Annotated in this window: 125 protein-coding genes and 1 tRNA gene (1 of these 126 cut by a window edge); 45 read left to right on the forward strand and 81 right to left on the reverse strand. The window is 58.8% G+C overall.

Going from position 1 to position 110,632, the window contains the following annotated elements; genetic code table 11:
- Nucleotides 1-41 precede the first annotated feature (41 nt).
- From lpdA to GRI41_RS07235, 4 genes are all read left to right on the forward strand, one after another.
- Nucleotides 42-1,457 carry a dihydrolipoyl dehydrogenase gene (lpdA, locus tag GRI41_RS07220; RefSeq protein ID WP_160604042.1) on the forward strand — a complete coding sequence of 472 codons (1,416 nt, stop codon included), beginning with the start codon at nucleotides 42-44 and terminating at the stop codon, nucleotides 1,455-1,457.
- A 152-nt stretch (nucleotides 1,458-1,609) separates the two neighbouring features.
- On the forward strand, nucleotides 1,610-2,944 hold the full coding sequence (locus tag GRI41_RS07225) for an amidase family protein (protein ID WP_160604043.1): 1,335 nt from the start codon (nucleotides 1,610-1,612) through the stop codon (nucleotides 2,942-2,944).
- Between the two features lie 21 nt (nucleotides 2,945-2,965).
- Nucleotides 2,966-3,673, forward strand: a complete 708-nt coding sequence (locus GRI41_RS07230; protein ID WP_160604044.1) for a PepSY domain-containing protein — start codon at nucleotides 2,966-2,968, stop codon at nucleotides 3,671-3,673.
- A complete protein-coding gene (locus tag GRI41_RS07235) occupies nucleotides 3,663-4,331 on the forward strand; it encodes a trimeric intracellular cation channel family protein (protein WP_160604045.1) in 669 nt (222 codons plus the stop codon). Before GRI41_RS07230 ends, GRI41_RS07235 begins: the two co-directional genes overlap by 11 nt.
- Before the next feature lie 3 nt (nucleotides 4,332-4,334).
- Here GRI41_RS07235 and GRI41_RS07240 read toward each other — a convergent pair whose 3' ends face one another.
- From GRI41_RS07240 to GRI41_RS07260, 5 genes are all read right to left on the reverse strand, one after another.
- Complete coding sequence (locus GRI41_RS07240) at nucleotides 4,335-5,030, reverse strand: hypothetical protein (RefSeq protein WP_235901083.1); 696 nt, start codon at nucleotides 5,028-5,030, stop codon at nucleotides 4,335-4,337.
- A 198-nt stretch (nucleotides 5,031-5,228) separates the two neighbouring features.
- Entirely contained in the window at nucleotides 5,229-5,768 is a 540-nt protein-coding gene (locus GRI41_RS07245) for a hypothetical protein (protein ID WP_160604047.1), read from the reverse strand.
- Nucleotides 5,769-5,912: 144 nt separating this feature from the next.
- Nucleotides 5,913-7,289, reverse strand: a complete 1,377-nt coding sequence (locus tag GRI41_RS07250; protein ID WP_160604048.1) for a serine hydrolase domain-containing protein — start codon at nucleotides 7,287-7,289, stop codon at nucleotides 5,913-5,915.
- Nucleotides 7,290-7,340: 51 nt separating this feature from the next.
- Nucleotides 7,341-8,471 carry a saccharopine dehydrogenase family protein gene (locus GRI41_RS07255; protein ID WP_160604049.1) on the reverse strand — a complete coding sequence of 377 codons (1,131 nt, stop codon included), beginning with the start codon at nucleotides 8,469-8,471 and terminating at the stop codon, nucleotides 7,341-7,343.
- Entirely contained in the window at nucleotides 8,464-9,096 is a 633-nt protein-coding gene (locus GRI41_RS07260) for a DUF4166 domain-containing protein (RefSeq protein ID WP_235901084.1), read from the reverse strand. The genes GRI41_RS07255 and GRI41_RS07260 overlap by 8 nt, the downstream gene beginning before the upstream one ends.
- A gap of 327 nt (nucleotides 9,097-9,423) precedes the next feature.
- On the opposite strand from GRI41_RS07260, the gene GRI41_RS07265 reads away from it, so the two are divergent.
- Nucleotides 9,424-10,089, forward strand: a complete 666-nt coding sequence (locus GRI41_RS07265; protein WP_160604051.1) for a hypothetical protein — start codon at nucleotides 9,424-9,426, stop codon at nucleotides 10,087-10,089.
- A gap of 71 nt (nucleotides 10,090-10,160) precedes the next feature.
- On the opposite strand, the gene rplQ is transcribed toward GRI41_RS07265, so the two are convergent.
- The 4 genes from rplQ to rpsM all read right to left on the reverse strand — a co-directional run bounded on the left by rplQ (nucleotide 10,161) and on the right by rpsM (nucleotide 12,656).
- A complete protein-coding gene (rplQ, locus tag GRI41_RS07270; RefSeq protein ID WP_160604052.1) occupies nucleotides 10,161-10,586 on the reverse strand; it encodes a 50S ribosomal protein L17 in 426 nt (141 codons plus the stop codon).
- 93 nt (nucleotides 10,587-10,679) lie between these two features.
- The gene (locus GRI41_RS07275) at nucleotides 10,680-11,735 is read right to left on the reverse strand and encodes a DNA-directed RNA polymerase subunit alpha (protein WP_160604053.1); all 1,056 of its coding nucleotides are present in this window, start codon (nucleotides 11,733-11,735) and stop codon (nucleotides 10,680-10,682) included.
- Nucleotides 11,736-11,845: 110 nt separating this feature from the next.
- On the reverse strand, nucleotides 11,846-12,235 hold the full coding sequence (gene rpsK / locus GRI41_RS07280) for a 30S ribosomal protein S11 (protein ID WP_160604054.1): 390 nt from the start codon (nucleotides 12,233-12,235) through the stop codon (nucleotides 11,846-11,848).
- Between the two features lie 52 nt (nucleotides 12,236-12,287).
- Nucleotides 12,288-12,656 (reverse strand): 30S ribosomal protein S13, encoded by a 369-nt coding sequence (gene rpsM / locus GRI41_RS07285; RefSeq protein ID WP_160604055.1) that lies wholly within the window; start codon nucleotides 12,654-12,656, stop codon nucleotides 12,288-12,290.
- 428 nt (nucleotides 12,657-13,084) lie between these two features.
- Between rpsM and GRI41_RS07290 the strand changes: the two genes are divergently transcribed.
- On the forward strand, nucleotides 13,085-14,509 hold the full coding sequence (locus GRI41_RS07290) for an H-type lectin domain-containing protein (protein WP_160604056.1): 1,425 nt from the start codon (nucleotides 13,085-13,087) through the stop codon (nucleotides 14,507-14,509).
- A gap of 14 nt (nucleotides 14,510-14,523) precedes the next feature.
- Here GRI41_RS07290 and gdhA read toward each other — a convergent pair whose 3' ends face one another.
- From gdhA to GRI41_RS07445, 31 genes are all read right to left on the reverse strand, one after another.
- The gene (gene gdhA / locus GRI41_RS07295; RefSeq protein ID WP_160604057.1) at nucleotides 14,524-15,879 is read right to left on the reverse strand and encodes an NADP-specific glutamate dehydrogenase; all 1,356 of its coding nucleotides are present in this window, start codon (nucleotides 15,877-15,879) and stop codon (nucleotides 14,524-14,526) included.
- A gap of 152 nt (nucleotides 15,880-16,031) precedes the next feature.
- Nucleotides 16,032-16,742: an SRPBCC family protein gene (locus tag GRI41_RS07300; RefSeq protein ID WP_160604058.1), complete on the reverse strand. Its 711-nt coding sequence runs from the start codon at nucleotides 16,740-16,742 to the stop codon at nucleotides 16,032-16,034.
- Nucleotides 16,743-16,810: 68 nt separating this feature from the next.
- Entirely contained in the window at nucleotides 16,811-17,461 is a 651-nt protein-coding gene (locus GRI41_RS07305) for an adenylate kinase (RefSeq protein WP_160604059.1), read from the reverse strand.
- 60 nt (nucleotides 17,462-17,521) lie between these two features.
- Nucleotides 17,522-18,886 carry a preprotein translocase subunit SecY gene (gene secY, locus GRI41_RS07310; RefSeq protein WP_160604060.1) on the reverse strand — a complete coding sequence of 455 codons (1,365 nt, stop codon included), beginning with the start codon at nucleotides 18,884-18,886 and terminating at the stop codon, nucleotides 17,522-17,524.
- 116 nt (nucleotides 18,887-19,002) lie between these two features.
- Nucleotides 19,003-19,575, reverse strand: a complete 573-nt coding sequence (gene rplO, locus GRI41_RS07315; protein ID WP_160604061.1) for a 50S ribosomal protein L15 — start codon at nucleotides 19,573-19,575, stop codon at nucleotides 19,003-19,005.
- A 139-nt stretch (nucleotides 19,576-19,714) separates the two neighbouring features.
- A complete protein-coding gene (gene rpmD / locus GRI41_RS07320; RefSeq protein WP_160604062.1) occupies nucleotides 19,715-19,900 on the reverse strand; it encodes a 50S ribosomal protein L30 in 186 nt (61 codons plus the stop codon).
- Nucleotides 19,901-19,905: 5 nt separating this feature from the next.
- Entirely contained in the window at nucleotides 19,906-20,610 is a 705-nt protein-coding gene (gene rpsE, locus GRI41_RS14300) for a 30S ribosomal protein S5 (RefSeq protein WP_160604682.1), read from the reverse strand.
- Nucleotides 20,611-20,876: 266 nt separating this feature from the next.
- Entirely contained in the window at nucleotides 20,877-21,221 is a 345-nt protein-coding gene (rplR, locus tag GRI41_RS07330; protein WP_160604063.1) for a 50S ribosomal protein L18, read from the reverse strand.
- Nucleotide 21,222: 1 nt separating this feature from the next.
- Nucleotides 21,223-21,756 carry a 50S ribosomal protein L6 gene (gene rplF / locus GRI41_RS07335; RefSeq protein WP_160604064.1) on the reverse strand — a complete coding sequence of 178 codons (534 nt, stop codon included), beginning with the start codon at nucleotides 21,754-21,756 and terminating at the stop codon, nucleotides 21,223-21,225.
- A complete protein-coding gene (gene rpsH / locus GRI41_RS07340) occupies nucleotides 21,756-22,151 on the reverse strand; it encodes a 30S ribosomal protein S8 (RefSeq protein ID WP_160604065.1) in 396 nt (131 codons plus the stop codon). The genes rplF and rpsH overlap by 1 nt, the downstream gene beginning before the upstream one ends.
- An 11-nt stretch (nucleotides 22,152-22,162) precedes the next feature.
- The gene (gene rpsN / locus GRI41_RS07345; RefSeq protein ID WP_160604066.1) at nucleotides 22,163-22,468 is read right to left on the reverse strand and encodes a 30S ribosomal protein S14; all 306 of its coding nucleotides are present in this window, start codon (nucleotides 22,466-22,468) and stop codon (nucleotides 22,163-22,165) included.
- Nucleotides 22,469-22,510: 42 nt separating this feature from the next.
- Nucleotides 22,511-23,092 (reverse strand): 50S ribosomal protein L5, encoded by a 582-nt coding sequence (gene rplE, locus GRI41_RS07350; RefSeq protein ID WP_160604067.1) that lies wholly within the window; start codon nucleotides 23,090-23,092, stop codon nucleotides 22,511-22,513.
- Complete coding sequence (gene rplX / locus GRI41_RS07355; protein ID WP_160604068.1) at nucleotides 23,085-23,405, reverse strand: 50S ribosomal protein L24; 321 nt, start codon at nucleotides 23,403-23,405, stop codon at nucleotides 23,085-23,087. The genes rplE and rplX overlap by 8 nt, the downstream gene beginning before the upstream one ends.
- On the reverse strand, nucleotides 23,405-23,773 hold the full coding sequence (rplN, locus tag GRI41_RS07360; protein ID WP_160604069.1) for a 50S ribosomal protein L14: 369 nt from the start codon (nucleotides 23,771-23,773) through the stop codon (nucleotides 23,405-23,407). Before rplN ends, rplX begins: the two co-directional genes overlap by 1 nt.
- 61 nt (nucleotides 23,774-23,834) lie before the next feature.
- A complete protein-coding gene (gene rpsQ, locus GRI41_RS07365; RefSeq protein ID WP_160604070.1) occupies nucleotides 23,835-24,134 on the reverse strand; it encodes a 30S ribosomal protein S17 in 300 nt (99 codons plus the stop codon).
- 10 nt (nucleotides 24,135-24,144) lie between these two features.
- Complete coding sequence (rpmC, locus tag GRI41_RS07370) at nucleotides 24,145-24,360, reverse strand: 50S ribosomal protein L29 (protein ID WP_160604071.1); 216 nt, start codon at nucleotides 24,358-24,360, stop codon at nucleotides 24,145-24,147.
- Between the two features lie 2 nt (nucleotides 24,361-24,362).
- Entirely contained in the window at nucleotides 24,363-24,794 is a 432-nt protein-coding gene (gene rplP / locus GRI41_RS07375; protein WP_160604073.1) for a 50S ribosomal protein L16, read from the reverse strand.
- A gap of 23 nt (nucleotides 24,795-24,817) precedes the next feature.
- On the reverse strand, nucleotides 24,818-25,513 hold the full coding sequence (gene rpsC, locus GRI41_RS07380) for a 30S ribosomal protein S3 (RefSeq protein WP_160604075.1): 696 nt from the start codon (nucleotides 25,511-25,513) through the stop codon (nucleotides 24,818-24,820).
- A gap of 1 nt (nucleotide 25,514) precedes the next feature.
- A complete protein-coding gene (gene rplV / locus GRI41_RS07385) occupies nucleotides 25,515-25,898 on the reverse strand; it encodes a 50S ribosomal protein L22 (RefSeq protein WP_160604077.1) in 384 nt (127 codons plus the stop codon).
- On the reverse strand, nucleotides 25,898-26,173 hold the full coding sequence (rpsS, locus tag GRI41_RS07390; protein WP_160604079.1) for a 30S ribosomal protein S19: 276 nt from the start codon (nucleotides 26,171-26,173) through the stop codon (nucleotides 25,898-25,900). Before rpsS ends, rplV begins: the two co-directional genes overlap by 1 nt.
- A gap of 5 nt (nucleotides 26,174-26,178) precedes the next feature.
- Nucleotides 26,179-27,015, reverse strand: coding sequence for a 50S ribosomal protein L2 (gene rplB / locus GRI41_RS07395; protein ID WP_160604081.1), 837 nt, complete (start codon nucleotides 27,013-27,015; stop codon nucleotides 26,179-26,181).
- Nucleotides 27,016-27,026: 11 nt separating this feature from the next.
- The gene (locus tag GRI41_RS07400; protein ID WP_160604083.1) at nucleotides 27,027-27,338 is read right to left on the reverse strand and encodes a 50S ribosomal protein L23; all 312 of its coding nucleotides are present in this window, start codon (nucleotides 27,336-27,338) and stop codon (nucleotides 27,027-27,029) included.
- The gene (gene rplD / locus GRI41_RS07405; protein WP_160604085.1) at nucleotides 27,331-27,957 is read right to left on the reverse strand and encodes a 50S ribosomal protein L4; all 627 of its coding nucleotides are present in this window, start codon (nucleotides 27,955-27,957) and stop codon (nucleotides 27,331-27,333) included. Before rplD ends, GRI41_RS07400 begins: the two co-directional genes overlap by 8 nt.
- 3 nt (nucleotides 27,958-27,960) lie before the next feature.
- Nucleotides 27,961-28,833 (reverse strand): 50S ribosomal protein L3, encoded by an 873-nt coding sequence (gene rplC / locus GRI41_RS07410; protein ID WP_160604087.1) that lies wholly within the window; start codon nucleotides 28,831-28,833, stop codon nucleotides 27,961-27,963.
- Between the two features lie 207 nt (nucleotides 28,834-29,040).
- Complete coding sequence (rpsJ, locus tag GRI41_RS07415; RefSeq protein ID WP_061924928.1) at nucleotides 29,041-29,352, reverse strand: 30S ribosomal protein S10; 312 nt, start codon at nucleotides 29,350-29,352, stop codon at nucleotides 29,041-29,043.
- 271 nt (nucleotides 29,353-29,623) lie between these two features.
- Entirely contained in the window at nucleotides 29,624-30,814 is a 1,191-nt protein-coding gene (tuf, locus tag GRI41_RS07420; RefSeq protein ID WP_160604089.1) for an elongation factor Tu, read from the reverse strand.
- Nucleotides 30,815-30,905: 91 nt separating this feature from the next.
- The gene (gene fusA / locus GRI41_RS07425) at nucleotides 30,906-33,035 is read right to left on the reverse strand and encodes an elongation factor G (RefSeq protein WP_160604091.1); all 2,130 of its coding nucleotides are present in this window, start codon (nucleotides 33,033-33,035) and stop codon (nucleotides 30,906-30,908) included.
- 64 nt (nucleotides 33,036-33,099) lie between these two features.
- Nucleotides 33,100-33,570, reverse strand: a complete 471-nt coding sequence (gene rpsG / locus GRI41_RS07430) for a 30S ribosomal protein S7 (protein ID WP_160604093.1) — start codon at nucleotides 33,568-33,570, stop codon at nucleotides 33,100-33,102.
- Between the two features lie 135 nt (nucleotides 33,571-33,705).
- Entirely contained in the window at nucleotides 33,706-34,077 is a 372-nt protein-coding gene (gene rpsL, locus GRI41_RS07435) for a 30S ribosomal protein S12 (protein WP_160604095.1), read from the reverse strand.
- A 387-nt stretch (nucleotides 34,078-34,464) separates the two neighbouring features.
- Entirely contained in the window at nucleotides 34,465-34,791 is a 327-nt protein-coding gene (locus GRI41_RS07440) for a winged helix-turn-helix domain-containing protein (protein ID WP_160604097.1), read from the reverse strand.
- A 139-nt stretch (nucleotides 34,792-34,930) separates the two neighbouring features.
- On the reverse strand, nucleotides 34,931-36,529 hold the full coding sequence (locus GRI41_RS07445; RefSeq protein ID WP_160604098.1) for a patatin-like phospholipase family protein: 1,599 nt from the start codon (nucleotides 36,527-36,529) through the stop codon (nucleotides 34,931-34,933).
- 589 nt (nucleotides 36,530-37,118) lie between these two features.
- Between GRI41_RS07445 and GRI41_RS07450 the strand changes: the two genes are divergently transcribed.
- Nucleotides 37,119-37,829, forward strand: a complete 711-nt coding sequence (locus GRI41_RS07450) for a hypothetical protein (protein WP_235901087.1) — start codon at nucleotides 37,119-37,121, stop codon at nucleotides 37,827-37,829.
- 22 nt (nucleotides 37,830-37,851) lie between these two features.
- On the opposite strand, the gene GRI41_RS07455 is transcribed toward GRI41_RS07450, so the two are convergent.
- The 4 genes from GRI41_RS07455 to GRI41_RS07470 all read right to left on the reverse strand — a co-directional run bounded on the left by GRI41_RS07455 (nucleotide 37,852) and on the right by GRI41_RS07470 (nucleotide 40,515).
- Nucleotides 37,852-38,397: a GNAT family N-acetyltransferase gene (locus GRI41_RS07455; protein ID WP_160604100.1), complete on the reverse strand. Its 546-nt coding sequence runs from the start codon at nucleotides 38,395-38,397 to the stop codon at nucleotides 37,852-37,854.
- Complete coding sequence (locus GRI41_RS07460; RefSeq protein WP_160604102.1) at nucleotides 38,394-39,185, reverse strand: LysR substrate-binding domain-containing protein; 792 nt, start codon at nucleotides 39,183-39,185, stop codon at nucleotides 38,394-38,396. The genes GRI41_RS07455 and GRI41_RS07460 overlap by 4 nt, the downstream gene beginning before the upstream one ends.
- Nucleotides 39,186-39,300: 115 nt before the next feature.
- Nucleotides 39,301-39,699 (reverse strand): Co2+/Mg2+ efflux protein ApaG, encoded by a 399-nt coding sequence (gene apaG, locus GRI41_RS07465; protein ID WP_160604104.1) that lies wholly within the window; start codon nucleotides 39,697-39,699, stop codon nucleotides 39,301-39,303.
- 126 nt (nucleotides 39,700-39,825) lie between these two features.
- Nucleotides 39,826-40,515: a PilZ domain-containing protein gene (locus GRI41_RS07470; RefSeq protein WP_160604106.1), complete on the reverse strand. Its 690-nt coding sequence runs from the start codon at nucleotides 40,513-40,515 to the stop codon at nucleotides 39,826-39,828.
- A gap of 395 nt (nucleotides 40,516-40,910) precedes the next feature.
- On the opposite strand from GRI41_RS07470, the gene GRI41_RS07475 reads away from it, so the two are divergent.
- Entirely contained in the window at nucleotides 40,911-42,590 is a 1,680-nt protein-coding gene (locus GRI41_RS07475; protein ID WP_160604108.1) for a hypothetical protein, read from the forward strand.
- 9 nt (nucleotides 42,591-42,599) lie between these two features.
- Here the strand turns inward: GRI41_RS07475 and GRI41_RS07480 are convergent, their stop codons facing one another.
- On the reverse strand, nucleotides 42,600-44,102 hold the full coding sequence (locus GRI41_RS07480) for a SulP family inorganic anion transporter (protein ID WP_160604110.1): 1,503 nt from the start codon (nucleotides 44,100-44,102) through the stop codon (nucleotides 42,600-42,602).
- A gap of 140 nt (nucleotides 44,103-44,242) precedes the next feature.
- Here GRI41_RS07480 and GRI41_RS07485 point away from each other — a divergent pair, with 140 nt between their 5' ends.
- Both GRI41_RS07485 and GRI41_RS07490 read left to right on the forward strand, forming a co-directional pair.
- Entirely contained in the window at nucleotides 44,243-46,003 is a 1,761-nt protein-coding gene (locus GRI41_RS07485; protein WP_160604111.1) for a DUF885 domain-containing protein, read from the forward strand.
- Nucleotides 46,004-46,090: 87 nt separating this feature from the next.
- The gene (locus GRI41_RS07490; RefSeq protein ID WP_160604114.1) at nucleotides 46,091-46,519 is read left to right on the forward strand and encodes a DUF6628 family protein; all 429 of its coding nucleotides are present in this window, start codon (nucleotides 46,091-46,093) and stop codon (nucleotides 46,517-46,519) included.
- Here GRI41_RS07490 and GRI41_RS07495 read toward each other — a convergent pair whose 3' ends face one another.
- Genes GRI41_RS07495 through GRI41_RS07505 form a run of 3 tightly spaced genes read right to left on the reverse strand, consistent with a single transcriptional unit; the run spans nucleotide 46,520 to nucleotide 49,620 of the window.
- Nucleotides 46,520-47,143 carry a 2-hydroxychromene-2-carboxylate isomerase gene (locus tag GRI41_RS07495; RefSeq protein WP_160604116.1) on the reverse strand — a complete coding sequence of 208 codons (624 nt, stop codon included), beginning with the start codon at nucleotides 47,141-47,143 and terminating at the stop codon, nucleotides 46,520-46,522.
- A 9-nt stretch (nucleotides 47,144-47,152) separates the two neighbouring features.
- On the reverse strand, nucleotides 47,153-48,346 hold the full coding sequence (locus GRI41_RS07500) for an FkbM family methyltransferase (protein ID WP_160604118.1): 1,194 nt from the start codon (nucleotides 48,344-48,346) through the stop codon (nucleotides 47,153-47,155).
- 56 nt (nucleotides 48,347-48,402) lie between these two features.
- Nucleotides 48,403-49,620, reverse strand: coding sequence for a trans-sulfuration enzyme family protein (locus GRI41_RS07505; RefSeq protein ID WP_160604120.1), 1,218 nt, complete (start codon nucleotides 49,618-49,620; stop codon nucleotides 48,403-48,405).
- A gap of 184 nt (nucleotides 49,621-49,804) precedes the next feature.
- Here GRI41_RS07505 and GRI41_RS07510 point away from each other — a divergent pair, with 184 nt between their 5' ends.
- Nucleotides 49,805-50,242, forward strand: a complete 438-nt coding sequence (locus GRI41_RS07510; RefSeq protein ID WP_235901088.1) for a hypothetical protein — start codon at nucleotides 49,805-49,807, stop codon at nucleotides 50,240-50,242.
- Here the strand turns inward: GRI41_RS07510 and GRI41_RS07515 are convergent.
- Entirely contained in the window at nucleotides 50,239-50,442 is a 204-nt protein-coding gene (locus GRI41_RS07515; protein ID WP_160604122.1) for a hypothetical protein, read from the reverse strand. The two genes, GRI41_RS07510 and GRI41_RS07515, sit on opposite strands and share 4 nt — an antisense overlap.
- A gap of 177 nt (nucleotides 50,443-50,619) precedes the next feature.
- Here GRI41_RS07515 and GRI41_RS07520 point away from each other — a divergent pair, with 177 nt between their 5' ends.
- A complete protein-coding gene (locus GRI41_RS07520; protein WP_328600526.1) occupies nucleotides 50,620-51,897 on the forward strand; it encodes a phospholipid carrier-dependent glycosyltransferase in 1,278 nt (425 codons plus the stop codon).
- On the opposite strand, the gene GRI41_RS07525 is transcribed toward GRI41_RS07520, so the two are convergent.
- The 7 genes from GRI41_RS07525 to GRI41_RS07555 form a co-directional block, all read right to left on the reverse strand.
- On the reverse strand, nucleotides 51,894-52,517 hold the full coding sequence (locus GRI41_RS07525) for a DUF2238 domain-containing protein (protein ID WP_160604124.1): 624 nt from the start codon (nucleotides 52,515-52,517) through the stop codon (nucleotides 51,894-51,896). The two genes, GRI41_RS07520 and GRI41_RS07525, sit on opposite strands and share 4 nt — an antisense overlap.
- 3 nt (nucleotides 52,518-52,520) lie before the next feature.
- Nucleotides 52,521-53,612: a glycosyltransferase family 2 protein gene (locus GRI41_RS07530; RefSeq protein WP_160604126.1), complete on the reverse strand. Its 1,092-nt coding sequence runs from the start codon at nucleotides 53,610-53,612 to the stop codon at nucleotides 52,521-52,523.
- Nucleotides 53,609-54,667: a 3-isopropylmalate dehydrogenase gene (gene leuB / locus GRI41_RS07535; protein ID WP_160604128.1), complete on the reverse strand. Its 1,059-nt coding sequence runs from the start codon at nucleotides 54,665-54,667 to the stop codon at nucleotides 53,609-53,611. The genes GRI41_RS07530 and leuB overlap by 4 nt, the downstream gene beginning before the upstream one ends.
- 23 nt (nucleotides 54,668-54,690) lie before the next feature.
- Entirely contained in the window at nucleotides 54,691-55,293 is a 603-nt protein-coding gene (gene recO, locus GRI41_RS07540) for a DNA repair protein RecO (RefSeq protein ID WP_160604685.1), read from the reverse strand.
- 112 nt (nucleotides 55,294-55,405) lie between these two features.
- Complete coding sequence (locus GRI41_RS07545; protein ID WP_160604130.1) at nucleotides 55,406-55,666, reverse strand: accessory factor UbiK family protein; 261 nt, start codon at nucleotides 55,664-55,666, stop codon at nucleotides 55,406-55,408.
- 324 nt (nucleotides 55,667-55,990) lie between these two features.
- Complete coding sequence (locus GRI41_RS07550) at nucleotides 55,991-56,542, reverse strand: TspO/MBR family protein (protein WP_160604132.1); 552 nt, start codon at nucleotides 56,540-56,542, stop codon at nucleotides 55,991-55,993.
- A gap of 107 nt (nucleotides 56,543-56,649) precedes the next feature.
- On the reverse strand, nucleotides 56,650-57,402 hold the full coding sequence (locus GRI41_RS07555) for a TlyA family RNA methyltransferase (RefSeq protein ID WP_160604133.1): 753 nt from the start codon (nucleotides 57,400-57,402) through the stop codon (nucleotides 56,650-56,652).
- A gap of 89 nt (nucleotides 57,403-57,491) precedes the next feature.
- Between GRI41_RS07555 and GRI41_RS07560 the strand changes: the two genes are divergently transcribed.
- The 3 genes from GRI41_RS07560 to GRI41_RS07570 all read left to right on the forward strand — a co-directional run bounded on the left by GRI41_RS07560 (nucleotide 57,492) and on the right by GRI41_RS07570 (nucleotide 60,210).
- Entirely contained in the window at nucleotides 57,492-58,034 is a 543-nt protein-coding gene (locus GRI41_RS07560) for a hypothetical protein (protein WP_160604134.1), read from the forward strand.
- 654 nt (nucleotides 58,035-58,688) lie between these two features.
- Nucleotides 58,689-59,765 (forward strand): branched-chain amino acid aminotransferase, encoded by a 1,077-nt coding sequence (locus GRI41_RS07565; RefSeq protein WP_160604135.1) that lies wholly within the window; start codon nucleotides 58,689-58,691, stop codon nucleotides 59,763-59,765.
- A gap of 61 nt (nucleotides 59,766-59,826) precedes the next feature.
- Nucleotides 59,827-60,210 carry an STAS/SEC14 domain-containing protein gene (locus GRI41_RS07570; protein ID WP_160604136.1) on the forward strand — a complete coding sequence of 128 codons (384 nt, stop codon included), beginning with the start codon at nucleotides 59,827-59,829 and terminating at the stop codon, nucleotides 60,208-60,210.
- Nucleotide 60,211: 1 nt separating this feature from the next.
- Here GRI41_RS07570 and GRI41_RS07575 read toward each other — a convergent pair whose 3' ends face one another.
- A complete protein-coding gene (locus GRI41_RS07575; RefSeq protein WP_160604137.1) occupies nucleotides 60,212-61,114 on the reverse strand; it encodes a LysR family transcriptional regulator in 903 nt (300 codons plus the stop codon).
- 115 nt (nucleotides 61,115-61,229) lie between these two features.
- Here GRI41_RS07575 and GRI41_RS07580 point away from each other — a divergent pair, with 115 nt between their 5' ends.
- The 3 genes from GRI41_RS07580 to GRI41_RS07590 all read left to right on the forward strand — a co-directional run bounded on the left by GRI41_RS07580 (nucleotide 61,230) and on the right by GRI41_RS07590 (nucleotide 63,008).
- Nucleotides 61,230-61,925, forward strand: a complete 696-nt coding sequence (locus GRI41_RS07580) for a pirin family protein (protein ID WP_160604138.1) — start codon at nucleotides 61,230-61,232, stop codon at nucleotides 61,923-61,925.
- Between the two features lie 73 nt (nucleotides 61,926-61,998).
- The gene (locus GRI41_RS07585; RefSeq protein WP_160604139.1) at nucleotides 61,999-62,592 is read left to right on the forward strand and encodes an FMN-dependent NADH-azoreductase; all 594 of its coding nucleotides are present in this window, start codon (nucleotides 61,999-62,001) and stop codon (nucleotides 62,590-62,592) included.
- A gap of 26 nt (nucleotides 62,593-62,618) precedes the next feature.
- The gene (locus GRI41_RS07590) at nucleotides 62,619-63,008 is read left to right on the forward strand and encodes a DoxX family protein (protein ID WP_160604140.1); all 390 of its coding nucleotides are present in this window, start codon (nucleotides 62,619-62,621) and stop codon (nucleotides 63,006-63,008) included.
- 27 nt (nucleotides 63,009-63,035) lie between these two features.
- On the opposite strand, the gene GRI41_RS07595 is transcribed toward GRI41_RS07590, so the two are convergent.
- Complete coding sequence (locus tag GRI41_RS07595) at nucleotides 63,036-65,108, reverse strand: NAD(+) synthase (RefSeq protein WP_235901170.1); 2,073 nt, start codon at nucleotides 65,106-65,108, stop codon at nucleotides 63,036-63,038.
- Nucleotides 65,109-65,495: 387 nt separating this feature from the next.
- On the opposite strand from GRI41_RS07595, the gene yghU reads away from it, so the two are divergent.
- Together yghU and GRI41_RS07605 are read left to right on the forward strand one after the other, a co-directional pair.
- Nucleotides 65,496-66,392 carry a glutathione-dependent disulfide-bond oxidoreductase gene (yghU, locus tag GRI41_RS07600; RefSeq protein ID WP_160604143.1) on the forward strand — a complete coding sequence of 299 codons (897 nt, stop codon included), beginning with the start codon at nucleotides 65,496-65,498 and terminating at the stop codon, nucleotides 66,390-66,392.
- Nucleotides 66,393-66,507: 115 nt separating this feature from the next.
- A tRNA-Gln gene (locus GRI41_RS07605) sits at nucleotides 66,508-66,582 on the forward strand.
- 11 nt (nucleotides 66,583-66,593) lie between these two features.
- Here GRI41_RS07605 and GRI41_RS07610 read toward each other — a convergent pair.
- The 6 genes from GRI41_RS07610 to GRI41_RS07635 form a co-directional block, all read right to left on the reverse strand.
- Complete coding sequence (locus GRI41_RS07610) at nucleotides 66,594-67,508, reverse strand: DUF1499 domain-containing protein (RefSeq protein ID WP_160604145.1); 915 nt, start codon at nucleotides 67,506-67,508, stop codon at nucleotides 66,594-66,596.
- 49 nt (nucleotides 67,509-67,557) lie between these two features.
- Nucleotides 67,558-68,259 carry a retropepsin-like aspartic protease family protein gene (locus tag GRI41_RS07615; RefSeq protein ID WP_160604147.1) on the reverse strand — a complete coding sequence of 234 codons (702 nt, stop codon included), beginning with the start codon at nucleotides 68,257-68,259 and terminating at the stop codon, nucleotides 67,558-67,560.
- Between the two features lie 84 nt (nucleotides 68,260-68,343).
- Nucleotides 68,344-69,741 (reverse strand): aromatic amino acid lyase, encoded by a 1,398-nt coding sequence (locus tag GRI41_RS07620; RefSeq protein WP_160604149.1) that lies wholly within the window; start codon nucleotides 69,739-69,741, stop codon nucleotides 68,344-68,346.
- Nucleotides 69,738-70,973 carry a hypothetical protein gene (locus tag GRI41_RS07625; RefSeq protein ID WP_160604150.1) on the reverse strand — a complete coding sequence of 412 codons (1,236 nt, stop codon included), beginning with the start codon at nucleotides 70,971-70,973 and terminating at the stop codon, nucleotides 69,738-69,740. Before GRI41_RS07625 ends, GRI41_RS07620 begins: the two co-directional genes overlap by 4 nt.
- A 141-nt stretch (nucleotides 70,974-71,114) precedes the next feature.
- Entirely contained in the window at nucleotides 71,115-72,488 is a 1,374-nt protein-coding gene (locus tag GRI41_RS07630; protein ID WP_160604686.1) for a class II 3-deoxy-7-phosphoheptulonate synthase, read from the reverse strand.
- A gap of 131 nt (nucleotides 72,489-72,619) precedes the next feature.
- Entirely contained in the window at nucleotides 72,620-75,538 is a 2,919-nt protein-coding gene (locus GRI41_RS07635) for a M16 family metallopeptidase (RefSeq protein WP_235901089.1), read from the reverse strand.
- A gap of 153 nt (nucleotides 75,539-75,691) precedes the next feature.
- Here GRI41_RS07635 and GRI41_RS07640 point away from each other — a divergent pair, with 153 nt between their 5' ends.
- From GRI41_RS07640 to GRI41_RS07700, 13 genes are all read left to right on the forward strand, one after another.
- On the forward strand, nucleotides 75,692-76,273 hold the full coding sequence (locus GRI41_RS07640) for a NifU family protein (RefSeq protein WP_160604154.1): 582 nt from the start codon (nucleotides 75,692-75,694) through the stop codon (nucleotides 76,271-76,273).
- A gap of 15 nt (nucleotides 76,274-76,288) precedes the next feature.
- On the forward strand, nucleotides 76,289-76,897 hold the full coding sequence (locus GRI41_RS07645) for a malonic semialdehyde reductase (RefSeq protein WP_160604156.1): 609 nt from the start codon (nucleotides 76,289-76,291) through the stop codon (nucleotides 76,895-76,897).
- Between the two features lie 79 nt (nucleotides 76,898-76,976).
- Entirely contained in the window at nucleotides 76,977-77,588 is a 612-nt protein-coding gene (tsaB, locus tag GRI41_RS07650; protein ID WP_160604158.1) for a tRNA (adenosine(37)-N6)-threonylcarbamoyltransferase complex dimerization subunit type 1 TsaB, read from the forward strand.
- A 16-nt stretch (nucleotides 77,589-77,604) separates the two neighbouring features.
- Nucleotides 77,605-78,060 carry a GNAT family N-acetyltransferase gene (locus GRI41_RS07655; RefSeq protein ID WP_160604160.1) on the forward strand — a complete coding sequence of 152 codons (456 nt, stop codon included), beginning with the start codon at nucleotides 77,605-77,607 and terminating at the stop codon, nucleotides 78,058-78,060.
- A 168-nt stretch (nucleotides 78,061-78,228) separates the two neighbouring features.
- On the forward strand, nucleotides 78,229-78,669 hold the full coding sequence (locus GRI41_RS07660; RefSeq protein WP_160604162.1) for a MucR family transcriptional regulator: 441 nt from the start codon (nucleotides 78,229-78,231) through the stop codon (nucleotides 78,667-78,669).
- A 152-nt stretch (nucleotides 78,670-78,821) separates the two neighbouring features.
- Entirely contained in the window at nucleotides 78,822-79,256 is a 435-nt protein-coding gene (locus GRI41_RS07665) for a Fur family transcriptional regulator (RefSeq protein ID WP_160604164.1), read from the forward strand.
- Nucleotides 79,253-80,164, forward strand: a complete 912-nt coding sequence (locus tag GRI41_RS07670; RefSeq protein ID WP_160604166.1) for a lysophospholipid acyltransferase family protein — start codon at nucleotides 79,253-79,255, stop codon at nucleotides 80,162-80,164. Before GRI41_RS07665 ends, GRI41_RS07670 begins: the two co-directional genes overlap by 4 nt.
- A 40-nt stretch (nucleotides 80,165-80,204) precedes the next feature.
- A complete protein-coding gene (gene miaB, locus GRI41_RS07675) occupies nucleotides 80,205-81,533 on the forward strand; it encodes a tRNA (N6-isopentenyl adenosine(37)-C2)-methylthiotransferase MiaB (protein ID WP_160604168.1) in 1,329 nt (442 codons plus the stop codon).
- 135 nt (nucleotides 81,534-81,668) lie between these two features.
- Nucleotides 81,669-82,697, forward strand: a complete 1,029-nt coding sequence (locus GRI41_RS07680) for a PhoH family protein (protein WP_160604169.1) — start codon at nucleotides 81,669-81,671, stop codon at nucleotides 82,695-82,697.
- A gap of 90 nt (nucleotides 82,698-82,787) precedes the next feature.
- A complete protein-coding gene (gene ybeY, locus GRI41_RS07685; protein ID WP_160604687.1) occupies nucleotides 82,788-83,288 on the forward strand; it encodes an rRNA maturation RNase YbeY in 501 nt (166 codons plus the stop codon).
- Nucleotides 83,289-83,306: 18 nt separating this feature from the next.
- Nucleotides 83,307-84,230: a hemolysin family protein gene (locus GRI41_RS07690; protein WP_160604171.1), complete on the forward strand. Its 924-nt coding sequence runs from the start codon at nucleotides 83,307-83,309 to the stop codon at nucleotides 84,228-84,230.
- Nucleotides 84,231-84,302: 72 nt separating this feature from the next.
- Nucleotides 84,303-85,187, forward strand: coding sequence for a LysR substrate-binding domain-containing protein (locus GRI41_RS07695; RefSeq protein ID WP_160604173.1), 885 nt, complete (start codon nucleotides 84,303-84,305; stop codon nucleotides 85,185-85,187).
- 43 nt (nucleotides 85,188-85,230) lie between these two features.
- Entirely contained in the window at nucleotides 85,231-85,740 is a 510-nt protein-coding gene (locus GRI41_RS07700; protein ID WP_160604175.1) for a hypothetical protein, read from the forward strand.
- 4 nt (nucleotides 85,741-85,744) lie between these two features.
- On the opposite strand, the gene GRI41_RS07705 is transcribed toward GRI41_RS07700, so the two are convergent.
- On the reverse strand, nucleotides 85,745-86,656 hold the full coding sequence (locus tag GRI41_RS07705) for an alpha/beta fold hydrolase (RefSeq protein WP_160604177.1): 912 nt from the start codon (nucleotides 86,654-86,656) through the stop codon (nucleotides 85,745-85,747).
- 30 nt (nucleotides 86,657-86,686) lie between these two features.
- Entirely contained in the window at nucleotides 86,687-87,139 is a 453-nt protein-coding gene (locus GRI41_RS07710; RefSeq protein ID WP_160604179.1) for a peptidylprolyl isomerase, read from the reverse strand.
- 125 nt (nucleotides 87,140-87,264) lie between these two features.
- Here GRI41_RS07710 and mgtE point away from each other — a divergent pair, with 125 nt between their 5' ends.
- The 4 genes from mgtE to GRI41_RS07730 all read left to right on the forward strand — a co-directional run bounded on the left by mgtE (nucleotide 87,265) and on the right by GRI41_RS07730 (nucleotide 90,670).
- On the forward strand, nucleotides 87,265-88,725 hold the full coding sequence (mgtE, locus tag GRI41_RS07715) for a magnesium transporter (RefSeq protein WP_202388673.1): 1,461 nt from the start codon (nucleotides 87,265-87,267) through the stop codon (nucleotides 88,723-88,725).
- 18 nt (nucleotides 88,726-88,743) lie between these two features.
- Nucleotides 88,744-89,055, forward strand: a complete 312-nt coding sequence (locus tag GRI41_RS07720) for a hypothetical protein (protein WP_160604181.1) — start codon at nucleotides 88,744-88,746, stop codon at nucleotides 89,053-89,055.
- A gap of 15 nt (nucleotides 89,056-89,070) precedes the next feature.
- On the forward strand, nucleotides 89,071-89,463 hold the full coding sequence (locus tag GRI41_RS07725; RefSeq protein ID WP_160604183.1) for a DUF1489 family protein: 393 nt from the start codon (nucleotides 89,071-89,073) through the stop codon (nucleotides 89,461-89,463).
- Nucleotides 89,464-89,752: 289 nt separating this feature from the next.
- Entirely contained in the window at nucleotides 89,753-90,670 is a 918-nt protein-coding gene (locus GRI41_RS07730) for an OmpA family protein (protein WP_160604185.1), read from the forward strand.
- 191 nt (nucleotides 90,671-90,861) lie between these two features.
- Here GRI41_RS07730 and GRI41_RS07735 read toward each other — a convergent pair whose 3' ends face one another.
- The 4 genes from GRI41_RS07735 to GRI41_RS07750 form a co-directional block, all read right to left on the reverse strand.
- Nucleotides 90,862-91,971, reverse strand: coding sequence for a hypothetical protein (locus GRI41_RS07735; protein WP_160604187.1), 1,110 nt, complete (start codon nucleotides 91,969-91,971; stop codon nucleotides 90,862-90,864).
- 87 nt (nucleotides 91,972-92,058) lie between these two features.
- Nucleotides 92,059-92,769 carry a DsbA family oxidoreductase gene (locus GRI41_RS07740; protein WP_160604189.1) on the reverse strand — a complete coding sequence of 237 codons (711 nt, stop codon included), beginning with the start codon at nucleotides 92,767-92,769 and terminating at the stop codon, nucleotides 92,059-92,061.
- Complete coding sequence (gene nudC, locus GRI41_RS07745) at nucleotides 92,769-93,638, reverse strand: NAD(+) diphosphatase (RefSeq protein WP_235901090.1); 870 nt, start codon at nucleotides 93,636-93,638, stop codon at nucleotides 92,769-92,771. Before nudC ends, GRI41_RS07740 begins: the two co-directional genes overlap by 1 nt.
- A gap of 6 nt (nucleotides 93,639-93,644) precedes the next feature.
- Nucleotides 93,645-95,030, reverse strand: a complete 1,386-nt coding sequence (locus GRI41_RS07750) for a serine hydrolase domain-containing protein (RefSeq protein WP_160604191.1) — start codon at nucleotides 95,028-95,030, stop codon at nucleotides 93,645-93,647.
- A 112-nt stretch (nucleotides 95,031-95,142) separates the two neighbouring features.
- Between GRI41_RS07750 and GRI41_RS07755 the strand changes: the two genes are divergently transcribed.
- Entirely contained in the window at nucleotides 95,143-95,364 is a 222-nt protein-coding gene (locus GRI41_RS07755; protein ID WP_160604193.1) for a hypothetical protein, read from the forward strand.
- On the opposite strand, the gene GRI41_RS07760 is transcribed toward GRI41_RS07755, so the two are convergent.
- A complete protein-coding gene (locus GRI41_RS07760; RefSeq protein WP_160604194.1) occupies nucleotides 95,361-96,398 on the reverse strand; it encodes an A/G-specific adenine glycosylase in 1,038 nt (345 codons plus the stop codon). The genes GRI41_RS07755 and GRI41_RS07760 overlap by 4 nt on opposite strands.
- Before the next feature lie 29 nt (nucleotides 96,399-96,427).
- Here GRI41_RS07760 and GRI41_RS07765 point away from each other — a divergent pair, with 29 nt between their 5' ends.
- From GRI41_RS07765 to smc, 4 genes are all read left to right on the forward strand, one after another.
- Nucleotides 96,428-96,994, forward strand: a complete 567-nt coding sequence (locus tag GRI41_RS07765; RefSeq protein WP_160604690.1) for a DUF721 domain-containing protein — start codon at nucleotides 96,428-96,430, stop codon at nucleotides 96,992-96,994.
- A gap of 12 nt (nucleotides 96,995-97,006) precedes the next feature.
- Complete coding sequence (locus GRI41_RS07770) at nucleotides 97,007-97,678, forward strand: DsbA family protein (RefSeq protein ID WP_160604196.1); 672 nt, start codon at nucleotides 97,007-97,009, stop codon at nucleotides 97,676-97,678.
- 102 nt (nucleotides 97,679-97,780) lie between these two features.
- On the forward strand, nucleotides 97,781-98,530 hold the full coding sequence (locus GRI41_RS07775; protein ID WP_160604198.1) for a thioredoxin domain-containing protein: 750 nt from the start codon (nucleotides 97,781-97,783) through the stop codon (nucleotides 98,528-98,530).
- A 32-nt stretch (nucleotides 98,531-98,562) separates the two neighbouring features.
- The gene (smc, locus tag GRI41_RS07780; protein WP_160604200.1) at nucleotides 98,563-101,988 is read left to right on the forward strand and encodes a chromosome segregation protein SMC; all 3,426 of its coding nucleotides are present in this window, start codon (nucleotides 98,563-98,565) and stop codon (nucleotides 101,986-101,988) included.
- Between the two features lie 34 nt (nucleotides 101,989-102,022).
- Here smc and GRI41_RS07785 read toward each other — a convergent pair whose 3' ends face one another.
- The 5 genes from GRI41_RS07785 to rpmF all read right to left on the reverse strand — a co-directional run bounded on the left by GRI41_RS07785 (nucleotide 102,023) and on the right by rpmF (nucleotide 105,123).
- Nucleotides 102,023-102,466 carry a MerR family transcriptional regulator gene (locus GRI41_RS07785; RefSeq protein WP_160604202.1) on the reverse strand — a complete coding sequence of 148 codons (444 nt, stop codon included), beginning with the start codon at nucleotides 102,464-102,466 and terminating at the stop codon, nucleotides 102,023-102,025.
- Between the two features lie 4 nt (nucleotides 102,467-102,470).
- Nucleotides 102,471-102,770, reverse strand: coding sequence for an integration host factor subunit alpha (locus tag GRI41_RS07790; protein WP_202388674.1), 300 nt, complete (start codon nucleotides 102,768-102,770; stop codon nucleotides 102,471-102,473).
- Between the two features lie 114 nt (nucleotides 102,771-102,884).
- Nucleotides 102,885-103,862 (reverse strand): beta-ketoacyl-ACP synthase III, encoded by a 978-nt coding sequence (locus tag GRI41_RS07795; RefSeq protein ID WP_160604204.1) that lies wholly within the window; start codon nucleotides 103,860-103,862, stop codon nucleotides 102,885-102,887.
- Nucleotides 103,859-104,914: a phosphate acyltransferase PlsX gene (gene plsX, locus GRI41_RS07800; protein ID WP_160604206.1), complete on the reverse strand. Its 1,056-nt coding sequence runs from the start codon at nucleotides 104,912-104,914 to the stop codon at nucleotides 103,859-103,861. The genes GRI41_RS07795 and plsX overlap by 4 nt, the downstream gene beginning before the upstream one ends.
- Nucleotides 104,915-104,943: 29 nt before the next feature.
- The gene (gene rpmF, locus GRI41_RS07805; protein WP_160604208.1) at nucleotides 104,944-105,123 is read right to left on the reverse strand and encodes a 50S ribosomal protein L32; all 180 of its coding nucleotides are present in this window, start codon (nucleotides 105,121-105,123) and stop codon (nucleotides 104,944-104,946) included.
- A 215-nt stretch (nucleotides 105,124-105,338) separates the two neighbouring features.
- Here rpmF and GRI41_RS07810 point away from each other — a divergent pair, with 215 nt between their 5' ends.
- Nucleotides 105,339-105,731, forward strand: coding sequence for an MAPEG family protein (locus GRI41_RS07810; RefSeq protein WP_160604210.1), 393 nt, complete (start codon nucleotides 105,339-105,341; stop codon nucleotides 105,729-105,731).
- Between the two features lie 11 nt (nucleotides 105,732-105,742).
- On the opposite strand, the gene GRI41_RS07815 is transcribed toward GRI41_RS07810, so the two are convergent.
- The 3 genes from GRI41_RS07815 to GRI41_RS07825 form a co-directional block, all read right to left on the reverse strand.
- Nucleotides 105,743-106,411, reverse strand: a complete 669-nt coding sequence (locus tag GRI41_RS07815; RefSeq protein ID WP_328600527.1) for an MBL fold metallo-hydrolase — start codon at nucleotides 106,409-106,411, stop codon at nucleotides 105,743-105,745.
- 78 nt (nucleotides 106,412-106,489) lie between these two features.
- Complete coding sequence (locus GRI41_RS07820; protein WP_160604212.1) at nucleotides 106,490-106,891, reverse strand: hypothetical protein; 402 nt, start codon at nucleotides 106,889-106,891, stop codon at nucleotides 106,490-106,492.
- 3 nt (nucleotides 106,892-106,894) lie between these two features.
- The gene (locus GRI41_RS07825; protein ID WP_328600528.1) at nucleotides 106,895-107,410 is read right to left on the reverse strand and encodes a S24 family peptidase; all 516 of its coding nucleotides are present in this window, start codon (nucleotides 107,408-107,410) and stop codon (nucleotides 106,895-106,897) included.
- Between the two features lie 277 nt (nucleotides 107,411-107,687).
- Here GRI41_RS07825 and GRI41_RS07830 point away from each other — a divergent pair, with 277 nt between their 5' ends.
- Together GRI41_RS07830 and GRI41_RS07835 are read left to right on the forward strand one after the other, a co-directional pair.
- A complete protein-coding gene (locus GRI41_RS07830) occupies nucleotides 107,688-107,876 on the forward strand; it encodes a hypothetical protein (RefSeq protein ID WP_160604216.1) in 189 nt (62 codons plus the stop codon).
- Nucleotides 107,866-108,225 (forward strand): hypothetical protein, encoded by a 360-nt coding sequence (locus GRI41_RS07835; RefSeq protein ID WP_235901091.1) that lies wholly within the window; start codon nucleotides 107,866-107,868, stop codon nucleotides 108,223-108,225. The genes GRI41_RS07830 and GRI41_RS07835 overlap by 11 nt, the downstream gene beginning before the upstream one ends.
- 17 nt (nucleotides 108,226-108,242) lie before the next feature.
- On the opposite strand, the gene GRI41_RS07840 is transcribed toward GRI41_RS07835, so the two are convergent.
- Together GRI41_RS07840 and cysS are read right to left on the reverse strand one after the other, a co-directional pair.
- Entirely contained in the window at nucleotides 108,243-109,184 is a 942-nt protein-coding gene (locus tag GRI41_RS07840) for a D-2-hydroxyacid dehydrogenase (protein ID WP_160604218.1), read from the reverse strand.
- On the reverse strand, nucleotides 109,181-110,632 hold the 3' portion of the coding sequence (cysS, locus tag GRI41_RS07845; protein ID WP_160604220.1) for a cysteine--tRNA ligase. It continues 3 nt past the right edge of the window; only the last 1,452 of its 1,455 coding nucleotides appear in the window; the start codon falls outside the window, past its right edge; it ends in the stop codon at nucleotides 109,181-109,183. The genes GRI41_RS07840 and cysS overlap by 4 nt, the downstream gene beginning before the upstream one ends.

Here is a 110,632-nt window from a genome sequence, read left to right on the forward strand (position 1 = left end):
AAGGAGATCCCAGCCTTCGCTGGGATGACGAGAGAAAACTTATGGCAGACCATTCATACGATTACGACGTCCTAGTTATCGGCGCAGGCCCAGGCGGCTATGTCGCGGCTATTCGTGCGGCGCAATTGGGGCTGAAAACCGCATGCGCAGAATCGCGCGAAACGTTGGGCGGAACTTGCCTCAATGTCGGGTGTATCCCGTCCAAGGCCATGCTGCATGCGTCCGAATATTTTGACGCGGCAGCCAATGGCGCGATGGCGGGCATGGGCATCGATGTGAAGCCGAAGCTCAATCTGGAGGCGATGCACGGACAGCGGACCGATGCGGTTGACGGCCTGACCAAAGGCATCGAATTTCTGTTCAAGAAGAACAAGATCGACTGGAAGAAAGGCCTCGCCACTTTCAAGGATGCGCATAGCGTCGAGATTGGCGGCGAAACGGTCACGGCGAACAACATCATCATCGCCACCGGCTCTTTGGTCACGCCGCTACCCGGCGTCGAGGTCGATAACGACAAGCAGGTGGTGGTCGATTCCACTGGCGCGCTCGAACTGGCCAAAGTGCCGAAGAAAATGGTCGTGATCGGCGGCGGTGTGATCGGGCTTGAGCTTGGCTCGGTCTGGAATCGCCTTGGCGCGGATGTGACTGTGGTCGAGTTTCTCGACCAACTTCTGCCCGGCATGGACGGCGACGTTCGCAAGGAAGCGGGTAAGATTTTCAAGAAACAGGGCATGGAGCTGAAGCTCAAGACCAAAGTCACCGGTGTGACGGTCAAGGGCAAGAAAGCGACGCTGACGCTCGAGCCCGCTGCTGGCGGCGATGCAGAAACCTTGGAAGCCGATTGCGTGCTGGTGTCGATTGGCCGCCGCCCTAACACCGAAGGGCTTGGTCTCGAGAATATCGACCTCGAAACCAACAAGCGCGGCCAGATTGAGACCGACCACGATTTCCGCACTTCAGTTGATGGCGTGTGGGCCATAGGCGATGTCGTTCCCGGCCCAATGCTTGCGCACAAGGCCGAGGATGAAGGCATTGCCTGCGCAGAGAACATTGCGGGCCAAACCGGCATCGTGAACCACGATGTGATCCCGGGCGTGGTCTACACCCTGCCCGAATTTGCCGGTGTCGGCCTGACGCAGGAAGAGGCAATCGAAAAGCTGGGCGACAAGGCCAAGATCAAAGTCGGCAAATTCCCGATGATGGCCAACAGCCGCGCGAAAACCAATCACGAGCCCGACGGGTTTGTGAAGATCATCGCCGATGCCGAAACCGACCGCGTTCTGGGCGTGTGGGCCATCGCCAGCGTCGCCGGAACGATGATCGCGCAAGCCGCGCAGGCCATGGAATTCGGCGCCACCAGCGAAGACATCGCCTATACCTGCCACGCGCACCCGACGCATTCGGAAGCGATCAAGGAAGCGGCGATGGCGGTCACCGGAAAACCGATCCACATTTAGGCCTATCAGACCAATGCAAGCAAAGCACGGGGGCATCTCCCGGTTTTGCTTGCATCGGGAGCATCGCTTCTCTCGCCGGAGCGTGCTGATTGGCTATGGCATCGCGCCCGTTCTCGGCTACGGTACCGCATCGGGCCTGAGCAGGAGAGATGATGGCGTATCCGAAACTTACCGACGAACCCACTGCGCTCGAACTGGCGGCACAGATCAAGGCAGGTAAACTGTCCCCGCTGGAAGCAGTCGACGCCGCGATTGCGCGGGTTGAAACGCTGGACGGCCCGATCAACGCAGTGCCTGTCCGTGATTTTGAGCGCGCACGGGAATCTGCGAAGGCGTTGGACGGGACGATCGCGTCCCCAGATCAGCCGCTGTTCGGCGTTCCGATGACGATCAAAGAGAGCTTCGATATCGCGGGGCTCCCGACCACATGGGGGCATGCCCGCTTCAAAGACAATATCGCCAAGCGCGATGCCAAAGTGGTCAGCCAGCTCAAGGCGGCAGGTGCGATATTGATCGGTAAAAGCAATGTCCCGCCCGACCTTGCCGATTGGCAAAGCGCCAATGAAGTCTATGGGCGCGCGCGCAATCCGCACAATCCGGGCCACAGCCCCGGCGGATCATCGGGCGGCGCGGCAGCGGCTGTCGCTGCGGGCATCGTCCCTTGCGAGGTCGGCACCGATATTGGCGGCTCGGTCCGCGTTCCTGCGCATTTCTGCGGAGTGTGGGGGCATAAGAGCAGTTGGGGCCTGATCAGCAAGCACGGGCACGATCATCCGGCCATGGCAGGCAATGACGGGCATGACGGCGTGCTGTCAATCGCAGGGCCGATAGCGCGCGATGCCAATGATCTGGAGGCGCTGCTGCGGATCACCGCCAATGTACCGCTCAAAGAAGCCGGAAAGCCTCTCAAAAATTGCCGTATCCTGCTGGTGGCCGATCAAACGGTCAGCCCGGTCGACACCGCTGTATCCGGGCCGCTGGAGGCGGCGGCACGCGCCCTGGAAAAAGCGGGGGTGGCGATTGATCGCCAATCCGATCTTCTCCCCGACCTGGAACAGCAGCACCGCGACTATATGCGGATGCTTGGTATTGCGATGGCGCGCGGCGCACCGGGGCCTGATGGAGAGCGGGCGACCGCAACCGACTGGTTCGACTTGCTCGACATTCAGGCGCAATCTGAACTGGCCTGGGCAAAGCTCTTTGAAACCTATGATTTTGTGATCGCGCCCCCTGCCCCGGTCACCGCGATCGAACATAGCGACGTGCCCGTGCGAAATCGCAAAATCACCATCAATGACGAAGTCCGCGATTTCGCCGAAGTTTTTGCCTGGGCCGGGATTTCGACTTTCCCCAACTTGCCCAGTACGGTCCTGCCCATTGGCGAAAGCGGCGGGCTGCCGACTTCTATGCAAGTCATCGGTCCGCGCTGGTCGGACCTGCATTGTATTGCTATTGCGCGCGCGGCGGGTGCGATCTTGCACGGCTAGAATTCGTCGGAGTTGCGCATAATGGCCAAAACACGCTGGATGGCGCGCTTCGCCATATGGCATATCTGGCTCGGTTGGCTGGTTGCCGTGCCGCTGCTGATGTGGACGATTTCGGGGCTGATCATGGTTTCGCGCCCGATAGAGGAAGTGCGCGGCAATCATTTGCGCGAAGCAGTGGAAGAGACCGCGCTCCCGGCCGATACCAATATCACGGTCACCCTACCCGAAGCCGACGGCAAACCTGTGAAGTCGGTCACCACCGCCATGCAAGCAAATGCCACGATCACCACGATCACCTATATGGACGGGTCGGTTGAACGGTTTGGCGCTGATGGCGCGCAATTGCCCAAAACCGGCGAAGTTGCCGCGCGCGCAATTGTTGCCGAGCGGATTGTCGGCGGAGACAGGGTTGTCAGCTCCACCTTCTATCCCAAAGACCAAGTTCCCTTCGACTTCCGCCGCCCGATGGATGTCTGGCAAGTGACGCTTGAAGATGGAACCAACATTTATGTCAGCCATGACACCGGAGAAATCGCCGCGGTGCGCACGCGTTTCTGGCGCGTGTTCGACTTTGTCTGGGGCCTGCATATCATGGATCTGGAAACGCGCGAGGACACGCATCATCCGATTTTGGTGATTTTCACTGCCCTCGCCGTCATCGGCGTGATTTTGGGAACAATCCTGATGTTCCGCCGGCGCAAAGCCAGGGTGAAAACCGATGCCAGTTGATTCGGCGATCCTGACTCCGGTGGTCGACATTCTCGACCTGCTTGGCGTTGCAGTGTTCGCGCTGTCAGGTGCGTTGCTCGCCGCAAAGGAGCGCCAGACATTTGTTACCATGGCCTTTTTCGCACTGGTGACCGGGGTCGGCGGCGGGACCATTCGCGACCTTCTGATCGGCGCACCGGTGTTCTGGGTTGGTGATGCATGGGTGGCGGCAATTTGTCTCGCAACCGCGCTGATCGCATGGCTGACGCCAACATCATGGTGGGAAGGACGTTTGCTCGACTTTGCTGACGGGCTGGGCCTAACAGCCTATGCCGTGCTTGGTGCGTCCAAGGCAATGTCATACGGCATTCCGCCATTCCCGGCGATCCTGATGGGGATCATCACCGGCTGTGTCGGCGGCATCATTCGCGACGTCGTGGCCGGTAGGCCGTCGATCATTATGCGGCCGGAACTCTATGTGACCGCTGCCGCGCTGTCGGCTGTCCTGTGCGTCATCGGCAAGACTTTGGCCTTGCCCGATGCGATCACGTGGACCGTGGCAACCGTGGCCGGTTTCATGCTTAGAAGCGCCGCGATTACATGGAACCTGTCGCTCCCGTCCTACCGCGAGGGGAACGACGAGATTGACGAAAACGACACCGAGGGCGGCGCCGCTTAGAGGTCAGCCGCCCATTGCTTCGTCATAGCCGTCTTCACCCGGCAATGGACCGCCTGGATAGGCAGGTTGCTGATCGGACGGAACCGTGTCTTCATACTGGGCTGTTTGTGATGGATCTGATCCATAGGGACGCGTTTCTTCGCGGTCCCAGGCAGCGGCATATTGCGCGTCGCTATACTGGCGGTCTTGCACCTGCTGATAGTCGAGCTGGGCAACCTGCCCGCCATAGTCGATATTGCTGATCCGGCCGTTGCTACCGATCTGGCAATTGAAGCCTTCGCCATTGTACAATGTCCCGGCAACATTCCAGCCGTCACGCGAGCGGTTTACGCTATCAACGCTTTCAACACGGACATCGCGCTCGATCGTGTCGAGACACATATTGACCGCATTATCGATCCCGTCGTCACCGCCGCTTCGCACAGTGGTCCGGCGCTCGCGGTAGCGGACATCTTCCTGGCGCTCGCGCCGCGGCTTAGAAGCGGCATCGGCAATCGCAGCGATGCCGCCGATAATCAGCACGCCGGCGATAATATCGCCTGCATCAACCCCATGGCGATGGCGGCGGCGATAGCGGCGATGTTCCGCGCTCACGCTGTCCGAATTCCACGCGGCAGTACCCCATCCGGTGGTGTCCGTTGACGAGCCAAAGGGCGATGCTGCTGGCAGTTCAGCAGCCATCGACGGTGTCGTCGCCATAGACAACGCGGCAAGCAGACAAGTGGCAGATGAAAAGGTTTTGAAACGGGTCATAACGGGCGCCCCCAAATGGTTGGTCGGCGGGATAGTACCGCCGTATTGCGGAAAAGGATAGGCGGCCCAGACTTGCGTAAGCCTGAACCGCCTCGTGGGAGGAATTGAGGGAAAGTCCTCACGATCTACCGATCGATCCGGAGATCAACGAAGCCCCCTGACGCCGCTGAAGTCCATATCAACAATGCGGCCTCGTTGGATCTCGCAGGTGAACTTGCCAGTATCGTGCTGGCGGTAACCGCGGCGATCATACCGATCATTGTAGCCGCGGTAACCACGCTGACCTTCGACAGCGATACGTCCTTTTACCCGCCAGCCATTTCGTTTGCGGTCAACATCGCGGATCTGGGTGACATCGGCATACCGGTATCCGGCACGCTGGGCGTCACGCTCTGCAGCCTGGATACAGCGCTCCACCGCGCGTTCGCCTGTCCGGTATTGGTTGTTGTAGCGATAATTGTACCGGTCATTGTATCGATAGTTCCGGTCGCGATAGCGGTCACGATCATTATTGCCCGAGGACAAGATGGCAGCAATACCGCCCAAAATCACGGCGCCGGCAATAACATCGCCTGCACTGATGCCATCATCGTGGCGATCGCGGGCAAAAGCCGGTGCGGCGGAAGTCATTGCCATTGCGCCTGCGGCGACGGTCCCGGCAAGTGCTTTGGTAATGGTCTTCATGATACATTCCTTCATGCTGCCGCGGCAGGTCTGCCTTGGCTTCAGAAGTCTTGTAGGTGATTCGCTTTGAGTGAAGCCTGAATTGGGCTTACAGCATCCATTCAGAAAACTACTCACTTTTATGAATATACGGATGCAGGTCCGCTATTTTCCCATCGCTGCAAGCACATCGCGCGTGAACGAAACTATGTCGAAACCGTGCCCCGCGGGATCCTCTCCCCGCCGTACGATTACGATGTCACGGCTCGGTACAATCACGACATACTGCCCGCGATTTCCCATCGCCGCGAAGGTGTCTGGCGGGATGCCATCTGACGCATTGAACAGCCAGAACCCCGCACCATAGCCTATAGGCCGTCCTTCCGGTTGCGGGCCCGACGCGGTGGAAACATATTCGCGCCAGTTTTCCGGCAGGATCCGCTCGCCGTTCCACACTCCGTCGTTCAGGTAGAGCTGCCCCAGTCGCATCAGATCGGGCGCGGTCGACCAAACCTGGCTGGACAATATGTAGTTCCCTTCATGGTCGGTTTCCGCGACCGTGTTGTGCATCCCGATCTTCTCGAAAAAGTCTGACGGCGGGTGCGTGGCCAGATAGGCCTCCACCGCCTTTACAGCCATCAGCGTATCGTTGTTTGCGTAACGGAAGACAGTGCCGGGCTGGTGGACGATGGGCCAAGCCGCTGCCCGTTCGCCTACAATGGCTCCGCCCCAATAGATCGGATCGGTCCGGTTGCCGGGCGTATCCGAATATCGCCCCGATGCCATGCGCAGCATATGATCGATTGTGATCGCGCGGCGTGGGTCATCCTCATCTGTGCCCACTCCTGCCGAGCTTTGCCCACTGGCGGCACCATCGTGCACGGCGGTGCCGACCAAAGTCGCCGCGATGCTTTTGGCCACCGACCACGTCCGCTGCGGCGTTGCCGGACCAAAACCATTGGCATAGCGCCAGACGCCGTCACCTTCTTTCCCGCTCACGATCACCGCGGTGGTGCGCGCTCCGTTTCCGTATTTCTGCGAGAACGCGCCTTCGAAAACGCCGGTCAGATTCTTGGGAATGATCCGCGAATGATCGTTTACGATCGCATCGGGATAGGATCTTGGCAGAACATCACGCTTTGGCGGCTCCTCCATACCAATCGGCCCGAGCGAGCAACCGTTTTGGGTTTTGTGATATGCGATGCGCGGCGGCATGTCTTGCGCCCAGGTGACGCGCACGAAGCTGAGCACACCCGTTCCGTTATCCGCCCGCATTATATCATAGGGCAAGTCCTGCACGATTTGATCGAGCGGGGACTGTATTCCTGTCAACTCCCATTGATGCACGCTTTCGGCAGACCGGGTGACACCGCCACGCTCGGCATTGGCGATAGCGCTGCACAGAAACAGCGCCTTATACCCCGCCGCAAGCGCCCGGTCGTAGCGGGCGTCGAGATCATCCTGCTGGCTTTGTGCAAATGCAGCGGGTGAGCCCGAAAGGCTGGCCAGCAGCGCGGCGGCGATTGCGAGTTTTCTGATCATTCGCCGGATGTGCCTGCCCTTGAGCCTACAGTCAAAACCAATATCATCGGATCATCGTGCGGCGTGCGCCTGAGACAAATACGTAGTCGTGGTGATTTCAAGCTGCGCAAAGAGATCGGAAAAATCCTCCAGCGAAAGCATTCCGCTACACGCAGAGGCACCTTCGGGCAGAGTTTCACCCCTCGCCAATCGCCGGATCAGGGCAACCGCCGCCAGAACAGGCACATTCGGCCCGCGATTGGCATCTGCATTCAGAACCCAGCTTCGCGTTTGTGCGTGCCCTTTGCCGTCAACACCCGAAACCCGCACGGTCATTGCGCCCCGATCGCTGCCAAAGGCGAGGAAGCGCTGCGCCACCCACAGCATCGGCCCCGCAAACGGGCGCAAGCCGGGAAGCAATTTGAACCGGACCAATTGGGACAATCCCGCAAGCCCCAAATGAAGGAAACCGAGCTCCAGCCCGGCAAAGAACTCGGCTGACCGCGTGGGGGCATAGCGTTTGACCAGCAAGTCTTGCTCTGGCGTGTCGCACACGCTCGCCCAGCGTTTGCCAATTCCGGGAATGTCTTCGCGGTGGGTCATGCCCCAACCGGGAACTTCACCCCATCGTCCCTCGTGAAAAACGCGTACCGGCTTCCCCACATAGGACAGGATTGCTTCGACAACCGATCGTCCACGCGGCGCGCGGTTGCCCGGAAAGATACCGATGCGAATAGTGTCAATCTGCCGCCAGGTGAGTGTCAAATGGTCGATCACCGCATGCGAAAGCGCTGGAATAGAGCTGGCACCGGTGACCATCGCAATGCCCGCCTCTTTCGCGGCCTGATCGTAACGGGGGAACGAAGCGACAAAGTCGCGCCCGTCGGCGAGGTCGATATAGTTCACGCCCGCAGCAATCGCCGCTTCGATCACCTTGCTATGCGAAGCCTGAAACGGGCCGGCAGAGTCGACAACCACATCAAAGCCGGCCAGATCGCTTGCATCGATTGCGTTGCGGTCCAGCTGCCGAAGCGAGACCCGGCTTGCCAGAGATCCTGCAACGGCTTCCAATCGGGCCAAATTGCGCCCCGCCAATGTCAGATGCACGCCCTCGATCTGCTCAGCCAGTTTCGCCAGCCGGCTACCAAACACGCCGCTGCCGCCAACAATCAGCACTTTCAGAGCTTGGCCCTTCTCAATCATCGGAGAAAATCGCACGTTGGTGCACCAGTTTGCCAAACAGCGGATGGTCCACGTCTAACTCAAAGGCAAATCTGCCCCCACCCAGATCGCGATGCCTGACGGTGGTGTTCCCCGGGCCGATCCAGTGCGGCAACTTTATTCGCATGCGGCCAATGAGCAGAAAATAGTGGTCGCTACGGAATACCAGCCCGTCCGGTTCTGCATAGACCCGCAAGGCCATACCCAGATCCTTGCCCAGATACTCTTCCAGCCCTGTCGGGCCGGCGAACCGCTTTGCGCTGTGTATGACCTGCGGAAACCCGTGTTTGCGGGCATAGATACGTGTCCAGCACTGGCCCCCGCTCGCCATATCCTCGCTGACAATGACGACCGCCGGAACCGCGGTATCAGGGTAAAGCGGTAGCGGGCCTCCCACCAAACGGCAGAACTGGGCAAGCGCCCGGCCCAGCCGCGAATGGCGGGTCTTCTCGATCACGCCGCGATAGCAGACCACGCTGTTTGCCCCCAATCGCTTGGAAAACCGCCGCTGGACCGCGTTGGGCAATCGCTCCCAATTCTCAGAGCCGATCAACCTGCGAAATCGGGTATCATAAGGTGCAGAGGAAACTGCATCTTCGCGTGCCAAGGGCGCTCCAGCTTGTTGCCCCCGCTGCCTTCTTGATGCCCACATTACGATGCCCCTTCCTCTAATGCCCGACCCTCTTTGGACTTCTGGCTGAGCAGACCAGAAATTTCGCATCAAGCGCGGACATCAGCAGTATGACATTTATTTCTGTCATAACAGAAATCTCTGACATTAAGTCAGCGCTGTCAAGTCGCGTTTTGACAAGTGTTGCGATATTGCGCCGTCTATAGCAATCAGGCAGCGCCCAAGCGGGGCAAGTTGGAGAATAGAGTGATGCGCAGAACGGCAATATTGGTCGCAGCCTGTTTGGGACTTGCAGCCTCGAATGTGTCAGCCACGTCCGATGAATTGGAGGCCCACAACGCCCAGATCGACACGCTTTTCGAACAGGCATTTCGAATGCCCGCCGAAGAACGCGTGAAGGCGCGGGACATGTTTTTGCAGATTGCTGCTCTGGCCCAAAGTACGATCAAAGAACACGACGTGCAGGACGAAGCGGTTTTGCGCAATTTGCGCAAGCAGGCCGCCAACGGGTATTATTACGCGGCAGAGAATGAGCACTGGCTGGCGATGGAAGCTGACGATCCAACGCAGCTCAACACCCAGAAAATCGAACATCTGGAGCGAGCGCTTGCGCTCCATTCTCAGGTTTTCGCGAATGGCATAGACGGCATGCTGGTCGCCGAATATTATTTTGGCACTTCGCTGCTGGTGGAGCATGGCTTGGAAACCGGGGATCCGCGCACCGCGGATTGGGCAAAAGCCAATGTCAATGCGGCGCGGCTGCGTATCGTGGAATCCGGCATGCTCAACATCGATCCGCCCGTCGGGGCGACTGTGGAGCTAATCGAGGCTCTGCTCGATCATGCCAAGGTCACCGGTGATCCATCCCCGGCTGAGGAGGTGATGCAGCTCTACGCCACCATCCCCGAAGATCGCCGCGGCTATTCGCTTAAGAAACGCCTTCGTGACGAAGGGGTGCTTTCAGAATAACAAAAAGGGCCGGAAGATTGCTCCCCCGGCCCCTTTGATGATTGGTTGAAGCTCGCGCCCCAAGCGTGAACTTACGCGTCTTCGAATTCGTCTTCGTCGAGATTCATTGCCGGGCCGCTATCCTGACCTTTGGCTTCGACATCGCGATCGACCAGTTCGATGATCGCCAGCGGTGCCGCATCGCTTCCGCGAAGGCCAGCCTTGATCACGCGGGTATAGCCGCCATCACGGTCCTTGTAGCGCTCTGCCAGAACGTCAAACAGCTTCTTCAGCTGGGTTTCATCAAGCAGGCGGCTATGCGCCAGACGGCGGTTCGACAGGCCGCCACGCTTGGCCAGCGTGATCAGCTTTTCAATGTAAGGACGAAGTTCTTTCGCCTTGGGGAGTGTTGTCGCAATCTGTTCGTGCTTGATGAGAGCAGCCGACATATTGCGGAAAAGAGCCTTACGGTGGCCCGTTTTACGGCTCAGCGTGCGCTGTGAAAGTCCGTGACGCATTGTATAGTTCCTTCAGTTCGTAAGGGGCCCGTATCAGGTAGCCCAGTGCCGGCGGCGCTTAAGGTGCGCCGCCAAAACCTGTAAATGTACCGGTTAGCCGAGCAGTTCCTGTTCGAGCTTCTTGGCCATTTCTTCGATATTCTCTGGCGGCCATCCAGGGATGTCCATGCCGAGGCGGAGACCCATGCTCGAAAGCACTTCCTTGATCTCGTTGAGCGACTTGCGGCCAAAGTTTGGCGTGCGCAGCATCTCTGCTTCGGTCTTCTGTACCAGATCGCCGATATAGATGATGTTGTCGTTCTTGAGGCAGTTTGCCGAACGGACCGACAGTTCCAGCTCGTCGACCTTCTTGAGAAGGTAACGGTTGAGCTGGTTGGCATCGTCTTCCTGCGGCTGCGCAGCCTGGCCGATCATTGCCGATTGCGGCTGCGGAATACCGTCTTCGAAGTGGACGAACAGGGTCAGCTGGTCCTGCAGGATGCGCGCAGCATAAGCCACTGCATCTTCCGGAGCGACTGTTCCGTCGGTTTCGACAGTCAGCGACAGCTTATCGAAGTCGAGTTCCTGGCCAACACGGGCCTTCTCGACCTTGTAGCTGACCTGACGGACAGGCGAATACAGCGAGTCGATCGGAATAAGGCCGATTGGCGCATCCGATGGACGGTTCTGCACCGCAGGAACATACCCGTTGCCGACGTCTGCTGTCAGTTCCATGTTGAAGGTCGCGCCTTCATCAAGGTGACAGATGACCAGATCCTTGTTCATCACTTCGATATCGCCCGAAACAGCGATGTCGCCCGCTTTGATTTCAGCAGGGCCGGTCGCCGAAAGCTGCAGGCGCTTGGGGCCTTCGCCTTCCATTTTCAGGGCGATTTGCTTGACGTTCAACACGATATCGGTGACGTCTTCGCGAACACCGGCAAGCGACGAGAATTCGTGAAGTACGTTCTCGATCTTGATCGATGTGATTGCAGCACCCTGAAGGCTCGACAGCAGAACGCGGCGCAGCGCGTTGCCCAGTGTCAGGCCGAAACCGCGCTCCAGCGGTTCTGCGATAAAGGTGGCTTTGCGCTCTTTGTCGCCGCCTTCCTTGATCTCGAGAGTGTTGGGTTTCTTTAGTTCCTGCCAGTTCTTGGTATTGACGGACATGAAATTCCCCTGATTCTAATGCGGGCTGGACCGAAACGTTGAGTGCCTAATTCAACGCGCCCGGTCCGGAAAAACTTGGCGGCCCCTATGTGCCGCCAGGCAAGTTCAGATCAGACGCGGCGACGCTTGGACGGCCGGACCCCGTTATGCGGGATCGGTGTCACGTCGCGGATCGAGGTGATCGTGAAACCGACTGCTGCAAGACCGCGCAGTGCACTTTCACGGCCAGAGCCGGGGCCCTTAACCTCTACTTCGAGGGTACGGACGCCGTGCTCGGCAGCCTTTTTACCCGCATCGTCTGCTGCGACCTGAGCAGCATAAGGAGTCGATTTACGACTGCCTTTGAAGCCCATCATACCGGCGCTGGACCAGCTGATTGCGTTGCCTTGCGCATCGGTGATGGTGATCATTGTGTTGTTGAAGCTGGCATTGATATGCGCAACGCCGCTTGAGATGTTTTTCTTGTCGCGTTTTCTAACCCGACCTGGTTCGCGTGCCATGTTACTGGTGTCCTATTTCTATCGGAAGAAAAGTAGCTGCGGAAACCCGCGCTTACTTCTTCTTACCCGCGATTGGCTTCGCCTTACCCTTGCGGGTGCGGGCATTTGTGTGCGTGCGCTGTCCGCGAACAGGCAGGCCGTTACGGTGACGAAGGCCGCGATACGAACGCAGGTCCATCAGGCGCTTGATGTTCATCGCAGTGTCACGGCGAAGGTCGCCTTCCACCTGATGGTTTTCATCGATCGTTTCGCGAATCTGGACGACTTCGGCGTCAGTCAGATCCTGCACCCGGCGGGTGTGATCGATGCCAAGCTTGTCAGCGATTTGAATAGCCGTGGTCCGGCCAATTCCGTGAATATAGGTCAGCGCGATAATTACGCGCTTGTTTGTGGGGAGGTTTACCCCGGCAATACGAGCCACTTACTTCTCCAATGCTCCACAGGGATTTGGCGCGGATTGCGCCCTGCCCCATCTCATAGCGATATTTCACCCGCCCGCTTCAAATCCGCGTCAAACGCAAAAAGTCCGGATGGTGTTGTTTTGCAACGAGCACCTGCCGGACCGATCCGAAACTGTCGAATGAAAGGGGCGCTTAGTAGGATTCGCCGCCTGCGTCAACAGCCACAGACATGTACATTAAACAAAGTCGCTATCGGGAGGCTAAATGGGAGATTATGCGAGGAATTCAAGGCGCAACGCCGAATTGATTGTAGATATCGGGCGCAGCCAAGCCTGTTACATGTTTTTACCCTACATTCAGCGCCTTGGTAATCTGCGGTTTACCATGACCACGTAAATATACGGTGATGGGTATTGTTGCGCCTATAGCTCCTTATTTCCGCCATTTAGTGGCGGCGCTTTGCGCATGCCTGCTTTCCTTCCTGCTCGTTGCTCCCGCGAATGCGGGCCGGTTTGAGGCGGGCACCTTTACCTCGCACGATACTATTTCGGGCAGTCGCTTGCCAGAAACAGTCACCTTCCAGCAGCCGTTCGATGTTCCGCCAATCGTAATCGCTCTTCCCTCGCAAGTGGGTAACAACTCGTCGACCATTCGCATCACCAATGTCACGACAACTGGTTTTGACGAGCTCGCGTTGGAGCCGGACAATTGGGATGGTCGCCACATCAGCATGGTGATCCACTATATTGCGGTAGAACCCGGGCGGCATGTCTTGCCCGATGGTACAATCATCGAAGCCGGATTCACGACAACGGCGGCCACGCAATTCGGCAGCGGTTTTACGGGCGGCAGCGCCAGCTGGGCCACTGTCAATTTTTCCGCCCCGCTGCCGGGGACACCCACGGTCGTCCATCATTTGCAGACCGCCAATAGCGAAACCCAGAATGTGGCAACGTCGCCATCGCGGCCGCATATATCGTCGATCGCACAATCTTTGTCTGCCACCGGATTTCAATTGGCGATTGACCGCAGCCAGGCCAATAGCGGCCCCTTCCCCTCGGCCGAGACCATTGGCTGGATCGCATTTCCGGCAGGTGGCACCGGTACCTTCCCGAATATTGCCGGCACCCCGATCACATGGAGTGCGGTCAATACGCCCGCCAATATTCGCGGTTGGGACAATGGCTGCTTCAGCAACGGCTTTGGCCAAACCAGCAGCAGTGCTATTGTCGTGGCGAAGAAGATATCCCGCAACAATGCCGATGGCGGCTGGCTACGCTACTGTGCAATAAATGCTTCCACCATCACGCTACGCGTCGATGAAGACCGCGATCAGGACAATGAACGCGGGATCGCCGCCGGTGACGCCGAGCAAGCAGGAATCATCGCGTTTTCGCAGGCGTTTCACGCCAATTTGGCGGCCGACGTGTCAGTCGCCAAGGAGTGGCAATCTTCAACATCTGCTATAGGTGATTTCAGCCTGCCCGGTGCGATTGCCGAATATCTGATCACCGTCACCAATGCCGGCAACGCGCCGCCGAACTATGACAGCGTCGTCACAACCGATGCGATTCCAGGCGATCTCGCGCTGGTTATTACCGACTTCGGCGCGCCGGGTTCAGGGCCAATCCAGTACACCGATGGTTCTCCTGCAACCGGGCTCAACTGTGTCTTTGTATCGCTGGCGAGCACAAGCGATTGCTTCGATTTTTCAACCGACGGAATAAATTTCAACTATGTGCCCAGCGACGTCGGGGATGGAACCGATCCGGCGGTCACACATGTCAGAGCCGTACCGACAGGTTTCATGGCGGCGGATACGGGAAGCGGCCCAACCAGTTTCGAGCTACGGCTCCGCGCCAAGATCAAATAGGTGCGATCGAGCGGCTAAACCACACCGAATGCCAGCATTGCATCTGCGACTTTCTTGAAGCCTGCAATGTTCGCACCTTTGACATAGTCGACATAGCCATCGCCATCATCGCCATATTCAACGCATTTCTGGTGAATGCCCTGCATCAACTCGGTCAGCATGTCCCCGAGCCGTTCTTCATTCCAGCTGATCCTTTCGGCGTTCTGGCTCATTTCAAGGCCGGAAACGGCAACGCCGCCGGCATTGGCTGCTTTGCCCGGACCGTACAGGATCTTGGCATCATGAAACACTTTCACGCCGTTTAGCGTGGTGGGCATATTGGCCCCTTCGGACACGGCCTGAACACCGTTGGAGACAAGGCTTTTGGCCTCTTCCTCGTTCAATTCGTTCTGCGTCGCGCATGGGAGCGCCAGATCGCATGTCACGCCCCAGGGCCGTTCGCCTTCGTGGTATGTCGCCCCCGAGAATTCATCGACATATTCGCTGATCCGGCCACGTTTCACATTTTTCAGGTGCTTGATCCAATCGATCTTTTCCTGATCGATCCCGTCGGGATCATTGATGAAGCCACCGGAATCAGACAGCGTCAGGACTTTCCCGCCAAGCTGCACGATCTGTTCCGCCGCGTGGGTTGCGACATTGCCAGAGCCGGAGATGACGGCGGTCTTGCCCTCGACATCATCATCTTTGTGCTTGAGCATGTTCTGGAGGAAATAAACCGCGCCGTAACCGGTCGCTTCGGGCCGCATTTGCGAGCCCCCATACTCAAGCGCCTTTCCGGTCAAAACGCCTTCCCAACGATTGGTAATGCGTTTGTACTGGCCAAACATATAACCGATTTCGCGCCCACCCACGCCGATATCGCCCGCGGGAACATCGGTTTCCGGGCCAATATGGCGGTACAGTTCTGTCATGAAGGACTGGCAGAAACGCATAACTTCGCTGTCCGACTTTCCGCGCGGATTGAAGTTCGAGCCGCCTTTCCCCCCACCCAATGGCAGTCCGGTCAACGAATTCTTGAACGTCTGCTCGAAAGCAAGGAATTTGAGCACGCTCTCGTTCACGCTGGGGTGAAAACGGATCCCGCCTTTATAGGGGCCGATGGCGTTGTTGTTTTGCACACGCCATCCGCGCTGCACGCGGATATTGTGGTTGTCATCCTCCCAGCACACGCGGAAGGATACGACACGATCGGGTTCGGCAATCCGGCGCAAAATCTGCGCTGAGTGGTATTCTTCCTTATCGGCGATAAATTCGAAGACATCCTGCGCAACCTCCTGCACTGCCTGCACGAATTCGCTCTGGCCTGGATTGCGCTTCTTAACCCCCTCGATGAAGGTTTCTAAGTCTACGTGGTCAGATACAGCCATGGGTGCCCTCTCCTAAGCAGCGACCGGAATTTCTCCGGCAGCATCAATCCGGCGACCCTTTGCGTCAAGTTACAGCACCGCTTATGGAGCTGCCTTGCTCTCACTTTTGGGGATTGCTCCATCACGCCGTCATGCGGCGCCCGACACAATCCTTACTGATCGTCGTTCAAATCGCCAAATGCTTCATCGACGCTGATCCTCGGCTCGGCCTTTTCTTCGTCACCTTCTTCTTCGGAAGACGACACGGGATCAGCGCTTTCATCGGTGGCCTCCTCCTCGGGAGCATCCGGTTCGGGCTTTTCGGCTTCGCTTTCAACAACGCCAAGCGATTTCGCCAGGCCCGACAATTGCTGCGACATTACATTGTCGACCGCCTTGGCGATGGCGGGCACTTCAAAGCGCATATAGCCGCCGACCGCATATTCGAACGTAATCCGCGTGCCTTCTTCGGCCTTGGCCAACGTCACGGTCAAAATGCCATCCACCGGCTCGCTTTGTAACGGGCCCAATGCCCCTTCCATCCGCAATGCCTGATCGGGAATGGCAAGGCTGACTGTCATATGTTTGACGCTGCCGGCGAGCCCGATCGTCGCTTGCGTGTCGTCGGCCGGAATACGTTCACAGAAGCAGCCATTCGCCTGCGGAGTGAGCATCATATTCTTCGAATCGCCGGAGAATGTATGCGCCGAATTCCACCAGTCTCCTGGCGTTATCAGTGCCAGCCAGGTGGCCCGCTGATCCGCAGTAACGACCCGCGAATCCCGCGTTACGAAAGCGTCTTCTTCAAGCTCGACAACTTTGGCCTGGGCAGGGTGTACCAGTGCGCAAGATGCCGCAGCTGCAATCAATAGTTTGGTATACATTCTCACCTCGTTCTTGCGCGTCTTATCCCATGGACAGGCGCGCTTGGAAAGGGTGGAATGAGGCCGGATTAATCGTCGGCCAGAATCGCGTCGAGTGCGGCGTTTACTTCTTCGATGCTCGCCATTCCATCGACGCCGGTGACAATGCCCCGCTCTGCATAGATTGGCAGAATCGGCGCGGTCTTGCCGCGATATTCCTGCATGCGGGTGCGCACGGTTTCTTCGTTGTCATCCGGGCGGCGCTTAAATTCGGTCGAGCCGCATTTGTCGCAAGTGCCCTCTACTTCGGGCTGTGCATGGCGATCATGATACCCTGCCCCGCAATTGGCGCAGGTGTATCGACCGGTAATACGGTCAACCAGTGCATCCTCATCAACTTCCAGTTCGATCACATGATCGAGCGTGCGGCCATGCTTGGAGAGGATTTCGTCGAGCGAGGCCACTTGCCCTTCGGTCCGGGGGTATCCATCAAAGATCGCGCCAGTGGCATCGTCCATTGCGGCCAATTCATCATCGATCAGCGCCGAGACGATCTCGTCCGAAACCAGATCCCCGCGATCCATCACCGCCTTGGCTTCGAGGCCGACCGGCGTTCGCGCTTTTACCGCAGCGCGCAGCATATCGCCGGTGGAAAGCTGGCGCATATTATACTTCGCTTCGAGATTTGCAGATTGCGTGCCCTTGCCCGCACCCGGAGGTCCCAGAAGAATAATATTCACGCCAGAAACCTCCAAACCTCGAAAAACTGTTTGCCCAAACCTGCCGTTGGTCCGGTCCGCCTAGCGGTTGCGGCCCTTCAGCTTCGCCTTCTTGATAAGGTCACCATATTGGTGCGCCAAGAGATGCGATTGGACTTGGCTGATCGTATCCACGGTTACGTTCACCACAATCAGCAGGCTGGTACCGCCAAGGAACAGCGGCACACCGGTCTGCGCGATCACATATTCGGGAAGCACACAGACCAAGGTCAGATAGAGTGCGCCGACCACGGTGATGCGTGTCAGCACGTAATCGAGATAGTCAGCCGTGCGTTTGCCGGGGCGGATGCCCGGGATGAAGCCGCCGTTCTTCTTGAGATTATCTGCGGTGTCCTCAGGGTTGAAAACAACTGCGGTATAGAAGAAGCAGAAGAAGATAATGCCGGCAGCGTACAGCATCATATAGAGCGGCTGGCCGTGCTGCAGATATTGCAGAACCGTCTGAAGAGCGCCGCCCGCGCCGCTATCGGTGTTGAGCGAATTGCCCGCAAATTGGGTGATCGTCAGCGGAAGCAGCAGAAGCGAGCTTGCGAAAATCGGCGGAATAACACCGGCGGTGTTAAGCTTGAGCGGCAGGTGCGAACGGTCTGCCTGCATCATGCCCTTGGCGCTGGCGCGTTTGGGATACTGGATCAGCAAGCGGCGCTGCGCACGCTCTACGAAACAGATCAGCAGGATAAGCACGACCACCATTGCGAGGAAGCCAAGAATGATGCCTGCCCCGATGGTTCCGGCACGCCCACCTTCGAACAGGTTGGCAGCGAATGTCGGGAATTGAGCGACAATGCCCGCCATAATAATCAGCGAAACGCCGTTACCGATGCCGCGCGAAGTGATTTGCTCACCCAGCCAGAGAAGGAACATCGTCCCGCCGACAAGGCTGATCACCGCGCCAATGCGGAACATGTACCCCGGATCGACGACAGCTGCCAATCCGTTCTGCGCACCGAACGCCTCAAGACCTGCTGCAAGGAACCAACCCTGGATCGCACACAGGAACACCGTTCCGTAGCGCGTATATTGGTTGAGTTTTTGACGGCCGGTCTGGCCCTCTTTCTTCAGCGCCGCGAGTGTCGGATGGAGCGATGCTGCCATCTGGATCACGATCGATGCGGTGATGTACGGCATCACACCCAGCGCGATCAGGCTCATCCGTTCGAGCCCGCCACCGGTAAACATATTGAATGTATCGATAATGCCGCCCGACGTCAGATCGGCGAGGCTGGCAAGTGCCTTCGGATTGATCCCGGGAAGCGGGATAAAGCTCATGAAGCGGAAGACAATAAGCGCACCGATGGTGAACCAGATACGGCTCTTGAGCTCGGTCGCTTTGGAGAAGTTGGCGAGGCTGAGATTGCTCGCAATATTGTCGGCGCGTGATGCCATGGAAACCTAAATCCTAATCATGCTCCGGCTGCCCAACACACGTTCAAACCGGCTTGAGCAGGATACATAGGGAGCGAGGTGCCCGATGTCGAACCCTCGCCCACTATTTAACCAGATTAATTGGCTTTCTTGCCGTCGTTGCCACCATCCTTGGCGGCTTTTTCAGCAGCAGCACGTTCGAAAGCTTTGCCCTTGGGCGCTTTGTCGCCCTGGCCGCCATCGTGCTTCGGCTTGGGAAGGACTTCCACCGAACCGCCAGCCTTTTCAACCGCTGCAACCGCGCCTTTTGACGCGCCATTGACGATGAATTTGGCCTTGGCGGTGATTTCACCCTTGCCCAGCAGGCGGACACCGTCTTTCCCGCCTTTGGCGAGACCGGCAGCTTTCAGAGCCGCGTGATCGATGTCTTTTTTCGCATCGAGCTTCTTCGCGTCGATGAACTTCTGGACCATGCCAATGTTCACTTCGGCATAGTCGAAGCCAAACGGATTGTTGAAGCCGCGCTTCGGGATCCGCATGTGAAGCGGCATCTGGCCGCCTTCGAAGCCATTGATCGAAACGCCGGAACGGCTCTTCTGACCCTTTTGACCGCGCGCAGCAGTCTTACCCTTGCCCGAGCCGATACCGCGGCCCACGCGGGTGCGCAGCTTACGGGCGCCTGGATTGTCTCTGAGTTCGTTAAGTTTCATTATCTTGCACTCGCTGTAATGTGCCCCCGCAAAAGCAGGGGCCTGTTTGCTTTGCCCGAAGGCGAACGCGCTGGTCGCCCCGGATTTCCGCCTTCACGGAAATGACGAGAGAGAGCGAACCTCTCTCCGTCACATCGGTTTAATCTACGATCGCAACCATATGCGGCAGTTTTGCAATCGCACCGCGCAGTTCGGGTGTGTCTTGCCGCTCAACGACTTTATGCATCTTGTTCAGACCAAGTCCGATCAGGATTTTGCGTTGCTTTTCGTCGCGACGGATCGGCGAACCGATCTGTTTGATTTTAATGGTTTTCTTTGCAGCCATTATTCTTACTCCGCAACAGCTGCAGCGTCGGCCTCGGCCTCTGCTTCGCTGGCGCCACCACGGCCGAGAAGGTCAGCAACCTTCTTGCCACGACGCTGAGCGACCGACTTCGGCGAAGTCTGGTTGGCCAACGCATCGAAAGTAGCGCGGATCATGTTGTATGGGTTCGATGTACCGTTGGACTTGGTCACAACGTCGGCAACGCCCAGGCTTTCGAACACGGCACGCATCGGACCACCGGCAATGATACCGGTACCCGGAGGCGCTGTGCGGATGACCACTTTACCGGCGCCGAAGCGGCCTTTGACGTCATGGTGAAGAGTGCGGCCTTCCTTGAGCGGAACGCGGATCATCTTCTTCTTCGCAGCAGCAGTTGCCTTGGTAATGGCTTCCGGCACTTCGCGTGCCTTACCATGACCGAAGCCTACGCGGCCCGAACCGTCACCCACAACGACCAGGGCAGCAAAGCCGAAGCGCTTACCGCCCTTAACCGTTTTCGAAACGCGGTTAATGTGGACCAGCTTTTCAGCGATGCCATCATCGGGCTCTTCACGGCCGCCGCGACGATTGTCACGGCCACCGCGGCCACGGCCACCGCCACGATTGCCATCGCGGCCACCACGACCACCACGGCCGCGTGGAGCAGCGTCTGCACCTTCGGGCGCTTGCTCAGTAGGAGCAGCCGGAGCGTCTGCAGCTGGAGTTTCCACCTCAGCAGCAGCCTCTTCAGCCTTAGGGGCTTCGTCGGCTTTAACCTCTGGCGCAGCTTCTTCAGCTTTCGGGGCTTCGTCAGCTTTCGCTTCTACTGCCTCGTCAGCTGCCGGAGCGGCCTTTTCTTCAGCATCCTTTTTAGGAGCAGCTTTCTTGGCCGGAGCTTTCTTCTTCGCAGGAGCCTTCGTCGCAGCCTTTGTTTCTTCGGCTTTCGCGTCCGCTTCCTGCTGAGGAGCGTCTTCGGTTTTCTTCTTGTCAGCCATGCTTAGAACTCCAGCCCGCCTTCACGGGCGGCATCGGCCAGCGCCTTGACGCGGCCATGGTAAAGGAACCCGCCGCGATCGAACACGACAGAGGTGATGCCAGCCTTTTTGGCAGCAGCAGCAATATCTTTGCCAACAGCAGTAGCGGCATCAACATTGGCACCGGATTTCTTGCCACCAAGCGTCGATGCGGCTGCAACGGTGCGGCCTTCCTTGTCATCGATGATCTGGGCGTAGAGATGCCGGCCAGTGCGGTGCACCGACAAACGGGGGCGGTCGCCAGCGCGGCTGCGCAGTGCCGAACGGACACGGCGGCGGCGGCGTTCAAAGAGAGATAGTTTTGCCATCTTACTTCTTCTTCCCTTCCTTACGGAAGACGTATTCGCCCTGGTACTTGATACCCTTGCCTTTGTAAGGCTCGGGCTTGCGCCAGCGGCGGATTTCGGCGGCGAGCTGACCTACGGCCTGCTTGTCAATTCCGCTGATAATCACGGTTGTTTGATCCGGGCATTTGACTTCGAGGCCTTCGGGCACTTCGATGTCGACATCGTGGCTGAAGCCAAGCTGCAGGTTCAGGGTCTTGCCCTTCATTGCAGCACGATAACCAACGCCGGAAATTTCGAGCGTCTTGCTGAACCCTTCGGTTACGCCTTCGACCAGGTTCGAAACCAGTGTCCGCTGCATGCCCCAGTGGGACCGTGCGGTCTTGGTGTCGTTGGCCGGGTTGACCTGAATTTCTTCAGCTTCAACTTTGTAATCGATGTGGTCGGACAGACCCATGGACAAAGTGCCCTTTGGACCTTTCACGCTCAGCACGCCGTCTTCGATACTGGCGGTCACACCGCCAGGGATCGCGACTGCTTTTTTACCAATGCGGCTCATCAGAAGACCTCCGCAAGCACTTCGCCGCCGACATTCTTGTCGCGTGCTTCGTTATCCGAAAGCACACCGCTTGGTGTCGAGACGATGGTGATGCCAAGGCCATTGCGAACCATCGGAAGCTCTTTCGAACCCGAATAGACGCGGCGGCCAGGCTTGGAAACGCGGGCAACATGCTTGATCGCAGGCTCACCCTCGAAATATTTCAGTTCAATCCGCAGCGCAGGGTGCTTGCCCGAAGTATCATCGGAATAGCCACGGATGTAGCCTTCACGCTGAAGCACTTCGAGAACATTTGCACGCAGTTTGGACGCAGGCGAAAGAACAGAGTCCTTCTTCGCGCGCTGTCCGTTGCGGATGCGGGTGAGCATATCACCCAATGGATCGGTCATAGCCATCTGTCAGATCCTTACCAGCTAGACTTCGTAACGCCGGGAATCATGCCGCGATTGGCAAGGTTCCGCAGTTCGATACGGTTAAGTCCGAACTTCCGGTAATAGCCGCGTGGGCGGCCAGTGGTTGCACAACGGTTACGGACCCGTGTCGGGTTTCCGTTCCGCGGGATTTCAGCCATCTTGAGCCGGGCCATCATACGCTCGGTCTCATCGAGCGACTTGTCATCAGCAATCGCCTTCAGCTTCGCGTATTTCGCCGCGTACTTCTTGACGAGCTTCTTGCGACGCTCATTCTTGTTGATGGAACTCAGTTTCGCCATGGACTTAAGCTCTCTTTCTCAATTCTTGCCTTGTAGCCGGGCTCACGCCGCAGCCTTTTCATCAGCCTGCGCTTCAGCAGGAAACGGGAAACCAAACAAACGCAGCAATTCACGTGCTTCTTCGTCGGTTTTTGCAGTGGTGGTTACGATCACGTCCATGCCGCGAACGGTCTCGATCTTGTCATACGAGATTTCGGGAAAGACGATCTGTTCCTTCAGACCCATCGCGTAATTGCCACGGCCATCGAACGATTTGGCGTTCAGGCCGCGGAAGTCACGGATACGGGGCATGGCAACAGTCACCAGACGGTCGACAAATTCATACATACGCTCGCGGCGCAGAGTGACTTTGCAACCAATCGGCATACCTTCGCGCAGTTTGAACTGTGCGATCGATTTCTTGGCCTTGGTGATAACCGGCTTTTGGCCGGCGATCAGCGCCATTTCTTCGGCAGCGGTTGTAACTTTCTTCTTGTCCTGGCTGGCTTCGCCCACCCCCATATTGAGCGTGATCTTTTCCAGCTTCGGAACTTCAAGAGCATTCTTGTAACCGAACTTCTCAGTCATCGCCTTGACGATTACATCGTCATAGCGCTGCTTCATACGTGCTGTGTAATCAGCCATCGATAGTCTCCCCGGATTTCACAGCAACGCGAACCTTCTTGCCGTCCTTCTCCTCGAAACGGACGCGGGTCGGCTTGCCATCTTTGGGATCAGCCACAGCAACCTTCGACATGTGCATCGGCGCTTCGAAGCGATCGATGCCGCCTTGCGGGTTGGCCTGGCTGGGCTTGCGGTGACGCGCAGCAATATTCATGCCTTCGACGATCAGCTTGCCGGTTTTCGGCATAACCTGACGGACAGTGCCAGTGCGGCCCTTGTCCTTGCCCGAGAGCACGACGACGCTGTCGCCCTTCTTGATCTTAGCGGCGGCCATTAGAGCACCTCCGGAGCGAGCGAAATGATCTTCATGAAGCCGCGACCACGCAATTCGCGGACCACGGGGCCAAAGATACGAGTGCCAATTGGCTCCTCGGTCTTGTTGACCAGAACAGCCGCGTTGCCGTCAAAGCGGATCACGCTGCCGTCTGCACGGCGTACTTCCTTGCGGGTACGCACGATAACTGCACGGTGAACGTCACCTTTTTTGACCTTTGCGCGGGGCTGCGCTTCCTTAACGGATACGACGATCACGTCGCCGACGCTGGCGGTACGACGCTTCGACCCGCCCAGCACTTTGATGCACTGGACACGCTTCGCGCCGCTATTGTCCGCGACGTCTAGGTTAGATTGCATCTGAATCATGGATTCAGTTCCTTCTCAATCGGCTTGCGGAAACCAGTCCCGCAGTTCCAAAAACACTTGCTTAAGTTGTGCTACCCGCAGCAGCTTCAACTTCGATGTCAGCCTCTACGGCCACACCTTTGCTTGCTTTGACCGTTTCGATCACTTTCCAAGTCTTGGTCTTGGAGATCGGTTTGGTCTCTTCAATCCGGACGGTATCGCCCATCTTGAAGGAATTATCTTCGTCATGTGCGTGGTATTTCTTCGAACGACGCATGATCTTCCCGTAGAGCGGGTGTTTCACTTTGCGCTCGACAAGCACAGTCACGGTTTTGTCGGTCTTGTCGGAGGTGACGGTCCCGGTCAGAATACGTTTGGGCATCGTGTACCTCTTATGCCTTGGCCGCTGCGGCCGAAGCGGATTTCCGCTCGGTCTGCAGGGTCTTGATCTGAGCGATCGAGCGACGGACTTCTTTGATCCGCGCAGGACGCTCAAGTTGGTTGGTGGCAGCCTGGAAACGCAGGTTGAACTGCTCACGCTTCAATTCCGTCAGCTCGGTGTCGAGCTGGTCGTCGGTCTTGGTGCGGAGATCTTCGATCGAGCTCATGATCAACCCTCCAGGTGCGAAGTGTCACCCAGACGGGCAACAACTTTGGTTTTGATAGGAAGCTTCATGGCCGCACGCTCGAAAGCGGCAGCAGCCAATGGGCCGGGAACGCCATCGAGTTCGAACAGGATGCGGCCGGGCTTAACCCGTGCTGCCCAATATTCGACCGAACCCTTACCTTTACCCTGACGGACTTCGGCAGGCTTCTTCGAAACCGGAACGTCGGGGAATACACGGATCCACAAACGCCCTTGACGTTTCATGTGGCGTGTAATCGCACGACGCGCAGCTTCGATCTGGCGTGCAGTGATACGCTCTGGCTCGAGAGCCTTGAGGCCGTAAGAACCGAAGTTCAGAACGGTGCCGCCTTTGGCGTCGCCCTTAATCCGGCCTTTGAAAGCCTTGCGGAATTTGTGTTTTTTCGGTTGTAGCATGGTGCTTACTCTCGAATTCTAAATCAGCGAGCCGGACGGACGCCGGAAGTTTGCGCTTCCATCATCAGCCGGTCTTGAGCGGTTGGATCATGACCAAGGATTTCGCCTTTGAAGACCCAAACCTTGATACCGATAATACCGTAAGCGGTGAGCGCTTCGGTTTCGGCGTAGTCGATATTCGCGCGCAGTGTGTGCAAAGGAACGCGGCCTTCACGGTACTGCTCGACGCGGGCGATTTCAGCACCACCCAGACGGCCACCGCAAACGATCTTGATACCTTCGGCACCCAGACGCATCGCGGATTGCATCGCGCGCTTCATCGCACGGCGGAACGCAATACGGCGCAGCAGCTGGTCAGCAATGCCTTGGGCGATCAGCTTGGCGTCAACTTCCGGCTTGCGGATTTCGACGATGTTCAGCTTCACTTCGCTGTCGGTCATGCCGGCAAGCTTGGCGCGCAGTTTCTCGATGTCTGCGCCTTTCTTACCGATGATTACACCGGGACGCGCGGCATAGATCGAAACGCGGCACATTTTGGCCGGACGCTCGATAACCACCTTCGAAATCGCAGCCTGTGGCAGCGTATCGATGATGAATTTGCGCATCTCGATGTCTTCTTTGAGAAGCTGTGCATAGTCGCGCCCTTCGGCGTACCAGCGGCTGTCCCAAGTACGGTTGATCTGCAGGCGCAGGCCGATCGGATTACTCTTCTGACCCATCTTACGCTTCCTCTTCTTCGTGCTCGCGTACGACGATGCGCAGGCGGCTGAATGGCTTCAGGATGCGGGTAGACTTACCGCGACCACGTGTGTGGAAGCGCTTCATCGTGATCGCTTTGCCAACGCTGGCTTCAGCCACGATCAGCGAGTCAACGTCGAGATTGTGGTTGTTTTCCGCATTCGCGATTGCAGATGCCAGAACCTTGGTGGTGTCTTTGGCCATTTGCTTGCGCGAGAAAGCGAGGATGTTCAGAGCATCTTCGACCTTCTTGCCGCGGATCAGCGCAGCAACGAGATTGAGCTTCTGAGCCGAACCACGGATGGTGGTGCCGACAGCCAATGCCTCGTTATCGCCAACACGGCGGGGAGATTTTGCCTTACCCATTAGCGCTTACCCTTCTTGTCCGAAGCGTGGCCAGGGAAAGTCCGCGTTGGCGAAAATTCACCAAGCTTGTGACCAACCATGTCCTCGTTGACGGACACCGGAATAAACTTCTGGCCGTTATAGACGTTGAACGTCAGGCCGACGAATTGTGGCAGGACAGTGGACCGGCGCGACCAAGTCTTGATCGGCTTGTGGTTGCCACTTTCCTGTGCATCTTCTGCCTTTTTCAGCAGGTGGAGGTCTACGAACGGACCTTTCCAGACGGAGCGAGCCATCTCGATTACCTCTTCTTCTTGGCGTGACGCGAACGGATGATCATCTTATCCGTTTGCTTGTTCTTGCGAGTGCGAGCACCCTTGGTCGGCTTGCCCCATGGCGTAACCGGATGGCGACCACCCGATGTACGGCCTTCACCACCACCGTGTGGGTGGTCGATCGGGTTCTTGGCAACGCCGCGTGTCAGTGGCTTGACGCCCATCCAGCGGCGACGGCCAGCTTTACCAAGGTTCTGGTTCTGGTTGTCAGGGTTCGAAACCGCGCCAACCGTACCCATGCAATCCGAACGTAGGTAGCGTTGCTCACCCGAGTTCAAACGCACGATGACCATACCGCGGTCGCGGCCAACCAGCTGCACGTAAGTGCCTGCAGAGCGAGCGATCTGACCGCCTTTGCCGGGCTTCATTTCCACGTTGTGGCAAATGGTGCCAACCGGCATCTGGCCCAGAAGCATGGCGTTGCCAGGCTTGGTATCAACCTTCTCGCCAGCAATCACGCTATCGCCAACAGCCAGACGCTGCGGGCAGATAATGTAGGCTTGCTCGCCATCGGCATATTTGATCAGCGCGATGAAAGCGGTGCGGTTGGGATCATATTCGATCCGCTCCACAGTGCCTTCGACATCCCACTTACGACGTTTGAAGTCGATGAAGCGGTACTTCTGCTTGTGACCACCGCCGATGCCACGCGAAGTGACATGACCTTTGTTGTTCCGGCCACCGGTTTTACGCTTGCCTTCCGTGAGCGACTTGACCGGCTTGCCTTTGTACAGGCCGGACTTGTCGACAAGGATAAGGCCGCGGCGTGCGGGGCTTGTCGGTTTGTAATTCTTGAGTGCCATCAGTCCTGCCCTCAGATTCCGCCGGTGATGTCGATTGGGTCTTCGCCCTCAACCAACGTCACAATTGCTTTTTTGAAGTCGGAACGCTTGTAGGGACGACCCTTCCAGCGCTTGACCTTGCCCTTCTGGACAATGGTGTTGACGCTCTTCACCTTGGTATCAAAGAGAGCTTCGACGGCTTCTTTGATCTGAGGCTTGGTAGCGTCATTTGCGACCTTGAAGACAACCGCGTCATTTTCAGACAGCAGAGTCGACTTCTCGGTGATGTGAGGAGAGAGCACAACGTCGTAGTGACGCGCGTCTACTTCTTGCTTTTTAGCCATTGAAGCGCGCCTCCAGCTTTTCGACAGCGTCTTTGGTCAGGACCAAAGTGTCGTGGTTGAGAATGTCATAGACGTTGGCACCTTGCGCCGGCATCACATTGACACCGCGAAGGTTTCCAGCTGCCTTGCGGAAACTGTCATCAACAGATTCACCGTCGATCACCAAAACCTTCTTGCCGTAGCCAGCTTTCTCGAACTGGGCTTTCAGCGCCTTGGTCTTGGCGTCTTTCAGTTTCAGGCTATCAACGATCACCAGACCGTCTTTCGCCTTGCTCGAAAGAGCCATCTTCAGGCCAAGCGCCCGGATCTTCTTGTTGAGCGACTGGTTGAAGTCACGACGACGAGGGCCGTGCGCTTTACCACCGCCGATAAAGATCGGAGCACTGCGCGCACCGTGACGAGCGACACCGCCGCCCTTCTGGTTGCCGTGCTTCTTACCGGTACGGTTGACGTCTGAGCGTTCCTGAGCAGCGCGCGCGGTTCCGCGGCGATTTTCAAGCTGCCAAGTGACAACGCGGTGAAGAATGTCAGCGCGTGGTTCGACACCGAAAACGGCTTTGTCGAGGGTCACGTCGCCGGTACCTTTACCGCCGTCGATTTTCTGGACCTTCACCTTCATGGCTTAGCCCTCCTTACCAGCGTCATCTGCGGGCTTGTCGCCCTCATCAGACTTTGGGGTTTCAGATTCGGTCGCTTCGGCCTCAACCGCAGCTTCCAATTTCTCTTGCTGCTCGGGAGATACAGCTTCGGTCACTTCGTGCTCAGCTGCGCTCTCTACCAGACCAGGCGTTGCTTCCTCAGAAGCAAACTCATCTTCGTTGCGGCGCATAACGCCGGGGAACGGAAGATTTTCAGGCATCTTCAGCTTCACGGAATCGCGAACAACGAGCCATGCGTTCTTGTGCCCGGGGACCGAGCCCTTGACGAACAGAAGACCACGCACCGCGTCAGTACGAACGATTTCGAGATTTTGCTGGGTACGCTGACGGTCGCCCATGTGGCCGGCCATCTTCTTGCCCTTAAACACGCGGCCGGGATCCTGACGGTTACCCGTCGAACCGTGCGAACGGTGAGAGATCGAAACACCGTGCGTCGCGCGCAGACCACCGAAGCCCCAACGCTTCATGGCACCGGCAAAGCCTTTACCCTGCGTGTGACCGGTGATGTCGACTTTTTGGCCAGCAACGAAGTGCTCTGCCGAAATGCGTGCGCCAACCGGAAGAAGCGCTTCTTCGCTGTCGAGACGGAACTCGGCAACTTTGCGCTTCATCGGCACGCCAGCTTTCGCGAAATGCTCGCGCTGCGGCTTGGCTACGTTCTTTTGCTTGGCCTCACCCGAACCGACCTGAAGTGCGACATAGCCGTCAACTTCATCGGTGCGGTGAGAAATAACTTGGCAATCATCCAGAGACAGAACGGTCACGGGTACGTGACGTCCATCCTCCTGGAACAGGCGGGTCATCCCGACTTTTCTTGCGACTACGCCAGTGCGCATCGTCAAAACTCCTAACACAGAGGCACACAGGACCATTCCCATGTGCGTGCCAGCCCAAATTGTGATGCATTGCCCCGTCCGGGCTGAGTGCGCACCCAATTGCTTGGGATTGCGAGACGGGGAACGCAGACCCGGGCCTAATTCCTGCAAGAGGGACCCGGCGGTATTCCTATGCCTTCGCCCCGGCTCTAGCCGGAGCCACTAAAATCAAGCGAGCTTGATTTCAACGTTAACGCCGGCAGCAAGATCGAGCTTCATAAGCGCGTCTACGGTCTGGGCGTTAGGCTGCACGATATCGAGCAGCCGCTTGTAAGTACGCACCTCGAACTGCTCGCGCGACTTCTTGTCAATGTGCGGGCCGCGGTTCACGGTGAACTTCTCAATTCTCGTCGGCATCGGAATGGGGCCACGAATTAGCGCGCCAGTGCGGCGAGCGGTTTCAGCGATTTCGCCAGTTGCCTGGTCAAGTACGCGGTGATCAAACGCCTTCAGGCGAATGCGAATATTCTGGGCTTCCATGTCCAACTACCAATGAGAAAGAGCAAATAACAAAAACCAGCGATCCGCCCTCTCCCGTCTCCGAGGGAGAGCAGGGCCACTGATCCAAAACTTTTCCGAATTTGAGACGAATCTCGTTCGTTGACGCGCCCTATATGGGTAACGCCCCCGCCTTGCAACCCCCGACATACAAATCATTAGCAAATTTGCATGCGGTTCCGGATCCGGGCCGCAAGAAACAAAACGCCCGGCGAACCATTAGGCCGCCGGGCGCTTGTTGAATGTGTGTCTGTTAGGCTTTGATCGAGCCAACAACACCCGAACCAACGGTACGGCCACCTTCGCGGATCGCGAAGCGGAGACCTTGGTCCATAGCGATCGGTGCAATCAGCTTAACGTCGATTGTCACGTTGTCGCCAGGCATAACCATCTCGGTGTCCTTCGGAAGGATCACTTCGCCGGTTACGTCAGTGGTACGGAAGTAGAATTGCGGACGGTAGTTCGCAAAGAATGGCGTGTGACGGCCACCTTCGTCCTTCGAAAGGACGTAAACTTCTGCCGAGAATTCTGTGTGCGGGTTAACCGAGCCAGGCTTCGCCAGAACCTGACCACGCTCTACGTCTTCACGGCCGATGCCGCGAACCAGAGCACCCACGTTGTCGCCTGCTTCACCGCGATCGAGCAGCTTGCGGAACATTTCAACGCCGGTAACGGTGGTTTTGCCGGTTTCGCGGATACCCACGATTTCGACTTCGTCGCCAACGTTTACAACGCCGGTTTCGATACGGCCGGTAACAACAGTACCACGACCCGAGATCGAGAACACGTCTTCGATCGGCATCAGGAAGTCTTGATCGACCGGACGCTCAGGCTGTGGAATGTTTTCGTCAACAGCAGCCATCAGCTCGAGGATCGAGTTCTTGCCGATTTCGTCGTCACGGCCTTCGAGAGCAGCCAGAGCCGAACCTTTAACGATGGCAATGTTGTCACCGTCGAAGTCATAGCTCGAAAGCAGTTCACGAACTTCCATTTCAACGAGTTCGAGAATTTCCTCGTCGTCGACCTGGTCAACTTTGTTCATGTAAACGACCAGCGCAGGAACACCGACCTGACGCGCAAGCAGGATGTGCTCGCGAGTTTGTGGCATCGGGCCGTCAGCTGCGTTCACAACCAGGATAGCGCCGTCCATCTGCGCAGCACCGGTGATCATGTTCTTAACATAGTCAGCGTGACCTGGGCAGTCGACGTGTGCGTAGTGACGGCTCTCAGTTTCGTACTCAACGTGAGCGGTCGAGATCGTGATACCACGCTCGCGCTCTTCAGGAGCCTTATCGATGTTAGCGAAATCAACGGCAGCGCCGCCATTGGCCTCTGCCATCACCTTGGTAATCGCCGCAGTCAACGTCGTTTTACCATGGTCAACGTGACCGATGGTGCCGATGTTGCAGTGCGGCTTGTTCCGCTCAAATTTTTCCTTCGCCATTTTCAATAACCTCTAGTGTATAAACTAAACAAAATACGGGAATCAGCGGCACCCGTATAATCAGGCGCCGCCCCTAAACGCATCGCTCGCCTTAGGCAAGCTTCTCCTTGACCTCTTGTGCAACACTCGCCGGAACTTCCTCGTAGTGAGAGAACTGCATCGAGTAGTTTGCACGACCTTGCGTGAACGAACGCAGCTCGTTCACGTAACCGAACATGTTGGCCAGTGGCACGAAAGCATCGACTGCCTGTGCATTGCCGCGTGTGTCGGTGCCCTGGATTTGGCCACGGCGAGAATTGAGGTCGCCGATCACGTCACCAAGGTAGTCTTCGGGGGTGATGACTTCAACCTTCATCACCGGTTCGAGGAGCTTGATGCCGCCGCGCTCGGCAGCTTCACGCATCGCACCGCGACCACAGATTTCGAACGCCACCGTGCTGGAGTCGACATCGTGATACGCGCCGTCTGTCAGAGTGATGGTGAAGTCGATGATCGGGAAGCCAACCATATAGCCGCTCTCGGCCTGTTCGCGCATACCCTTCTCGACCGACGGGATATATTCCTTCGGAATGTTACCGCCCTTGATCTGGTCTTCGAAGATGATGCCCTGGCCGCGCTCACCCGGAGTGACCGTGACTTTGGCACGGCCGAACTGGCCTGAACCGCCCGATTGCTTCTTGTGTGTGTAATCAACCTCGATCTCACGAGCGAGCGATTCACGATAAGCAACCTGCGGCGCGCCAACATTGGCCTCAACCTTGAATTCGCGCTTCATACGGTCAACCAGGATGTCGAGGTGAAGTTCACCCATACCCTTGATGATCGTCTGACCGCTTTCGTGGTCAGTCGAAACGCGGAACGATGGATCCTCGGCAGCGAGACGATTGAGCGCAACGCCCATCTTCTCTTGGTCGGCTTTCGTCTTCGGCTCAACGCTGAGTTCGATAACCGGATCGGGGAATTCCATCCGCTCGAGAATGATAGGCTTGGCCGGATCGCACAGCGTGTCACCGGTGGTGGTTGCCTTCATCCCGGCAAGCGCGACGATATCGCCGGCGAATGCTTCTTCGATGTCCTTACGGTCGTTCGAGTGCATTTCGAGAATACGGCCGATCTTTTCCTTCTTCTCTTTCACAGAGTTGAGGACCGTGCCTTTTTCCAGCTTACCCGAATAGATGCGGGTAAAGGTGAGCGAGCCGACAAACGGATCGTTCATGACTTTAAACGCAAGCGCTGCGAATGGCGCCTCATCGGACGATGGACGCGTGTCTTCTGTTTCTGAATCCGGCAGAACGCCCTTAATTGCAGGAACATCGAGCGGGCTCGGCATGTAGTCGACAACCGCGTCGAGCAAAGGCTGAACGCCCTTGTTCTTAAACGCAGAGCCGCACAGCACAGGAACGAAGCTCTGGTTCAGCGTGCCTTTGCGGATCAGAGCTTTCAGCGTTGCGGCATCGGGCTCTGTACCTTCGAAATAGGCTTCCATCGCATCGTCGTCTTGCTCGATTGCGAGCTCGATCAGCTTTTCGCGATATTCGGCAGCTTCATCGACCATATCTTCAGGGATATCGCCATATTCATACTCGGCACCGAGATCTTCGTTCTTCCAGGTGATCGAACGCTGATTCACCAGATCGACCAGGCCGGTCAGATTGCTTTCGATACCGATTGGCAGATACAGCACAGCCGGTGTCGAACCCAGACGGTCGATGATTGACTGCACGCAGTACTTAAAGTCTGCGCCGGTGCGGTCTAGTTTGTTGATGAAGCACATCCGGGGGACTTTGTATTTGTCCGCCTGGCGCCATACGGTTTCGGACTGGGGCTCTACGCCGGCAACGCCGTCGAAGCAGGCCACCGCACCGTCGAGCACGCGAAGCGAACGTTCGACTTCGATGGTGAAGTCAACGTGGCCTGGCGTGTCGATGATGTTAATCCGGTGCTGCGGGGTTTCGCGCAGCGATTTCGGATCACCCTTGGGGTCCTTCGCAGGATCTTCCGGATTCCAGAAACACGTGGTCGCAGCAGAGGTAATCGTGATCCCACGTTCCTGCTCTTGCTCCATCCAGTCCATCGTCGCCGCGCCATCATGCACTTCGCCGATTTTGTAGGATTTGCCCGTGTAGTACAGAATGCGTTCTGTGGTCGTGGTCTTTCCGGCGTCAATATGCGCCATAATACCAATGTTACGATAACGATCGAGCGGATGTTCGCGCGCCATGATCAGTTCCTTGCGTTAATTCCGCGCAGCTTCGAAAACCGGGCCGCGCAGAGGGGGGATAGTGTTACCAACGATAGTGGCTGAACGCGCGGTTCGCGTCGGCCATCTTGTGCGAATCTTCGCGCTTCTTGACCGCATTACCGCGATTATTCGCCGCATCCATCAACTCACCCGACAGACGCGCTGACATGGTGGTTTCAGGGCGGCCGCGCGCTGCACCGATCAGCCAGCGGATCGCCAGCGCCTGTGCACGCTCGGGGCGAACTTCCACCGGAACCTGGTACGTCGCACCACCGACACGGCGGCTGCGAACTTCGACCTGCGGCTTGATGTTGTTCAGCGCATCATGGAACATTTGCACCGGATCGGTCTTGGCCTTGGCTTCAACCGTATCAAGCGCACCGTAAACGATGCGTTCTGCGGTGGATTTCTTACCGTCGAGCATGAGGTTGTTCATGAATTTCGACAGAACCTGATCACCAAACTTGGGATCGGGCAGGATGACCCGTTTCTCGGGACGACGACGACGTGACATATTTAATAACTCCTTCGGAGTGGCCGCTCACATCCGTGAGCGTCCTGCGGCACCGGCCCGCTCCCCCACCCGGCCACCCGGAGATTACCCTGTACGGTAACCGGGTGGGGGAGCGAGCCGCCGCCGCGTTAAACCTTATTTCGGACGCTTAGCGCCGTATTTCGAACGGCTCTGCTTGCGGTCCTTGACCCCTTGCGTATCCAGAACGCCGCGCAGGACGTGGTAACGCACACCGGGAAGGTCGCGCACACGGCCGCCGCGGATCAGCACAACGGAGTGCTCCTGGAGGTTGTGGCCTTCGCCCGGGATGTAGGAGATGACTTCGCGGCTGTTGGTCAGGCGAACCTTGGCAACTTTACGAAGCGCAGAGTTCGGCTTCTTTGGCGTAGTCGTATAGACACGGGTGCACACGCCGCGTTTCTGCGGGTTTGCTTCCATTGCAGGGACCTTTGATTTGGCCTTCTGCGGAACGCGGCCCTTGCGGACCAGCTGGTTAATAGTCGGCATGAAGTACTCTTCACCTGTTAATCAGGCGCCGATCAGAAGGTGGGGAATGAAAACCCGCGCTACACCGTCATTCCCGCGAAAGCGGGAATCCAGCGAACAAAGAACGCCGCGTAGCGACATCCAAGCGCGAGCTGACAACACTCCACCCCCGCCAAACGGCACCGGGTTACTTTGACGGCCGCCCTGACGCGAATAGCAATCCGCTCAATAGAAAAGAGCCTCACCGCAAAAGCGAAAGGCCCCCAGGACTAAACCGGCAATGTTCAGCTCTATCTACCCTATGCAAGACCCACTCGGTGGAGGGAGCAAGCATCGGATGGCGCGCCTTTAGGGGGAGTTTGGGGTTGGGTCAAGGGCGGGTTTTTAATCGACAACACCGTTACGAAACTATTGGTTGGCATCACTCGCCAAAAAGCGATGCCCCCTGTCGGTCAGCCTTAGGATACCGCGTTCGGGGCTCTCCAAATAGCCTTGCTTGATAAAATTCCCGTCAACAGATCGATGGCTCACTATATTCCGAAGCTGCTGCTCCCAGACTTGCTCCTTAGGTCGGCTATCAGAGACAGACCGATCAGCATCAGATAACTCAAGAAATTCGGGCAATCGTTCTCTAATCTCATTCAGAGTGGCCTTGTGGTTCTCTGCTTGCAAAAGGACTTTCAAAACCGCCTTAGCCACATCATCTTCAGAAGAGCGACCTGACTGCTCGCTCAACTTGAGCCTGAGCGACCGCGTCCGCTCGTCAATTTCTTTACGCCTGTTCCGAAGACTGTTGTATCGAGGGCCTTTGGTCACGATAGACCGCCCTCCAACTCTACGACTGAAAAGTTTCGCCATAATGTCGGAGTTCAACTCAATTTCCATCTTGAAACACCTCCACTGGGACAAACTCTTGCAACAAATTTCGCACCTCAAAACTCAGTTCTTGCAGCAATTCCGTGAGGGTTGCTCGATCCTCACATAGGGATTGTTGCCCATCTAACGCAAGTATTAGCCGCTTTTCGCCCACCCCTAGGTGTGTGAACGGAATGGCAAGAATCCACTCAAGTTCATCCCTGATCCGATGTTTCAGCGCGCGATCCTGGGGTCTGTGAAGTGAAGCATTCCAGTCATCATGTCCACGATTGGCGAAAAACGGCTTATCCTTCGTCAATGCGAAGCCCGCGATAGAACTATCGATAGGAAGTGAGATACCACTATCGGTGAACCCCATAAATCCATGAGAATAATCGATTTTAAGTGTATTCGTAGTTCCCATAGGCGGTCGCAAAATGGCCACTCTAGGTGGCTCTGAAAGAGGCTGAGACCCTTCGATAACACGCCACTCGTTGATAATCTCTAAAGCGTCTCCAGAGATTTGCTCGCAAATCTCTTCCATCTGCGCGGGGATTGATACAATCTGCGTAAGAAGACGTAAGGTGCACTCAGTTGTTGCTAGCTCAATTTCGGCTCTGGCGAGATCAACGCTCATGTCAAAATCGAGCATTCTCACTGATGGCTCAAGCCTAATCCCATGAAGGTTTGGCACAGCTCGCTTCTCAAGGGTAGCTCGACCAAAAAAAGCAGTGCTTATAGCTGATTTTATTGCATAAAACCCCTTTTTCACGCCTACTTCGTTGGCGGGCTCCGCCGAAACCTCGATTGTGGCAGTCATTGCCTCGGAGTCGAGCATCCTTTCTTCGTCAAAAACCCAGGCCGGCAAGTTAGAAACAAGTCCGCCGTCGAAGTAGCATTTTTCATCAATCGTTCGCACTCTGAAAACAAAAGGCACACAAACCGACGCCGCTACCGCCTCTGCGACCGAAATATTCGGCGATGTCTCAGCCGAGAAAACCTCCTCTTTTCCATCGGAGATATTGCTCGCGACGATGCGAAGCGGGAGACAATCGCTTTTCTTCAGATCTTCAAACGTAACAGGTTCGCCATCATTTACGGAAACTTTCTGCGACAGAATCTGCTCCAGACCGGATACAAACCGATCCAATTTTGCTAACCCGTACATGACCCACAATACGCCGATAAATGCTATCACCGTCTGTGAGGCAAATAAGAACAAGAAGTTTCTATTTGGAGAAAAGTGACTGGCAATTAGCAACGCAACCCAAAGACCTGCCCAGAGGGAAATCACCCACATTCGATACCGCCACAAGAACTTGGCGGCCATGATCGCAAACCAGCCTACCCCCCCGAACAGATCCCGAGGGCCAGTCGCTGGCTTAATCGCGCTCGTAACTTTCCCATGATTAAGGTCTATTCTCGACAGAATATTGGAGCCGTCTTCACAATTGAACATGTCGGTTGAACTATAACCAACAGCCTTTAGTGCGGCGACAATCGCTCCCGCAGATGACCCGCCGACGCCAGCAAATTCAATATCGTCTGTTTCGAGCGCTGCAATTGCTCCTACATGGGCAATTCCCCGCGCGCCGCCTCCTTGAAATATAGCGTACAATCGCCTCTTCGCCATCGCGAATGAGTCCCCCCTTTTCGTCCCTATTTGCGTAATTCATTCAGATTTGCACAAGAGTCTACAGTATTCTCGATACAGCCAACAATTATCCACGCCCTGACTCAAAATAGTTGAATAAAGTGGGTCAATTGAACGGGACACAGATAATACCATCGTGGCCTTGGTTAAAGTACAGATGACAATTGTTCGACTAGACAAACCATTTTCCTACACGCCCATAATCTGCAATCTGCCTGCGGGTTATGCCCGACGACAGCCCCACAGAACCCTTCGTGCCTTCGCGCCTTCCTGTGAGTCAAAACAGCGCCGACACATCAGCCTCCACAGCAGACGAAAACCGCGAGCCTCCGGCTTCATCTAAGGTGCCCCTCCACCATCCTTTGGATGGTCCCCCTCCCCGGGACGAGGAGGATTCCTTTCCCAGCCCAACCCGAGTCTGTTTGTTGTGTCCTCAGTCGCCGGGCGGAATGCATCCGCACTCCTTGGCTACCTCGCATAAGCTCGGGCGGCCGGTCGGCCTTGCGGGCCGCTGGTCGCGACCCGGTCCATTCCAAGCCATTGAGGTCTGACTTTGAAATCCCCCACCCCTACACGCACTATTTCCCGCCAAGCCACATCCGCCGTCGCCCACGTCTCCCCGCCACCCGAGGACGACGATCCGTTGCTCGCCTTCACCCCCTATCTCCACACCGCGCCGCGCTCCAATTCGATCACGCCAGATCGCCAGCGCAGGTTTATCGCCACGCTCGCCGCAACCGGCATCGTCAAGCAGGCCGCCAAGTCCATCGGCAAGTCGCTGGAGGCGCTCTACAAACTCCGCCATCGGCCCGGGGCGGAGGAATTCTCTGCCGCGTGGGATGCGGCGCTCGATCGCGGGGTGCAGCGGTTGGAGGATTGTGCGTTGGAGCGTGCCATTCAGGGCACATCCACGCCGATAGTCTCGGGCGGTGAAATCCTGGGCTGGTGGGACAAGCCGGACAATGCGCTGCTGCGCTTCCTGCTCCATTACCGTTTGCCGCAGAAATACGGTGCGCAGCGCGCCGCGCCGGACGAGGCGGAGCGGCGCAAGTTCCGCGATGAAGCGATGGAGTCTGCGCGCGCCTATATCTCGCGCGAAAACGGGGCGCAGCTGGCCGCGTTGCTGCCGGTGCTCGACCATATGGTGGCCAACAAGCTGGCCGGGCGCGCCTATATCGCCGGGATCGACAAGACCAGGACGCTGCGCGAAAATGCCGAGATGCTGGGGCAGCGGGGGCAGATCGATATCAGCAGCGGCGCGTGATGCGCCGGGTGGCGGCGCTGCGCTATCCCTGCCATTCGCGCCGCAGCATCGCCCAGAAATATTCGTCGCACCATCCGATATGGGTTTTGATGCTTTCCACCATATGCGCCTCTCGCCGGAAGCCGAGGCGGGCGAGCAGCGCGTTGGAGGCGGCGTTGCGCGGATCGGTTCCGGCGGTGATGCGGTGGTGGCGCTCTTCGCCGAACAGGTAGGCGATCAGCCGTTTTGCGCACTCGCTGGCGATGCCCTCCCCATGCCGGTGCGCGGCGGTGATATATCCGATTTCGACCGATCCCTCTTCGCCCGGCACAGCCACCACGCGCGCGGCGATTTCGCCGGTGGCGCGTTCCACGGCGCTCCAGCTGCGGCCGTTCCACTCAGGGTCGCACAGCCAGCTTTCCAGCTCTTCCAGCGATGCAAAGGGAGCGCGCGTCAGATAACGGCAATGTTCGGGGGAGGAGAGCGTGGGGAAGAATGCGGGCGCATCCTCGCGGACCAGCGGGCGCAGGGTGAAGCGGTCTGTTTCCAGCGTGGGGATTGGCAGAGCGGGCGCTTGCCCGGTGCTCATTCGCCGGTCAGGAACGCGACCAGCGCTTTGACTTTCTTCTGGCGCCATTGCGGCGGCGGGGCGACCAGCCAATAGGCGCGGCGTCCTTCATCGGGGCCTTCGAGAATATTGAGCCTTCCCGCATCGACCGCTTCGGAAACGAGCAGATAGGGCAGGATCGCCTTGCCCATACCCGCCATCGCGCTGCTGAGTGCTTGCCCGGCATTGCCGACTTCGACCGTTGCCTCTGCGCCTTCGGGCAAAGGCGCGCCGGGCCAGTTGATCCAGGTATCGGGCGCGTCATCGATCGACACCACCACGCGCTGCGCAGGGGCCAGTTCGACACCTTGCAGATCGCCCGGCCCGTCAATCAGGCGGATCGCCGCGTCGAGGTTGGCCTCGGTGAAATCGGCGTTTTCGTCTTCCACCAATTGATAGCGGATTTCGGGATGTTCCTTGCGGAATTCGGCCAATCGCGGGGCGAGCCATTGCGCGTAAAATTCGCGCGGCGCGGCGATGGTGTAGCTGTCGCTCGCCTGCCCCGCCTGCATCGCCTGCACGCTTTCTTCGAAGCGGAGGAACCCTTCGCGCAGCGCATCGAGGCCCGCGCAGCCTTCTGGCGTCAGCTCCAGCCCCTTGCTGGTCCGGCGAAACAGCACCGTGCCCAGATGATCTTCGAGCGCGCGAATCTGCTGCCCGACCGCGGCGGGCGTCACCGCGAGCTCGTCTGCCGCGCGGGTGAAAGACAAATGCCGCGCCGCTGCGTCATAAACGCGCAAGGCGTTGAGAGGGAGATGGGTCCGTTTCATCGGAAAGTCGATTTAGTGCTGCATTGCAGCGTAGGCAACCCGCGCTGTGCCGGGACAGCGTCTGAATCGGCCAGAATATGAATGCAGTGCCGAAATGAACCGCTTCGCGAAACGCTCAGTCGGCGGTGGCCGGTGCGGTCAGCGGGAAGAACGGTATGCGCACTTCCATCGCTTCGTTCTGGCGGTTGGTGAAAGTATAGAAGCCTTCCATCGTCCCGCTTGGCGTGGTCAGCGGGCAGCCGGACACATAATCATGCGTCTGGCCGGGCGCGAGAATCGGCTGTTCACCAACCACCCCTTCCCCGTCGACATGATTGACCATCCCGCGCGCATCGGTGATCCGCCAGTGTCGGCTTTGCAGCTGCACCGTCTGGTCCGACCCGTTTTCGATCCGGATGTGATAGACCCAGAACCACTTTCCCGCTTCGGGCTGCGATTGTTCGGGCAAAAAGTTCACCGCAACGCGGACGGTGATATCGTCAGTGACGACAGCGTGTTGGAACAATTCCTTCATAGCGCCAGCGAATGTAGCGATCCGGCGGCGCGGGGGCAAACGCCCTTTCCCCAAGATTTTGGGGACACGATTTTAAGGGCCAAATTCCGGCCATGGCGAATGTGCATCCGCGATTCAGGCTGTGAATCAGGCTTGTTCGCGGCGTGCCCGGTCCCTGGCGAGGATATCCATCGCCTTTTGCAGAGCCAGCGGCGTGCGGAATTCGATGCCGAAGCGCCCGGAATTGCACCACCGCACGGTTGCCGAATCGATGATCCGCCGGGCAACCGACACTGTCAAAAGATCGCCCTTTGACAAGATTTCATCGCAGCTTCCGCCCAATCCGGTGACAGAGATGTTCTTCACCGAAAATGGCTTTTCGATCCCGTTGATCCACAATTTGGCGTCGAGTTCGCAGGCGACACGGACGGCGCGCGTTGGCTGTGCCCGTTCAAACCCGCTGAAAGCCGATCTGTGCTGGATGCCGATAAGGCCGGAACGCGTCCACACGACATGCGCCTTGACCGGTTCGATCCCGTCCCAGTGATAGGCCACCTCGTCACCTATAGAGAGGTCGAGGTCGGTCTGGATTTGCGCGCCCGATGTCGAAATATTGCGGACGACACCAAGATAATTTCCGCCGGCAATTTCCAGACAGCAGAGGCGGAACACGCCAACCACGCGCTCTTCCGCGCGTCTTTCCTGATTATAGAAAATCTGGTTTTCGCCGAATTCGGGGCAAGGGCCAAGAAAGGCCGCGTCCGAAACCGCCGACATTTCTCCGCAGCCATTCATAAAGGCGCTGGTAGAAGAGAGCGTTTTTTCGTTCAGCAACATATCTCGTCTCCGTGAAACTTGAAGAAACCATCCGGCGGCTGACACTGCTAGAACTATGGTTCAGCCGCCGGACAGTTTCGTATGAAAGCAAAATCGAACAGGGCAAGGAGTGACTGCCAATCTGTACTTTCAATGTGCCGCTCGGGGGACGGCGTGTGCAAGCATCGAAACCATCGGACCAAATACTTCGGCAAGTAACCAACTGGTCGAAGTAACAAGGTGATCTCTTAACTGCCCCATGAAAATGGCTGGAAAGGCTGGAAATTTGAAGTTTTGCACCGCAAATGTAACGTTTCACGACGTTACACGTTGCAATTACAGCAGGTTAGTGCTAGTTTACATCTCGAGAGGACGCCATGGTTAACAGATTTTAACGACGTGAAAGTAACGTTTCGATGGATGAACCTCAGAAAAACAGTGATGTAATGGGTGCGGCGCTTCGTGTTGAAGTGGACGCTATTCTCGTCGACCCATTGTTTACCCGCGCGCCGATTCAGTCAAAATTGCTGCTATTCTTGTGCGAGCAAGCAATTGAGGGCGATAAAAACCTTACCCAATACGCAATTGCAGTCGATGGTCTGGGAAAACCGGAAAATTACGATCTGCAGAATGACAGTTATCCGCGCGTCCAGGTGTCACGGCTCCGGTCGAATCTGGCGAATTATTACAGCCGGAATGAACCCGTTGCGGAACACTGCGCCTATATAAGGCAAGGTGATTACCGGCTGAGGCTGGGCAGCCGGAAGATGGCCTATCCCGACAGCCTTCAATCGAAAGGCGCCAAACCCGAATCGATTGAACCCAGTCAGGCCGAATCAGGCACTCCATCCCAGCCGGTACCCGCGCAATTGGCTGCGGTGGAAACGCGCAAAAAACCCTTCTTTGCCAACCGCCACTTTCTTGCCTTTGGCGCCGGGGCGATTTCGCTGGCCGCATTGGGTGTGTTGGTCGGCGCCCAGACGCAAAGGGCCAAGGCCCTTGCGCCCCCATCGATCGAGTTGAAGCTGACCGGTACCGGAGAATTCTCCGATGCGAGCGGAAGCAACGACCTGCTGACCCGGGTGGCGCGGGTTTCGCGCAATCAGCTCAATCAATCGTTCGTATCCAATCTGGCTGCTCCACAAAGCGATAGCAGCGGGGACGAAGATTACATTGTCACCGTGGATCTCGGCCAAGGGGTCTCCCGGCCCGATGCCCAGGTCACATTGCGGGCCAGCGATGACACGCTGCTATACAGTGAAACTGTCGCCTACAGGGATGACGACAGCGTGTTCCTGACCGATATTTCGGCCAGCCTGGTGTTCCTGATTGCGCCCAACGGGGTGATCGCCAAGAACGAACTTGCGCAGGTTTCGGAAGAGCCGCAGTCGCCATATCAATGTTTCATCAGTATCGAGAACAGCCGCACGCGCGGGATCGAAACCGCCAATTTGCTCGATTTCTGTATCGACAAGTTCCCGAAGGACCGGTTCGCATCGTTCTGGTATGCGCGCAAAGCCTATATGATGTACCAGTCTGAAATATTGGGTGGGAAGGAAGTGACCCGGTCAGCCGACGCGTGGAAATATGTCACTCGCGCTTTGGCGATTGATGAACACAACGCCTTCGCCAATTTCGTGGCGACCAAGGTGACCGTGGCAGAAGGGGCATGCGACAGCGCACGCGGATATATCGCCAAAGCGAAAGAGCGCGGAACCAGCTATCCGACGCTTCTTTCGGCGGCCGAAACGGAAGCCAGCGGCTGTCCGACTGACGATGCGGAGCAGACGACAGAGCATAAGCAATTGAATGCTTTGATCGCGCGAAATCCCGCCCCTGACGGATTGCTGCACACCAATATGATGCTGGCTGCACTGGCCATCGAACGGCGTGATCTGGCGGTGGAAGTTGCCGACAGGCTGATTATTTCGGAACCGGACAGCACGCTCGAGCGCACATCGACTTTGCTTCGCCGATCGATCCAGGAACCGGGATTCTACCGGAAGAACGAGGAAGAAATCCGGGATCTGGTCGCGCTATTCGTGTGGAACAAGGGCGCAAAGGACAAGATACACCGGCAATTGCGCCAAACCTGATCCTGCCGATCAGTGCGGGGCGAGCCCGGTTTCCAGACCGGTGCGATCTTCCAGAGCAAAGCGATCAAACAGATCCGCGCTGGCGGCGTTAAGCCCGACAATCCGCGTATGGCGGCCATTGCGCCGCATACGGTCGACAACCTTGTCGAGCGCTTCGATCGCCGAAATGTCCCAGAAATGCGCGCGCGACACGTCGATCACGACATGATGCGCGGCGTCTTCATATTGGCTTTCGGGGCCAAGCGCGGCGACAAAGCGGTCAACCGAAGCGAAGAAAATCTGGCCGCTGACCTGATAGACCGCGCTGTGTTCGCGCCGGACGCGTTCGACGCTGAACATTGTCCGTACTTTTCCGGCGAAGAATATGCCCGACAGCAGCACACCGACGAGCACGCCCATGGCCAGATCGTGGGTCCACACGACCACCACAACCGTCGCCAGCATAACCACCGATGATGTTGGCGGGTGACGTTTGATATTGGCGATGGAGTTCCAGCTGAAAGTGCCAATCGACACCATGATCATCACTGCCACAAGGGCAGGCATCGGCACATTGCCGACATAGGGGCCGAGCACGGTCAGCAGGAACAGCAGGAATGCGCCCGCGGTAAAGGTCGACAAGCGGCCGCGACCGCCGGAGGCAACGTTGATGACCGACTGGCCGATCATCGCGCAGCCGCCCATGCCGCCAAAAAATGCGGCAACCACATTGGCAACGCCCTGCCCCGCGCTTTCTTTCTGCTTGTTGCTGTCCGTATGCGTCATGTCGTCTACAATCTGCGCAGTCAGCAGGCTTTCAAGCAGACCCACCGCCGCCATCGTCAGCGAGTATGGCAGGATGATGGTGAGCGTTTCCCAGGTGAACGGAACATCGGGAACCGCGAATGTCGGCAGGCCATCGGGCAGCTTGCCCTCGCCCGCGACATTGTTGACCGGCAGGTTCCAGAACACCGTCGCCGCGGTCAGCAGGACAATCGCGACCAGCGGGCTTGGCACCGCTTTGGTGAGGCGCGGGAAGCCGTAAATGATCGCCAGCCCCGCTGCGACCATTGCGTAGGTTTCCCAACCGACGCCCGTCAGCTGCGGGATCTGCGCGATGAAAATCAGAATGGCCAGCGCGTTGACGAAGCCGGTGATCACACTGCGCGAGACAAATTGCATCAGCAGGTCGAGCCGCAGCAGCGCCGCAATGCCCTGAATGATGCCCATCAGGATCGTCGCGGCGAAGAGATATTCGACGCCGTGATCCTTGACCAGCGGGATCACCACCACCGCGACAGCCGCGGTTGCGGCAGAGATCATGCCCGGCCGGCCGCCAACCAGCGCGATCACCATTGCTATCGCCACCGAAGCATAGAGCCCGACGCTGGGGTCCACACCCGCAATCAGCGAGAAACCGATTGCCTCGGGAATGAGCGCGAGCGCGACTACGATGCCGGCAAGGATATCGGCGCGGATATTGCCCAGCCAATCGCGTTTCATTGTGGCAACAAGCGTGCTGTCGGCGGCCATATCATCTTCCAAATACAAGTGGGGCACGCAGCGCATGCAAGGGATGCCGCGCCCCCTATCGGCTTATGCTGCAATGCACAACAGCCGCGAATTGACACGCTTGGCAGCGGCGATACACCTTTGCCGCCACAGGAGATTTCATGACCATCCGCAAAATTGCCCTTACCTCCGCCGCAGCTCTGCTCGCTGTCACTGCAATGCCCGCTGCTGCGCGCCCCGATACGCCGGAGGCGACACCGGTTGCATCAGCCGAGGCCGATGCGACGCTGATCGCGCTTTACGAAGACTATTCGCGCTGGGTGGACGATGAATTTGGCAATGGTCTTCCCTCGGTTACGCCCGAAACACACACCGCAAATTTGGCCAAGGTCAGCGGGTTTCTTGCGCGGCTGGACGCCATTGATCCGGCGCTGTTGTCTGACGATGAGCGGGTCAATGCCGCGGTGCTGCGCAGCGTATTGGTCGAACAGATCGAAGATGCGCGGTATCGCGAATGGGAAATGCCGTTTGATAGCGATTCCAATTTCTGGAGCTATCTCGCCCCGCGCGGCGGATTCCAGTCGGTCGAGGAATACCAGAACCATATCTCCCGGATGCGCGACATTCCGCGCTATTTCGCCGAACATACCGACAATGCCCGCGCGGGGCTGGAACGCGGATTTTCGGTGCCGCGGGTGACTTTGGAAGGCCGCGCGGACTCGCTCATCCCCTTCACCAGTGAAGATATGGGCGTGAACCCGTTCTGGGCGGCTTTCGAAAATATTCCCGGCAACATTCCGGAAAGCGAACGCGACCGGCTGCGGAAGGAAGGCGAAGCGGCCATACTGGAAGCGGTCGTCCCCGCCTATCAGGCGCTGTTTACGTTTCTGACGCAGGATTACTTCCCGCATTCGCGCGAAACGCTGGCGGCGCATGCGATGCCCGATGGCGAGGCCTATTACGCGCAGCAGATTCGGCAATATACCACGCTCGATCTTTCGGCTGACGAAATCCACCAGATCGGCCTGGGCGAAGTCGCGCGGATCGAAGCGGCGATGCGCGAAATCATGGCCGAAGTCGGCTTCGAAGGCTCGATCGCCGAGTTCAACGAGAGCTTGCGCACCGATCCGCGCTTCATCGCCAAAACGCCGGACGAGCTGATGGGGGTTTCTGCCTATGTCGCCAAGCGCGTCGACGGGGAAATGGGCAAGTATTTCGGCTTCCTGCCGCGCCACCGCTTTTCGATCCGGCCGGTCGCGCCCGAAATCGCACCATTCTACACCGCCGGGCGCGGCGGGTATGAATATTGCCAGATGAACACCTATGACCTGCCCAGCCGCCCGCTCTACAATATCCCCGCGCTGACATTGCACGAATGCGCCCCGGGGCACAGTTTCCAGGCGGCGTTCCAGCGCGAGCAAGGTGGCGATGACATCCCCGCATTCCGCCGCCGCATCTATTTTTCCGGCATGGGCGAAGGATGGGGGCTTTATGCCGAATTTCTGGGCGAAGAGATGGGCATCTATCGCACGCCTTACGAAAAATTCGGGCGGCTATCCTATGAGATGTGGCGCGCCGCGCGGCTGGTGATCGACACCGGCATCCATTCACAAGGCTGGTCGCGCGATCGGGCGGTTTCCTATCTCGGTGACCGCACCGCGCTCTCGCGCCATGAGGTCGGAACAGAGATCGACCGCTATATCAGCTGGCCGGGGCAGGCGCTCGCTTACAAGCTGGGCGAAATGCAAATCCGCCGGTTGCGGATCAAGGCCGAGCAGGAATTGGGCGAGAAATTCGACATCCGCAAATTCCACGATGTCATTCTGGCACTGGGATCGGTCCCGCTGCCGGTGCTCGAACAGCGTATAGAGGCGTTTATCGCCGATGGCGGACAGGGGCTGAACGGAGTTGGGTACGAATAGCGACCCATCCACAAGTCCGGCGACATTCTTTATTGCGAATAATTATCAATATCATTAATCCTTCTCCTACCAGACGAGGAGAAATCAATGAGTCGCACCGAAAAAACCGGCCAACCGGTCCTGCTACCCAAGCCGCACGCCTGCACTGACCGGGCGATTTTGGTGATGCTGAGGCGGATGGGAGGTCACGGATTGCGCGATGCAACCGCGTGCATGCTGGCGATGCGGCATTTCGGTACCGGATTTCGCCAGCCGCTCACGCTGATGCGCTGCTTCGTCGCCGAACTCGCGCAAGGATCGCGGCGCAGCATTTCCATCGCCAATTGCTGCGGGCCGATGATGACGCAGGACGAAGCATTGGTGCTCGAATCGCTGGCGCTGTCCAATCGCAATCCCGACCGGACCATGCGCAATCTCGGAAGGCTGACGGGAAACGGCCTGGTCGGGCGCAGCTTCACCATCGCCCGCGCCATGGGCACTGCTCTCGACAATATGGGAATGCCGCTGGAAGGCTGATCAGCTGCTTAGCTGTTCTTCCATCTGGCCGAGCCGCTCTTTGCCGAAATACATTTCGTCATCGCCGCCCGAATTGACGTAAAATGTCGGGATACCAAAGGTGCCGCGCTCGACGGCATCCGATGTGTTGTCGATCAATTGCTGCTTGATCGCCGGATCCTGCGTTGCCGCCATCAGAGCCGCCCGATCGAAACCGCCCGCAGCCAGAGCCGCCCCCAAAGCCTCCGCATCATCGAGCAGCACGCCCTCTTCCCAGATCACCGGCAGCAAAGTGTCGACCAGCCTGACCCGGTCTGCGCCTTCGAGCGACAGCAGCATCCGCTGCAAAGTGACCGAATTGAATGGGAATTGCGGGTGCATTTTCCATTTGCTCAGGCCGTGCTTCTTGATGAAGCGCGTCATTTCCAGCGTGGCATAGGCAACTTTGCCTTTTACATCGGCATCGCGGATCATCGGCGGGGCATTGCCCGTCAGCTTGTGCATACCGCCCAGAAACACCGGCGTGATCACGATCGTCGCCCCGGTGCGCCGGGCAAGCTCTTTGAGCGGCTGCCACACCAGATAGGCATTGGGGCTGACAAAATCGAAAATCAGTTCGATGGTCTTGGGTGCGTTCTCGGCCATGCAGTCCTCTTAATCTTTTGGTTTGGCGAGAATATCCGAGAACGGACTGCTCACCAAACGGTCAAATTTCGCCTTGCGGATCTTGCCGCCGCTTTCGACGCGAAACAGCTCGTAACCGAGATCTTCGGTGAGAACATCATAATAGGCACGCGGATCATTGCCGCGTTCGTCGAAGAAACACGCATGCCATTCGAGCAACAGCGTGGGCCTCATCGACTGTATCGTCTTGCGTCCGCCCTTCAGCACTTGCTGTTCAAAGCCTTCAACGTCGATCTTCATGAAGTCGATCCGGGTCAGTTCCAGCTCTTCGACAATCCCGTCCAAAGTCCGCACCGGCACTTCATGCTGTGTGACTTCCTGCCCCAGCTTGTCCCGCGCATCATCGGCAATATGTTCGAGCAAAGTATTGCCGCCTTGCCGCGAACCAAATCCAAAAATGGTGGCGGTGCCGTCTTCCGCACCCGCTGCAACGCGCAGGACTTCGCAGCGATCATCGAAGCCGTTCATGGCCACCGTTTCAAACAACATCTGGCCAATCGGGGGAACCGGCTCGATGGCAACCACCCGGCCTTGCGGCCCGACGATTTGCGCGCCGATCACCGTATAGGTGCCGAAATTGGCGCCAATATCGACAAAGGTCATGCCCGGGCGCAGCATGCCGTTGATCACACTGGTCAGCGCCTCGTCAAAATAGCCATCCCTGATCAGATGCGGGAGAATCGATATATCCGCGCCCGGCACCACCATCAGATGATGATACACGGTTTCAAGCAGCACGCGCCCGTCGCCGACATAGGTTGCCGGCATGCGCCCCGCGCTATCCTTGTGAAGCTGCAATTCGTAATCCGGGTTTTCTTCCGGCTCGAAAGCGTGATCCAGAACTTTCGACCAACCCGAAAGATGCTTGGAATCGAAAGAAATCACCGGCCCGCCGCGCGCAAGCACAATGAAGACTTCATTGGCAAATGTCACTGCCAGCGCGTCAATCGCCTCCCCCAGCCTCTGCGGCGGTATCTCGACAATCAGCCCCTTGTGAATGATCAGCACGTCGACCTTATCAATCGCGGGGAACCGGTCATATGTTCCGGCGAGCGAAAGATGCGGTTCGAATTCGGGCTTGGCAACAATCGCGCCTTCCGCAAACCCGAGCGCGTGAACATGCTCGACAACATCGGCCCAATATTTGTGCAGCACTTCGGGCATTTCGTGTTCGACTCCTTGATCCGCGAAATTGGCGGCTGATGTGATCTTTTAAAAAGCTAAACCCCGCCGGCTTTCAGCGCCTGATCCATATCCTCGATCAGATCCTGCACGTCTTCCAAGCCGACATTGATCCGTAGCATGCCTTCATGCACGCCCATGGCGGCGCGGTCTTCTTCGCTCATCCCGGCATGGGTGGTGCTGGCTGGATGGCACATCAGGCTGCGCGCATCGCCGATATTGTTGCTGATATCGATCAGTTGCAACGCGTCGAGAATGGTATGGGCCTGCTGTCGCCCTTCCAACACGAAGCTGAATATCGGGCCGCAGGCATCCATCTGTTTCTGCGCCAGATCATGGGCCGGATGGCTGGGCAGCCCCGGATGCAGGATTGTGCCGCCTGCGCCGACGATCCGTTCTTCCATGAATTGCCCCAGCTTCAGCGCATTTTCGCTCTGCTTGTGCGCGCGCAGGCCCAGCGTTTCGAGCCCTTTGAGGACGACCCACGCATTGAATGGCGCGATGTTGGGGCCGGTGTTGCGCTGGAACGGCAGCAGCGTTTCATTGATGAATTCCTCTGATCCGCACACCGCCCCGGCGAGCACTCTGCCCTGCCCGTCCATCAGCTTGGTCGCGGAATAGGCCACCACATCCGCGCCGAATTCCATCGGGCGCTGGAGCGCAGAGGTGCAAAACGCGTTGTCGACCACGGTGGTGATCCCATGCGCCGTTGCCAGCTTGCAGACATAATCCATATCGACCACGTCGAGCGTGGGATTGGCGGGGCTTTCGAAGAAGAACACCTTGGTGTTGGGGCGGATTGCCTTGTCCCATTCTTCGTTCACCGCGCTGTCGATCACGGTGGTTTCGATCCCGAAACGCGGCAGCAGATGATCAACCAGCCAGCGGCACGATCCGAAAGCCGCACGCGCTGCAACGCAATGATCGCCCGCCGAAAGCTGGCACAGCAAGGCCGCGGTCATCGCCGCCATACCGCTGGCTTGCGCGCGGCAGGCCTGTGCGCCTTCCATCAAGGCAATCCGTTCTTCCAGCATCGCCACGGTCGGGTTCTGCAGACGCGAATAGGTCATCCCGTCTTCTTCGCCCGCGAAACGCGCGGCGACGGTCGCCGCATCATCATACGTATAGCCGGAAGTGAGGAACAACGCCTCGCTGGTTTCGCCATGCTCGCTGCGCCAGGTGCCGCCGCGCACAGCCTGCGTGGCAGGGCGCCATTTCTGCGTGATCGAGCGGTCGGTTCCTGTGGTTTTCTTCATGCGGTCGTTTCTTGGGCCTGTTTTTCCAGCGAGTTGCGCGGTTTAGGCAGAGTGCGACCAATCGGCAAGCAAGCAGTGGCTTACCGGCGCCAACCCCGGCTCAACCCGCGGCGCGCAACAGGCTGGCCTTCGCGGCAAAATTGTTGGAAAGCCGCTCCACACTTCAAACGCGAAAGCCGAACCTATGACTGCTATCCAATCGCTTACCGCCTATCAGATCCTTGCCGCTGCGGGCCTGATCGTGATCCTGCCTGTCGCAATCTATCTGGCGATGACCGCGAAACTGCGCGAAAGCGCGCTGGTGGCGGCCGCCATCTCTGCCGGTTTTGCCGCATTCACCGCGGTCACAATCTGGGCCGAAGGGGTGATGCCGGTGATCATCAATCACACGACAAATCTGTGGGGTGTGCAGGTCTGGTATGATTTGCTGATCGCGGTGATGATTGCGCTGCTGTTCGTGGTTCCGCGCGCGCGCAAAGTGAATATGATGGTGCCGGTCTGGGTGCTGTTTGTGGCCTCTACCGCCAGTATCGGATTGCTGGCGATGGTCGCGCGCCTGTTCTGGCTGGAGCAACGCGGCGAAAGCGCGGCTGCCGCAAGCGATCCCGCGAAATCCAGCTAGGCCGCTTCGCCGGTATGCGGATGCGGCTGACGCGTCTCGTCAGCATCGCTTTCCAGATCGAAGCGGCGCCATTCACCCAGCTCGCGAATCATCGGTTCGCGGCATTGCGTGCATTTGGTGCGAAAGTTTCTGCCGTCATGCCACACGCGATTGCGGTTAACGCGGTGGCCGGTCACCATACAAAACAACGACTTGATCACAATTGACTCCCTTTGCTGGCGACCCGGGACATCAAACACTTGAACTGTTGAGTTATTATCTGTCGATTTTACAAAATGAACTATAGCATAAATGCGTCAATCTTGGGTCAGAAAAATTTTACAAATTTCAAATGAAGCACGATCTTGCCCGGATCGGCGCGCGGCATTAACCAGCGGATGATGGCTCACGCGCAGGAAATCCGAAACGATCCAAAGGTTTGGACCTATCTCCTGTGCGCCGGGTTCCTCGCGCTTTGTCTGGTAAGAATAGGTATTCCGTCGGCCCCCTATTTTGACGAAGTGCATTACATACCGGCGGCCAAGGCACTGCTCGCCGATGGTGAATGGCTCAACCGCGAACATCCGGTTTTCGGCAAGCAGCTGATCGCGGCGGGAATTGCATTGTTTGGCGACACGCCGCTTGGCTGGCGGATTATGTCGGCCCTGTCGGGAACGCTGGCATTATTCGCCGCGATGCGGGCGCTGTGGTTTGCCAGCCAATCGCGCTTTGCCAGCATCGCATTCGGGATCCTGCTCGCAAGCGGGTTCTTCCTGTTTGTGCATGCGCAGATCGCCATGCTCGACATCTTTATGGTGGCCTTTTTCATGGTCGCGCTGTGGCACTGCGCTGCCGGTGTCAGAGAGCCGGAGACGGGGCGCTGGCGGCTCGCCATCGCGGGCGTCGCGCTGGGGCTGGCGATGGGATCGAAATGGAATGTGGTGTTTCTGGCGATGCTGCCCGGCCTCGCCTTTCTGGCCTGCCGGATGACCGCGGGGCGGCGGCGCTTGCTGACCAGCCAGCGCGGCATTCCGGTGCCGGGCATTTCCCTGATCGAAGCCGGTGTGTGGCTGGGGCTGGTTCCGCTGTTTGTCTATTGGCTGACATTCCTGCCCGCCTATTGGGCGCCGTATAAACCGCTCGAATGGGGTGGGTTTATTGCCCTGCACGCGAATATTCTGGAGCTGCAGGGCTCGGTCAAAAACCCGCATACCTATCAAAGCAACTGGACCGATTGGGTGCTCAATATCCGCGCGATCTGGTATCTTTATGAACCCGCCGACGGGGCGCAGCGCGGAGTGATGCTGATCGGCAATCCGTTGACCATGCTGCTCGGGCTTCCGGCGCTGGCGTGGTGCGCCTTTGCCGGCCTGCTGCGCAAACGCTGGGACGCTCTTGCCGTGGCGGTCCTTTATGCCGCCGCGCTGGGCATGTGGATCGTGGTCAACAAGCCGATCCAGTTTTACTACCACTATTTCCTGCCCAGCATTTTCCTGCTCGCCGCGCTTGCCCTCGCGCTGGACGAATTTTGGAAACGCGGCCGCCGCTGGCCCCCCTATAGTGTGCTGGCAGCAAGCGTAGCACTGTTCGTGTGGTTCTATCCGATCCTCAGCGCAGCCGAACTCAAGGGGCCGCGATCCTTTGCCGTTTGGACATGGCTGTATAGCTGGCGCTAGGCGCGCTTGCGCCAGAAATACTCGCCGAAGGCAGCGATAATCGCGCCCAAAGATGCCAGCGCCATGTCTTTCTGCGCATCCCAGATATCGCCTTGCTGGCCGTTATAGGCATCGGCTTCGGCAGAGGCCAAAGCCAGCGTCAGCATCCATTCGAACACTTCGTACAGCGCGCTTGCGGCGATGATAAATTCCGCCGCGACATAGAGCGCGCGCTTGGGCGTAACGCCGAATTGATGTTCCAGCATCTGCGCGAAAGGATGGACCAGCAGCGCACCGAACGCGAAATGCACCAACCGGTCATAATGATTGCGTTCCCACCCGAAAATCTCGCTCAGCCCGGGAAGGCCAATCGCATTGACCCACGCATCATAAGGCACATAGGAATAGATATAGCGCGCACCGATCGAATGCAGCGCCAGAAACAGGCAGAAACACGCCACCGCGCTGGTCGGCAATGGCCATTTGCGCAACGCAAAGAATGCCGCGATCAGCACCAGTATAGTGGGGATGGTCTGGAGCGGCGCCTGGGCGGGATAGAGCGGGTTGATCTGCGTCCCCGCCGCCAACACAATCGATCCCAGGATCAGCCAGAACTGGCGCGACGGCAGGCCCCCGATCATTGCCTAATACCTCCCCCAGACAAACTTGCTCGACAGCGCATAATTCCACACCGCCCCGATGATGATACCCGCTAAGGCGGCAATCGCCCAATTGGCCCCGCGCGCTTCCAGCAAAGTCGCCGCCGCGACATTGGCAAATGCTCCCACCGAACAGGTCAGGCAGAAACCGATCCAGCCCTTGGTAACAGCCGCCCAACCCCGCAACCGCCGGTCGCGGTAAGTCAGCCAGTTGTTGAGCCAGAAATTGAAGCTCATCGCCACGAAAGTCGCAATGATTGTCGCGAGCGCAAAGCTGCGCCCTGCGGTCAGGAACAGCATGGACAATACCGCAAAATGCACACCCACGCCCAGCGCGCCGACGGTTCCGAACAGGGCAAACCGGGTCGGGATCAAACGCCCGAAACTGCGATCATACAGCCCCACCAGAAATTCAAACGCGACCGCGCGGTCGAGCTTGCTTTCGCCCGACAGCCGTTTGGCAAATTGCAAAGGAAATTCACGCACGCGCAAAGACGGATTGGACGCCGAGAGAATATCGAGCAGGATCTTGAACCCAATGCCCGAAAGCGACGGGGCCAGTTGCCGCAGGCGCTGCGTTTCGATCAGAAAAAACCCGCTCATCGGATCGCTCAAGGTCACGCCGGTGATCCGCCGTGCGATCCGGTTGGCCCAGCCGGAGGCTTGCTCGCGCCGGGCATTGTCCAACCCCGCGGCGCTTCCCCCTTCGGCAAAGCGCGACGCAACCGCAATATCGCATTCCCCGGTCTGAACGGCGGCCAGCATATCGGGCAGCAAGGCCGGATCGTGCTGATGATCGGCATCCATCACCGCCACAAAAGGTGCAGCGGTGGCGCACATCCCCTCAATCGCGGCAGAGGCCAGCCCGCGTCTGCCGATCCGCTGGATCACGCGGATTCGCGGGTCCGCATGCGCCAATTCGCGCGCCGCATCGGCGGTGCCATCATCGCTGTTGTCATCGACAATGATCGCTTCCCAGCCATCGGCGCCCAATGCCTGTTCAATCCGCGCAACCAATGGCGCCAGATTGTCGCGCTCGTTAAGCGTGGGGAGGATGATGGCGAGGTTTAGGGTCAAAGCCGCGCGAGCACCGCATCGCCAATCGCGACGGTGCCCAGGTCTCCCCCCAGATCACCGCCACGCACACCATCTGCAAGAGCTTTCGACACCGCATCTTCAACCCGCGCTGCCTGATCTTCCAATCCGAACGAATGGCGCAGCATCATCGCGACCGACAGGATCGTTGCCATCGGGTTGGCAAGCCCCTGCCCGGCAATATCGGGCGCGCTACCATGGATCGGTTCGTACAATCCGAAAGTGCCAAATTCGGTCTGCCGCTCACCCAATGACGCACTGGCCAGCAAGCCGATCGAACCGACGCACATGCTCGCCAGATCGGACAGAATATCGCCGAACAGATTGCCGGTCAGCACGACATCGAACTGCCCGGGATTTTTGACCAGCTGCATCGCGGCATTGTCGACATACATATGCGTCAGCTCGACATCGCCATACTCTGCGGCAACTTCGCTAACCACATCGCGCCATAGCTGGCTGGTCTCCAGCACATTGGCCTTGTCCACGCTGCACAGTTTCGCGCCCCGCTTTTGAGCGGCCTGAAAACCCGTATGCGCAATCCGGCGGACTTCGCTTGTCGAATAGGACATCATGTCCCACCCCTCGCGCTGACCATCGGCAGTTTCGCGCATGCCCTTGTCACCGAAATAGACGTCCCCATTGAGCTCACGGATGATCAGCAAATCGATGCTGCGCGCCAATTCGGGCTTGAGGCCGGACATCTCTTCCAAACCCCGGAACACGGTGGCCGGACGCAAATTGGCAAACAGACCCAGCTCTGCGCGCAGCCCCAGCACCGCTTGCTCCGGCCGCAAATGGCGTTCCAGATTGTCGCAAGACGGATCGCCCACCGCGCCGAACAGCACCGCGTCGCTGGCCCGCGCCATCTCAAGCGTTTCGGCGGGCAGCGGATGGCCGTGGCGTTCATAGGCAATCGCGCCAACATCGCCTTCAAACAGGGTCAGCCCCGGCAGACCGAGCGCCTCCAGCACGCGCACTGCCTCGCGCGTTACTTCTGCACCGATACCGTCGCCCGGGAATACCGCAATTTTCATGAGATCAATCTGTCCGCCAATTATCAGCCATCAATTTTCGCCAGCCGCTCTCTCAGCAGCACCCGGGCGGACATAACATCGCCATAAGTGCCAGCAAGCAAGTGTTTCTCTATCGGCGTAAACAATCGGTCGAAGGCGGTCAGCGCGGCAGCGAAATCGGGCAGATCGGGCGGTCGCCCACCGCCATATCCCAATTCGCGCAGCATCAGCGTTTCATAGCTGACCAGGGCGCTGAGCCATCCGCGCGCAGAGGGCGCACCGCAAATCGCATCAAGCACCGCTTTTAATGCCGGATAGAGGCTGGGATAGGCATTGCGCTCTGGCAAAACAGAGGCGGTGAGCGAAGTCACCCAGCTGATCGCGGCGGCCGGCAAGGGTTCGCTCAGCCACGGCCCGCGGCTTTCAACCAGTTCGAGCTTTGCAAAAGGTAGTTGGTTCTCCGATTTCGATCGCAGATCAATTTCGACCAGATTGCCCGGTATAACCACCGGCCGCATCTGCCTGCCGCGCCCGCCCGCAACATAGCCAGCCACCAGCCCTTCGCGCTCTGTCAACATCCGCGCGATCACCGCTGTTTCACCGTGAGCCCGGGCCGAAACAAGGATAGCTGGTGCGCGGAGATTCATCACGCTCCTCTACCCGTTTCGTCATTCCTGCGGAAGCGGGAACCTAGGACGGCTTGCCGCTGCGCTGCTCTGCTCTGGATCCCCGCTTTCGCGGGGATGACGGGAAGTGCGTTTACTTGGCCAGCTTGGCTTCGATTTGGGCTTCAAGCTGTGCAAGACGCTCGGCAAGTTTTTCGTTTTCTTCGCGTGCCTTGGCCGCCATATCTTTGACCGCGTCGAATTCCTCGCGGCTGACGAAATCCATCCCGCCCATGGCTTCCTTCACACGCTCACGCGCGCTTTCGCGGGCTTCGCGGGTCATTCCCGCAAAAGTGCCTGCAGCGCTGTTGGCGATTTTCACGAAGTCGGCGATCAGGGGGTTCTGGCTTTGCATCCGCTCCCTTTGGGATCGGATGCCGTTTTTGTCCAGTCCCCCAGTCGGCGGAGAATTTTGTTTAGACCCTCAGTCGCCGGGCGCTGGCCATCCGGCCAGCTTGGCTACCTCGCATAAGCTCGGGCGGCCGGTCGGCCTTGCGGTCAGCTAGTCGCTGACCGGATCAGCGCAATGCGGAAATGGCCGGGAATGGTCCGGTCCGCCATCGGACGGACCGCAAGCGCGACTGCGCGCCCGCAGCGAAGCGACCGTCAGGGAGCGAAAGCGAGGATAGCCAAGGGAGCGGATGCGACCGCCGGCGCTTGAGGCTAAAACAAGAAACCCTCAAAACTCGATCCGCTGGACCGCTTGCGTCGTTTCCTGCCCATCCGCGTCGGGATTAAGCTTCAGGAATTCGTAATTGAGCAGCGTCGCGAAGCACAGCCATGCGAGGTAGGGCACCAGCATCAGCGCCGCCAATTGCCGCACGCGCCAGAACAGGGCGATTACGATGATCGCGGTGACCACCGCTGCGATCAGCACGTAAAGCCCATAGGTCATTTGGTAAGCGCCAAAGAAAACGGCTGTCCAGGATTGCGCCAGCAGGAAGTGCAGGACGAAGACGACAAGCGCGGCTTTGCGCCCCCTTGCCCCCCACGCCGCGCAGACCAGCGCCACCGCCAGCCCGATCATCACGAACAAAATGCTCCATACGATCCCGAACCATTTTGGCTCTGGGAAAATATCCGGCTTGGTCAGGCTCTGGAACCACAAGCTGTCCGGACTGCCGCCGATTTGCCCCGCCAGAAAGCCGATCAGCAAGCAGGCTGGCACAGTGAACAGCGCCCAGCGGAAGAAGCTGGCGCGGAGCTGACCCTTGGAAGCGAGAACGTTCATGCAAAGTCCCGATTAAATGTGCCGAAACCGATTCGACCTGATCGGACATTGGCGGCACATGCCGCGCGCTGCAATGGGGTGATGCCGGTTGTACCGCGTTGGGAAGGTCAGCCGCCCTGTGCCGCGCTTCGTCTGGCCGCAACCAGAAACTCGACATTGCCTTCCGGTCCGGTGATCGGGCTGCGCACGATGCCATCGACCAGCCACCCGTCGCCGGTCAGCCAATCGCGCACTTCGCCGCAAACCCGCTCGTGCAAGGCCTCGTCGCGGACCACCCCGCCTTTGCCGACTTCTTCGCGCCGGACCTCGAATTGCGGTTTGATCAAAGCCACCAGCCGGCACTCCGGCTCGGCCAGCTCGAGCGGCACTTCGAGCACTTTGCGCAGGCCAATGAAGGACGCATCGCACACCACCCAATTGTATGGATGCGTGATCATGTCGGGGGTCAAAATCCGCGCGCTGGTCTGTTCCAGAACGGTCACCCGGTCATCATCGCGCAGCTTCCACGCGAGCTGGTTGGTGCCGCTGTCCACCGCGATCACATGGCTGGCCCCGCCTTGCAGCAGCACATCGGTGAAACCGCCGGTCGAGCTGCCGACATCCATCGCGGTTACGCCGCTTGGATCGAGCCCGAAATGCTCGATTGCATGCGCCAGTTTGATCCCTCCGCGGCTGACCCAGGGATGATCGCGACCGCGCACTTCGAGCGGTGCGTCTTCGGGCAATTGCTGGCCCGATTTGGCCATTTTTGTCTCGCCCGAAAAGACCAGCCCGGCCATCACCAGCGCCTGCGCGCGGGTGCGGCTTTCCACCAGCCCGCGTTCGACAAGCATTTGATCAAGGCGTCTTTTCTTCGGCATAATTCCGCTTAAGCAATGGACCCCGATGCCGTTAGCGCGCATTGTAGACAGAAGAAACCGATTCCCGCTGAAACCTCGCCGGAGATAATGTGAAGAAACTGCGTGCCCTTGCCACTGTTCCCGTACTTCTGGCCGCGTGCTGCGCGCCCGCGCCGGAACCTGCTCCGCCACCGGTGGTAACGCAGCCAGCACCGACCCCGAGCCCCACACCGCCGCCGGTGGTTTCCGAACCGGAATTTGAAAACTGGCTCGACGCGCCGCAGACGCTTGGTGACTGGACCTATCGCGACGGAACCGGGCTCAGCTACGCGACTTTCAGCGCGAATGGCGAGCCTGCCCGCTTCGGTATTGAATGCGCCAAATCCACGCGCACGATCCATCTCGTTCGCGGGTCGCGGCTGACCCAGACTGTGCCGATGCGCATCCGCACCGAAACCGCACAGCGGCTGGTCAATGCGCAGCCATCGTCCGACGGGCGGCCCATTCTGCGCGCGACGCTTCCGGCGAACGACCGCTTGCTCGATGCGATCGCGCTCAGCCGGGGGCGTTTTGCGGTTGAAACGGGCGGAATGGAGACGCTTTATCTGCCCGCCTGGCCGGAAATTACGCGTGTGATTGAGGATTGCCGATAGAGGCGCCAACGCCGCTTTTCGGAGCGCGTGATTGTGACGTGGAAAAAGATAAAATCAACACTTGTTTTGCGCTTCAAAACGAATCAAACATGCCCTCAAGGCCAGCGGCGAACGCGGGTCTTGGACCAGCCGGTGATAGGCAGGTTCTGGCTTTCAAGCGCGAAAGGAGGTGATCCGATGTCTCATGGTTCAATTAAGGGGTCGGTTAAGTTCCACACGGGAAATACTCTGGTCTAACGCCATATAGAGTTTTCGTGGACGGCACTTCTGGCCGTTGACCATGACAGGGCGATCCTCCCACGGGCGAGGGTCGCCCTTCTTGGTTTTTTGATTGGCCTCAAGCGCCGGAGAGTCTTTTGGTTTTTGGCCCCTCAATCGCCGGAGAGTCTTTTGTTAGCCCCTCAATCGCCGGGCGGAATGCATCCGCATTCCTTGGCTACCTCGCATAAGCTCGGGCGGCCGGTCGGCCTTGCGGTCCGTCCGTTGGCGGACCGGACCTTTCCAAGCCATCAATCATTGTTCTAACTCTTGGTCGCGGCAGCCATAGGGCCACGCGGCCCGCCCACAGCGAAGCGACCGCCAGGGAGCGAAAGCGAGGAAATCGCGAGCGCGGACGCGCTTGCGGAACACAAAGACTCCCTTTATCCGGCGCGCATGCAGTTTACGACACTTCCCCACCCCTCGCCTATGCCAGCCGACACGCGCGATGCGGCGCTGGCCGATCCCGGTTTCGGACAGCTGTTTTCCGACCACATGGTGGTGATCGACTATGTCGAGGGTAAAGGCTGGCACAATGCCACCGTCGGCCCGCGCGAGGCGCTCAGCCTCGATCCCGCCGCTTCGGTGCTGCATTATGCGCAGGAAATCTTCGAAGGGATGAAAGCTTACAAGCAGGAGGACGGCGGCATCGCGCTGTTCCGTCCCGAGGCAAATGCGCGCCGGTTCAATGACAGTGCCGACCGCATGGCAATGCCGCGCATTCCCGAGGATGTGTTTATCGAAGCGATCCGCCAATTGGTTGCGGTGGATCGCGATTGGTTCCCCTCGGTCGAAGGCGGCTCGCTCTATCTGCGGCCCTTCATGTTCGCCAGCGAAGCCTTTCTGGGTGTGCGCCCGGCCAAGGAATACAAATTTATCGTGATCGCCAGCCCGGCTGGCAATTATTTCAAATCGGGTGTTCCGGCGGTGAAAATCTGGGTGGCGCAGGATTATGTCCGCGCGGCCAAAGGCGGAACCGGCGCGGCAAAGACCGGCGGCAATTACGCGGCCAGCCTGGTCCCGCAAGCCGAAGCGATCGAAAAGGGCTGCGATCAGGTCGTGTTCCTCGATGCGGTCGAGCGCAAATGGATCGAAGAACTGGGCGGAATGAACCTGTTCTTCGTGATGGAAGACGGCAGCGTGATCACACCGCCGCTGACCGGCACGATCCTGCCCGGCATCACGCGCAACAGCCTGATCCAGCTCCTTCGCGAAGAAGGGCTGACCGTGCGCGAAGAACTCTACAGCATCGACCAATGGAAAGTGGATGCGGAAAGCGGCAAGTTGCTCGAAACCATGGCCTGCGGAACCGCGGCGGTGGTCACGCCCGTTGGCACCGTTGCCAGCCATGATGGCGAGTTCACCATTGGCAGCGGAGGCCCCGGCCAGCTCACCAGCAAATTGCGCGAGAAGCTGGTCGGCATCCAGCGGGGCAAGGTTGCGGATGAGCACGGCTGGATAGTGAAGCTTTGATCCTGCACTAAGCGGGCCGCAAATTTACCCGTTTTTAACCACGATCCGGTAGTCTTATGGAATGGCTATTACAGATCGCATCGTGTCCGCTCGATTGAACGAAGAGCATGGCGAACTCCATTATCGCTGCGGCGGTCTGTGGGATGAGCATTCTATCGACGAATTGTTCGATTGCCTCAACCGTGCTTCCGAACCGCTGGTGAGAGCGCGAAAGCCGATCTATGCGCTTGGTGACTTTACAACAGCGATGCCGCAGGTCCGCGCGACTGCGGAGAAAATTGGCGCCCATCTGCGCAATGCAAAAGAATTCGGGCTCGAACGTATGGCCATCTATGGCGCACCGATCCTGATGCGGATGCAGTACAAAAGATTTGCCCCGGATGTGAATGTCGAATTCTTCGACACCAAAGGCCAAGCGCTGAACTGGCTGCGCGAAGGCCGCTGATTTAAGCCGGACAATCCGCCAACCTGTCCCGTATTGCATCGATCAGCCAGCTTGTCGCCGGGCCCGGCCGGGCATCCCTGCGCCATAGCGCGCTGAGCGTGTAGGCATCGCCGGGCTTCTCGGGCAGATCAAGTTCCACCAGCGCGCCGCTTGCCAGATCATCGCGGACCATGTGGCGCGGCATATTGCCCCAGCCGATCCCCTCTTTGAGCAGCGAGTGCTTTGCGCCGAGATCCGCCAGCCGCCAGCTTTGCGGGCTGAGCACGGAAAACTCCCGGCCTTCGGTCAACGGCGAACGATCGGTCAGCACCAGCTGCAAATGCTTGCGGCTTTCGCCCGGCGCGATGCCCGCCCCGGCAAGCGGGTGATCGGGCGCGGCAACGGGGACCAATTCGACTTTGCCGATGGCTTGCCGCTCCAGCTCGTCATGATCGCCGATCACCGGCCCGCCAATCCCGATCTGCGCCTCGCCGCCAAGCAGGCAAGACACAACCGCTCCCAACGCCTCGACATGCAGGCGCAGCGCCACGGTCGGGAACATGGTGCGGAATTCGCGCAGGACATTGGCGGTCACTTCGCCCGGCAGCATCACATCAACCACCAGCGAAACATCGCTTTCGAGCCCTGAATGGAGGCTGCGCGTTTTGGCGAGCAATGCATCGACCTCGTCCGCGACATTGCGCGCTTCGACCAGCAACCCCTTGCCCGCTTCGGTCAGTTCGGGTTTGCGCGATCCCTCGCGGGCGAACAGCGTGACACCCAGCTGCGCTTCCATCTGCGCGATGCCGTAACTGATTGCGGATACCGCCCGCCCCATCTGCCGCGCCGCGCCGCCGAAACTGCCCTGCTCCACCACCGCCAGGAAAATGCGCAATTGATCGAGACTTGGCTCGCCGATCCTCATGCTGCGCCCGTATATTCAAATAATTCGTACATTATAACGGATTTTATCCCACTTATCCGAAATAGCAAGAACGACTATCTCCGCATTCAACAGCAACTCGAACGGGAGAATTCCCATGATTGAACTCCGCCCTTTTAACTCGCTCGGCTCGGTCGACCATGGCTGGCTTGATGCGCATCACCATTTCTCGTTCGGCGGATATCACGATCCCTCGCGAGTCAATTGGGGCGCGCTGCGCGTGTGGAATGATGACACGATCGAAGCTGGAACCGGTTTCCCCACTCACCCGCATAACGACATGGAAATCATCACTTACGTCCGCAAAGGCGCGATCACCCATACCGACAGTATGGGCAATGAAGGCCGCACCGAAGCCGGCGATGTGCAGGTGATGAGCGCCGGCACCGGCGTGCGTCATTCCGAATATAACCGCGAGGATGAAGACACGACCCTGTTCCAGATCTGGATCATTCCCGACGAACGCGGCGGTGAACCCAATTGGGGTGCTGCCAAGTTCCCCAAGGATGACCGCAGCGGCAAGTTCGTCGCGCTGGCATCGGGCCATGCGAACGACAACGCATTGCCCATCCGCGCCAATGCCCGCGTGCTGGGCGCGACTGTCAAAGCCGGTGAAAGCGTCACTTACGACACGTCGGCGGACCGCCACCTCTATCTCGTGCCTGCAACGGGCAAGGTCCGGATAGAGGACGTGGAAGCAAACGCCCGCGATGGTGTCGCGATCACGCAGAAAGACAGCGTCACCATCACCGCGCTCGAGGACAGCGAACTCGTTCTCGTCGACGCAAACTAACCCCCTAGGCCCTGCTCCATTCCTCCCCCCTCCCTCTCGGGGCAGGGCCACCCCCTCTTTAAGGAGAACCCGAATGTCCAATATCCTTCACATCACCGCCAGCATTCGCGGCGACGAATCCATTTCGCGCAGCCTCAGCACCGGACTGGTCGAACGCCTCGCCCAAAAGAGCGGAGCCACGGTCACCACCCGCGATCTGAGCGCCAATGACATACCTTATGTGGACGCAGACCGGTTTGCTGCCAATCTCGCGCCCTATGCGGACCGCACCGATGCGCAGCACCAGCTCGCCGCCATCGCCGATGAATTGATCGAGGAACTGAAAGCCGCCGACACCATCGTGCTTGGCGTGCCGATCTACAATTTCTCTGTACCCGCCACGGTCAAGGCATGGGCCGATCTGGTGGCGCGCGCGGGCACGACTTTCGAATATACGCCCGAAGGCCCGAAGGGTCTGCTGACCGGCAAGAAAGCCTATATCGCCGCAGCATCAGGCGGAACGCCGGTGGGCAGCGATCTGGATTTCATGACACCGTGGCTCAAATTCTTCCTCGGTTTCCTTGGCATCACGGATGTCGAAATGGTCGCCGCAGACGGAATTATGGGCGTCGATGGTGACGAAAAGATCGCGAACGCGCATAACCGCGTCGAAAAACTGGCCGCATAGAGCCGCAACAGGGAAGGACGAATATCATGGAAACTTCAGCCACACAGGACCGCGTCGCGCTGGTCGCACGCATATTGCTGGCGATCCTGTTTATTCTTGCAGGCTTCAACAAGGCAACCGATCCAGCAGGGACCATCGGTTATATCAGCTCCGTCGGTTTGCCCTTGCCGCAGCTGGTGTACGCCGGAACGGTTGCTGTCGAATTGCTCGGCGGGCTGGCGCTGCTGTTTGGCTTCAAGGCGCGCTTGGCCGGATTGGCGCTGGGCCTGTTCAGCATCGTCGCGGCGCTGATCTTCCACAACGACTTCGCCGACCAGATGCAGATGACGATGTTCCTCAAGAACCTCGCCATTGGCGGCGGAATGCTGATGGTCTTCGCTTTCGGGCCGGGCCGCTATGCAATCGACAAGGGCTGACCAGCCAAAGGCCGGATGCCGGGGAGCCTAGCTCTCCGGCATTCCACTCTTCAATTCCGCGAGCCACAGATCGGCCACTGCATCGCTCGGTGCGCGCCAGTCACCGCGCGGGCTGAGCGCGCCGCCCGATGAAACCTTGGGCCCGTTGGGCAATGCGCTGCGTTTGAACTGGCTGAATTGGAAGAAGCGCCAGAGGAATTTTTCCAGCCATATCCGGATCGCCTCCAGATCATACTGGTTCTTCTTCGCCTCGGGGAAATCGGCGGGCCACAGCCCTTCCCCCGCATCCTTCCACGCATGATAGGCCAGAAACGCGACTTTGCTCGGCTTCTGCCCCCAGCGGATAATGTGGTGGAGGAAGAAGTCGTTGAGTTCGTAAGGGCCGATCTTCTCTTCGGTGCTTTGCATCCCGCCTTGCTCGTCTGCCGGGACCAGCTCGGGTGAAATTTCGGTGTCGAGAATTGCCTGCAGGACCTCGTCGGTCGCAGCATCGAATTGGCCGGTCTGGATGGACCAGCGGATCAGATATTGGATCAGCGTTTTGGGCACGCCTGCGTTGACGCCGTAATGGCTCATCTGGTCGCCCACGCCATAGGTGCACCAGCCCAGCGCCAATTCGCTGAGATCGCCGGTGCCAAGCACAAAGCCCTTATGCTGGCCGGACAGGCGGAAAAGATAATCGGTGCGCAGCCCAGCCTGCACATTCTCGAATGTCACATCATAGACCGGCTCACCATCGGCAAAGGGATGGCCGATATCCTCCAGCATGCGCGTGGCGGCGGGAACGATATCGATTTCCTCTGTGGAAATCCCCATCGCCTCCATCAGCTTCCACGCGTTGCTCTTGGTGTGATCCGAAGTGCCGAAGCCGGGCATGGTGAAGCCCTTGATCATGGTCCGATCCAGCCCCAGCCGGTCGCACGCCTTCGCTGCGACGATCAGCGCATGGGTGCTGTCGAGCCCGCCCGAAATGCCGATCACGATGCTCTTGGCCTTGGTCGCACTCATCCGCCGCATCAGGCCGTCGACCTGGATATTGAACGCCTCGTAGCAATCCTCGTCCAGCTTGTTCGCGCGATTGGGCACGAAGGGAAAACGCCGGATCGGGCGGTATAGGCCGATGTCTCCGCCGACTGATTTGTGTTCGAACGATATGGTGCGGAACCATTGTTCGGGGCATTGCTGCGCCTCGGCGGCATCGTTGAATGTCTGGTTGCGCATCCGCTCGGCAAGCAGGCGCTCGGTATCGATATCGGCAATGCTGAGTTCGGCGTCGAGGCTGAAACGCTCGCTCTCCGCCATCAGATCGCCGAGCTCGTAAATCATGCCCTGCCCGTCCCACGCCAGATCGGTGGTGCTTTCGCCATGCCCGCTGGCGGAATAGGCATAGGCAGCAATCGCGCGGCTCGATTGCGCGCGGGCCAACATGTGGCGCTCGTCCGACTTGCCGATGGTCACGTTGGATGCGGAAAGATTGGCCAGAATGGTCGCCCCCGCCAGCGCGCCCAGCGTGGAGGGCGGATTGGGCGCCCAGTAGTCTTCGCAAATTTCGACATTGAGCGTGAAGCCCGGCAGGTTCGATGCGGCAAAAATCAGATCGGTGCCGAACGGGGCGGTATGACCGGCAACGGAAATCTCCTGCCCCTGCACGCTGCGCCCGTGCGCGAACCAGCGCTTTTCATAATATTCGCGGTAATTGGGGAGGAAGCTCTTGGGCACCACGCCGAGCAATCTCCCGCCCGCGATCACCAAAGCGCAATTGTAGATCTTGCCGCCCCGCCGCAGCGGCGCACCCACCAACAACACGGGCGCCAGCTTGGCCGACGCCGCGACAATATCGCCAACCGCCTCTTCCACCGCATCAAGCAATGCCGACTGCAAATGCAGATCATCAATCGCATAGGATGACACGCACAGTTCGGGATAGACCACCAGATCGACATGCGCGTCATGCGCGCGTTTCGCTTCGGTCAAAATCGCCTCGCGGTTGAACGCCACATCGGCGGTGCGAACCTGCGGGGTGCTGGTCGCCACGCGGACAAAACCGTGTGTATGCGCGCAATAGAACGGGTGCGCGCCGCTTTTCTTGGGGCTGCTCATCGCAGTATCTTTCGTATCGGATTGAATGTCAGCGGCCGGTTCCAGCCAGTCTTCGAACGTGCAAATGCCCAATTCCGCCAACCGTCTTTGGACCGCGGCCCGGGCGATCTTGCCCTTGGTTTCCCAGCCATAGACCGTGCGGCTGGGCCACGGCTTCGGCGCGCCATAAAGCTCGCCAAATTCGGCAGCGTTAAGCGGCGGATCATGCGCTTCACGCCAGTCGCGGATTTTGATGCCTGCCAGATGCATGGGCACTAAGTATCCCAAAAGGATACCGCAATGCAAGCATCACTTCCAAGCTTGAAACCGGTTATTTGCTTGCCCTTGTAACGCCTTCATCCCACCTTACGAACAAGGCAAGACAATCGCGAAAGGAATTCCTCCCCCATGGCTGACCCGACTTATACCCCGCCCGAAGTCTGGACTTTTGACAGCGAAAGCGGAGGTCGCTTCGCCAATATCAATCGCCCGACCGCGGGCGCGCAGAGCGAGAAGGAGTTGCCGAAGGGCGAGCATCCGCACCAGCTTTACTCGCTCGCCACTCCCAACGGTGTGAAAGCCAATGTCATCTTTGAAGAACTGCTCGAAGCCGGGCATAGTGACGCCGAGTATGATGCCTGGCTGATCAATATCAGCGAGGGCGCGCAATTCACCAGCGGCTTTGTCGATATCAATCCCAATTCGAAAATCCCCGCGATGGTCGATCATTCGGGAGATACCCCGGTGCGCGTGTTCGAAAGCGGTGCGATCCTGATGCATATGGCGGAAAAATTCGGAAAGTTCCTGCCGACTGACCGTGCGGCCCGGGCCGAAACGCTCAGCTGGCTGTTCTGGCAAGTCGGCAGCGCGCCTTTCATTGGCGGCGGCTTTGGCCATTTCTACGCCTATGCGCCGGAGAAATACGAATATCCGATCAACCGCTATGCGATGGAAACCAAGCGGCTGTTCGATGTCGCCAATAACCGCCTGAAGGAAACGCAATTTCTGGCGGGGGATGAATACACCATCGCCGATATGGCCGCCGCGCCGTGGCTCGCCCCCTTCACCACCGGCGATATCTATAACGAGGCCAAGACATTCCTTTCGATCCACGAATATGAAGCCGTTGGCCGCTGGGCCAAAGAGGTGATGACGCGCCCTGCGGTAAAACGCGCCAGAATGGTCAACCGGTCCTTTGGCGATCCGGCCGATCAATTGCACGAACGGCATTCACCGCAGGATTTTGAAACCAACACGCTCGCCAAACGTATCGAACGCGGCGAAGTCGAGTCGCCCGAAAGCTAGCACCCGGCCGCAATCTGCAATTTCCGCAATTTGAACGACAATCAGCCCTTCCATTCCGCAAACACCGCGTTATATGGGGCGCGCTTGATGCGGGATTAGTCCCGCGAAAAGCTGCTGGGGTGTGGCCAAGTGGTAAGGCACCGGTTTTTGGTATCGGCATTCGCAGGTTCGATCCCTGCCACCCCAGCCATTTTTCCCTGATCAGTTTTGCGCAGGCGCAGCGGCGGGTTCGCCGTCACTATCTTCTGCGCCATCCTCTGCGCTTTCCTCTGTATCCGGCGTTTCTTCCAGAACCGCTTCGGGTTTCCGCTCCATGGCGGTCAGACGGTCTTCAACCGCTTTGCGCAGATCGGCAATCCGCTTCGCATTGACGCCCAGATCGCTTGTGCCGAGGCGTGAGGTCGAACGGAAATCGATTGCGGTCCCCTCTTCTGTCTCGCGCACACGAACGACCACATCATCGAGAAAGCCGTACCAGAACACTTCGTCAGTGCCTTCGACAATGCCTTCATCCTTATAGGTTTTGACATTGTCGAAGCCGCGCATTTCCATGGCGCTTTGCACCGCCGACATAGCATCCTCTACCGAGTCTGAAGTGTTCAGCGTTTTCAAATCGGGATAGCCATCGGCAATCAATTGCGCGGCGGTGATACCGGTCAGGCCCTCTTGATCCGCCCATTTCTCATATTCGCCCAGCGGACGGTTGAAATCGAGCAAATCGTTTGCCCCGTCATTCGCGCGGGCCTTTACCATTGCGTCGCTAAATTGCGGGGCGTCAGCGGTGTTGGTGGTGATGTCATAGATAAACGGGACCGATCCGGCGGTGGCGCGCAACTGGTTGAAACCCAGCAGCACAGCGGCGGGAATCAGCAGCGCCACAAGCGCCGCCAAAATTCCCTGCCGCGGTTTGACCAGCAGCGCGACCAGCAATGCGATCAGCGCAATCCCCGCGATCACCATTGCCGCCATTGATCCGATGGCCGCGGTCATGGTGCCGAAAGCAAACAGCTTGTCGATCACGCCAAACTTTGCACCAAACATGGCAATGGCGAACCACACGATCAGGAGAATGGCGAGGAGCAGCGCGATACGCGGCAGTTTTCTAACGATGTTCATGCTGCGCTAGATGCACCACGCCGCGCGCCGCGGCAAGTGCGCCCGCATGTCAGTATCCAGATTCGGCTCCGCTTTCTTCCAGAACCGGCTGCGGATTGTTGGGCGTCAGGATCAGCGTGTTGTCCTCCACCCGCCAGCCTTTGAGGCGCGACAGCAGGTTCATCCCGATCACGCTGGTATCGCCAAGATTGGGCGCAATCACCGCATCCAGACCGCGCGCAGCGACATTGCCGAAACGGATTTCGTCGACCGTCGCCAATTGCGCGGAAATGGTCCCGTTGGCGGTGCTAAGCTGGACCGGCAGCCCGCCCCGGCGCGGCTCCAGCCCCGTGCGCTGGGCAACGTCAGTCGAAACCGCAGTCAGCGTCGCACCGGTATCGATCATAAATTCGACCGGCTCTCCATTGACTTGCGCCACCAGCCAGAAATGCCCGTCAGGCGCGAGCGGGATACGCGTTTCGCCGCCTTCCACGACTTGTTCGGGCAATCCGACAGTGGGAAGCGCCAGATCGATACGCGGGTCGAACCGCGCCAATTGCAATACGATGGTGACGAGAATGCCGGTCAGCACCAAAGTGCTGGTCAACCGGATGGTGCCGCCCATCGGAACATCGCGGCGCACCATTATCGAGCCGATCCAGCCGCACACCAGTGCCACCAGAGTCGCAATCAGCAGGCCCGAACGCGGCACTTCGCGGATCACCGCGGCAACGGAATCCCAAATCTCTGCAAGTGCGCCCGGATTATCCATGATCACTATATAGGGACAGCATTCCTACAGGTCCATGAATGCCATTTCTGCAGACCGGGCGCCGCTTTTGCCCGGCCGGATCAATCAAAGATCGAGGAACGGCAAACAGGCGGGGATTTCGGCCTGTTCGCATTCGCTGGCGAGCAGTTTCCGGCTGCGCCCCATCAAGTCGGGCTGAATTGCTTCATCAAGCCCTTCCGCATCTGCATGTGCGCATATGCGCGCCAGCAGGAATTCGAGCGCGTGAATCTCCTCCACCCGTTCAATACACGTGCCAAGGTCCAGATTGGCATCCGTCCCGTTGGTCCACAAATCCTCCACCCCAAGCGAAGTGGATGCGGCCGAAAAGCCGCCTGATGCGCCATATCGCCGGTTCGCCAGTTCAAACCGGCTCATGCCCAGCTTGGGAATCTGGATTGTCTGCATTTGCACTTTTACCAGCTTGCCACCCCATGCCCGCTCGAGAATTTCCGGGTGGGTCAAAGCCTGCATCCGCCGCACCGATGCCGATGCGCAAAGCAGCAGTGCCTCGGTCAGGCTTCTAGCCAGACGCGCAAGTTCCGGCATCAGGAATGCCCCGCTTTCCGCGATGCGCGCTTCTCCTGCCTCATCCTGAACCAGCAGAGGATTGGATGATGGCCGGCCCAGAGCGCGATCGATTTCCTGCGCAAAGCCGCGAATCGCAAGGCCGAGAGATTCGGTCACTTGCGGCATTGCGCGAACCGAAACGGGTGGCTGCACGCGGTGGCCGCTGGCCGACAATGGCAATTCGCCGGAAACGAAGCGCATGGCTTCTTCCATCCAGCCATCCGCCCGATCACCTGCCGCTTGAAATCCGGGGCGCAATGCGCCGATTGCCGCCGCCGATGCTTTCTGCACCACAAGCAAATGTTTCCACAAACGACCCGCCGCCATCAATGGCTCTATCGCCGAGCCGACCTGCACAAATCCGCCATTGATCAGCGCCATCGCTTCGCCCGATTGCAGACGGAAATCCGCGTCGCGCGCCCGTGCCCATTCGAGGAAGTCCGAAAGCCAATGCGTGGCCGGTATCACATCACCGCAGGAATAGGATGCGCGCGCGGGTATTGCCGCGGCGAAATCGGCATCTTCAAAACAGGCCGACAGCATGTCGAAACTGCGCTGCGACACCGGCGTTCCGCCCGCAGCAATCGCATATAGTTTTGCAAGGTGTATGGCGCGCGCGGAAAACGCGCTGAAGTCAGGCGGCGATCCGATCTTGTGCGACTGCATGATCGCGGTCTCAATATCGGCGATGTCTTTCCCGTCGGGCGCTTGGCCGGAAAGATGGCCGGGCAGCACATCCAGCCCGTAAACCGGTGTTCCGTCGGCCTTGCTGATCGCAGCCGCAGCCAGATAGGCGTCACGATATGCGCCAATCTGGCCCTGCCGCGCGGCCACCGCTTCGGGAACCTTGCCCGATCCGGCCGCCGCCAGGAATTGTTCAAGCCGCTCCATCATGACCGCCGCTGGTAAATTACGACGAGGACAAACAGCAATGTCCCCAGCAAGGCGACGTTGATCGCGCCGTCAAAGGAAACAAGCCGGGGAATAAGCGACATAAACGATGTGGATCCTTCCTTCATCCCACCCAGCGAAGCGTAGTCGAGCGAATAGACGTCCATCAGTGTCGACAATATCTGGAGGAATGACAAGAACACGATTCCGCCCTGCACAAACCGGCTCGCGCGCTGATCGCTTTCATGCAGCCGGCCTTCGATAACATCATTGGCCGCTTCATTGCGCAGCCTGACGGCCGTGACCAGCGAATCGAGCTGGTATCCGCGGCATGCTGCATCAAACACCAGCCGCCGCGTGCCTTGCAGCGAAGTCGGCAGGCGATGCAGTTCCACCTCGAACCTGGCGGTTTCTGCGCCGAGCGCGGTTGCCTTGCGAATATCGCCGGTCAGGCTCCGCCTCCGGCCCGAACGGTCAAGGTCTTCGAGCAAGCGGCCAAGGCGGTGGAACACGGTATCGAAAACGGCATAGAGGTGCTGCGCAATCACCAACCCGCGCAAAGCATCGTCACGGAATTGCGCGTTCAGCAGAATATTGTTCCCTTCGCGCAGACGGATCACATCTTCGACGGTTTCGCTTGCCCGGGCCGTTTCATCGAGCCTGACCAAACCGCCCAAAACCTTGTCCTCAACCAAATCGGGGTCGAGCGCGTAGGTCCGGTTGGTCCACAAAATCTTCGGCTCCCCATAGCCCTTCTCCCCGCCCTGATCCGTGTCAGCTTCGGCCTCTGCATCAATGCTTGTCAGCGCGGCATCGATGGTTGGCCTTGTGAATTCGGACAGAACTTTCGATGCGACATCGTTCAGCACCGCTTCCAGCTCGGTCGCTGAAGCGATCGAATGCGACTTCGCAAGTGACAGAATGGTGGTCTGGATCGCAATTTCGCTGCGGAACATGGCCAGCCTCACCTGGCGTATTTCCAGATCGGCGACCGGCGCGGTTGCCGCGCCCTCGGCGGGAAAAATGTCGACCACCAGCTCTGGGAAGCCAGGCCCGCGTTCGAGATCCTTGTCGAGCGTTTCAAAGCGCAAATTCGCGCCGGTTGTCCTGATACTTTGCGGCTGGAATTCTGCGGCTGATCCGGTGGGCAGTCCGGCGATCACATCCTCAAGCAGATTTGCAAGAAACTCCGGCGAAGCAACTTTCCCGTGCAGACCCGCGGCGGAACTGGACATCCGTATCGGAGTGGTAAGGCAAATTTCCATTGCGATGGTGTGCCTAACGCAAAGATTGCGGCAACGCGACCCCCAATCACCCGCTCACGCCCGCGCGCCGCGAGGCGGCTGCGGGGTGGATGCGGACGAAGCTAGTCGGGTTCAGGCTGCGTCGGCCTGAGCATGTCCCGCTTCCATTGTCATCATTTCCGCCAGCAGGAATGCCAGTTCCAGCGATTGCGCGGCGTTGAGGCGCGGGTCGCAATGGGTGTGATAACGGTCGCCGAGGCGTTCATCGGCGATGCCCACAGCGCCGCCGACGCATTCGGTCACGTCCTGTCCGGTCATCTCGATATGGATGCCGCCCGCATGCGTGCCTTCGGCTCGGTGCACCGCGAAGAAGCCTTTAACCTCGCGCAAGATCCGGTCGAAGGGCCGCGTTTTGTAGCCGCTATCCGATTTGATGACGTTGCCATGCATCGGATCGCATGACCAAACGACAGGATGGCCTTCCGCCTTAACGGCGCGCACCAATGCGGGCAGCCCGGCCTCTACCTTGTCATGGCCGAACCGGCTGATCAGCGTGATCCGGCCCGCTTCGCGTTCGGGGTTAAGCGTATCGAGCAGTTTGAGCAGCACATCGGGTTCCATCGACGGGCCGCATTTCATGCCCAGCGGATTGCCGATTCCGCGCGCGAATTCGACATGCGCGCTGCCTTCAAAGCGGGTGCGATCGCCGATCCACACCATATGCGCGCTGGTGTCGTACCAATCGCCGGTGAGCGAATCCTGACGCGTCAGGTTCTGTTCGTAAGGGAGCAGCAGCGCCTCGTGACTGGTGTAGAAGCTGGTGCGTTGCAATTGCGGCACAGTGTCGGGATCGACCCCGCAAGCTTCCATGAAATCGAGCGCTTCACCAATCCGGTCGGCGGTTTGCGCGAATTTGTCTGCCCACGGGCTGCGGCCCATGAAATCGAGCGTCCATTTATGGACCTGACGCAGATTGGCGTAACCGCCGCTGGCAAATGCGCGCAGCAGATTGAGCGTGGCGGCCGCTTGCGAATAGGCGCGCACCATACGTTCCGGATCGTTGGTCCGCTTGGCCGGATCAAATTCGATCCCGTTGACATTGTCGCCGAAATAGCTGGGCAGAGTGACGCCGTCTTTTGTTTCGGTGTCGCTGCTGCGCGGTTTGGCAAACTGGCCCGCCATCCGGCCCACTTTCACCACCGGAACCTTGCCCGCATAGGTCAGCACGACTGCCATCTGCAGCAAAACGCGGAACGTATCGCGGATATTATTCGGGTGAAATTCGGCGAAGCTTTCCGCGCAATCGCCGCCTTGCAGCAGGAATGCCTTGCCTTGGGCAACTTGCGCCAGATCGGCTTTCAGATTGCGCGCTTCACCGGCGAACACCAAAGGCGGATAGGTGGAAAGGGTCTGCTCCGCGTCGGCCAGCGCCTGCGCATCGTCATAGCGCGGCAAATGCCGTGCTTCGTGCGCTTTCCAGCTATCGGGGGTCCAGTTCTTTGCCACTTTGTACCTGTCTTTCATCTGTTGCGGGCGCGCAAATACGCCTTGCGCCACTCAATAGCAAAGCAATCAGCTGCGCAAGCGCAGTAAATGCTGTCGCCAGCCAAGCAATGCTTGGCGCTTTTGGCAATTGATTACCGGCCGGTGGTCAACGCGGGGGCGGCCCTTACTGCGGGAACCACACGCTCGCCGGTGCTCTTGGCCAATTCCTGCCCTTCGGGAATGATCGCCATTTGCCATCCTTCGCGCGCGCCGAAATAACGCTGCGCCAGTGCCTGCATGCGTTCGGGCGTGGTTTCGCTGTAATCGGCCTGAAGCGTTTGCAAATAGAGCAGACGGCGGGGATCGGTGCTCGATCCCTCTATCTGGTACAGCCAGAACAGGTTTCCGCTCATCGCGCGGCGGATCAATTGCTTGAGCGGCTCGGTCGCCCGCTCCAGCTCTTCCGCGGTTGGCGGATTGGCGGCGAGATCCTTGGCAATCGCATCGGCTTCGGTGAAGAATACCGGCACATCTTCCGGTTTCAGCTGCGCGATTGCGGTAATCCGGCCGCCGCTGCTCAGGTCAATCGGCCAATGCGTGCCGACCTGCGGGGAATAGCTGGCACCGGCGCGCTCGCGCATTGCCTCGACCAAGCGGTTATCGAATATCGAGGCGAGAATTTCCAGCTGGCGCGACTGGCGCAATTCGGCAACGCCGCCGCCGGTTGGCCAGGCGATAACCGCTGCCGCCTGATTGGCATCGCCGCGATGGGTGCGGACCACCGTTTCGTTCCCAGACTCAGGAAAGGCTGGAACGCGCGCCAAAGCTTCTGGCGCAATCGGTTTGCGCGTCGGGATTGCGCCGATCGTCCGGCGCAATGTCTCAACCGTTTTCTGCTGGTCAAAATCGCCGAAGATCAGGATCTCGACATCGCCCTGCTCCAAAATCGGCGCCCAGACCTCGCGGAAGCCTTCGGGCGTCGCGGCGTTGAGATCCTCAACCGAAGGGGTTTTGAAGCGGCCGTCCATCGCCGTGATCAAGAATTCCAGATCGCGCTGCAACACTCCGCCCGGGCTCGTCGCCATCCCGTCATAGGCCAAAAGCTGCGCGGCTTTGGATCGAATGACGGGGTTCGGGTCCCACGCGGGATCGGACAATTTGTTGGCAAACAGATAAAGTTGGTCATCCAGATCGGGTCCGCGCGTCTGCGAGGAAAAAACGAAAGTGGCATCGTTGATTTCGAAATTGAAACCGATGACTCTCCCGGTGGTGATCCGGTCCAATTCCTCCTGGCCCAGGACACCCTGCCCCGATCCGACCAGCGCCATTTCGCCCAGCGCGATATAGGCCGCTTCGTCCTGCTCGAACGCGCGTTTGCCCGCGCCGAAATGCATCCGCACCGCAACCCGGCCCGGCTCATAGTCATTGGATGCCAGCAATGCGCGCGTGCCATTGGCAAATTCGATGCGCTCTACACCCAGCACGCCGAGCGGCCTCTGCGATACAATCGTCCCCGGCTCACCAACCGGTTCCAGCTCGTCAAAAGAGATCGACTTTGCCGCCAGCCGTGCGCCGGTATTGGCCGTCACTTCAGAACGCAGCGCGGTTTGCACCGCATTGTCAGAAGCCTCGCCAATCGCAGGGGTGACATAGGTTGCGCGGATCACGTCACCTTTGAACAGCTGCTGCGTGCGCTGGAGAATCTCTTGCGGTGTGACCTTGTTCTTCATCCCGCGGAAAACCTGCAGGAATGTCTCGGGCGCGGCGACCGCTTCGCGAATATCCACCGCATCGACCACCTCGTCCGCAAGGCTGGAGCCCGCCATCACCGAACGCTGTTCGACCAGATTGACAAATACCGCGTCATATTGCGCGGCTTCGCGATCAATCTCTTCCTGCGTCGGCGGTGTTGTGACCGCATCGGCGATGATCGCACGAACATCGGTCAGCGCCGCGCCCCAATCTTCGGTCAGCGGCGCAAAGGAGACAAAAGTCGCATCGGTAGAGCGGCTGATCTTGTCCTGTTCGACAGAGGCGTAGAGGAACGAACCGCCGACACGCGCGCGCGCTTCCAACCGGCGCTGGATAATCGCGGTTGCCAGAAGATCGGCAAGCCGGCCTTCATTATACTCAACCGTGTCATCGACCTTGCGCCAAGGGCGCAAATAGGCATAGGCGAAAGTGCGCGGCAGATCGGGTTCGACCAGAACCGCCACTTCGCCAACCGGATTGTCAGGGTCCACCCCTTCCGGAGCAACCGGATCACCGAATGCGGGGGCGGGCGTAAGCGGCCCCTTCCCTTGCCAATCGCCAAAATATTTCTCGATCATCGCGGCAAAGAACATCGGGTCGGCATCGCCCGCGATCACCACAACCGCATTTTCGGGCCGGTACCAGCGTTCCTGGAATGCCTGCATCGCCTCGGGCGTTGCGCCCAGCAGAGTCTCTTCGGTCCCGATGGGCAGGCGGCTGCCCAGCAATTGCCCTTTGAACAGGGTCGATCGGGTGGCCTCAGCCACGCGGTATCCCGGACCGCCACGTTCGCGCTTTTCGGCCAGCACGATCGGAACTTCCGCAGCCAGATTTTCCTTCGACAGAACCGGCGCGCGCATCATTCCCGAAAGCAGTTTGATACTTTCTTCGATTTTGGCCGGTGTCGCGTTGGGCAGGTCCAGCTTGTAAGCGGTGTGCGTTGGCGAAGTTTCTGCATTGGTATCGCTGCCGAAGGATGCACCCAGGCGCTGCCATGTCGGGATTGCTTCGCCCTGTTTCAGATAGGTGCTTTCGCGAAAGCTGAGATGTTCCAGCAAATGGGCAAAGCCCAGTTCGTCTTCCCGTTCATGCATCGAACCGGCATCAATCCTGATCCGGATGGAGACTTGTCCCGGCGGCACACCGTTTTCGCGCACCGCATAACGCAGCCCGTTATCCATCGCGCCCCACAGCCATTCCTTGTCCTGCGGAACATCGCTGCCTTCATAAATCCACGGCGTTTCATCGCCGGTTTGCAGCGCCTCTGGCGCGGCGTGTTCTTGCGGTTCGGCAGTTTGCGCAACCGCTTGAGGGGCCAACAAAAACAGGGGAAGAAGAAGCGAAGTGTGCGAAAGCGCACGCGATATTTTGATCATACGCGGCATATAGGATGCCAAGCTATGAAGCGAAAGTGAATAGGTCCGAAGTATTCGTGCCTTGTGACCGGCGGCGCGCGCTCCTACATCAGCGGCATGTTTATAGAAACCGAAACCACCCCCAACCCCGCCAGCCTGAAATTCCTGCCCGGGCAGCAAGTCATGCCCAGCGGCACGCGCGAATTTGCCTCGCCAGAGGCGGCGGAAGTGTCACCGCTCGCGCAGGCGATTTTCGACACGGGCGAAGTGGTTCTGGTGTTCTTCGGGGGCGATTTCGTGTCGGTCACTGCTGCACCCGGCGCCGATTGGTCCGCTCTCAAACCGCAAGTCGTCTCTATCCTGCTGGATCACTTTGTGTCCGAAGCGCCGCTATTTGTTGGCGGCGACGCGAGCGGGATTTCGGTACCCGCCGAAGATGCCGAATTGATTGTCGAAGACGATCCGGAAAATGCCGATATCGTTGCGCAGATCAACGAGCTTCTCGAAACGCGGGTGCGGCCTGCCGTTGCCGGCGATGGCGGCGATATCGCCTATCGCGGTTTCAAGGACGGTATCGTCTATCTGACGCTGCAAGGCGCCTGCGCCGGCTGCCCGTCCTCAACCGCAACCTTGAAACACGGGATCGAAGGTTTGCTCAAGCATTATGTTCCCGAAGTGACCGAAGTTCGCGCAGCCTGATTTGCCGAGGTATTCATGACCAAACAATTCCACGACAGCGTTCTGTCGCCAGACACACTCGACCAGCTATTCAACGAAGCGCGCAGCTATAATGGCTGGCTCGACAAAGATGTGTCGGATGAACAGATCGCGGCTATTTACGACCTTCTGAAAATGGCCCCGACATCGGCTAATATGCAGCCGGTGCGGATCGTCTGGGTCAAATCCGCTGATGCCAAAGCGCGCCTTGCCAAGCTGGTGATGGAAGGAAACACCGAAAAAGTGCTGTCCGCGCCGGTCACCGCGATCATCGGTTATGACATCGATTTTCACGAAGAACTGCCCTGGCTGTTCCCGCATACCGACGCGAAAAGCTGGTTCGAAGGAGACGAGGAAGGCCGCAAGGAAGGCGCATTCCGCAATTCGTCGCTTCAGGGCGCTTATCTGATGCTGGCCGCGCGCGCGGTTGGGCTCGATGTCGGGCCCATGTCCGGTTTCGACAATGAAGCGGTCGATGCCGAATTTTTTGGCGACAATTCGCGGCACAAGAGCAACTTCATATGCTCGATCGGATATGGCGATACGGAATCGATTTTCGATCGCAGCCCGCGCCCCGATTTCGGCACATTCAACACGATCGTCTGAACCTGACGCCTGGAGGTTTTGAATGGCGTTTGACCGCGTTGTTTGACCTTGGGCAGCAACGCGTGGCATCGGGCTGGATATGCGAACACTGGCAATAGATTGTGCGACAGAAGCCTGTTCGGTGGCGCTGTTCGAAGGCGGTGAGCCGCTCGCCAATTCGCATGCGGTGCTGGGACGCGGCCATGCCGAACGCTTGATCCCGACAATCGCCGACTTGCCCGGCAAAGGCAAAGCAGAGCGTATTCTGGTGTCACTCGGCCCCGGCAGTTTCACCGGGGTCCGCATTGGTATCGCCGCGGCCAGAGCGCTTGCCTATGCCTGGGGCGCGCAGATTGCCGGCTATCCAACGCTGGCGTTGATAGCTGCCATGGCCCGCGCGCAGCATGGCGATGTGCCGGTTCTGGCCTGTATGACCGGCGGGCACGGCGAATGGTTCGTCCAGCCATTCGGCGCGGACGGAATGCCCGAAGCCGAACATGCATCGCTCGCCCCCCAAGCCGCTGCGCAGCGCTTTGGCACCACGCTGGTCGCGGGGTCGCAAGCCGAGGCATTTGTGGAAGAGCGCGGCGGCGGAACCGCGCTGCAAATCTTGCCCGATGCGCAGCATGTTCTCGCGCTTCCAGAGGCGGTGCTGTCTGCCAACACTTCGCCCATTTACGGGCGCGCACCCGATGCCAAACTCCCGGCCTGATCCGTACGAACGACAGATGACCGACGATATCGACAAGATCATGGATGTGATGGACGCCGCCTTCGATCCCCAATGGGGCGAAGCATGGAACCGCCGCCAGCTGACCGACTCGCTGGCAATGCCGCACACCCATTATCAATTGATCGGTGCCGACGGCCGCATCCCCACCGAATCGTCGCCCGCGGCAGGATTTACCCTGACCAAGGCCGCTCCGGGCGAAGAAGAGCTTTTGCTGGTGGCAGTACGGCCGGAATTCAGGGGAACAGGCTTAGGTAAAAAGCTGTTACAAATTTTTACCGACAAAGCCCGTGAACGAAAAGCCGACACGGTTTTTCTTGAAATGCGGGCAAATAACCCGGCGGAAACGCTCTATCGGTCGGTTGGTTTCGAACCCGTTGGCAGGCGTGAAAATTACTACTTGATGGCCGATGGAAATAGAATTGATGCAATTACGTTTCGTCTAACGCTTTAGTATCATTTCAACCAATTCGGATGCTTTTATTAACCGAAAGCCTATACGGAACACTTGCTACATATCGGTAGTTAGGCCATGGACGATGGCACCCGCCAAAAATGGTGGAACTACTCCTTAACAAGAGTGGTGAAGTTAAAGTGGTCGCACACTAAGATGAGGACAATCATGGAACGTTTTGAAGACGATATGACGGAGACGTTAATCACGCTCACGTCAGATGTCGTTGCTGCTCACGTAAGCAACAACCAAGTTGACGGGGCCGAGCTCCCGTCGCTGATTACCAGTGTATTTGGCGCTCTGGCTGCGCTCGGTCAGGACGAGGACCCTGCCGAAATCCTGCCAGATCCGGCCGTGTCAATTCGCGCATCGGTCAAGAAAGACCACATCGTTTGCCTCGATTGCGGCAAGAAGATGAAAATGCTCAAGCGTCATCTGATGACAGAGCACGGCATGACCATCGACGAGTATAAAGCGCGTTGGGGCCTGGGTGCAGACTATCCAATGGTCGCCCCAAACTACGCCGAAACGCGCCGCGATCTGGCTAAGAAAATCGGCCTTGGCCGTAAGCCCGGCCAGAAGCGTGGTCGCCGCAAGAAGGCGGCATAACCACCGCTCTATCCGGAAAAACCAATTCCAGATGCGGCATCGCAGGCTCAATTGCTTGGGATTGCCAGCTTGAGATGAACGCCCCGTGCCTCTAAGGCTACGGGGCGTTTCATTTTTCGGCCGGTTTTCCGGCCTCGTGCAAGGATAGTTGAGTGCAGCAACGAATTGATCTCGAACAGCTCTGTGCTGAACGCGGCCTTCGCATTACCGAGCAGCGCCGCGTCATCGCGCGCGTTCTGTCGGAAAGCGACGATCATCCCGACGTCGAGCTGCTCCACGAGCGCGCCTCTGCGATCGATCCAAAGATCTCGATTGCAACGGTATATCGTACGGTCCGCCTGTTCGAAGAGGCGGGCATTCTCGACCGGCATGATTTCGGTGACGGGCGCGCCCGTTACGAAGCCGCGCCCGAGGCGCATCACGACCATCTGATCGATGTCGAAAGCGGCGACGTGGTCGAATTTGTCGACCCCGAGCTGGAAGCCTTGCAAAAAACCATCGCGGAAAAGCTGGGCTATCGCCTGGTTGATCACCGGATGGAATTATACGGCGTGAAGCTGGGCCGCGCGAAGGATCAAGAGGCTTGATCAGCCCTGAACGGCGCAAAGCCGCAGAGGAAGGCGAAGCAACACCGCTTTCCTTCACCGGTTGGACCCGGTTTTCATTGAGAGTGTTGGGGCTGATCGCGCTGCTGATCGTCTTCGTACCGCTCCATTACCTCTACCGTATCTTCAAATACGGATCGCCCTTTCCGATGCTGTTCCTGCGCTATGCAGGTTGGACATGCGGCGCGCGCGTGCGCAAGATCGGGACCCCGCTGCGGCGCGATGTGTTCTTCATCGCCAACCATGTTTCATGGCTCGATATTCTCTCGCTCGCAGGCGCAAGCGGAACCGCTTTCGTGGCCAAATGGGAATTGAGCGAAGTGCCCGTGGTGGGCTGGCTCAGCCGTCTCAACCGGACCGTTTTCGTCAAACGCGAAAACCGCCTTGGGGTGGCGCAGCAGATCAATCTGTTGCGCGAAGCGCTGGAGGACAATTGGTCTGTGACCGTATTCCCCGAAGGCACCACCACCGACGGGCAATCGCTGCTGCCGTTCAAGACCTCGATGCTCAGCGTGCTGGAGCCGCCACCCAAAGAGGTGCTGGTCCAGCCGGTGCTTGTCGATTACGGGCCGGTGGCCGAAGAAATCGGCTGGGTTGGCGAGGAAAGCGGCATCAACAACGCCAAGCGCATCCTCTCACGCAAGGGCAGCTTTGAATTAAAGCTGCATTTCCTCGAACCGTTCAGCCCCGAGGATTTCAGAGGGCGCAAGGCCGTCGGCGCAAGGGCCAGAGCGGCGATCGAAGCCGCCTTGCTGACCAGCCTCGGCAAACCCCTTCGCGAATTCAAGCATGATGTGGTGCCAATCCGCTATGCCGCCTCGAAGGACACTCGCGGCGAAGATACTGGCGAAGGGGATGCAGCTGATGGGGATATTGGCAGCGGCGGCTGACCATTGCGGCCAATCCCGTTTGCCCCTAAAGGCCGCGCCCATGCAAAAGACTGCGCCCCCTAAGACCTATCGGGTCAAAAGCTTCGGCTGCCAGATGAACGTCTATGATGGCGAGCGAATGGCGGAAATGCTGGCCAAAAAGGGCATCACCGAAGCGCCAGAGGGTGAGGACGCCGATCTGGTGGTGCTCAACACCTGCCACATCCGCGAGAAAGCAGCCGAGAAAGTCTATTCGGATATTGGCCGGCTGACTAAAGGCAAAACGCAGAAGAAAGCGCCGATGATCGCGGTTGCAGGCTGCGTCGCGCAGGCAGAGGGCGAAGAGATCATGGCCCGCGCGCCAGCGGTGTCGATGGTGGTCGGCCCGCAAGCCTATCACCGGCTCCCCGGCATGATTGACGCTGCGGTCAGCGGTGAACGGTCGACCGACACCGATATGCCTGCGGACGCAAAATTTGCAGAACTGCCCAGCCGCCGCCGGGTGTCGCCGAGCAGCTTCCTGACGATCCAGGAAGGGTGCGACAAATTCTGCACCTATTGCGTTGTACCCTATACACGCGGCGCGGAAATCTCGCGCCCTTACAGCGCTTTGGTGGACGAAGCGAAGAAACTGGTTGCAGCCGGCGCAAAGGAAATCACGTTGCTCGGCCAGAATGTCAGCGCGTGGACCGGAGAAGATGAAAAGGGCCGCAGACTGGGCATGGCCGGTCTGATCCGCGAATTGGCGAAAGACCCCGATCTCAAGCGCATCCGCTACACCACCAGCCACCCGGCCGATATGGATGACGAGCTGATCGATACGCATGGCGAGATCGACAAGCTGATGCCCTATCTCCATCTACCCGTGCAAAGCGGCAATGACCGCGTGCTCAAGGCGATGAACCGCAGCCACACTGCGGACAGCTATCTCAAACTGCTCGACCGGTTCCGCGCTGCGCGGCCCGATCTGGCCTTGTCGGGCGATTTCATTGTCGGTTTCCCCGGCGAAACCGACGCAGAGTTCGAAGACACGCTGAAAGTGGTCGATGAAGTCCGCTATGCGCAGGCATTCAGTTTCAAATATTCGCCCCGCCCCGGCACCCCCGCCGCGACGATGGAGGATCAGGTTCCCTTGGAAGTGATGGATGAACGCCTGCAGCGCCTGCAAGCCTCTCTCCGCCGCGACCAACAGGCCTTCAACGATGCCAGCGTCGGCAAGGTCTGCGAAGTGTTGATCGAACGCAAAGGCAAGCGCGAGGGCCAATGGCTGGGCAAGTCGCCGTGGCTGCAATCGGTCCACTTCACCGGCGATGTCCAGATGGGCGATCTGGTGAAAGTCGAGCTGATCCAGGCGGGCCAGCAATCGCTGGGCGGGCGGCTGATCGACTGATCGCGAGTCTCCTGGAAGTTACAGTCTTGTGACTTTCCACCACCATCGCGATGCGCCTAGCTTGCCTCCGCCGCCTTTCGGCGTATCTTCTGCGTTAGTTAGGAAACGCCAATCAAAGGCCAACCATAGGAACGCATGGCTCGCAAATCTTCGGCCGCCGAACCGGCGGTGTCAAAACCTCCCGTCCCCCAGCGCGAAATTCGCCGCGCACAGGTGGATATGAATTTCGAGAACCAATCGCTGCTGGTTCCGCTCTTCGGACAATTCGATGCCAATCTGGTGCAGATAGAAAACCGCCTCGGCGTGTTCATCTCTGCGCGCGGCGATACGCTGCATATCGAGGGGCCCGAAGACAGCGTGGCGCGCGCACGCGACGTGTTGCAGGCGCTCTATGACAGGCTGTCACAGGGGCAGGATCTCGATGCGGGTGCAATCGAATCGGTCATCGCAATGTCGAACGAGCCCACGCTGGACGGGATTGTGAATGGCGAAAAAGACGTCCCGCCAATCATGATCCGCACGCGGCGCAAGACGATTGTTCCGCGCTCTCACATGCAGGCCAGCTATATGCAGCAGCTTGCGCATGATGATGTGATTTTCGCGCTTGGTCCGGCGGGCACGGGCAAAACCTATGTCGCGGTGGCGCAGGCGGTCAGCCAGCTTATCACCGGCAGCGTGCAGCGCCTGATCCTGTCGCGTCCGGCGGTCGAGGCGGGCGAACGGCTCGGCTTTCTGCCCGGTGATATGAAAGACAAGGTCGATCCCTATCTGCGCCCGCTTTACGATGCGCTGTATGATTGCATGCCGCCCGAGCAAGTTGAGCGCCGGATCGAAAGCGGCGAAATCGAAATCGCCCCGATTGCCTTTATGCGCGGGCGCACTTTGTCCGATGCTTTCGTTATTCTGGACGAAGCGCAAAACACCACGCGCGAACAGATGAAAATGTTCCTCACCCGTTTCGGCCAGAACAGCCGGATGGTGGTGTGCGGCGACCCCAAGCAGGTCGATATTCCCGGCGGCGACCGGATGAGCGGACTGGCCGATGCGGTGGCCCGTCTGGAAGATGTCGAAGGCATTGGCGTGACCCGCTTCACCCGCGCCGATGTGGTCCGCCACCCGATCGTTGGGCGGATCGTCGAGGCCTATGAAGGGCCGGATGCTTAATTCACTGTCTTTGCGAGGAGCACAGCGACGCGGCAATCCAGAGGAGTTAAGGGCTCCGTTCTGGATTGCTTCGCTACGCTCGCAATGACGATGGATTTAGAAATCGACATCGAAGGTTGGCCAGGAGCCGATTGGGAAGCGTTGGCAGAACGCGCTTCTCATGCGGTGGCCGAAAGCGCGCCCGAACTAGCTAACGCGCGCCTGTCTGCCAGCCTCCTCTTCACCACCGATGCCGAAGTCCACACTCTCAACCGCGAATGGAGAGAGCGCGACAAGCCAACCAATGTCTTGTCATTCCCGATGCTTTCGCGGGAAGAGCTTCTTGCACTCGAACCGGAAGGACCGCCGGTGCTGCTTGGCGATCTCGCGCTCGCCTATGAAACCTGCGCGCGCGAAGCGGATGAAAAGGGCGTCGCGCTAGAGCACCACGCTGCGCATCTTATCATTCACGGAATGCTCCATCTCGCGAGCTATGACCACGAGATATCCACCGAGGATGCCGAGCATATGGAGGGATTGGAGATCGAAGCACTTGCGCGTATAGGTATTGCGGACCCATATGCCGACTCGTTTGGGGATCGAGAACTTTAGGAGTACCCACGAAGGGCCATGCCCGACATCGACAATTCCGCCGGAGAGGCGGACAGTAGCGGCGGGCTGTGGCCCGCGATCCGGAAATTATTTGGTGCCGACAATGGCGATCGTTCCCTGCGCGCGCAGCTGGAAGAGAAGATTGACGAGCACGAGGGCGAGAATCCCAACGACGACGAGGAAACGCCCAGCAATGGCGATTTGTCGGGTGTCGAACGGCAAATGCTGCGCAACCTCCTCCATTTCAGCGAGCATGACGCGGACGATGTTTCTGTCCCGCGTGGCGAAATAATTGCGGTCTCCGCCGATGCGAGCTGGGATGAGCTGGTCGAACATTTTTCCGAAAACGGCCATTCGCGCATGCCCGTCTATCGCGGGCAGCTCGATCATGTGATCGGCATGGTCCATATCAAGGACGTGTTCCCGTTTCTGGCCAATGGCAAGAAACCGCCGGCGGACTGGACCACGCTGATGCGGCAGCCGCTTTATGTCCCGCAAACGCGCAGCGCGATCGACGTACTGGCTGATATGCGCGCCGCGCGGATGCATCTGGCCATCGTTCTCGACGAATTTTCCGGCACTGACGGGATCATCACTATCGAAGATCTGGTCGAAGAAATCGTCGGCGAAATCGAAGACGAGCATGACGAGCTTGCCGCCGATCTCATCACACCCATCGGCGAAGGCATGTGGGATTGCGATGCGCGTGCAGAGCTGGACGATGTCGCCGAGCAGGTCGACAGCCGCCTCGCCGAAGTGGAAGAGGCCGTCGATACGCTGGGCGGATTGGCCTTCGTACTGGCCGAACAAGTCCCGCAAGTGGGCGCCATCGTGCGACATCCAAGCGGGTGGCAGATAGAGATTACGGCTGCCGATGAAACGCATGTCAAACGCATAAGGCTGCACCCCCCGACCGACACAGATCAGGCGGAAAACGGGTAGAAGTGCAGAAAAAGGTTCGATTTTCTGCAACTAAATTGACGATTATGCGTAGGTGTAGTGAATAGGATTCACATGCCGACTCGCAGATTGCCTCCTCTCCGCGCTCTCGAAGCCTTTATGCGCACCGTGCGCCTTGGTTCCGCGCGCGCGGCAGCCGAGGAACTGGGCCTCAGCCCGTCCGCGCTTTCGCGCCGGATCACCAATCTTGAAGAATTTACCGGTCGCAAACTGTTCACCCGCGCCAAGCAGGCGATGCAGCTGACCGATGAAGGGCAGGCTTTCCACGATGCCGTTGCCGAACCGCTCGATGCGCTGGCCATGGCAATCGAAAACCAGTCGGAAAATCTGTCTCTCCTGCGCCTCAGGCTGGGTGTTTTGCCGCTATTCGGCAGCCAGCGCCTGTTCCCGCATCTGGGCGAATTGCGCAAACGCCATCCGCTGCTGCATATCGATATCGATACCGGCCCGCATCTGGACGACCGCGTGGGCGACACGCTCGACGCGGCGATCATCCTGTCGCGCGGGCCGGATACCGGTTTTCACGCGGTGCGGCTCGATCACAATATGGTCCACGCGATCTGCAGCGTCGAAACCGCGCAGTCGATGGGCCCCACCCCCGATATTGAAAAGCTGTCCAAGCAGACTTTCCTGATCCACAACGAACTCCCGGTCAGTTTCGAGGCATGGAAACAAGCGCTGGGGCTGGAATTGATGGAACCGGCCGCGATTGACCATTACGATTCGGGCCAGCTGATGTTGGAAGCTGCCGCGCAGGGTCTGGGCATCGCGATCATGCATGATGACCACATGAAGCGCGCCGCCGACAGCCGTCTCGCGCATTTGTGGGATACGGAAGTCGAAAGCCCGTACAGCTATTGGTTTATCTGCAAGCCTCAGGCTCTCCAGTCGCGCCCCGTCAGACTGTTCCACGATTGGCTGGTGCAGACGGGGCTTTAAAAGGCTGGGCTATCACAGACCGGGCTATAGGGGATTGACCGCAATGTTTCACAAAATCAGTTTCGCTCTCGCAATGGGCCTGTGTGCACTTCCCGTCAGCGCAAATTCCGCCGAAGAAACCCCGACAGCAGCCACCCCGGCACAGCAATTCTCCGCGATCACTTCGCTTGTCGGCAAGTGGGATGTCGAAGGCAATGACGTGCTCAAAATCCATTTCGAGGCCACCGCCGGCGGATCGGTGATCGTCGAAAAATGGATGGCCGGTGACCGCATGCATTCGCTAACCATCTATCACATGGACGGGGACAGGCTTCTGGCCACGCATTATTGCCCGCAAGGCAATCAACCCAGGCTGGCCGCCGGATTATCGCTGGATGGCGGGATCCGCTTAACTTTTCAGGACGCGACCGATCTCGATTCGAAGGAATCATATCAACACGATCTGCATTTGTCGGTGAAGGAAGACGGTTCGCTGATCCGGTCAGAAACATATTGGGGGCCCGAGGGGGCTGGCGACGAATCGAGCCTGATGCTGACCCGCGCTGCGGGATGATTGGCTAGTCCACTTCCGGCGCAAGTTGGTGGACACAGCGGCCAGCGCCGTCAGACTTTTCCGCCCCGGGATGCACCTTGTCCGCATCGCCGCATTCGACCTCTGGCTTGCGGATGGCATTGGGTTCCAGCAGATCCCATGCCGCCGGATCGCTATAGGCCGCGATCCATGTCAGGCAATCTGCCAGTTTGCGGATCGAATGTTTCGAGCTTGCGCTTTGCGACGGGTTGCAATTGATCACCAGCATATCGGCCGCAGGGGCGGATTTGTATTTGCGCAGCACGCGCAGAAATTCGCCGCGTTCGGACACGGCGAGCCGGTTCATGTCATTCGCCGCCGGATCGCCGCTGAAAAAGGGCGATGTGTTGAACACATAGGCACGCACATCGGGATGTTCGATCGAGATCTGCGTGGCCAGCGCCCCGCCCAGCGAATGGCCGGTCACCACGATCGGGATATCGCCGTTCCCCTCTAAATCGAGCAGCGCCCTTTCGGCGGCGTAGATAGAACGGGCGCCCTCTTTCTGGCTGCTTCCGAAAGAACCGGAGAAAATATCCGATGCAGATCCGAATTCGGTTCCGCGAAAGGCAATGATGCGCGCTTTCAACGCGCCGCGTTTGCCGCCCTGGGCCGCAAAACGGTTAAACACCGAATAGGCGAGGCCGCTACCGTCATTATCCGCCGCCTGCCGCTCGGCCAGCCAGACGGGCAGATCGTAGCTGTCTTCGTCGTCATAGGCGTTGGAGCTGAGCATCGCATAGACGTAACTCTGCGCCGCAGCCTCGCGGACAAAATCGCACCAGCCGCCCGGATCGCTCCGGCACGGACTACGCGATTGGGTGAGGTCGGGAAGCGGCGTAATGCAGCCGGAGAGCGCCAGCGCGCCGAGCAGCGCCGCAAATATGCGGACAGCCATTGCGCTGCGCCCTAACCCGACCACATTGATTTAGGAAACCGTCGCTTTGACGATCTTGCCCGGCGTCGCTGGCGGTTCGCCTTTGGGCAGCGCATCGACATGTTCCATGCCGCTCTCGACCTGGCCCCAGACGGTGTATTGGCCGTCAAGGAAATGCGCATCATCGAAGCAGATGAAGAACTGGCTGTTCGCGCTGTCAGGAACCTGGGTGCGCGCCATCGAACAGGTGCCGCGAACGTGGGGTTCGGAATTGAATTCGGCCTTCAAATCGGGCTTGTCGCTGCCGCTCATACCGGTACCTGTCGGGTCGCCGCCTTGCGCCATGAACCCATCAATCACGCGGTGGAACACGACACCGTCATAGAAACCTTCGCTGGCCAGTTCGGTAATCCGTTCGACATGGCCGGGGGCCAGATCGGGGCGCAGTTTGATCACGACAACGCCGCCCGAGTCGAGCGAGAGGGTAAGTTTTTGGTCCGCCATATTCTGTAATCTCCTTTAATTTGGTGCCCGATATAGGGGCTGACGCGGCAAAGTCACCAGCAAGTGTCACCCGCCGGCGCCGTTTGTCACCTTGCTTTTCAGCCTCCACCGCTTAGACGAGCCACATGGCGCAAAATCACGATCAGGATGGCGATCTGATGCTGGCGGACAATCCGGCAGATGACGAAGTGCGCCCCGATGACCGGATCGATGACGAACGGCTGGACGAAGAAAACACGCTGAAAGCCGATTATGTGCGCGCGGTGCGCGATGCGCTGGAAGAAGGCGACAAGTCGCAGGTCTATGACCTGGTCGAGCCGCTTCACCCCGCCGACATCGCCGACCTTGTCGAATTGTGCGATGCCGATGAACGGCGCGCGCTGGCCGAGGCGATTACCGATCTGATGTCGAGCGATGTGATCGCCGAACTCAACGATCACGTGCGCGAAGACATGATGGAAGCGCTGCCCGCAGAGGCGGTTGCATCCATCGCCGAACAGCTGGAAACCGATGACGCGGTCCAGATGATCGAAGATCTCGACGAGGAAGACCAACAGGCTGTCCTCGCCGAAATGGACGATGATGACCGGGTCGCGATCGAAAGCGCGCTCGCCTATCCGGAAGAAACCGCCGGTCGTCTGATGAGCCGCGAATTCGTGGCGGTTCCCGAACATATGACCGTGGGCAGCCTGATCGATTTTCTTCGCGATGAAGCCAATTCGGGTGTCGATCTGACCAATGATTTCTACGAAGTCTTCGTGGTTGACCACAAACATCATCCGGTCGGCACCTGCCAGCTAAGCTGGATCTTGCGGACCCCGCGCCATATCGCGCTGGCCGATGTGATGAAGCGCGACCAGACGCTGATCCCCGACATGATCGATCAGGAAGAAGTCGCGCTGATGTTCCAGAAATACGCGCTGATTTCGGCGGCGGTGGTCGATGAAAACGGCCGGCTGGTCGGGCAAATGACCGTCGATGACGTGGTCCACATCATTTCCGAAGAGGCAAGCGAAGACGCGCTGCTGATGTCGGGTGCGGGTGATGGCGACATTAACGAGCCAATTCGCGAAGCCTATGAAGCGCGCGTGCTGTGGCTGATCGCCAATCTCGGCACCGCGCTCGTCGCCAGTGTGATCATCTGGTATTTCGGCGCGGCTATTGAAAAGCTGGTTGCGCTGGCGGTGCTGATGCCGATTGTCGCCAGCATCGGCGGCAATGCGGGCACGCAGACGATGGCGGTGTCAATCCGCGCAATTGCGATGAACCAGCTGACCGAGGCGAATACCGGCCGCATCCTGTGGCGCGAAATGCGCGTGGCCTTGCTCAACGGGGCGACCATTGCGACATTGATCGGGGCCGCTACAGCGGTTCTGTTCACCCCCATGCTCGGCGCAGTGATTGCGGTGGCGATGATCATCAACATTGTTGTGGCCGGCCTTGCCGGTGTGCTGGTGCCGGTGATGTTCGAACGGCTGAAACAGGACCCTGCGGTGGCCAGTTCGGTGTTTGTCACGATGATCACCGATTCGATGGGCTTCTTCGCCTTCCTCGGCCTCGCGGTGGCAGCAGGACTGGCCGCGTAAGCAAGGGAGAGCGACAAAGTGGCAGCGCACGAAGCCTCGATGAATTTCGACATGGAGCATGTCCGGCCGTTTCTCGAACAGCTCAATGCCAAGCTCTCGCTGGGTTTGGCAATCGACCATCTGGTAAGCCGGATCGAAGCGACCGAGCACGATTCCGCCTATGGCTGCGATCTGACCGTCCGCTTTCAAGGGCAGGACGAGAATTTGAAATTCTCTGCCTATATCGACGATATCGATGCGCCCGATCTCTATTTCATTGTTTACAATCCAGACCTTGCCACGGCCATCGACGCCGAGATGGAAGCATTTTGCGAAGCAAACGGATCGTGAGGGTTTAACCGCAAGATGCCCCTCCACATGACCAAAATCGCATTCGGCGCGAAAAGCTGGGATGATCTGGCCAGCTGGTTTGTCGAGCGTGACGAATTTCTGATGACCACCCGCTATCTGCCCAAACGGCATGAAGAAATGGTCGGCGGATCACTCTATTGGATACTCAACCACGCGCTGGTCGCGCGTTCGCCCATTCTTGGCTTTCTCCGCGCGAAAGACGGGCGTTGGCATATCCAGCTCGATCCGGTGCTGATCCCTGTCGAAGCGCGCCCCAAACGCGCGCATCAGGGCTGGCGCTATCTGAGCGATGAAGACGCCCCGCGCGATCTCGACGAGAACGAGCGTGTGGACGATGTGATGCCCGGCAAGATGATGGGCAAATTGCAGCGGTTGGGCCTGATCTAACGCGCCCTTCACCGCCCCCAGCCCCGACAAATTCCTGTTGCAAAAGAACGGTTCGCCGCAGCTCATGCTCGAATGAACCGCGGAATGGCCCTTGGCGGCCCATGCGTTCATCGCAGCGACAGGGTGGAACCAACAGGCAGCGGCATCGGAATTTTACATTTGTGCGCACCCGCAGAAATGCAAGCTTCCGCAATGGACGGATTTTGAATGCCAGGGAGTGAATGCGGCAGGATCGGATCAATGGCCGCGTAAACGCATCCCGGGCAAAGTTTATTCAAGGAATCGCCCAATGAGAATTACCCCAACCCAGCCCAAACTTCTGCTGTTGTCCGCCGCGCTTGCCATGCCTCTGGCGGGTGCTGCATCGGCGCAGGAACTTGTTTCCTATCAACCCGACTCCGCGATGGCAGACGCCCAATTGGTGGTCACCGGCCTACCTCCCGCAGATCTTTCAGGAATGGATCAGGGCCCCGATGTGGACGGATTTATCTCCGCGCGTCGCGGTGAAAAATTACAGATCACGACGGTCGATGGATCAAACACTTCGATTTTGATCAGCGAAGGCACCACAATCAAATCCACAGGTGGCTTCCTAGGCCTCAGCCGCAACCGGCTTGAATCCGATGCGCTGCTCAACGGCCTGCCGGTTTCGATCGAAACGGTGCAGTGGGGCGGCAATCTGGTCGCCAGCGAAGTGGAATTGAAAAGCAAGGATCTCAAAACCGCTTCGATGATCCGCAACGGCACCGAACAACGCTTTGGCGAACAGGGCGCGGCGATCAGCCAGAATGCGGCAGCCACCGAAGCACTGCGCGGGCGTTTCGGCGATATTGACCAGTACAATGTCAAAGGCACGACCAATGTCTATTTTGACACCGGCAAGCACAGCCTTTCTGCCCGGGCGCGCAACGAGCTTTGCTCTGCAGCGGCGCAGGCTGGCAGCATGGACAACGCGCTGCTGCTGGTGGTCGGGTATACCGATTCAACCGGCAGCTACGAGGTCAACCAAGCGCTGAGCGAGCGCCGCGCCGGGCGCGTGGTAAATTATCTGCAGCAGCAATGCGGTTGGAAACCCTACCGGATGCTGACCCCGACGGGCATGGCCGAAGCCGACCCGGCGGCGAGCAATGCCACCGCAGCGGGCAAGGCACAGAACCGCCGCGTGGCGGTCAACATTCTGGTCAGCAAAAGCGTTGACGGATACTAAGCCGGACTAACCGGATGGTGACGCGCGCATAACTGCAACGATCATGCGCGCGTCACATTCATCACCACCCTTACAGCGAGGCGATTGCGGGCACATAACGGTCCGCAATCGCATGGTGGTGACGCCTGACCTTACTCGCACCTAGGTAGTGGCGATCGCTTGCGGCCGACGCGCAACACGGCCCGTTGTCCTTACCGGCTTGTCGCGGTCGCCCATTCATGCGCATCGGCAAGACTGCTGATCTGAAACAGCCCCTTTCGGGATTGCCCGACCGATAGCGGTGATCGGCGGTCGATATGGCCATCGGGCCGTACAATCTTCAATTCGTATGGTTTGTCCGTGCTCAACAAAATTTTTGTCTGGCTGGGCGACAAGGCCCACACACCCGGCGCGGTTCGGGTGAAGCGAAGATCGGATGAAGGTTCCACGCCCCATACCATTCGACCAAGAGAGCCAGGCTCAGGATCACTCCTCACGACCTCCGCTACGACACTTGTGATCGCTGCTCTTGAACCCAATTTGACCGTGTGAAACTCTAAACCGCCCCCCTTACGCATTTTCATAACAAAGCTTGTTCCTGCGCGGGTCCTGTATTTGGTACTTTGTACGATATATCCCGAATTCTGGCCAAGCCGCAGCCCCTTCGCGGCGGTGAAATCCCGAATATCCTTCACCAATGGCTGACCAATTACGGCCAGCATTTTGTAGGAACGACGCAGATCGTAGATGCTAGTGTTTCTGGTCAGCTCGCTGCTGCAGCGCTGGGGATCTTGCGGATCAACAAGGGGCGCAACCAGCTTTTCGACAGATTGGCGAATTGCGTTCAATTCGGCAGATCTATCCGCTTCGGGAATTTGACGTTTTATGGCCTGCTCCAATCGTGTCGCAGGAACTGGGCCATCCTTCCAACAAGAAGCCGGGAAGAACGACAATTGGATCAACTTATTGTCGCCAGAGCCGTTGATGTTCGAAAAAGTGCCTTCATAGTCCTTGCGAATTTTCGCGCAGCCCAGACGATCAACGTCATCTGCTGCGGAGGCAATCCTATTCTTGATTTCGTCGTTGTACCGGAAGCGTCCAAAAATATTGTAGAGATAGTTTCTGCCCTCAAGCGTCAGGCCGCCGCACTTCTCATTGTATTCGTGAATGGCTGCCGCGCTGTGAATTCTGTTCACCTGCTCTTGCTGCGCGGTTTCTTGATCAGAGCCGCCTGCCGGCTGTGCGTGCGCGGCCCCGCCGGCAAGCAGGAGCATAGCAACGAACGGGATCAGAGCAGCACGCATGGATTTTCCTTTTTGCATTGTTTTGCCAATGGTTTAGCTGCGCGGCTCTGCCAGTCAAACGGGTTTGATAGGAAAATTTTTCGCGCCGCTATGCGGAACGCGGCATCATTGCGGAAACTTCTCCGCCACCCGGCGTAGCGCGTTGACATAGACTTCGGGCACTTGCGCACCGGGGATCATCATCTTGCCATCGACAATCATCGCCGGAACACCGGTGATATTGAGATCAAATGCCTGCGCCTGTTCGGCGCGGACATGCTGCGCCATGCGCGGATCATCGAGCGAGGCCTCGGCGGCGTTTCGATCCAGCCCCGTTTCCTCCACTACATCGAGCAGCACATCGCGCTGCCCGATATTGCGGCGCCGGTTAAAATGCGCCTCGAACAGAGCGAGCTTCAGCTTGGTCTGCTGCGCCGGACCTACCGCCGCAAGCGCCCAGCTGAGCACTTTATGCGCATCGAATGTGTTCCACATCATCGCCGGAGGGGCCTCGCCCTCATCTCCTTGGGCTGCTTCGTAATCGAGCGACACTCCGGCTTGTTCGGCCACTTCGCGCATCTGGTTCTGGATGCCTTTGGTTTCCTCGGCAGAGCGGCGATATTTGCGCGCGATATGTTCGGAGCGTTCCTCGCCCTCCGCCGCCATGTCAGGATTGAGTTCGAACGGCCGCCAGCGGATCTCCGCTTCGATCTCGCCTGCAAGTTCGGCGAGCCCTTTCTGCAATTGCCCATATCCGATGATGCACCACGGGCACATGACATCCGAATAGATGTCGATCGTCATTTTGCGGAGTGCGCCAGCGGTTTCTTGGGGCATTATGCGTGCTTCTCCAGCCACCAATTGAGCAGATGATGCGCGATGGCCTGTTTGGGCGGCGTGTTCATCGGGGCATCGGCATCGCCGTTCATCGAAGCGGCGACTTCATCGCGGGTGAACCAGCGGGCATCGGCAAGTTCGGTGGTGTCGAGCGTGATTTCATCATTTTCCGCGATGGCATAGCACCCCATCATCAATTGTGAGGGGAACGGCCAAGGCTGGCTGGCAATATAGCCCACTTCCTTGGCGACAATGCCCGATTCCTCCAACACTTCGCGCGCCACCGCTTCTTCGATGCTTTCACCCGGCTCGACAAAGCCTGCCAGCGCGGAATAGGCACGCTCCGGCCATCCCAGACCGCGGCCCAGCAGCAATCTGCCCTCATGCTCCACCAGCATGATCGTTACCGGATCGGTGCGCGGAAAATGTTCGGTCGAACAACTTGTGCAGGTCCGCTGCCAGCCGCCCTTGGCAATTTTGGTTGCACCGCCGCACGCCGCGCAGAAGCGGTGCCGCGCATGCCAATCGACAATGCTCCGCGCGCCGCCATAAAGCGCAAGGTCATCCGCCCTGAGCGTCGCCATCAGCGACCAAAGCTGCGGATTGGCCATGCGCGGGCTGGAATCGCCCTCTGGCGGGACCGCGGCAAAACAGGCCTTCCCCTCATCCAGCCCGAGAAACACCAGTTCCGCATCCTCGGCTGCATCGGCCAGCGTGCCCCAGGCGAGCGAGCCGGCATCGTCCATCTCGGGCATCAGGCCGCTCAATTTGAGCAACCGCGCCTTCCAGTTCATCAACCCGGCAAGTTCATCCGGATTGGCGCGGATATTGTCAGCGCGGTCAAGCCGCGATCCGGTAAATGCGAGCATGACGGTTTACGAGTTGTTGGCTTCGGCCGGCTGTGCAGCACCGTCGGCTGGATCGACGGCCTCGGCGGCCTCAGCAGCGGCGGCATCACTCTGCATCTTCGCCAGATCCTGCAACACCCATCTGGGGAAGTCTTGCTGGATGGGATAAGCGTTGGAAGGCATATATTGGGTGAACATCGCCGCACGCAGCCCGCTTTCCATATCGGCAAAGGCAGCCGTACCAGCCGCGCCGCCCCAACCGAATGCGGTTCCGGTGACACGCCCGCCAGCGCCGAATCTCTGCCCCTCTACCCAGGTGCCGGTAACATCGGCCGTGCTTGGCAGAATATCGCTGGTGGCGATTTCGACCGTGCTCGCTTCCATCACGCGCGTCCCGTCAATCTCGCCCTTGCCGACCAGCATCCGCAGGAATCGGTCATAATCGCTGGGGCTGCTGACCAGCCCTGCACCGCCGAAGGGGAATGCCGGATCATCGAGATAGATCGAACCCGCCGCCGGATCGATCGGCAATGGTATGCCGTTGAAAATGGCGTAATTGGTGGTGAAGCGACTGACTTCGCTTGCAGGGACTTTGAACCATGTGCTGTCCATCCCGCAAGGCTGGAACAGCCGCTGCGACAGAAACGCATCGAAAGACATTCCCGACACAACTTCGATCACCCGGCCCAGAAGGTCGAGGCCGACCGAATAGCTCCATTTGGTCCCCGGCTGATAGACCAGCGGGAGCTTTGCCAGTTCGTCGGCAAATTTTTCCAGGCTTTCGGCTGGCTCCGCGCGGCCAATTCCGGGGATCGGTATCCGGCTGACCTGGCCGGGGCTGACGCCGTTGCTTTCATAGGCCTGTTTGATCGGGCCGGTCTGGACAATGCCGTATCCCAGACCCGCCGTATGAGTCAGCAATTGGCGGATTGTGATGGGGCCATTTGCCGGTTCCAGATTGTCCTCTGTAATCGCGCCATCATATTCCTTCTGCACTTGCATATTGGCGAAAGCGGGAAGGATTTCCGCCAGCGGCGTGTCGAGCGTGAGCTCGCCATCTTCGACCAGCATCATCGTGGCAATGCCGGTAATCGGCTTCGTCATAGAATAGATGCGATAAAGCGAGTCGGCATTTGCAGGGGTCAATCCGTCAATCTGCAAAGTTCCCTGACTGATAAGTTCAAAGGGATCCTGCCCCCACCCCAAAGCGGCAACCATATTGGCGACTTTGCCCCCGCCGACATATTCACTGATCTTGCCGCGGATGATCGGCCATGTGGTGCTGTCCACCTGCGCGAAAGCGGCGGTTCCCATCGGGAAACCCGCAAGCGCCGAACCCACACCCAGCATCGCGCCGCCACGCAGCAGCGATCGACGCGACAGCTGATCTGCTTCAAACATACCGTAAGCCATAGACAGGTCCTCTTTTGAAATTTGATTGCCCTATTGGGGGAAGCAGACTGAACGGTCAATTACAGGACAGCTCGCTCTTGAAACCGCTCGGTGTCATACCTATGTAATACACATGCTGAATATACTCTCTTACCTCCTCGGTATCATCTCGCTCATCGTGGTCATTCCGGCGACCATCCCATTGCTTGGCTGGGCAAACTGGCTGGCACTGCCGGTGATCGTGATCGGCGTGGTTCTTGGCGCCTTGTCATCGCGCGATGGAGGCAGGAATTTCTGCCTGATTGTCGGCCTGATTGCGGTCGTGCGCCTTAGTCTGGGCGGCGGGATACTCTAATCCTGCGCGGCTGCCAGACTGGCGGCTTTGGCAAACAGGGTCGGTAAGCCGGCGCTTTCCAGATCATCGATGGGCCACCATTCGCCCGCTTGCTCGCCGGGTGAATGGTCACTGTCCAGTTTCACCACCGCCATTTCCAGCGAGAAATGGGTAAAGCTGTGGCGCACGATGCCCAGAGTTTCGCCTTCCCCCGCGAGCGGCGCCGTTCCACTGCCATCGGCACCAGCGCGCCAGCCGTCATCGGGAAAGGCGCGCATCCCGCCCAGCATGCCCTTATCGGCCCTTCTTACCAGCCAGACTTTGCCGCCTTGCGCGATCCAATAGGCGGTGCCTTGCCTCACCGGCTTGGCCTTCTTCGCGGCTTTGATCGGGAAGCGGGCGGGGTCAGCAGAAGCATAGCCCTGACAATCCGCCGCTAGCGGACACAAGGCGCAATCGGGATCGCGCGCGGCACAGATGCCTGCGCCCAGATCCATCATCGCCTGCGCAAAGTCACCCGCGCGATCATCGGGAGTGATAGCGCCAGCTTTTTCGCGGATTGTCTTTCGCGACGCGGGCAATGGCTGCGCGATTGCAAACAGCCGCGACACCACCCGCTCTACATTGGCATCGACCACAACCGCGCGCTGTCCGAAGGCAATCGCGGCAATCGCGGCGGCGGTATAGGCCCCCACACCGGGCAGTTTCACAAGCTCCACTTCGGTTTCGGGAAAACCGCCCATCCGGGCCGCTGCGCGCGCGCATTTCACCAGATTGCGCGCCCGCGAATAATATCCCAGCCCCGCCCACGCAGCCATCACATCTTCCTCCGGCGCTTGCGCAAGCGCTTCCACCGAAGGCCAGCGTTCGGTGAATTTGGCGAAATAGGGCTTTACCGCGGCAACGGTGGTCTGCTGCAGCATCACTTCGGACAGCCACACACGATAGGGATCGGTCAGGGGCGACCCGGGCCGCGCGCGCCAGGGCAGACTGCGCGCATGCACATCGTACCATGCGAGCAGTTTGTCGCTGATTGTTTCCATACTGGCGGTCACGCCGCGCCTATGGCATGGCGCGCAGCACGATGGAACGCGACGGAGACAAACCTGCACAGAAAGTGCCTGCGAAGCGGCGCGCCAAGCCCAAGCAATGGCAGCGCGCGCGCGGCGGACCGGCCAAACCCATTTCCGAATTGATGCCGCAAATCGGACGCACCGCATTCCGCCGCTTCGGCTTCGTCCAGTCTTCTGTTGTCACCCGCTGGCCGGAAATCGTCGGCGAAACCCATGCCAAGGTCTGCGCCCCCGAATCGATCCGCTTTCCGCCGGGCGACAAGGAAAACGGCATTCTCCAACTGGTCGTGGTTCCCGCCCATGCGCCGCTGATCCAGCACGTCATTCCGGAGATTATCGAGCGGGTGAACCGCTTCTTCGGCTATCAGGCGGTGATCAAGGCCAAAATCCGGCAAGGTGCGGTTAACCCGCCGAGCGATAACAGCCGCGCGAAGGCACCGCCTTCGCTCAAGCCGATCCCGATGGAATTGGGGGACAGCCTGCGCGATGTCGGCGATCCGGAATTGCGTACAGTGCTCGAATCGCTCGCGCGCAGTCTGGGAAACCAGAGCGATGACGACATCGACGCTATCGAATAGGAACCCAAGGCTTTGAAAAATCTGCTTCGCCCGGTCTTTCTTGTCGGCGCTGCCTTGCTAACCATCGGGGCCAACCAGAATTGGCATGCCGCGGTGGTGAAGACAGATCGCAGCCACCAGATCGGCAATCCGGAGGCGAAAGTGAAGCTGACCGAATTTGTCAGCTATACCTGCCCGCATTGCGCCAGCTTTGCCGCAAAGGGCGAACCGGTTTTGCAATTGGCCTATATCGGCCAGGGAACCGTCCAGCTCGAAATCCGCAGCATAATCCGCAATGATGTTGATCTGACCATCTCGCTGCTGGTCGGCTGCGGCGATACTGACAAGTTCATGCGCAATCACACCTATTTCATGAGCACCCAGGACAAATGGCTGAAAGTGTTCGAGAATTCGACTTTGGGGCAAAGGCTTCGCTGGTCCTCCGCCGACGGTCCGACCGCCAGACGCGCGATTGCCAGCGATGCCGGATATTACCAGATGATGGAAACGCGCGGGTACACCCGCACCGAGATTGACCGATGCCTGTCGGACGACAAGGAAGCCGAAAGACTGGAAGCCAACACACTCGCCGATTTTGCCGAATATAAGGTCCGGGGCACTCCCAGCTTTGCGATCAACGGCGAATTGCTGGATCACGTCCATTCATGGCAGGCGCTGGAGCCTGTCCTCAACGCGAATTTTTAAGGCACAAGTCTTGGGACAAACTGTGGATAGCGCTATCGAGTGCTTTACCCGCCCGCCCCTTCGTATAGCCTCCACCAACATTTTTACGGATATAGACCCGATATGACCATTCTTCGCAAAATCGCCCTCGCCACTTTCGCTGCGCCGCTCGCATTGGGTTTGGCCGCATGCAATTCCGAAGCCGACGATGTTGGCGTGGAAGAAGGCGCGCAGATCGCCCCGATTGCAGCGCCTGAAGGCACTGCATGGACCGAAGTGGTCAATGTTTCGGAAGAAGGCGGCTATGTTCTGGGCAATCCCGATGCGCCGCTGAAAGTGGTTGAATATGCCTCGCACACATGCGGCGCTTGCGCACAGTTCAGCGTCCAAGGTGGGCCGCCGCTGCAGGAAGAATATGTGAACAGCGGCCGGGTCAGCTACGAATTGCGCAATCTGGTGCGCGATCCGATCGATCTGGTCATTTCGACAATGGCCCGCTGCGGTGAACCCGCCGCCTTTATCCCGCGCGCCGATCAGGCATGGGCGAGCTTCAATGAAGTGATGGGCGGCGCGCAGAGCAATGGCCAAGCCTTGCAGCAGGCGATGGAAATGCCCGAAGAGCAACGCTACGTCGCGATTGCCGAGGCCGCCGGCCTGTTCGGCTTCTTCCAGGCCCGCGGCCTTCCGCGTGATCAGGCGCAGACTTGTCTCGCCGATGTCGACAATGTGAAAGCAATTGCCGAACGCTCCGCCGCGCAATCGAACGAATTGGGCGTCAATGCGACGCCGACATTCTTCCTCAATGGCCGCAAGCTGGACGTGAACCAGTGGCCCGGTCTTGAACCGATCCTGCAACGCGCGGGCGCACGCTAAAGCGGCGACTGACGGGGGGAACGGCAGCAGCGATGCAAATAAAACGGCTCAAGCTCAGCGGCTTTAAAAGCTTCGTCGAGCCAGCCGAATTGCGCATCGAAAAGGGACTGACCGGCGTTGTCGGGCCCAATGGCTGCGGCAAATCCAATCTGCTCGAAGCGATCCGCTGGGTGATGGGCGAAAACTCGCCCAAATCGATGCGCTCGGGCGGAATGGACGACGTTATTTTTGCCGGCACCGAGCAACGCCCGCCGCGCGATTTCGCAGAGGTTGTTCTCCACGCCGAAGACGATGACGGCGAAGACCTGGACGTGATGCGCCGGATCGAACGCGGTGCAGGTAGTGCGTACCGCGTCAACGGCAATGATGTGCGGGCGAAGGATGTCTCGCTGACCTTCGCCGATGCCGCAACCGGTGCGCATAGCCCCGCTCTGGTCAGCCAGGGCAAGATCGCGCAAGTCATTGCCGCCAAGCCGACCGAACGCCGGCAAATGCTCGAAGAGGCCGCTGGCATTGCCGGGCTTCACGTGCGCCGCCGCGATGCCGAGAGCAAGCTGCGTTCGACCGAGAAAAATCTCGAGCGGTTGGAGGACCTGATGGCGGGCCTCGACACGCAGATGGCGTCGCTGCGCAGGCAGGCCAAACAGGCTGAACGCTATACCAAGCTGACCGACCAGATTACGATTGCTGGGGCCCGCGTGCTGTTTGCACGGTGGCGCGATGCGGCAGCAGCGGCCGATGCTGCGCGCGAGCAGGCGCAGGCGGCAGAGGCACGCGTTACCGCCGCCAAGGAAGCCACCGACGCAGCGCAAAAGGCCCAGCATGACGCGGCGAAAACGCTGTCCGAAGCGCGCGAGGAACAGGCCGACCGGCGCGATGATGCCAGCGCGCATGGCCACCGGATGGCCGCGCTCACATCGCAACTGGAAGCCGCAGAGCAGCGGCTGGCCGATCTCGACCGGCAGAAATCCCGGCTGGAGGAAGATCGCGGCGAGGCGGACCGGCTGACCAAAGACGCCGCCGAAGCGCTGGCACGGCTTGAGAAGGATCTGGCCCAAAGCGAAAAATCGCTCAGCGCCGATGAAGAGCGCCGCCCTGCGCTGGCAGAAGCGCTCGAAGAAGCAGAACGCGCCGGACGCGCTGCGGAACTGGCGCTGGCCAAGGCGACCGCCGATCAGGCAGGCGTCGAAGCCGAATGGCGCGTTGCCGAAGCAGAAGTTGCGCAGGCCCAATCGCGTCTCGACCGGTTGAATGCCGAAAGCGAGCGGCAGGCGCAAACGCGCGCGTCGCTGTCGCAAGCGGGCGATCCCGCGCAAGCGGTTGCGCAAGCCAAAAGCGATGCCGAGCAGGCCGCCGACACGCTGTCCAAACTGCGCGCCGATCTGGAGCAGCAACGCGAAAGCAAGCAGGCTTTGCAAACCGCGCGCGATGAAGCCGGAACCGCGCTTGCCGCGGCGAAGGCCGAACTGGCCGGGATCGAACGCGAATATAATGCGCTGGTGCGCGATCGCGATGCGCGCGAGAGGCAACGCACGCAGCGCAAGGGCCTGCCTGCCGCTCTCGATGAAGTGCGCGCCAAGCCCGGCTATGAACGCGCATTGGCTGCCGCGCTGGGCCGCGATGCGAAGTCGCCATTGGGCACTCCATCCGACGAAGGCGAAGGACGTTTCTGGACGGGCAGCGATGCCCCCAAAGCTGTCGCCGATAGTCTTGCCGCCTATGTCACATCCTGCCCCGCGCAGCTGAAAGCCCGTCTGGCGCTGGTCCATGTCGCCGAAAGCGATGATGGCCGCAAGCTGGGCCCAGGCGAATGGCTCGTCACCATCGGCGGGCATCTGCGCCGCTGGGACGGCTTCGTCGCGCGCGGTGAAGGCGCAGCCGAAGCGGCCCGGCTGGAAGCCGAAAACCGTCTTGCCGAGCTTGAGGCGGAGCTGCCCGCAAAACGCACCGCATCCGAACATGCAGAGGCAGCGCAGGCAGAGGCGCAGGGCCAATTGGCGGCTTTGCAGACGGCATTGGTAGCGCGCGAACGCGAGGTTGGCGAAGCGGCGGAGGCCGAGCGGCACGCTTTGCGCGCGCTCGATCAGGCAGAAGTGGCGCGCGAACGGCTCGCTTCACGATTGCAGGAACTCGACACCGCAGAGGCCGATCTGGCCGAGCAGACAAAGCTTGCCCAGGCCGATCTTGAACAGGCAAAGGCAAAGCGCAGAGAGCTTCCCGCGCCCGATACCGGCCGGGCCGCATTGGAAGCCGCGGGCTCCAAACACGATGTCGCGCGATCGGCGCTTCAGGCCGCCACCGCGACTTTGGCCGCGCATGATCAAGCGCTTGCGGTCGCGCGCGAGCGGACTGCGGCGCAGCGCAGCGACATGGCCAACTGGCAAACGCGATCGGGCGAGGCGGCGCAGCGGCTGTCCGATATGGCGCGCCGGTTCGAAGAAATCGAAGAGGAACGCGCGGTGTTCGCGGCAAAGCCTGAAGGGCTGATGCGCGAGATCGAGCAAGGCGATGCGGTGCGCGAACGGCTGACCAAGGATCTCGCCGCTGCCGAAGCCGTGGTTGCCGCCGCGCAGGAAACGGCGCAGCAAATCGACCGGACATTCGCCGAAGCCACTGAAGCACTCGCCACCGCACGCGAATCGCGTGCCGGCCTGTCCGCCCGCGCGGAAAGCGAAGAAGCGCGCCGGACGGAAATGGCGCGCGTCTCTGGCGAACGCTTCCAATGCCCGCCGCCGATGCTCGCCAACAAGTTTGAATTCGACGCCGACGAGGTCAAGAATTCGGGGCTCGAAAGCGAGGAGCTGGAGCGTCTTACCGCGAGCCGTGAGCGCATCGGACCGGTCAATCTGGTGGCGTCCGAAGAACTGACCAAACTCGAAGAAGAGCACGGATCAAGCGCAGCCGAACAGGAAGAATTGCACGAGGCGGTCAACCGGCTGCGCGGATCAATCGGCAGTTTGAACCGCGAGGGGCGCGAGCGTCTGAAAACCGCGTTCGAGCAAGTCGACACGCATTTCCGCCGACTGTTCACGCGGCTGTTCAATGGCGGCCAGGCCCATCTGGCACTGATCGACAGCGATGATCCGCTGGAGGCGGGTCTGGAGATATTTGCGCAGCCGCCGGGCAAGAAATTGCAATCTCTGACATTGCTTTCGGGCGGAGAACAGGCGCTGACCGCCATCGCGCTGATCTTTGCGCTGTTCCTGACCAATCCCGCGCCGATCTGCGTGCTGGACGAAGTCGACGCGCCGCTCGACGACGCCAATATTGACCGGTTCTGCGACCTGCTCGACGCGATGAGCAAGGAAACCAAGACGCGCTATCTGATCGTCACGCACAATGCGGTAACGATGAGCCGGATGCATCGCCTGTTCGGCGTGACAATGGTCGAACAGGGCGTCTCCCGCCTCGTCAGTGTCGATCTGGATGTGGCCGAGGAACTGGTCGCGGCGCAGTAGCAGAAAGTTCGGGCGCCCTTGCCGGGATGCGGATTTAAGCGTCCAGCGCCGCCACCAGGCGGGCGCGAATTCCTTTGAGTTGGGCAATCACCTCTGCCGGAACGACCGGCTCCGCTGGTGGCGCAATGGGTGCGGGGTCAATTGCGGGGGCCGCAGCAGGTGCCGCAGCGGGTGAATGTTCCGTTTCCGCAGCAGGAGCGGGTGGCGGAGCATCCTCTCCCTTGCCGTCTTCCAGCGCTTGTTGAGCGCCTTTCAAAGTATAGCCGTCACGGTTCACCAGCTTGTCGATTTTTTCGATCAGCTCGACATCTTCGGGCCGGTAATAACGGCGCCCGCCGCTCCGCTTGAGCGGTTCGAGCATCGGGAATTGCTGTTCCCAATAACGCAATACATGGGTTTTGATATCCAGCGCTTTGCTGACTTCACCAATCGTGCGGAGCGCGCCTTCGTCTTTTCCGTCTTCGAATTGGGCGCTCATCCATTTATCCCTTGGCAATACGCTCTTTCAGCAGCTGGCTGGCGCGAAAAGTCATGACCCGGCGCGGGGTGATTGGCACTTCAACGCCGGTTTTCGGGTTGCGGCCGATACGTTCTTTCTTGTCGCGCAGGATGAAGCTTCCAAAGCCGGAAATCTTCACATTCTGCCCGTCAGACATGGCATCACACATATGCGCAAGGATCGCTTCCACCAGGTCCAGCGACTCGGCCCGCGAGAATCCCATTTTGCGATTAATCGTCTCTGCCAGATCGGCTCTTGTCAGTGTGTTTACTGAACGAGACATTCGCTCTCTCCCTTACCGGCGCGACCCAGGTTTTTCGGAATTAAGGTATGTACGTAGCTGCTTTCGCCCTTTTGGGCAAATAATTTGGTGCAAAAAACGCAACAATATTGCGGATTACATTCTCACCAGCGATGCACCCCAGGTGAATCCGCCGCCCATCGCTTCAAACATGACCAGATCGCCTTTCTTGATCCGGCCATCCCGGATGCCAACATCGAACGCCAATGGCACCGAAGCGGCAGAGGTATTGGCATGCTGGTCCACGGTGACAATCACCTTCTCCGCCGGCAGCCCCAGCTTGCGCGCGGTTGCGTCAAGAATGCGGGCATTGGCCTGATGCGGTACCACCCAGTCGATGTCAGCCGCAGCATGCCCTGACGCGGCGAGCGTTTCCTTGAGAACATCGGACAGATTAACCACCGCATGGCGGAAAACCTCGCGGCCCTTCATGCGCAATTTGCCGACCGTCCCGGTGGTCGAAGGCCCGCCATCGACATAGAGCAATTCGTTATGCTTGCCGTCCGCATGCAGCTTGGTGGACAGAACGCCTGGGCCGTCTTTGGGACCGTCTTCGGCAACCTCTTGCGCTTCCAGCACCATCGCGCCCGCGCCATCACCAAACAGCACGCAAGTGGTCCGGTCTTCCCAGTCGAGAATGCGGCTGAATGTCTCTGCCCCGATCACCAATGCGCGTTTTGCCATGCCGGTGCGCAGCATCGAATCGGCCGTGCCCAATGCATAGAGAAAGCCCGAACAGACCGCCGCGACATCGAATGCAATGCCGCCATTGCAGCCGAGATTGTGTTGGACCTGCGTTGCGGTGGCAGGAAATGTCTGATCCGGAGTGGCGGTGGCCAGCACGATCAGATCGACATCCTTGCCATCCATGCCCGCCGCCTCAAGCGCACGCTGCGCTGCCTGCGTTGCCAGCGACGATGTGGTTTCCCCGTCATCGGCAATATAGCGCTGGCGGATGCCGGTACGCTCGACAATCCATTCGTCCGTCGTATCGACGCGCTGCGAAAGCTCTTCGTTGGAGACAGCCTTGCCAGGCAAGGCAGAACCACTGCCACGGATGACCGAACGGATCACTTGGCCGCGCTATTATCAAAAGCGGCGTCGTCGCGGGCTTGCAATTCGGCAAGGCCGGCGCTGATACGCTGCGTCAGATTTTCTTCGAGCAAGCGCGCAGCAACCGTGACGGCATTGGCCACCCCGCCCGCGCTCGCGCTGCCATGGCTTTTCACCACAACCCCGTTGAGGCCAAGGAACACCGCGCCATTGTGATTGTTGGGATCGAGATGATGCTTGAGCAATTCGGTTGCCGGGCGCGACACCAGAAATCCGATCTTTGACCGCAGCGAGCTGGTGAAGGCATTGCGCAACAGATCGGTCACAAATCGCGCGGTTCCTTCGATCGCTTTCAAAGCGATATTGCCGGAGAAACCGTCGGTCACCACAACGTCCACTTCGCCGCGATTGATCTTGTCCGATTCGACATAGCCTTCGAAGCTCATATCGAGGCCGGGCGCTTCCTGAAGCTGCTCCGCCGCTTCGCGCAGCCGGTCAAAACCCTTGTTTTCCTCTGTCCCGATATTCAGCAGGCGGACGCGCGGCATATCGCGCCCGGTGAGAATTTTCGAATAGGCAGCGCCCATAATCGCGAACTGGACCAGATTGCGCGCATCGGCCTCTGTATTTGCGCCCAGATCGAGCATGATGACATCATTATCGCCCAGCGTTGGCATAAGCGCCGCAAGCGCAGGGCGATCGATCCCCGGCATTGTCCGCAGCGCAAGCTTGCTCATCGCCATCAGCGCGCCGGTATTCCCGCCGCTGACCGCAGCGCCGGCATCGCCTTTTTTTACCGCATTGACGGCAAGCCCCATCGATGTCGTCTTCGCGCGGCGCAGCGCCTTGGTCGGCAGCTCGTCCCCGCTGACAACATCATCGCAATGAAGAATTTCGGATGCACCGCGCATATTGGGATGATCTTGCAGCGCGGCTTTGATCCGCGCTTCATCGCCAACCAGCAGGAACTGGAACTGGTCATGCCGGCGGCGCGCTTCGGCAGCGCCGTCGATCATAACGCGCACGCCTTCATCGCCGCCCATCGCATCAACGGCGATACGCGGGAGGCTCATGGGCGTTTACTCCGGGACAATGTGTGGTCTTAGAGACCTACTGCGACAATTTCGCGTCCATTATAGTGGCCGCAAGCGTTGCACATATTGTGCGGACGCTTCAGCTCGCCACAATTGCTGCATTCATGGAATGCTTCGGGCTTCAGCGAATCATGCGAACGACGGATACCGCGACGGTGCGGCGAAACTTTTCTCTTAGGGACAGCCATAGCGGCACCTGTTCCTTGAATTAAACTGCAGATTGTTAGGGCCGCTTTAAGCGAAGGCCCTGCCCTGCACAAGCAATACTCGCGCATGGGAATCAAAGCCCGGCTCTCACGGGAAGGGGCGCGCTATAGAGGAAATTCGCCGCAACGCAACCCGCGACATTGCTATTCGCTGCAAGAATGAGTAGCAAAGCGAAACTTAAACGGAGGGATTCCCGATGATTTTACCAGTAACGCTTTGCACCGCTGCGGCAATGGCCGTTCTCACCATCTGGCTGATGGTCCGGATCGGCAAATTGCGCGGGCAAGAGAAAATCCTGCACGGCGATGGCGGCAATCCCGGATTGATCCGGCGGATGCGCGCGCAGCTCAATTTCGTGGAAAGCGCGCCCTTTGTGCTGGCATTGGCCGCAGGAATCGAGATCACCGGCAAAGGCGGCCAATGGCTCGCTTATGTGGCCGGCATCTATATTCTCGGCCGGGTTGCGCATGCCATCGGGATGGACGCCGAAACAGCAGCCAAAACCCGCGTCGCTGGTGTGGTGATCACTTTGCTGACATTGCTCGGCCTGGCAATTGTTGCCGTGCTGATCGCCGCAGGTGTGATGTAAGTCGCCTGCAATCAGCTGAGCGCGTAATCGCTCACGAACTGGTTGGTCTTGCGCTCTTGGCCAAAAGTGCTGGTCGGGCCGTGGCCTGGAATGAAAGTCACGTCCCCGCCCAGCGGCCATAGCTTTTGCGTGATCGCATCGATCAGATCCTGATGGTTGCCCATCGGGAAATCGGTGCGCCCGATTGACCCTTGAAACAGCACGTCGCCGACAATCGCGAATTTGCTCGGCCCGTGGAAAAACACCAAATGTCCTGGCGTATGGCCGGGGCAATGGATGACGTTGAGCGTGAGCTCACCCACCGTCACCGTATCGCCATCCTCCAGCCAGCGATCCGGCTCGAACACTTCGCCGCGAATGCCGTATTTCGCGCCGTCTTCGTCGAGCCGCGAAATCCAGAAACGGTCCGCCTCATGCGGGCCTTCGATTTGCACGCCCATTTCCTTGGCGAGAATTCCGCTTTCGCCGCAATGGTCGATATGGCCATGGGTTATGAGGATTTTCTCCAGCTCGACGCCGGATTTTTTCAGACCGGCTTTAAGTTTGTCGAGATCACCCCCCGGATCGATCAGCGCGCCTTTCATCGTTTTGGTGCACCAGATCAGGCTGCAATTCTGCTGCAGCGGTGTCACCGGCATAATCGCGGCGCGCATGGGTGGTTGGGGTTTGGTTTCGGTCATGCTGGCGATTTGGAGCCACTTGCGAGTGAATGCAAGGACAGTGAGCAAGCCCAAGCTTTCAGCTCAATATCATTGGGGCTAAAACTTCCGTGCTCCGGGTTCTGCAACGACCTGGTACTCGTCTTGCCAGATAATATGGCCTGGATCGCGAGTAGTCAGAATGTCAACATGCACGCCGCATGCCTCCAAGGCTAACTTTAGCTGATGCATTTGGCGGATATGATCGGCGGCTGCGGGTTTGAACCAAGATAGGCCCGGTTGTCCGCGCCCTTTCCAACCGCCTCTAGAAAATTGGCTGGGAACAGTGAGGTGTTGCTGGAACCAGTCAGAAAGCTCGCCAATCTGCTTAAGAGCCCATGAAGGCGCAAAATCGCAATCTCTTGCCTCATCAAATGCTTGGAATAACCCAAGCCTCTGCTTCTGCGACTCTACTCGACGATAGCAAACGAAACGGACGAAAGTTCGGTCAAACTTGGCCACGAACTACAACCTCCCGCTCTTCCACACCACGCGGCCGATAATCTCTACCTCATCTGCCGACACTTCAATCGGCGGATAGGCGAGGTTCTGGCTGAGCAGTGACACACGCCCTCCCCCTTGCGATGCGACGCGTTTGACCAGCAGCGTGTCTTCCAGCCGCACCACATGGATACCATCGCGGAAGGGGCGCTGCGACCGGTCGACCAGCACTTCGTCGCCCGCACGAAGCAGCGGCTCCATCGAGTCCCCCTCCACCACAATTGCTGAGAGATCGGCCCCCTCTAGCCCCTGTTCGCGCAGCCACCGCTGCGAGAAACGGAAATTGTCGAAGGGAATTTCCTCTCCCACCGTTGCCCCGGGGCCGGCGGAGGCGCTGAGCGCGAGGCGCGGCACATCGACCCAGCCTTTCTCCAGAGGCAATCTCTTCGTCGGCATATAGGATTTTTCCGCCGGTCCGCCCAGTTCCGATTCGGGCACGTCGAAAAACTCCGCGAGCATCCGGCGATCATGCTCGCTCAAGCGCCTCGGGCTACCTTTTGACGTAAACTGCTGCAAATACGTCTTATTTTTCCCAATCATCTCGGAAAGGCTGCTCAGCGAACAGCTTTGCGATTGGGCAAGTTCGAGAAGTCTCTCACGCGGGTTCGACATTATTTGTCCTCGTTGTCGATGTATTTTTCCTACCTACACGATGTATTTTTCCTAGACAAGTAGGATTTCACGCGCGACGAATCGGTCATCGGGCGATTCGCAGGAGCGCCCGGTCGCCACAAAAACCCGCACCGCAGGAGAGCCCATGCTTATCAGGACCATTGAAAAGTTCCTTCGCCAAACGGGAATGCCCCCGACCAAGTTTGGCCGACTTGCCACGCAGGATCCGCGCTTTGTGCTCGATCTGCGCAATGGCCGAATGCCGCGCAGCAAGACCGAGCGCCGCGTCGAGAGCTTTATCAGTGAATATCTGGGAGGGCAGAATGTCGGCTAGTCCCACTGCGAAAATCCGCCCCTCCCGAAAACCGCGCCGGACCGCGGCAGAGCGATTGCGTTTGGCGCTGGACGCGCTGTGTTCGGGATTGGCGACAATCGAACAGCATGATGAAAAAGCATGGGCCAGCATCACCTTTTCCGGCGCGCGGCACAGCCTGCGTCTGACGTTTTCGGGCGCGGAAGCGGTTGAGGCAGGCGAATCCTTTGTTTCGATCCTGCCCGAGCATGAATTCACGATTCCCGGACAATTGGTCGCGGACGCAACGATCACCAATGTCCGGCACAGATTGCTGCCCGAACCGCAAATGGTCGTAGAGTGCGAGCTGTTGCTGCTGATCGACGCGTAAACGCGGCCGGGCCCGCGCTAATATCCCCTCGCCGGGTCAAAAATCGGGCTGAGCGGTTCGCCGCGATGATACTTGCCCAGATTTTCGAGAAAGCGCTGCGCCGAGCGCATGAACATCTTGTCTTGCGCGCGGCCTGACAGATGCATCGTGATATCCGCATTGGGGAGCGTCCACAGCACGTGGTCTTCGGGCAGCGGTTCGGGATCGGTCACATCGAGCAGCGCCGCGCCGATTGTACCGGCCTGTAATGCGGTGACCAGCGCATCCTGATCGACCACCGTTCCGCGCGCGATGTTTACCAGCACGGCGCTATCCTTCATCGCCGCAATTTCGCTTTCGCCAATCATTCCGTCGGTTTCGGGTGTCGCAGGCACAGCGAGGATAACCCAATCAAACTCGCCCAGCTTGCCGCGCCATTCATCGGGCCCAAGCACACCATCCGATCCGCCCGAGCGCCTGACAATCGTGACATCGACATCGAATGCATTGAGGCGGGTCTCGATCAATTTGCCAATCGCGCCATAGCCCAGCAACAACGCCTTGCTGCCCGCCAGCTCCATCTTGCCGGGTGAATCCAGCAACCATTCGTGCCGGTCCTGCGCGCGCACGACCTCGCGATACCCCTTCGCGTGGTTGAGCATCATCATGACGGTATATTCGGCAATCGTGATGGCGTTGATGCCGGCGCCATTGGTCACTGTCACCCCGCGCTCGGCCAGAACATCCAGCGGCAGGAAATCCAGCCCCGCATAGATCGAATTATACCATTTCATCTTCTCGGCGCGGCGCACCGCTTCGGCCATCGGTTTCTTGTCGTTGAGATCGAACCAACCGATTTCCGCTTCGCCCGCATGTTCCATCAACTCGTCGGTCGAGGCGAACCAGCGCGGTTCGAGCCAATCGGGCAAATGCGGCTCGATGGCCGGGCGGATCAATGCGGAAAGAACTGCGATGGTCATAATTTCCACTCCCAACCAAGAGGATCGCCGTCCATCACCTCTACGCCCTTGGCGGTAAGCTCGTCACGGATAGCGTCAGAGGTGGCGAAGTCCTTTTGAGCCCGCGCAGCCTTGCGCCGGGCGAGCGCGTCTTCGATTTCGGCCTCGGTGATGGTCGCAGTGTTAGGACGAACCCGAAGATCCTTGCGAGACAGGCTTGAGATGCACAATCCCAGTACTTCATCCATTTGGAGAAGCGGAACCTCCTTCTCGTGCGGCTTCCGCTTCTTTGCGAAGAGCACACTTTCGAAAGCGGTCAATGCAACAGGGGTGTTCAAGTCGTCAGAAATTGCCCCGTCAAATCGACCTTCCTCTTCTTCGAAGAATGCATCCAATGACGTCGTTTGAAGTTCAGAAGGAACAGGCGTCGCCTTAATTTTTTCATATGCTGCAACAATCCGCTTTAGCCGCGTCAGCGCCGCGTCCAGCCCTTCCCACGAAAATTCCAGCTCGCTGCGGTAATGCGCCTGCAGGCACATCATCCGGTAAGCGAGCGGGTGGTATCCCTTGTCCACCAGCAATTGCAGCCGCAGGAATTCACCCGACGACTTGCTCATCTTGCCGCTACGTTCGACCAGGAAGTTGTTGTGCATCCAGAACCGCGCGCCCGAATTGGTCGCTTCGGAAAGGCCGCCGCAGCCGCAGAAAGCCTGGTTCTGCGCGATTTCGTTGGGATGATGGATTTCGCGGTGATCGATCCCCCCTGTGTGGATATCAAACGGGAAGCCGAGCAGCTTTTCCCCCATCACCGAACATTCCAGATGCCAGCCGGGCGCGCCTTTGCCCCACGGGCTGTCCCATTCCATTTGGCGCTTTTCGCCGGGCGGAGTCTTGCGCCAGATCGCGAAGTCGGCGGCGTTGCGCTTACCCTCGACCGTTTCGATCCGGCCCTCTCCATCCTCTGTCACAGCGCGCGCCAAGCGGCCGTAATCGGCAATTGTCGAGACATCGAAATAGAGCCCGCTGTCGAGTTCGTAGCAATGCTTGTCAGCGATGCTTTTCGCGAAATCGAGCATTTCGTCGATGTAATCGGTCGCCACAGACCAATGCGCCGGCTGCCTGATATTGAGCGCTTTCACATCTTCCCAATAGGCCTCGGTATAATGCTTGGCGATCTGCCAGATATCCTGCGCCTTTTCGGCGGCCATTTTCTCCAGCTTGTCCTCTCCATCATCGGCATCATCGGTCAGATGGCCGACATCGGTGATGTTGATGACATGGGTGAGTTTATACCCCTTCCAGCTCAGCGTCCGCCCCAGAATATCGGCAAAGACATAGGCGCGCATATTGCCGATATGCGGGTAATTATAGACCGTCGGACCGCAGCTATAAACGCGCGCCTCGCCGGGATGGACGGGAACGAACGGTTCGATTTCGCGGGTTAGCGAGTTGAAGAGCTTCAGGTCGGT

Source organism: Pontixanthobacter aquaemixtae, from assembly GCF_009827395.1.
Lineage (GTDB): Bacteria > Pseudomonadota > Alphaproteobacteria > Sphingomonadales > Sphingomonadaceae > Pontixanthobacter > Pontixanthobacter aquaemixtae.

Coding starts and splice junctions, on each gene's coding strand:
- fusA (WP_160604091.1), bottom strand. CDS start 33,035: ATGGCGCGCGAACATCCGCTCGATCGTTATCGTAACATTGGTATTATG.
- GRI41_RS07500 (WP_160604118.1), bottom strand. CDS start 48,346: ATGCCCGAAGTGCTGCACAAATATTGGGCCGATGTTGTCGAGCATGTT.
- rplN (WP_160604069.1), bottom strand. CDS start 23,773: ATGATTCAGATGCAATCTAACCTAGACGTCGCGGACAATAGCGGCGCG.
- GRI41_RS07765 (WP_160604690.1), top strand. CDS start 96,428: ATGGAACGCGACGGAGACAAACCTGCACAGAAAGTGCCTGCGAAGCGG.
- rplF (WP_160604064.1), bottom strand. CDS start 21,756: ATGAGCCGCATTGGTAAAAAAGCAGTCGCGATCCCTGGCGGTGTGACC.
- GRI41_RS07520 (WP_328600526.1), top strand. CDS start 50,620: ATGATGGCTCACGCGCAGGAAATCCGAAACGATCCAAAGGTTTGGACC.
- GRI41_RS07250 (WP_160604048.1), bottom strand. CDS start 7,289: ATGATCAGAAAACTCGCAATCGCCGCCGCGCTGCTGGCCAGCCTTTCG.
- GRI41_RS07710 (WP_160604179.1), bottom strand. CDS start 87,139: ATGGCGGACCAAAAACTTACCCTCTCGCTCGACTCGGGCGGCGTTGTC.
- GRI41_RS07695 (WP_160604173.1), top strand. CDS start 84,303: ATGCCGACTCGCAGATTGCCTCCTCTCCGCGCTCTCGAAGCCTTTATG.
- GRI41_RS07705 (WP_160604177.1), bottom strand. CDS start 86,656: ATGGCTGTCCGCATATTTGCGGCGCTGCTCGGCGCGCTGGCGCTCTCC.
- leuB (WP_160604128.1), bottom strand. CDS start 54,667: ATGAAAATTGCGGTATTCCCGGGCGACGGTATCGGTGCAGAAGTAACG.
- GRI41_RS07610 (WP_160604145.1), bottom strand. CDS start 67,508: ATGAACATCGTTAGAAAACTGCCGCGTATCGCGCTGCTCCTCGCCATT.
- GRI41_RS07470 (WP_160604106.1), bottom strand. CDS start 40,515: ATGTTGCTGAACGAAAAAACGCTCTCTTCTACCAGCGCCTTTATGAAT.
- GRI41_RS07680 (WP_160604169.1), top strand. CDS start 81,669: ATGGCTCGCAAATCTTCGGCCGCCGAACCGGCGGTGTCAAAACCTCCC.
- GRI41_RS07615 (WP_160604147.1), bottom strand. CDS start 68,259: ATGGATAATCCGGGCGCACTTGCAGAGATTTGGGATTCCGTTGCCGCG.
- rpsS (WP_160604079.1), bottom strand. CDS start 26,173: ATGGCTCGCTCCGTCTGGAAAGGTCCGTTCGTAGACCTCCACCTGCTG.
- smc (WP_160604200.1), top strand. CDS start 98,563: ATGCAAATAAAACGGCTCAAGCTCAGCGGCTTTAAAAGCTTCGTCGAG.
- rpsK (WP_160604054.1), bottom strand. CDS start 12,235: ATGGCACGCGAACCAGGTCGGGTTAGAAAACGCGACAAGAAAAACATC.
- miaB (WP_160604168.1), top strand. CDS start 80,205: ATGCAAAAGACTGCGCCCCCTAAGACCTATCGGGTCAAAAGCTTCGGC.
- GRI41_RS07835 (WP_235901091.1), top strand. CDS start 107,866: ATGTCGGCTAGTCCCACTGCGAAAATCCGCCCCTCCCGAAAACCGCGC.
- GRI41_RS07550 (WP_160604132.1), bottom strand. CDS start 56,542: ATGAACGTTCTCGCTTCCAAGGGTCAGCTCCGCGCCAGCTTCTTCCGC.
- GRI41_RS07775 (WP_160604198.1), top strand. CDS start 97,781: ATGACCATTCTTCGCAAAATCGCCCTCGCCACTTTCGCTGCGCCGCTC.
- GRI41_RS07750 (WP_160604191.1), bottom strand. CDS start 95,030: ATGGCTTACGGTATGTTTGAAGCAGATCAGCTGTCGCGTCGATCGCTG.
- GRI41_RS07575 (WP_160604137.1), bottom strand. CDS start 61,114: ATGAGGATCGGCGAGCCAAGTCTCGATCAATTGCGCATTTTCCTGGCG.
- rpsG (WP_160604093.1), bottom strand. CDS start 33,570: ATGTCACGTCGTCGTCGTCCCGAGAAACGGGTCATCCTGCCCGATCCC.
- GRI41_RS07545 (WP_160604130.1), bottom strand. CDS start 55,666: ATGCAAAGCCAGAACCCCCTGATCGCCGACTTCGTGAAAATCGCCAAC.
- GRI41_RS07580 (WP_160604138.1), top strand. CDS start 61,230: ATGATTGAACTCCGCCCTTTTAACTCGCTCGGCTCGGTCGACCATGGC.
- GRI41_RS07570 (WP_160604136.1), top strand. CDS start 59,827: ATGGCTATTACAGATCGCATCGTGTCCGCTCGATTGAACGAAGAGCAT.
- rplE (WP_160604067.1), bottom strand. CDS start 23,092: ATGGCTGATTACACAGCACGTATGAAGCAGCGCTATGACGATGTAATC.
- GRI41_RS07525 (WP_160604124.1), bottom strand. CDS start 52,517: ATGATCGGGGGCCTGCCGTCGCGCCAGTTCTGGCTGATCCTGGGATCG.
- GRI41_RS07595 (WP_235901170.1), bottom strand. CDS start 65,108: ATGAGCAGCCCCAAGAAAAGCGGCGCGCACCCGTTCTATTGCGCGCAT.
- GRI41_RS07640 (WP_160604154.1), top strand. CDS start 75,692: ATGTTTATAGAAACCGAAACCACCCCCAACCCCGCCAGCCTGAAATTC.
- GRI41_RS07755 (WP_160604193.1), top strand. CDS start 95,143: ATGCTGAATATACTCTCTTACCTCCTCGGTATCATCTCGCTCATCGTG.
- tuf (WP_160604089.1), bottom strand. CDS start 30,814: ATGGCGAAGGAAAAATTTGAGCGGAACAAGCCGCACTGCAACATCGGC.
- apaG (WP_160604104.1), bottom strand. CDS start 39,699: ATGAAGGAATTGTTCCAACACGCTGTCGTCACTGACGATATCACCGTC.
- rplV (WP_160604077.1), bottom strand. CDS start 25,898: ATGGGTAAGGCAAAATCTCCCCGCCGTGTTGGCGATAACGAGGCATTG.
- plsX (WP_160604206.1), bottom strand. CDS start 104,914: ATGAGCCTCCCGCGTATCGCCGTTGATGCGATGGGCGGCGATGAAGGC.
- GRI41_RS07690 (WP_160604171.1), top strand. CDS start 83,307: ATGCCCGACATCGACAATTCCGCCGGAGAGGCGGACAGTAGCGGCGGG.
- tsaB (WP_160604158.1), top strand. CDS start 76,977: ATGCGAACACTGGCAATAGATTGTGCGACAGAAGCCTGTTCGGTGGCG.
- nudC (WP_235901090.1), bottom strand. CDS start 93,638: ATGCTCGCATTTACCGGATCGCGGCTTGACCGCGCTGACAATATCCGC.
- GRI41_RS07275 (WP_160604053.1), bottom strand. CDS start 11,735: ATGTCCGTCAATACCAAGAACTGGCAGGAACTAAAGAAACCCAACACT.
- GRI41_RS07490 (WP_160604114.1), top strand. CDS start 46,091: ATGAGTCGCACCGAAAAAACCGGCCAACCGGTCCTGCTACCCAAGCCG.
- secY (WP_160604060.1), bottom strand. CDS start 18,886: ATGGCATCACGCGCCGACAATATTGCGAGCAATCTCAGCCTCGCCAAC.
- GRI41_RS07255 (WP_160604049.1), bottom strand. CDS start 8,471: ATGATTGAGAAGGGCCAAGCTCTGAAAGTGCTGATTGTTGGCGGCAGC.
- GRI41_RS07725 (WP_160604183.1), top strand. CDS start 89,071: ATGCCCCTCCACATGACCAAAATCGCATTCGGCGCGAAAAGCTGGGAT.
- rpsH (WP_160604065.1), bottom strand. CDS start 22,151: ATGGCTATGACCGATCCATTGGGTGATATGCTCACCCGCATCCGCAAC.
- GRI41_RS07555 (WP_160604133.1), bottom strand. CDS start 57,402: ATGCCGAAGAAAAGACGCCTTGATCAAATGCTTGTCGAACGCGGGCTG.
- GRI41_RS07645 (WP_160604156.1), top strand. CDS start 76,289: ATGACCAAACAATTCCACGACAGCGTTCTGTCGCCAGACACACTCGAC.
- GRI41_RS07620 (WP_160604149.1), bottom strand. CDS start 69,741: ATGATGGAGCGGCTTGAACAATTCCTGGCGGCGGCCGGATCGGGCAAG.
- GRI41_RS07655 (WP_160604160.1), top strand. CDS start 77,605: ATGACCGACGATATCGACAAGATCATGGATGTGATGGACGCCGCCTTC.
- rplC (WP_160604087.1), bottom strand. CDS start 28,833: ATGCGCACTGGCGTAGTCGCAAGAAAAGTCGGGATGACCCGCCTGTTC.
- rplQ (WP_160604052.1), bottom strand. CDS start 10,586: ATGCGTCACGGACTTTCACAGCGCACGCTGAGCCGTAAAACGGGCCAC.
- rpsJ (WP_061924928.1), bottom strand. CDS start 29,352: ATGGAAGCCCAGAATATTCGCATTCGCCTGAAGGCGTTTGATCACCGC.
- rpsN (WP_160604066.1), bottom strand. CDS start 22,468: ATGGCGAAACTGAGTTCCATCAACAAGAATGAGCGTCGCAAGAAGCTC.
- gdhA (WP_160604057.1), bottom strand. CDS start 15,879: ATGGCTGTATCTGACCACGTAGACTTAGAAACCTTCATCGAGGGGGTT.
- GRI41_RS07235 (WP_160604045.1), top strand. CDS start 3,663: ATGCCAGTTGATTCGGCGATCCTGACTCCGGTGGTCGACATTCTCGAC.
- GRI41_RS07510 (WP_235901088.1), top strand. CDS start 49,805: ATGACTGCTATCCAATCGCTTACCGCCTATCAGATCCTTGCCGCTGCG.
- GRI41_RS07840 (WP_160604218.1), bottom strand. CDS start 109,184: ATGACCATCGCAGTTCTTTCCGCATTGATCCGCCCGGCCATCGAGCCG.
- rplD (WP_160604085.1), bottom strand. CDS start 27,957: ATGAAGGTGAAGGTCCAGAAAATCGACGGCGGTAAAGGTACCGGCGAC.
- GRI41_RS07240 (WP_235901083.1), bottom strand. CDS start 5,030: ATGGCGACGACACCGTCGATGGCTGCTGAACTGCCAGCAGCATCGCCC.
- ybeY (WP_160604687.1), top strand. CDS start 82,788: ATGGATTTAGAAATCGACATCGAAGGTTGGCCAGGAGCCGATTGGGAA.
- rplO (WP_160604061.1), bottom strand. CDS start 19,575: ATGAAACTTAACGAACTCAGAGACAATCCAGGCGCCCGTAAGCTGCGC.
- GRI41_RS07485 (WP_160604111.1), top strand. CDS start 44,243: ATGACCATCCGCAAAATTGCCCTTACCTCCGCCGCAGCTCTGCTCGCT.
- rpsQ (WP_160604070.1), bottom strand. CDS start 24,134: ATGCCCAAACGTATTCTGACCGGGACCGTCACCTCCGACAAGACCGAC.
- GRI41_RS07730 (WP_160604185.1), top strand. CDS start 89,753: ATGAGAATTACCCCAACCCAGCCCAAACTTCTGCTGTTGTCCGCCGCG.
- GRI41_RS07830 (WP_160604216.1), top strand. CDS start 107,688: ATGCTTATCAGGACCATTGAAAAGTTCCTTCGCCAAACGGGAATGCCC.
- GRI41_RS07225 (WP_160604043.1), top strand. CDS start 1,610: ATGGCGTATCCGAAACTTACCGACGAACCCACTGCGCTCGAACTGGCG.
- GRI41_RS07585 (WP_160604139.1), top strand. CDS start 61,999: ATGTCCAATATCCTTCACATCACCGCCAGCATTCGCGGCGACGAATCC.
- GRI41_RS07700 (WP_160604175.1), top strand. CDS start 85,231: ATGTTTCACAAAATCAGTTTCGCTCTCGCAATGGGCCTGTGTGCACTT.
- rpmD (WP_160604062.1), bottom strand. CDS start 19,900: ATGGCTGCAAAGAAAACCATTAAAATCAAACAGATCGGTTCGCCGATC.
- rplR (WP_160604063.1), bottom strand. CDS start 21,221: ATGGCAAAACTATCTCTCTTTGAACGCCGCCGCCGCCGTGTCCGTTCG.
- recO (WP_160604685.1), bottom strand. CDS start 55,293: ATGAATCTCCGCGCACCAGCTATCCTTGTTTCGGCCCGGGCTCACGGT.
- GRI41_RS07300 (WP_160604058.1), bottom strand. CDS start 16,742: ATGTATACCAAACTATTGATTGCAGCTGCGGCATCTTGCGCACTGGTA.
- rplB (WP_160604081.1), bottom strand. CDS start 27,015: ATGGCACTCAAGAATTACAAACCGACAAGCCCCGCACGCCGCGGCCTT.
- GRI41_RS07815 (WP_328600527.1), bottom strand. CDS start 106,411: ATGACCGAAACCAAACCCCAACCACCCATGCGCGCCGCGATTATGCCG.
- GRI41_RS07460 (WP_160604102.1), bottom strand. CDS start 39,185: ATGAAACGGACCCATCTCCCTCTCAACGCCTTGCGCGTTTATGACGCA.
- GRI41_RS07230 (WP_160604044.1), top strand. CDS start 2,966: ATGGCCAAAACACGCTGGATGGCGCGCTTCGCCATATGGCATATCTGG.
- rpmF (WP_160604208.1), bottom strand. CDS start 105,123: ATGGCTGTCCCTAAGAGAAAAGTTTCGCCGCACCGTCGCGGTATCCGT.
- GRI41_RS07735 (WP_160604187.1), bottom strand. CDS start 91,971: ATGCAAAAAGGAAAATCCATGCGTGCTGCTCTGATCCCGTTCGTTGCT.
- GRI41_RS07790 (WP_202388674.1), bottom strand. CDS start 102,770: ATGTCTCGTTCAGTAAACACACTGACAAGAGCCGATCTGGCAGAGACG.
- GRI41_RS07505 (WP_160604120.1), bottom strand. CDS start 49,620: ATGAAGAAAACCACAGGAACCGACCGCTCGATCACGCAGAAATGGCGC.
- GRI41_RS07565 (WP_160604135.1), top strand. CDS start 58,689: ATGCAGTTTACGACACTTCCCCACCCCTCGCCTATGCCAGCCGACACG.
- rplP (WP_160604073.1), bottom strand. CDS start 24,794: ATGCTACAACCGAAAAAACACAAATTCCGCAAGGCTTTCAAAGGCCGG.
- GRI41_RS07810 (WP_160604210.1), top strand. CDS start 105,339: ATGATTTTACCAGTAACGCTTTGCACCGCTGCGGCAATGGCCGTTCTC.
- lpdA (WP_160604042.1), top strand. CDS start 42: ATGGCAGACCATTCATACGATTACGACGTCCTAGTTATCGGCGCAGGC.
- GRI41_RS07475 (WP_160604108.1), top strand. CDS start 40,911: ATGGATGAACCTCAGAAAAACAGTGATGTAATGGGTGCGGCGCTTCGT.
- GRI41_RS07785 (WP_160604202.1), bottom strand. CDS start 102,466: ATGAGCGCCCAATTCGAAGACGGAAAAGACGAAGGCGCGCTCCGCACG.
- GRI41_RS07740 (WP_160604189.1), bottom strand. CDS start 92,769: ATGCCCCAAGAAACCGCTGGCGCACTCCGCAAAATGACGATCGACATC.
- GRI41_RS07455 (WP_160604100.1), bottom strand. CDS start 38,397: ATGAGCACCGGGCAAGCGCCCGCTCTGCCAATCCCCACGCTGGAAACA.
- mgtE (WP_202388673.1), top strand. CDS start 87,265: ATGGCGCAAAATCACGATCAGGATGGCGATCTGATGCTGGCGGACAAT.
- GRI41_RS07400 (WP_160604083.1), bottom strand. CDS start 27,338: ATGGCTAAAAAGCAAGAAGTAGACGCGCGTCACTACGACGTTGTGCTC.
- GRI41_RS07245 (WP_160604047.1), bottom strand. CDS start 5,768: ATGAAGACCATTACCAAAGCACTTGCCGGGACCGTCGCCGCAGGCGCA.
- rplX (WP_160604068.1), bottom strand. CDS start 23,405: ATGGCCGCCGCTAAGATCAAGAAGGGCGACAGCGTCGTCGTGCTCTCG.
- GRI41_RS07495 (WP_160604116.1), bottom strand. CDS start 47,143: ATGGCCGAGAACGCACCCAAGACCATCGAACTGATTTTCGATTTTGTC.
- GRI41_RS07625 (WP_160604150.1), bottom strand. CDS start 70,973: ATGTCCAGTTCCGCCGCGGGTCTGCACGGGAAAGTTGCTTCGCCGGAG.
- rpsC (WP_160604075.1), bottom strand. CDS start 25,513: ATGGGTCAGAAGAGTAATCCGATCGGCCTGCGCCTGCAGATCAACCGT.
- GRI41_RS07480 (WP_160604110.1), bottom strand. CDS start 44,102: ATGGCCGCCGACAGCACGCTTGTTGCCACAATGAAACGCGATTGGCTG.
- GRI41_RS07660 (WP_160604162.1), top strand. CDS start 78,229: ATGGAACGTTTTGAAGACGATATGACGGAGACGTTAATCACGCTCACG.
- rpmC (WP_160604071.1), bottom strand. CDS start 24,360: ATGAGCTCGATCGAAGATCTCCGCACCAAGACCGACGACCAGCTCGAC.
- rpsL (WP_160604095.1), bottom strand. CDS start 34,077: ATGCCGACTATTAACCAGCTGGTCCGCAAGGGCCGCGTTCCGCAGAAG.
- GRI41_RS07590 (WP_160604140.1), top strand. CDS start 62,619: ATGGAAACTTCAGCCACACAGGACCGCGTCGCGCTGGTCGCACGCATA.
- yghU (WP_160604143.1), top strand. CDS start 65,496: ATGGCTGACCCGACTTATACCCCGCCCGAAGTCTGGACTTTTGACAGC.